Annotated in this window: 112 protein-coding genes and 3 tRNA genes (2 of these 115 running past the window's edge); 68 read left to right on the forward strand and 47 right to left on the reverse strand. The window is 32.2% G+C overall.

Translation table 11 applies throughout. The features are described from left to right. From porK to AC1EUV_RS00560, 4 genes are all read right to left on the reverse strand, one after another. Positions 1-87, reverse strand: the beginning of a protein-coding gene (gene porK / locus AC1EUV_RS00545; protein WP_480196705.1) for a T9SS ring complex lipoprotein PorK/GldK. The gene continues 1,323 nt to the left of window position 1, outside the view; the window shows 87 of its 1,410 coding nt (coding positions 1-87); the start codon lies at positions 85-87; the stop codon falls past the left edge of the window. 130 nt (positions 88-217) lie between these two features. Further along, positions 218-1,375: a formimidoylglutamase gene (locus AC1EUV_RS00550; protein ID WP_480196706.1), complete on the reverse strand. Its 1,158-nt coding sequence runs from the start codon at positions 1,373-1,375 to the stop codon at positions 218-220. A gap of 45 nt (positions 1,376-1,420) precedes the next feature. Continuing rightward, on the reverse strand, positions 1,421-3,907 hold the full coding sequence (gene topA, locus AC1EUV_RS00555; RefSeq protein ID WP_480196707.1) for a type I DNA topoisomerase: 2,487 nt from the start codon (positions 3,905-3,907) through the stop codon (positions 1,421-1,423). A gap of 101 nt (positions 3,908-4,008) precedes the next feature. Continuing rightward, positions 4,009-4,917 carry a lipid A-modifier LpxR family protein gene (locus tag AC1EUV_RS00560; protein ID WP_480196708.1) on the reverse strand — a complete coding sequence of 303 codons (909 nt, stop codon included), beginning with the start codon at positions 4,915-4,917 and terminating at the stop codon, positions 4,009-4,011. 113 nt (positions 4,918-5,030) lie between these two features. On the opposite strand from AC1EUV_RS00560, the gene miaB reads away from it, so the two are divergent. From miaB to AC1EUV_RS00605, 9 genes are all read left to right on the forward strand, one after another. Next, positions 5,031-6,482 (forward strand): tRNA (N6-isopentenyl adenosine(37)-C2)-methylthiotransferase MiaB, encoded by a 1,452-nt coding sequence (gene miaB, locus AC1EUV_RS00565; RefSeq protein WP_480196709.1) that lies wholly within the window; start codon positions 5,031-5,033, stop codon positions 6,480-6,482. Position 6,483: 1 nt separating this feature from the next. Continuing rightward, positions 6,484-7,722: a sigma-54 interaction domain-containing protein gene (locus tag AC1EUV_RS00570; RefSeq protein WP_480196710.1), complete on the forward strand. Its 1,239-nt coding sequence runs from the start codon at positions 6,484-6,486 to the stop codon at positions 7,720-7,722. A gap of 51 nt (positions 7,723-7,773) precedes the next feature. Next, positions 7,774-8,277: an LPS assembly lipoprotein LptE gene (gene lptE, locus AC1EUV_RS00575; RefSeq protein ID WP_480196711.1), complete on the forward strand. Its 504-nt coding sequence runs from the start codon at positions 7,774-7,776 to the stop codon at positions 8,275-8,277. A gap of 1 nt (position 8,278) precedes the next feature. Further along, complete coding sequence (locus tag AC1EUV_RS00580; RefSeq protein ID WP_480196712.1) at positions 8,279-9,043, forward strand: tetratricopeptide repeat protein; 765 nt, start codon at positions 8,279-8,281, stop codon at positions 9,041-9,043. A 3-nt stretch (positions 9,044-9,046) separates the two neighbouring features. Then, positions 9,047-9,406, forward strand: coding sequence for a preprotein translocase subunit SecG (gene secG, locus AC1EUV_RS00585; protein WP_480196713.1), 360 nt, complete (start codon positions 9,047-9,049; stop codon positions 9,404-9,406). Positions 9,407-9,558: 152 nt separating this feature from the next. After that, positions 9,559-9,837, forward strand: a complete 279-nt coding sequence (locus AC1EUV_RS00590) for a co-chaperone GroES (RefSeq protein WP_480195456.1) — start codon at positions 9,559-9,561, stop codon at positions 9,835-9,837. A 30-nt stretch (positions 9,838-9,867) separates the two neighbouring features. Further along, entirely contained in the window at positions 9,868-11,505 is a 1,638-nt protein-coding gene (gene groL / locus AC1EUV_RS00595; protein ID WP_480196714.1) for a chaperonin GroEL, read from the forward strand. 157 nt (positions 11,506-11,662) lie between these two features. After that, the gene (locus AC1EUV_RS00600; protein WP_480196715.1) at positions 11,663-14,296 is read left to right on the forward strand and encodes a TonB-dependent receptor plug domain-containing protein; all 2,634 of its coding nucleotides are present in this window, start codon (positions 11,663-11,665) and stop codon (positions 14,294-14,296) included. Between the two features lie 60 nt (positions 14,297-14,356). Beyond that, positions 14,357-16,921: a hypothetical protein gene (locus AC1EUV_RS00605; RefSeq protein WP_480196716.1), complete on the forward strand. Its 2,565-nt coding sequence runs from the start codon at positions 14,357-14,359 to the stop codon at positions 16,919-16,921. Here AC1EUV_RS00605 and AC1EUV_RS00610 read toward each other — a convergent pair whose 3' ends face one another. Together AC1EUV_RS00610 and AC1EUV_RS00615 are read right to left on the reverse strand one after the other, a co-directional pair. Further along, the gene (locus AC1EUV_RS00610; protein ID WP_480196717.1) at positions 16,922-18,016 is read right to left on the reverse strand and encodes a DUF3179 domain-containing protein; all 1,095 of its coding nucleotides are present in this window, start codon (positions 18,014-18,016) and stop codon (positions 16,922-16,924) included. After that, positions 18,013-19,002: a hypothetical protein gene (locus tag AC1EUV_RS00615; RefSeq protein ID WP_480196718.1), complete on the reverse strand. Its 990-nt coding sequence runs from the start codon at positions 19,000-19,002 to the stop codon at positions 18,013-18,015. Before AC1EUV_RS00615 ends, AC1EUV_RS00610 begins: the two co-directional genes overlap by 4 nt. A gap of 93 nt (positions 19,003-19,095) precedes the next feature. Here AC1EUV_RS00615 and AC1EUV_RS00620 point away from each other — a divergent pair, with 93 nt between their 5' ends. Beyond that, the gene (locus AC1EUV_RS00620) at positions 19,096-19,752 is read left to right on the forward strand and encodes a DUF6090 family protein (RefSeq protein WP_480196719.1); all 657 of its coding nucleotides are present in this window, start codon (positions 19,096-19,098) and stop codon (positions 19,750-19,752) included. A 44-nt stretch (positions 19,753-19,796) separates the two neighbouring features. On the opposite strand, the gene AC1EUV_RS00625 is transcribed toward AC1EUV_RS00620, so the two are convergent. The 4 genes from AC1EUV_RS00625 to AC1EUV_RS00640 all read right to left on the reverse strand — a co-directional run bounded on the left by AC1EUV_RS00625 (position 19,797) and on the right by AC1EUV_RS00640 (position 23,232). Then, positions 19,797-20,105 carry a heavy metal-binding domain-containing protein gene (locus tag AC1EUV_RS00625; RefSeq protein ID WP_480196720.1) on the reverse strand — a complete coding sequence of 103 codons (309 nt, stop codon included), beginning with the start codon at positions 20,103-20,105 and terminating at the stop codon, positions 19,797-19,799. A 19-nt stretch (positions 20,106-20,124) separates the two neighbouring features. Then, a complete protein-coding gene (locus tag AC1EUV_RS00630; protein ID WP_480196721.1) occupies positions 20,125-20,484 on the reverse strand; it encodes a heavy-metal-associated domain-containing protein in 360 nt (119 codons plus the stop codon). A 1-nt stretch (position 20,485) separates the two neighbouring features. After that, positions 20,486-22,741, reverse strand: coding sequence for a TonB-dependent receptor (locus tag AC1EUV_RS00635; RefSeq protein WP_480196722.1), 2,256 nt, complete (start codon positions 22,739-22,741; stop codon positions 20,486-20,488). A gap of 80 nt (positions 22,742-22,821) precedes the next feature. Continuing rightward, on the reverse strand, positions 22,822-23,232 hold the full coding sequence (locus AC1EUV_RS00640; RefSeq protein WP_480197534.1) for an HYC_CC_PP family protein: 411 nt from the start codon (positions 23,230-23,232) through the stop codon (positions 22,822-22,824). Between the two features lie 92 nt (positions 23,233-23,324). Here AC1EUV_RS00640 and AC1EUV_RS00645 point away from each other — a divergent pair, with 92 nt between their 5' ends. Beyond that, positions 23,325-23,591 carry an EF-hand domain-containing protein gene (locus AC1EUV_RS00645; RefSeq protein WP_480196723.1) on the forward strand — a complete coding sequence of 89 codons (267 nt, stop codon included), beginning with the start codon at positions 23,325-23,327 and terminating at the stop codon, positions 23,589-23,591. On the opposite strand, the gene AC1EUV_RS00650 is transcribed toward AC1EUV_RS00645, so the two are convergent. From AC1EUV_RS00650 to xrtF, 4 genes are read right to left on the reverse strand one after another with little or no spacing between them, the layout of a single operon-like run. Beyond that, on the reverse strand, positions 23,588-24,301 hold the full coding sequence (locus tag AC1EUV_RS00650) for a heavy-metal-associated domain-containing protein (protein ID WP_480196724.1): 714 nt from the start codon (positions 24,299-24,301) through the stop codon (positions 23,588-23,590). The two genes, AC1EUV_RS00645 and AC1EUV_RS00650, sit on opposite strands and share 4 nt — an antisense overlap. Positions 24,302-24,304: 3 nt before the next feature. Then, positions 24,305-25,594: an NAD(P)/FAD-dependent oxidoreductase gene (locus AC1EUV_RS00655; protein WP_480196725.1), complete on the reverse strand. Its 1,290-nt coding sequence runs from the start codon at positions 25,592-25,594 to the stop codon at positions 24,305-24,307. A gap of 48 nt (positions 25,595-25,642) precedes the next feature. After that, on the reverse strand, positions 25,643-26,089 hold the full coding sequence (locus AC1EUV_RS00660; RefSeq protein WP_480196726.1) for an exosortase F system-associated membrane protein: 447 nt from the start codon (positions 26,087-26,089) through the stop codon (positions 25,643-25,645). Further along, entirely contained in the window at positions 26,073-26,630 is a 558-nt protein-coding gene (gene xrtF / locus AC1EUV_RS00665) for an exosortase family protein XrtF (protein WP_480196727.1), read from the reverse strand. The genes AC1EUV_RS00660 and xrtF overlap by 17 nt, the downstream gene beginning before the upstream one ends. 58 nt (positions 26,631-26,688) lie before the next feature. Between xrtF and AC1EUV_RS00670 the strand changes: the two genes are divergently transcribed. From AC1EUV_RS00670 to rodA, 8 genes are all read left to right on the forward strand, one after another. Then, entirely contained in the window at positions 26,689-27,156 is a 468-nt protein-coding gene (locus tag AC1EUV_RS00670; RefSeq protein WP_480196728.1) for a GAF domain-containing protein, read from the forward strand. A gap of 12 nt (positions 27,157-27,168) precedes the next feature. After that, positions 27,169-27,612: a DinB family protein gene (locus tag AC1EUV_RS00675; RefSeq protein WP_480196729.1), complete on the forward strand. Its 444-nt coding sequence runs from the start codon at positions 27,169-27,171 to the stop codon at positions 27,610-27,612. Positions 27,613-27,703: 91 nt separating this feature from the next. Next, positions 27,704-29,236 carry a bifunctional phosphoribosylaminoimidazolecarboxamide formyltransferase/IMP cyclohydrolase gene (gene purH, locus AC1EUV_RS00680; RefSeq protein ID WP_480196730.1) on the forward strand — a complete coding sequence of 511 codons (1,533 nt, stop codon included), beginning with the start codon at positions 27,704-27,706 and terminating at the stop codon, positions 29,234-29,236. A gap of 67 nt (positions 29,237-29,303) precedes the next feature. Beyond that, positions 29,304-30,335 carry a rod shape-determining protein gene (locus AC1EUV_RS00685; protein ID WP_480196731.1) on the forward strand — a complete coding sequence of 344 codons (1,032 nt, stop codon included), beginning with the start codon at positions 29,304-29,306 and terminating at the stop codon, positions 30,333-30,335. A 12-nt stretch (positions 30,336-30,347) separates the two neighbouring features. Further along, a complete protein-coding gene (mreC, locus tag AC1EUV_RS00690; RefSeq protein ID WP_480196732.1) occupies positions 30,348-31,175 on the forward strand; it encodes a rod shape-determining protein MreC in 828 nt (275 codons plus the stop codon). A 19-nt stretch (positions 31,176-31,194) separates the two neighbouring features. Next, the gene (mreD, locus tag AC1EUV_RS00695; RefSeq protein ID WP_480197535.1) at positions 31,195-31,674 is read left to right on the forward strand and encodes a rod shape-determining protein MreD; all 480 of its coding nucleotides are present in this window, start codon (positions 31,195-31,197) and stop codon (positions 31,672-31,674) included. Then, complete coding sequence (gene mrdA / locus AC1EUV_RS00700; RefSeq protein ID WP_480196733.1) at positions 31,675-33,627, forward strand: penicillin-binding protein 2; 1,953 nt, start codon at positions 31,675-31,677, stop codon at positions 33,625-33,627. Beyond that, entirely contained in the window at positions 33,608-34,885 is a 1,278-nt protein-coding gene (rodA, locus tag AC1EUV_RS00705) for a rod shape-determining protein RodA (protein WP_480196734.1), read from the forward strand. The genes mrdA and rodA overlap by 20 nt, the downstream gene beginning before the upstream one ends. Positions 34,886-34,887: 2 nt before the next feature. Here the strand turns inward: rodA and AC1EUV_RS00710 are convergent, their stop codons facing one another. From AC1EUV_RS00710 to proS, 4 genes are all read right to left on the reverse strand, one after another. Beyond that, on the reverse strand, positions 34,888-35,169 hold the full coding sequence (locus tag AC1EUV_RS00710) for a hypothetical protein (protein ID WP_480196735.1): 282 nt from the start codon (positions 35,167-35,169) through the stop codon (positions 34,888-34,890). A gap of 140 nt (positions 35,170-35,309) precedes the next feature. After that, a complete protein-coding gene (gene rpsT / locus AC1EUV_RS00715; protein WP_480196736.1) occupies positions 35,310-35,561 on the reverse strand; it encodes a 30S ribosomal protein S20 in 252 nt (83 codons plus the stop codon). Between the two features lie 27 nt (positions 35,562-35,588). Next, positions 35,589-35,660, reverse strand: a tRNA-Glu gene (locus AC1EUV_RS00720). Positions 35,661-35,738: 78 nt separating this feature from the next. Next, positions 35,739-37,214, reverse strand: coding sequence for a proline--tRNA ligase (gene proS, locus AC1EUV_RS00725; protein ID WP_480196737.1), 1,476 nt, complete (start codon positions 37,212-37,214; stop codon positions 35,739-35,741). Between the two features lie 101 nt (positions 37,215-37,315). Between proS and AC1EUV_RS00730 the strand changes: the two genes are divergently transcribed. The 4 genes from AC1EUV_RS00730 (at position 37,316) to AC1EUV_RS00745 (ending at position 41,836) form a co-directional block, all read left to right on the forward strand. Next, positions 37,316-38,542, forward strand: a complete 1,227-nt coding sequence (locus AC1EUV_RS00730) for a hypothetical protein (protein ID WP_480196738.1) — start codon at positions 37,316-37,318, stop codon at positions 38,540-38,542. Between the two features lie 21 nt (positions 38,543-38,563). After that, the gene (locus AC1EUV_RS00735; RefSeq protein ID WP_480196739.1) at positions 38,564-39,958 is read left to right on the forward strand and encodes an OmpP1/FadL family transporter; all 1,395 of its coding nucleotides are present in this window, start codon (positions 38,564-38,566) and stop codon (positions 39,956-39,958) included. Between the two features lie 103 nt (positions 39,959-40,061). Next, positions 40,062-40,994, forward strand: a complete 933-nt coding sequence (locus tag AC1EUV_RS00740) for an isoaspartyl peptidase/L-asparaginase family protein (RefSeq protein WP_480196740.1) — start codon at positions 40,062-40,064, stop codon at positions 40,992-40,994. After that, complete coding sequence (locus AC1EUV_RS00745) at positions 40,991-41,836, forward strand: GNAT family N-acetyltransferase (protein WP_480196741.1); 846 nt, start codon at positions 40,991-40,993, stop codon at positions 41,834-41,836. The genes AC1EUV_RS00740 and AC1EUV_RS00745 overlap by 4 nt, the downstream gene beginning before the upstream one ends. Here the strand turns inward: AC1EUV_RS00745 and AC1EUV_RS00750 are convergent. After that, on the reverse strand, positions 41,810-42,676 hold the full coding sequence (locus tag AC1EUV_RS00750) for a cyanophycinase (RefSeq protein ID WP_480196742.1): 867 nt from the start codon (positions 42,674-42,676) through the stop codon (positions 41,810-41,812). The genes AC1EUV_RS00745 and AC1EUV_RS00750 overlap by 27 nt on opposite strands. 115 nt (positions 42,677-42,791) lie before the next feature. On the opposite strand from AC1EUV_RS00750, the gene cphA reads away from it, so the two are divergent. After that, positions 42,792-45,452 carry a cyanophycin synthetase gene (gene cphA / locus AC1EUV_RS00755; RefSeq protein WP_480196743.1) on the forward strand — a complete coding sequence of 887 codons (2,661 nt, stop codon included), beginning with the start codon at positions 42,792-42,794 and terminating at the stop codon, positions 45,450-45,452. 80 nt (positions 45,453-45,532) lie between these two features. Here cphA and AC1EUV_RS00760 read toward each other — a convergent pair whose 3' ends face one another. After that, positions 45,533-45,676, reverse strand: coding sequence for a DUF5679 domain-containing protein (locus AC1EUV_RS00760; protein WP_480196744.1), 144 nt, complete (start codon positions 45,674-45,676; stop codon positions 45,533-45,535). A 159-nt stretch (positions 45,677-45,835) separates the two neighbouring features. Between AC1EUV_RS00760 and AC1EUV_RS00765 the strand changes: the two genes are divergently transcribed. Continuing rightward, complete coding sequence (locus AC1EUV_RS00765) at positions 45,836-46,594, forward strand: HEAT repeat domain-containing protein (RefSeq protein ID WP_480196745.1); 759 nt, start codon at positions 45,836-45,838, stop codon at positions 46,592-46,594. Between the two features lies 1 nt (position 46,595). On the opposite strand, the gene crcB is transcribed toward AC1EUV_RS00765, so the two are convergent. The 3 genes from crcB to AC1EUV_RS00780 are packed head-to-tail and all read right to left on the reverse strand — an operon-like array spanning position 46,596 to position 48,612. Next, entirely contained in the window at positions 46,596-46,961 is a 366-nt protein-coding gene (gene crcB / locus AC1EUV_RS00770; RefSeq protein WP_480196746.1) for a fluoride efflux transporter CrcB, read from the reverse strand. A gap of 6 nt (positions 46,962-46,967) precedes the next feature. Continuing rightward, on the reverse strand, positions 46,968-48,065 hold the full coding sequence (locus AC1EUV_RS00775; protein ID WP_480196747.1) for a BT_3928 family protein: 1,098 nt from the start codon (positions 48,063-48,065) through the stop codon (positions 46,968-46,970). A 1-nt stretch (position 48,066) separates the two neighbouring features. Then, a complete protein-coding gene (locus tag AC1EUV_RS00780; protein ID WP_480196748.1) occupies positions 48,067-48,612 on the reverse strand; it encodes a DUF1599 domain-containing protein in 546 nt (181 codons plus the stop codon). Positions 48,613-48,710: 98 nt separating this feature from the next. Here AC1EUV_RS00780 and AC1EUV_RS00785 point away from each other — a divergent pair, with 98 nt between their 5' ends. The 4 genes from AC1EUV_RS00785 (at position 48,711) to AC1EUV_RS00800 (ending at position 51,784) form a co-directional block, all read left to right on the forward strand. After that, complete coding sequence (locus AC1EUV_RS00785; RefSeq protein ID WP_480196749.1) at positions 48,711-49,295, forward strand: LOG family protein; 585 nt, start codon at positions 48,711-48,713, stop codon at positions 49,293-49,295. Positions 49,296-49,436: 141 nt separating this feature from the next. Continuing rightward, positions 49,437-50,261, forward strand: a complete 825-nt coding sequence (gene folP / locus AC1EUV_RS00790; protein WP_480197536.1) for a dihydropteroate synthase — start codon at positions 49,437-49,439, stop codon at positions 50,259-50,261. A gap of 52 nt (positions 50,262-50,313) precedes the next feature. Next, positions 50,314-50,919 (forward strand): ExbD/TolR family protein, encoded by a 606-nt coding sequence (locus AC1EUV_RS00795; protein ID WP_480196750.1) that lies wholly within the window; start codon positions 50,314-50,316, stop codon positions 50,917-50,919. 82 nt (positions 50,920-51,001) lie between these two features. After that, positions 51,002-51,784 carry a diadenylate cyclase gene (locus AC1EUV_RS00800; protein WP_480196751.1) on the forward strand — a complete coding sequence of 261 codons (783 nt, stop codon included), beginning with the start codon at positions 51,002-51,004 and terminating at the stop codon, positions 51,782-51,784. A gap of 2 nt (positions 51,785-51,786) precedes the next feature. Here the strand turns inward: AC1EUV_RS00800 and AC1EUV_RS00805 are convergent, their stop codons facing one another. Together AC1EUV_RS00805 and truA are read right to left on the reverse strand one after the other, a co-directional pair. Next, entirely contained in the window at positions 51,787-53,553 is a 1,767-nt protein-coding gene (locus tag AC1EUV_RS00805; protein WP_480196752.1) for an ABC transporter ATP-binding protein, read from the reverse strand. Further along, positions 53,554-54,312, reverse strand: coding sequence for a tRNA pseudouridine(38-40) synthase TruA (gene truA / locus AC1EUV_RS00810; RefSeq protein ID WP_480196753.1), 759 nt, complete (start codon positions 54,310-54,312; stop codon positions 53,554-53,556). Between the two features lie 71 nt (positions 54,313-54,383). Here truA and AC1EUV_RS00815 point away from each other — a divergent pair, with 71 nt between their 5' ends. Continuing rightward, positions 54,384-54,881, forward strand: a complete 498-nt coding sequence (locus tag AC1EUV_RS00815) for a metallophosphoesterase family protein (RefSeq protein ID WP_480196754.1) — start codon at positions 54,384-54,386, stop codon at positions 54,879-54,881. Here the strand turns inward: AC1EUV_RS00815 and AC1EUV_RS00820 are convergent. The 4 genes from AC1EUV_RS00820 to AC1EUV_RS00835 all read right to left on the reverse strand — a co-directional run bounded on the left by AC1EUV_RS00820 (position 54,878) and on the right by AC1EUV_RS00835 (position 59,000). Further along, positions 54,878-56,686, reverse strand: a complete 1,809-nt coding sequence (locus AC1EUV_RS00820; RefSeq protein WP_480196755.1) for a tetratricopeptide repeat-containing sensor histidine kinase — start codon at positions 56,684-56,686, stop codon at positions 54,878-54,880. The two genes, AC1EUV_RS00815 and AC1EUV_RS00820, sit on opposite strands and share 4 nt — an antisense overlap. A gap of 15 nt (positions 56,687-56,701) precedes the next feature. Further along, positions 56,702-57,373: a response regulator gene (locus AC1EUV_RS00825; protein ID WP_480196756.1), complete on the reverse strand. Its 672-nt coding sequence runs from the start codon at positions 57,371-57,373 to the stop codon at positions 56,702-56,704. Between the two features lie 133 nt (positions 57,374-57,506). Next, a complete protein-coding gene (locus tag AC1EUV_RS00830; protein ID WP_480196757.1) occupies positions 57,507-57,893 on the reverse strand; it encodes a hypothetical protein in 387 nt (128 codons plus the stop codon). Between the two features lie 675 nt (positions 57,894-58,568). Continuing rightward, positions 58,569-59,000 carry a DUF4293 domain-containing protein gene (locus AC1EUV_RS00835; protein WP_480196758.1) on the reverse strand — a complete coding sequence of 144 codons (432 nt, stop codon included), beginning with the start codon at positions 58,998-59,000 and terminating at the stop codon, positions 58,569-58,571. A gap of 199 nt (positions 59,001-59,199) precedes the next feature. Between AC1EUV_RS00835 and rho the strand changes: the two genes are divergently transcribed. The 8 genes from rho (at position 59,200) to AC1EUV_RS00875 (ending at position 65,719) form a co-directional block, all read left to right on the forward strand. Next, positions 59,200-60,786, forward strand: coding sequence for a transcription termination factor Rho (gene rho / locus AC1EUV_RS00840; RefSeq protein WP_480196759.1), 1,587 nt, complete (start codon positions 59,200-59,202; stop codon positions 60,784-60,786). 117 nt (positions 60,787-60,903) lie between these two features. Further along, positions 60,904-60,976, forward strand: a tRNA-Met gene (locus AC1EUV_RS00845). Positions 60,977-61,067: 91 nt separating this feature from the next. Then, complete coding sequence (locus AC1EUV_RS00850) at positions 61,068-62,549, forward strand: Na+/H+ antiporter NhaC family protein (protein ID WP_480196760.1); 1,482 nt, start codon at positions 61,068-61,070, stop codon at positions 62,547-62,549. A gap of 29 nt (positions 62,550-62,578) precedes the next feature. Then, positions 62,579-63,460 (forward strand): GTPase Era, encoded by an 882-nt coding sequence (era, locus tag AC1EUV_RS00855; protein ID WP_480196761.1) that lies wholly within the window; start codon positions 62,579-62,581, stop codon positions 63,458-63,460. Positions 63,461-63,472: 12 nt separating this feature from the next. Beyond that, complete coding sequence (locus AC1EUV_RS00860) at positions 63,473-63,916, forward strand: DUF1569 domain-containing protein (protein WP_480196762.1); 444 nt, start codon at positions 63,473-63,475, stop codon at positions 63,914-63,916. Positions 63,917-63,928: 12 nt separating this feature from the next. Beyond that, positions 63,929-64,936: an NADP-dependent oxidoreductase gene (locus AC1EUV_RS00865; RefSeq protein ID WP_480196763.1), complete on the forward strand. Its 1,008-nt coding sequence runs from the start codon at positions 63,929-63,931 to the stop codon at positions 64,934-64,936. Between the two features lie 151 nt (positions 64,937-65,087). Then, positions 65,088-65,330, forward strand: coding sequence for a hypothetical protein (locus tag AC1EUV_RS00870; protein ID WP_480196764.1), 243 nt, complete (start codon positions 65,088-65,090; stop codon positions 65,328-65,330). A gap of 53 nt (positions 65,331-65,383) precedes the next feature. Next, on the forward strand, positions 65,384-65,719 hold the full coding sequence (locus tag AC1EUV_RS00875; RefSeq protein WP_480196765.1) for a hypothetical protein: 336 nt from the start codon (positions 65,384-65,386) through the stop codon (positions 65,717-65,719). A gap of 48 nt (positions 65,720-65,767) precedes the next feature. On the opposite strand, the gene AC1EUV_RS00880 is transcribed toward AC1EUV_RS00875, so the two are convergent. After that, positions 65,768-67,120, reverse strand: coding sequence for a UDP-N-acetylmuramate--L-alanine ligase (locus tag AC1EUV_RS00880; protein ID WP_480196766.1), 1,353 nt, complete (start codon positions 67,118-67,120; stop codon positions 65,768-65,770). Positions 67,121-67,290: 170 nt separating this feature from the next. Here AC1EUV_RS00880 and AC1EUV_RS00885 point away from each other — a divergent pair, with 170 nt between their 5' ends. The 4 genes from AC1EUV_RS00885 to AC1EUV_RS00900 all read left to right on the forward strand — a co-directional run bounded on the left by AC1EUV_RS00885 (position 67,291) and on the right by AC1EUV_RS00900 (position 75,234). Beyond that, positions 67,291-73,449, forward strand: coding sequence for an alpha-2-macroglobulin family protein (locus AC1EUV_RS00885; RefSeq protein WP_480196767.1), 6,159 nt, complete (start codon positions 67,291-67,293; stop codon positions 73,447-73,449). A 6-nt stretch (positions 73,450-73,455) separates the two neighbouring features. Next, on the forward strand, positions 73,456-74,394 hold the full coding sequence (locus AC1EUV_RS00890) for an endonuclease/exonuclease/phosphatase family protein (RefSeq protein ID WP_480196768.1): 939 nt from the start codon (positions 73,456-73,458) through the stop codon (positions 74,392-74,394). Positions 74,395-74,398: 4 nt separating this feature from the next. Further along, positions 74,399-74,977 carry a DUF1287 domain-containing protein gene (locus tag AC1EUV_RS00895; RefSeq protein WP_480196769.1) on the forward strand — a complete coding sequence of 193 codons (579 nt, stop codon included), beginning with the start codon at positions 74,399-74,401 and terminating at the stop codon, positions 74,975-74,977. Between the two features lie 65 nt (positions 74,978-75,042). Beyond that, positions 75,043-75,234, forward strand: coding sequence for a cold-shock protein (locus AC1EUV_RS00900; protein WP_480196770.1), 192 nt, complete (start codon positions 75,043-75,045; stop codon positions 75,232-75,234). 91 nt (positions 75,235-75,325) lie between these two features. Here AC1EUV_RS00900 and dnaE read toward each other — a convergent pair whose 3' ends face one another. Both dnaE and kdsB read right to left on the reverse strand, forming a co-directional pair. Further along, the gene (dnaE, locus tag AC1EUV_RS00905; protein WP_480196771.1) at positions 75,326-79,633 is read right to left on the reverse strand and encodes a DNA polymerase III subunit alpha; all 4,308 of its coding nucleotides are present in this window, start codon (positions 79,631-79,633) and stop codon (positions 75,326-75,328) included. A gap of 103 nt (positions 79,634-79,736) precedes the next feature. Beyond that, on the reverse strand, positions 79,737-80,483 hold the full coding sequence (gene kdsB, locus AC1EUV_RS00910) for a 3-deoxy-manno-octulosonate cytidylyltransferase (RefSeq protein ID WP_480196772.1): 747 nt from the start codon (positions 80,481-80,483) through the stop codon (positions 79,737-79,739). 163 nt (positions 80,484-80,646) lie between these two features. Between kdsB and AC1EUV_RS00915 the strand changes: the two genes are divergently transcribed. Genes AC1EUV_RS00915 through AC1EUV_RS00925 form a run of 3 tightly spaced genes read left to right on the forward strand, consistent with a single transcriptional unit; the run spans position 80,647 to position 82,452 of the window. Then, complete coding sequence (locus tag AC1EUV_RS00915) at positions 80,647-81,156, forward strand: 30S ribosomal protein S16 (RefSeq protein ID WP_480196773.1); 510 nt, start codon at positions 80,647-80,649, stop codon at positions 81,154-81,156. A gap of 59 nt (positions 81,157-81,215) precedes the next feature. Continuing rightward, positions 81,216-81,746: a ribosome maturation factor RimM gene (gene rimM, locus AC1EUV_RS00920; protein WP_480196774.1), complete on the forward strand. Its 531-nt coding sequence runs from the start codon at positions 81,216-81,218 to the stop codon at positions 81,744-81,746. Continuing rightward, positions 81,739-82,452: a tRNA1(Val) (adenine(37)-N6)-methyltransferase gene (locus tag AC1EUV_RS00925; protein WP_480196775.1), complete on the forward strand. Its 714-nt coding sequence runs from the start codon at positions 81,739-81,741 to the stop codon at positions 82,450-82,452. Before rimM ends, AC1EUV_RS00925 begins: the two co-directional genes overlap by 8 nt. A gap of 2 nt (positions 82,453-82,454) precedes the next feature. Here the strand turns inward: AC1EUV_RS00925 and AC1EUV_RS00930 are convergent, their stop codons facing one another. The 3 genes from AC1EUV_RS00930 to AC1EUV_RS00940 all read right to left on the reverse strand — a co-directional run bounded on the left by AC1EUV_RS00930 (position 82,455) and on the right by AC1EUV_RS00940 (position 85,049). Beyond that, positions 82,455-83,396 (reverse strand): aldo/keto reductase, encoded by a 942-nt coding sequence (locus AC1EUV_RS00930; protein ID WP_480196776.1) that lies wholly within the window; start codon positions 83,394-83,396, stop codon positions 82,455-82,457. Then, entirely contained in the window at positions 83,393-84,763 is a 1,371-nt protein-coding gene (locus AC1EUV_RS00935; protein WP_480196777.1) for a saccharopine dehydrogenase family protein, read from the reverse strand. The genes AC1EUV_RS00930 and AC1EUV_RS00935 overlap by 4 nt, the downstream gene beginning before the upstream one ends. Before the next feature lie 64 nt (positions 84,764-84,827). After that, the gene (locus tag AC1EUV_RS00940) at positions 84,828-85,049 is read right to left on the reverse strand and encodes a putative signal transducing protein (protein WP_480196778.1); all 222 of its coding nucleotides are present in this window, start codon (positions 85,047-85,049) and stop codon (positions 84,828-84,830) included. Between the two features lie 70 nt (positions 85,050-85,119). On the opposite strand from AC1EUV_RS00940, the gene AC1EUV_RS00945 reads away from it, so the two are divergent. Together AC1EUV_RS00945 and pckA are read left to right on the forward strand one after the other, a co-directional pair. Continuing rightward, the gene (locus AC1EUV_RS00945) at positions 85,120-85,494 is read left to right on the forward strand and encodes a DUF423 domain-containing protein (protein WP_480196779.1); all 375 of its coding nucleotides are present in this window, start codon (positions 85,120-85,122) and stop codon (positions 85,492-85,494) included. A gap of 82 nt (positions 85,495-85,576) precedes the next feature. After that, entirely contained in the window at positions 85,577-87,187 is a 1,611-nt protein-coding gene (gene pckA / locus AC1EUV_RS00950; protein WP_480196780.1) for a phosphoenolpyruvate carboxykinase (ATP), read from the forward strand. A gap of 54 nt (positions 87,188-87,241) precedes the next feature. Here the strand turns inward: pckA and AC1EUV_RS00955 are convergent, their stop codons facing one another. From AC1EUV_RS00955 to gdhA, 4 genes are all read right to left on the reverse strand, one after another. Then, on the reverse strand, positions 87,242-87,676 hold the full coding sequence (locus AC1EUV_RS00955; RefSeq protein WP_480196781.1) for a DUF6146 family protein: 435 nt from the start codon (positions 87,674-87,676) through the stop codon (positions 87,242-87,244). A gap of 48 nt (positions 87,677-87,724) precedes the next feature. After that, positions 87,725-88,819: a DNA polymerase IV gene (dinB, locus tag AC1EUV_RS00960; RefSeq protein WP_480196782.1), complete on the reverse strand. Its 1,095-nt coding sequence runs from the start codon at positions 88,817-88,819 to the stop codon at positions 87,725-87,727. A 5-nt stretch (positions 88,820-88,824) separates the two neighbouring features. Then, positions 88,825-89,223: an ACT domain-containing protein gene (locus tag AC1EUV_RS00965; protein WP_480196783.1), complete on the reverse strand. Its 399-nt coding sequence runs from the start codon at positions 89,221-89,223 to the stop codon at positions 88,825-88,827. An 87-nt stretch (positions 89,224-89,310) separates the two neighbouring features. Next, positions 89,311-90,654 carry an NADP-specific glutamate dehydrogenase gene (gene gdhA, locus AC1EUV_RS00970; protein ID WP_480196784.1) on the reverse strand — a complete coding sequence of 448 codons (1,344 nt, stop codon included), beginning with the start codon at positions 90,652-90,654 and terminating at the stop codon, positions 89,311-89,313. A 211-nt stretch (positions 90,655-90,865) separates the two neighbouring features. Here gdhA and pheS point away from each other — a divergent pair, with 211 nt between their 5' ends. The 3 genes from pheS to AC1EUV_RS00985 are packed head-to-tail and all read left to right on the forward strand — an operon-like array spanning position 90,866 to position 93,505. Next, entirely contained in the window at positions 90,866-91,885 is a 1,020-nt protein-coding gene (gene pheS / locus AC1EUV_RS00975; RefSeq protein ID WP_480196785.1) for a phenylalanine--tRNA ligase subunit alpha, read from the forward strand. Between the two features lie 4 nt (positions 91,886-91,889). After that, entirely contained in the window at positions 91,890-92,327 is a 438-nt protein-coding gene (locus tag AC1EUV_RS00980; RefSeq protein ID WP_480196786.1) for a retropepsin-like aspartic protease, read from the forward strand. Further along, positions 92,327-93,505 carry an AIR synthase related protein gene (locus AC1EUV_RS00985; RefSeq protein ID WP_480196787.1) on the forward strand — a complete coding sequence of 393 codons (1,179 nt, stop codon included), beginning with the start codon at positions 92,327-92,329 and terminating at the stop codon, positions 93,503-93,505. Before AC1EUV_RS00980 ends, AC1EUV_RS00985 begins: the two co-directional genes overlap by 1 nt. Before the next feature lie 3 nt (positions 93,506-93,508). Here AC1EUV_RS00985 and nudK read toward each other — a convergent pair whose 3' ends face one another. Then, on the reverse strand, positions 93,509-94,090 hold the full coding sequence (nudK, locus tag AC1EUV_RS00990) for a GDP-mannose pyrophosphatase NudK (protein WP_480196788.1): 582 nt from the start codon (positions 94,088-94,090) through the stop codon (positions 93,509-93,511). Positions 94,091-94,152: 62 nt separating this feature from the next. Here nudK and AC1EUV_RS00995 point away from each other — a divergent pair, with 62 nt between their 5' ends. From AC1EUV_RS00995 to AC1EUV_RS01080, 18 genes are all read left to right on the forward strand, one after another. Continuing rightward, positions 94,153-95,622, forward strand: a complete 1,470-nt coding sequence (locus tag AC1EUV_RS00995; RefSeq protein WP_480196789.1) for a DUF5687 family protein — start codon at positions 94,153-94,155, stop codon at positions 95,620-95,622. A gap of 16 nt (positions 95,623-95,638) precedes the next feature. Beyond that, the gene (locus tag AC1EUV_RS01000; protein ID WP_480196790.1) at positions 95,639-96,337 is read left to right on the forward strand and encodes an ABC transporter ATP-binding protein; all 699 of its coding nucleotides are present in this window, start codon (positions 95,639-95,641) and stop codon (positions 96,335-96,337) included. 110 nt (positions 96,338-96,447) lie between these two features. Further along, complete coding sequence (porW, locus tag AC1EUV_RS01005) at positions 96,448-98,724, forward strand: type IX secretion system periplasmic lipoprotein PorW/SprE (protein WP_480196791.1); 2,277 nt, start codon at positions 96,448-96,450, stop codon at positions 98,722-98,724. Positions 98,725-98,764: 40 nt separating this feature from the next. Beyond that, positions 98,765-99,184, forward strand: a complete 420-nt coding sequence (locus AC1EUV_RS01010) for a bactofilin family protein (protein WP_480196792.1) — start codon at positions 98,765-98,767, stop codon at positions 99,182-99,184. Then, positions 99,135-99,377 (forward strand): AtpZ/AtpI family protein, encoded by a 243-nt coding sequence (locus AC1EUV_RS01015; RefSeq protein WP_480196793.1) that lies wholly within the window; start codon positions 99,135-99,137, stop codon positions 99,375-99,377. Before AC1EUV_RS01010 ends, AC1EUV_RS01015 begins: the two co-directional genes overlap by 50 nt. A 3-nt stretch (positions 99,378-99,380) precedes the next feature. After that, on the forward strand, positions 99,381-99,767 hold the full coding sequence (locus AC1EUV_RS01020) for a DUF6168 family protein (protein WP_480196794.1): 387 nt from the start codon (positions 99,381-99,383) through the stop codon (positions 99,765-99,767). A 96-nt stretch (positions 99,768-99,863) separates the two neighbouring features. Further along, positions 99,864-101,009: a F0F1 ATP synthase subunit A gene (gene atpB / locus AC1EUV_RS01025; RefSeq protein ID WP_480196795.1), complete on the forward strand. Its 1,146-nt coding sequence runs from the start codon at positions 99,864-99,866 to the stop codon at positions 101,007-101,009. A gap of 35 nt (positions 101,010-101,044) precedes the next feature. Next, on the forward strand, positions 101,045-101,239 hold the full coding sequence (atpE, locus tag AC1EUV_RS01030) for an ATP synthase F0 subunit C (protein ID WP_480196796.1): 195 nt from the start codon (positions 101,045-101,047) through the stop codon (positions 101,237-101,239). Between the two features lie 86 nt (positions 101,240-101,325). Further along, entirely contained in the window at positions 101,326-101,826 is a 501-nt protein-coding gene (locus AC1EUV_RS01035) for a F0F1 ATP synthase subunit B (protein ID WP_480196797.1), read from the forward strand. 21 nt (positions 101,827-101,847) lie between these two features. Continuing rightward, positions 101,848-102,402, forward strand: coding sequence for an ATP synthase F1 subunit delta (gene atpH / locus AC1EUV_RS01040; RefSeq protein WP_480196798.1), 555 nt, complete (start codon positions 101,848-101,850; stop codon positions 102,400-102,402). A gap of 18 nt (positions 102,403-102,420) precedes the next feature. Beyond that, positions 102,421-103,998 carry a F0F1 ATP synthase subunit alpha gene (gene atpA / locus AC1EUV_RS01045; protein ID WP_480196799.1) on the forward strand — a complete coding sequence of 526 codons (1,578 nt, stop codon included), beginning with the start codon at positions 102,421-102,423 and terminating at the stop codon, positions 103,996-103,998. A 48-nt stretch (positions 103,999-104,046) separates the two neighbouring features. Then, on the forward strand, positions 104,047-104,907 hold the full coding sequence (atpG, locus tag AC1EUV_RS01050) for an ATP synthase F1 subunit gamma (protein WP_480196800.1): 861 nt from the start codon (positions 104,047-104,049) through the stop codon (positions 104,905-104,907). Positions 104,908-104,991: 84 nt separating this feature from the next. Then, on the forward strand, positions 104,992-105,609 hold the full coding sequence (locus tag AC1EUV_RS01055) for a hypothetical protein (RefSeq protein ID WP_480196801.1): 618 nt from the start codon (positions 104,992-104,994) through the stop codon (positions 105,607-105,609). Further along, complete coding sequence (locus tag AC1EUV_RS01060) at positions 105,606-106,544, forward strand: 2-hydroxyacid dehydrogenase (protein ID WP_480196802.1); 939 nt, start codon at positions 105,606-105,608, stop codon at positions 106,542-106,544. The genes AC1EUV_RS01055 and AC1EUV_RS01060 overlap by 4 nt, the downstream gene beginning before the upstream one ends. A gap of 9 nt (positions 106,545-106,553) precedes the next feature. Further along, the gene (locus AC1EUV_RS01065) at positions 106,554-106,967 is read left to right on the forward strand and encodes a response regulator transcription factor (RefSeq protein ID WP_480196803.1); all 414 of its coding nucleotides are present in this window, start codon (positions 106,554-106,556) and stop codon (positions 106,965-106,967) included. 95 nt (positions 106,968-107,062) lie between these two features. After that, positions 107,063-107,569, forward strand: coding sequence for a DUF4199 domain-containing protein (locus AC1EUV_RS01070; RefSeq protein ID WP_480196804.1), 507 nt, complete (start codon positions 107,063-107,065; stop codon positions 107,567-107,569). A 15-nt stretch (positions 107,570-107,584) separates the two neighbouring features. Further along, complete coding sequence (locus AC1EUV_RS01075) at positions 107,585-108,040, forward strand: DUF1801 domain-containing protein (RefSeq protein WP_480196805.1); 456 nt, start codon at positions 107,585-107,587, stop codon at positions 108,038-108,040. A 46-nt stretch (positions 108,041-108,086) separates the two neighbouring features. After that, entirely contained in the window at positions 108,087-108,473 is a 387-nt protein-coding gene (locus AC1EUV_RS01080; RefSeq protein ID WP_480196806.1) for a VOC family protein, read from the forward strand. 7 nt (positions 108,474-108,480) lie between these two features. Here AC1EUV_RS01080 and AC1EUV_RS01085 read toward each other — a convergent pair whose 3' ends face one another. From AC1EUV_RS01085 to murC, 7 genes are all read right to left on the reverse strand, one after another. Next, complete coding sequence (locus AC1EUV_RS01085) at positions 108,481-109,266, reverse strand: zinc-dependent peptidase (protein WP_480196807.1); 786 nt, start codon at positions 109,264-109,266, stop codon at positions 108,481-108,483. A 328-nt stretch (positions 109,267-109,594) separates the two neighbouring features. After that, positions 109,595-109,668 (reverse strand) — tRNA-Arg (locus tag AC1EUV_RS01090). Between the two features lie 25 nt (positions 109,669-109,693). Next, positions 109,694-110,143 (reverse strand): GatB/YqeY domain-containing protein, encoded by a 450-nt coding sequence (locus tag AC1EUV_RS01095; RefSeq protein ID WP_480196808.1) that lies wholly within the window; start codon positions 110,141-110,143, stop codon positions 109,694-109,696. A gap of 131 nt (positions 110,144-110,274) precedes the next feature. Continuing rightward, positions 110,275-112,158, reverse strand: coding sequence for a cell division protein FtsZ (ftsZ, locus tag AC1EUV_RS01100; RefSeq protein ID WP_480196809.1), 1,884 nt, complete (start codon positions 112,156-112,158; stop codon positions 110,275-110,277). A 52-nt stretch (positions 112,159-112,210) separates the two neighbouring features. Continuing rightward, entirely contained in the window at positions 112,211-113,521 is a 1,311-nt protein-coding gene (gene ftsA / locus AC1EUV_RS01105; protein WP_480196810.1) for a cell division protein FtsA, read from the reverse strand. Positions 113,522-113,524: 3 nt separating this feature from the next. Next, positions 113,525-114,244 (reverse strand): cell division protein FtsQ/DivIB, encoded by a 720-nt coding sequence (locus tag AC1EUV_RS01110; RefSeq protein WP_480196811.1) that lies wholly within the window; start codon positions 114,242-114,244, stop codon positions 113,525-113,527. After that, positions 114,241-115,343, reverse strand: partial view of a UDP-N-acetylmuramate--L-alanine ligase gene (murC, locus tag AC1EUV_RS01115; protein ID WP_480196812.1) — the 3' portion only. 247 nt of this gene lie beyond the right edge of the window; only the last 1,103 of its 1,350 coding nucleotides appear in the window; the start codon falls outside the window, past its right edge — the gene reads right to left on this strand; the stop codon is at positions 114,241-114,243. Before murC ends, AC1EUV_RS01110 begins: the two co-directional genes overlap by 4 nt.

Consider the following 115,343-nt stretch of genomic DNA (forward strand, 5'->3'; position numbering starts at 1 on the left):
GCCTACTAACTCACCTCTGTCTCCAGATTTACAACTAGATATTAAAACTGTAACGGCTAGTAAAAAGTATACGGTTAATTTTTTCATAAATGTAAATTTATAATCCCGTTAAGGGGTACTATTATTCGTTTTTAATAAAACTTTTCTTAATTAAAATGATTCGATTTTTGTCTCGAGATCACTTTAAGAACGTGAAAAAATTAGCTTTAGTGTATGACTAGTTTAATTTTCTAAAAGTTTTCCACCATCTTTCTGGAAAAACTTGTTTACCCGCTCTCAAGTAATCTTGATACGTACAAGGAATTAACGTACGTTTTAGGAATTTATTATTTTCGTGTTGTACCTCCATCCACCAACGATCACTCTTATTACTTTTAAAGAAATTGATCGTAGTATCTTCTATAGGTACAATGTATTTTTTGTAGTCTTGTTTTGAAGTAAAAGGATATTCATTAGTTCTAAAATTATAGCCTTCTATAAAATACCAAATGATCTGAGCAATTAGTTGTGAAGTCTGATCTTGTTCGTCAAACTTAGAATTGTATTCGTAAATACCAAAAGAAGATACTTTATCACTAAGCCCTGCATATCTAGAAATTGCACAAATAGGCTCGCCATAAAATCCGTTTGGTACCGCATTATTATTTGCAGGAGCTTCTGTTCTACGAATAGCACCCAAATCTATACTCACAATATCAGAATCTCTCATTATAGGTTCAACAATTTTCACATTGTTTGCTACTTCACCTAATCTATAAATGTCAAAATGCAACTTATCTAATAATTCTATTTCTTCTTGAGAATTAAAAAATGTTTGATATCCTATATTACTAAAATTGAAAAGATTATTAGGCTTCTCCATAATAATCTTACTTAAATAAGATATTGAAGAAATATCATCTTCTAGATTTCCCAAATCAAACTTACTATCTACTACAGCAAGATTCACAGTTTGTTCTAGTTTATCGTAGGCACGATAATTAGCATAAGTTAAATCTTGACCTCCACCTATTATAATAGGTATAACACCTTTTTTAATTAATTCAGTTAAAATTTCTTGAAGTGCAAAATAAGTATCTTCAACTGTTTTACCTTTTTCAAGATTTCCTAAGTCGATGATTTTAGCAAACCAATTACCCATATATAATTGGTATAGATGTTTTCTTATAGCAGTTAGATCATTACCGCTACCTATATTATCTATGGTATTTCTATCTTCTGAAACACCAATAATCGCTAACTGTGCCTCATCTATATTTGGTAGGTCAAATTTTTTTGAATGAATTTCAATATTTTTACCAATAGTTTGCTCTTGCAGTAATGCCGTATGTGCAATGACAGCTTCATCTACAGGTAACAAAATTTCGAAACTCATGAATCTAAAAAGAATTAATGCACAAAGCTAAAATAAAAAGTGATATTATTTTTTTGCTGAAGTTTTTCTTTTAGTAGTTTTTTTCTTTGGCGTTTTTTTCTCTATAATTTCTTTAACCTCTTCTAAAGTTAATTTTTCAACCTTAGTCGTTTTAGGCAATTCAATTTTAGTCTTACCTTTAATAATATTAAAGCGACCCCATCGCGCTTTTTCAACGCGAATACCTTCTTCTTCCCAATTATGAATTACCTTTTCAATGTCCTTACGCTTTTTATCCTCTATTAATTGTTCAATATCATCTTGAGAAAGATTATCATAATCATATTTTCTATTTACATTAATAAACATTCCATTCCATTTTATAAAAGGACCGAAACGACCTACACCTTTTTGAACAGGTAGGTTCTCATATTCAGCAATTGGAGCATCTGCTTGTTGTTTTGCTTTTATCAATTCGATAGCTCTATCCATATCAACTGACATAGGATTTTCACCTTTATCTAAAGAAACAAACATTTTATCAAAACGTACATAAGGGCCAAAACGACCATTAGCAACTACAACTTCATTTCCTTCATATTCTCCTAAAGTTTTAGGGAGCTTGAATAGATCCATTGCTTCTTCATAGGTAATGTTACTCAATGTTTGCTCTCCTTGCAAGCTTGCAAATTTTGGTTTGTCTTCGTCTGTGGCCTCGCCAATTTGTACCATAGCACCGAAACGACCTAAACGAGCATAAACATTTTTACCACTATCTGGATCAACACCTAGTAGTCGCTCACCTTTTGCACGTTCTGCATTTTGTGAAACCTCCTCAACATTGGGATGAAAATCGGTATAAAAATCTTTTATCATTTCAGTCCAATTTTCTTTCCCTTCTGCAATTTCATCAAAGTCTTGTTCAACCTTAGCTGTAAATCCGAAATCTAATATTGTAGAAAAATTTTCTACCAAAAAATCATTTACGATTTTACCAATATCCGTAGGAACTAACTTTCCTTTATCGGCTCCAACTTTTTCAGATAGAACCTTATCAGTAACCGAATTATTACTTAATGTTATTTGTGTATACTTTCTTTCTTTACCCTCAACCATTCCTTTTTCAATATACTCTCTACGTTGAATAGTAGAAATTGTTGGTGCATATGTGGAAGGACGACCGATCCCTAATTCTTCTAATTGCTTTACTAAAGAAGCTTCTGTAAATCTAGCCGGAGGTCTTGAATATCTTTCAGTTGCTGTAATAAAATTATTTTCTATCTCTTCATTAACTGATAACTTTGGTAACATTCCTGATTGCTCTTCATCTTCTATATCTGTACCTTCTAAATATACTTTTAGAAAACCATCAAATGTTATCACCTCTCCATTTGCAGTTAAAACCTCATTACTTTTATTATTAGAAATTTTAACATTAGTGCGCTCTAATTTAGCTTCACTCATTTGCGAGGCAATTGTTCGTTTCCAAATCAAACTATACAAGCGATCTTGGTCATAATCAACCGACACAGTATGACGACTCATGTTGGTTGGTCTAACCGCTTCGTGAGCCTCTTGAGCTCCTTTAGCTTTAGATTTATAATTTCTTGGAGTGCTGTATTGTTCACCATAAGAATCGATAATTTCTTGTTGAGCAGCATTTTTAGCATCATCAGAAAGATTCACACTATCTGTTCTCATATAGGTAATCAAACCCGCTTCATATAAGCGCTGAGCAATAGTCATCGTTTTCCCTACAGGAAAGAATAATTTACGAGCAGCTTCTTGCTGTAAAGTAGATGTTGTAAAAGGTGCCGCAGGTGATTTCTTTGCTGGTTTTGTTTGTAAGTCAGCAACCCTAAAATCAGCATTAATACATGAATTTAAAAAACTTTCAGCTTCAGCTCTTGTTTTAAAATTCTTAGGTAATTTCGCTTTAAATTTTTTACCATTGCTATTTATAAATTCAGCATCAATTCTATACGATGCTTCAGCTTTAAAATCTTCTATTTGTCTCTCACGTTCAACTATTAATCTAACCGCAACCGACTGGACTCTACCAGCAGAAAGACCTCCTTTTACTTTTCTCCATAAAACAGGAGACAGTTCATAACCCACCAATCTATCTAATACACGGCGTGCTTGTTGTGCATTTACTAAATTATAATTGATACTTCTCGGATTTTCAACAGCATTTAAAATGGCTTTTTTAGTAATTTCATGAAAAACTATACGCTTCGTTTTATCATCACTCAATTTCAATTGCTCGTATAAGTGCCACGCTATGGCTTCTCCTTCTCTATCTTCATCACTAGCTAACCAAACTGTTTCGGCTTTTTTAGCTAAGTCTTTTAACTTTTTAACTACAGCTTTTTTATCTGTAGAAACTTTATAACTAGGCTTAAAATCTCCATCAACATTTATCCCCAATTCCTTGGAAGGAAGATCTGCAATATGTCCAAAGCTAGATTCTACTTGAAAATCTTTTCCTAAAAATTTCTCTATAGTTTTAGCCTTAGCTGGTGACTCAACAATTACTAAATTTTTTGCCATCAATGGTTTTTTTGAGGGTACAAATGTATATCAAAAAATGTTTATGCTCAAAATTTCAAATTTTGGTAAGTATAATTTTGATAGGATTTAAAAGAAGAAAATTAAAAATTGACACCGTAACTAATGCTTCCAAAACCATGAAATTTTGATAAAGGAGTTTCTCTGGAGTTAAAATTATAGCTAAATCTAAAAACGCTTTTTTTTCCTTTGCTTACTAGTCCAACCTTCCAATTAAATATATTCTTTTCAGCATCTGATGTAAATAAAACATCTTCTTCAAAAATATTTCCTTCTATTAATGTATTATGAAAAACCAGTCGATGACCAAAAGAAATAAAACCAAAAAGTTCTTTTTTTTTAGAAGTATTGATGGTAGTAAATCTTGATGAGTTTTTAAACTCATTTAGTTTTCCGAAAAAATAATATACTTCATTATCAATAAACGTGTCTTTAGTTCCTAAGACTGGGCTCGTGGAAATTATCAATGAATTCTGTTGATTTGAAACTAATGAATAATTGAGTTGCGCTTCTAAATTCACCAGCCATTTATATGAAATTTGCTCTATCCAAGTTGCTTTTCTTATACCAACTCTAGAATGAGCCCAATCTTGAAATGTTTTTGCTAATGATTCATCCCCAGTGACGCCAGTCTCAAGCCCCAGAAAAATACTGTACTTATTCTTAATACTACCAACTCTAATTTTACCAAATAACCAACCTGCATAAGGCCTATGAAATCTATCAACATCTACATAATCTACATCTTGAGGTGTAAATATTTGATTTCCGACTGATAATTCATATTGGAACTTTGAATCTTTACCAGAGTCGGGGAATTTATATCGATCAATACTTCTCTTATAAGTTAGAAATAATCCACTAGTATAATATTTATCAGAAAGTAAAAACTCATCATTATCAAATCTAAGTTCAATTTGATTGCTATATTCTTGAGCTCTTGTAAATAAAAAACAAGCTAATAAAAGAAAAAGAGGGGAATAGTATTTCAAGTCTAAGGGCGTAAGGGCTAGGTGCTAAATTAACAAAAACACAACATAAAATAGCTGTCATTTTGTCATATTTTTTAGAAATTGGTTGTATATTTGCAATCCATTTTTAACTAATGAGTGTAGAGAAAATTATAGAAGAGCAAAAGCAAGGTAAAGCTTTAATTACGGATAAGGTTGAAGGAAATAGTAGAAAACTATTTATTGAGAGCTATGGTTGCCAAATGAATATGAACGATAGTGAAATTGTAGCATCAATTTTAGCTAAAGAAGGGTTTAATACTACTCAACAACTAGAAGATGCCGATCTAGTTTTAGTAAATACTTGCTCAATTAGAGATAAGGCAGAACAAACTGTTCGTAAACGATTACAATATTACAACAAAGTAAAAGAGATAAATCCATCAATGAAAGTTGGCGTACTTGGTTGCATGGCAGAACGCCTTAAAGCAAAATTTTTAGAAGAAGAAAAAATTGTTGATTTAGTAGTTGGACCTGATGCATACCGTGATTTACCTAATCTTGTTGAAGAAGTTGAAGCTGGTCGCGATGCTGTAAATGTAATTCTTTCTAAAGATGAAACTTATGGAGATGTTTCACCTGTTCGCTTAAATTCTAACGGAGTATCTGCTTTTGTTTCGATTACAAGAGGGTGCGATAACATGTGCACCTTTTGTGTAGTACCATTTACTCGAGGTCGCGAGCGTAGTCGAGATCCAAAAAGTATTTTAGAAGAAGTTCGAGAAATGCATAATAAGAACTTTAAAGAAATTACATTGCTTGGTCAAAATGTTGATAGTTACTTATGGTACGGAGGAGGACTAAAAAAAGATTTTAAAAATGCATCTGATATAGCTAAGGCAACTGCAGTAAATTTTGCGCAGCTTTTGGACATGTGTGCATCTGAGTTTCCGAAAATGCGTTTTCGTTTTTCAACATCTAATCCTCAAGATATGACACTTGATGTTATTCATGTTATGGCCAAACATAAGAACATTTGTAAATATATCCACTTACCAGTTCAAAGTGGCAGTAATAAAATACTTAAAGCTATGAATCGACAACATACGCGTGAAGAGTATATGGAGCTGGTTGATAATATTTATAAAATCATCCCAGAAATGGCATTGAGTCAAGATATGATTGCAGGTTTCTGTGGTGAAACAGAAGAAGATCACCAAGACACGTTGTCTATGATGGAGTATGTAAAGTATGATTTCGGATTTATGTTTGCCTATTCTGAACGCCCAGGTACTTTAGCGGCTAAAAAATTCGAAGATGATATCCCATTAGCTACAAAAAAAAGACGCTTGGCCGAAATTATTTCTTTACAGCAAGAACACTCGCATTTTAGAACCAAACAACATGTTGGTAACGTAGAAGAGGTTCTAATTGAAGGAATTTCTAAAAAATCTGACGCTCATTTCAAAGGACGTAATACACAGAACACCGTTGTAGTTTTTCCAAAAGAAAATTACAAATTAGGTGATTTTGTAAATGTAAAAATTGAAGATTGCACCTCAGCTACTCTAATTGGTAAAGCTGTTGGCTATTCTGATAACAATTAATATGGACAATTTACAAACCATAAAACAAAGATTCGGTATTATTGGTAACGATATGTTACTTAACCGTGCTTTAGAAAAAGCGACTAGAGTAGCGCCTACAGATATTTCTGTTTTGGTTACTGGTGAAAGTGGTGTTGGTAAAGAAAATATTCCGAAAATCGTTCATCAACTGTCTCACAGAAAGCATGCAAAATATATTGCCGTTAATTGTGGTGCTATACCAGAGGGGACTATCGACAGTGAGTTATTTGGGCATGAAAAAGGATCTTTTACAGGAGCAACTCAAACTCGAAATGGTTATTTTGAAGTTGCTGATGGTGGAACTATTTTTTTAGATGAAGTTGGCGAATTGCCATTAACTACTCAAGTACGTTTATTACGTGTATTAGAGAATGGTGAATTTATAAAAGTCGGATCTTCTAAAGTTCAAAAAACAAATGTACGTATTGTTGCAGCGACCAATGTAAATATGATGGAGGCCATTCAAAAAGGCAAATTTCGTGAAGATCTATATTACAGATTAAGCACCGTTGAAATTCATTTGCCGGCACTTAGAAAGCGCAAAGAAGATATTCATTTATTATTTAGAAAGTTCGCTTCAGATTTTGCTCAGAAATATAATATGCCTACTATTCGACTAGAAGATGAAGCCGTTAAAATTTTATTGAATTATGCTTGGCGCGGAAACATTCGCCAATTAAGAAATATTACAGAACAAATTTCTGTAATTGAGCAAAACAGAGCTATTTCTGCTCAAACTTTAAAAAACTATTTACCAGAATATAGCGGTAATTTTCCAGCATTAATTGATAATAAATCTAATAGCACCAATAGTGATTTCGCAAACGAACGTGAAATACTTTACAAAGTGCTATTCGATATGAAAAATGATATAAATGATCTTAAAAAGTTGACTTTAGAGTTAATGGAAAATGGTAATGATATTCAAGTAAAAGAAGATAATCAACGCCTAATACAAAAAATTTATGGAGATTCTGATGATAAAGAAGACAACTTAGTAGAAATTATTCCGGCTCAAAAGAATGAAGTCTTTCAACCAGAAGAAGATCGCTATTTACACGTAGAAGATGTAGAAGAGAGTTTATCATTACAAGAGAAAGAGTTTGAACTAATAAAAAAAGCTCTTGAAAGAAATAATAATAAGAGAAAATTAGCAGCAAAAGAGCTAGGTATTTCTGAAAGAACCTTATATAGAAAAATAAAACAATTCGATTTGTAAATCAGTTAGTTTAATCGTTTATTTGCTAACTTTCTATTTGTAATAACCCCAATGAAAAGAATTACTTCTTTAGTTTTAATACTCTCAATCTTTACCTTAACCGGATGTGGAGTTTATTCTTTTACAGGAGGAAGCACGGGTGATGCTAAAACAATTCAAATAGACTATTTCCCTAATAATGCTCCGTTAGTCGAGCCAACTCTAAGTCAAATATTTACTCAGGATCTTCAAGATCTGTTTTTACGACAAACGAGTTTGGACTTGGTTAGAACAGGTGGAGATTTACATTTAGAAGGAGAAATAACAGACTATCGAATAATTCCTATTAGTGCTACTGCAGAACAAACAGCAGCTCAGAATAGATTAAATATAAGTATAAGAGTTCGCTTTTATAATAGACTTATACCAGAAGATGATTTTGATAAAACATTTTCATTCTTTTCTGACTTCGACGCTAACGCTCAACTAACAGGATCAGTTTTAGAATCTGCTTTAGAAGAAATATTTAATCGTATAACTCAAGATATTTTTAACGCCTCGGTAGCTAAATGGTAATATGAAATTAGAAGATTTCACATATTTATTAAAGCAACCTTGCGAAATTACAAGCGAGCAAACCAATGCAGTAGAGGGTATTCTTGAGAATTATCCTTATTTCCAAGCTGCTCGTGTTTTGCATTTAAAAGGATTAAAAAAGCAGAGCAGTTATAAATACAATAACGCTTTAAAAACAACTGCTGCTTATACTACAAATCGTACTATTCTTTTTGACTTCATTACTCAAGACACATTAGATGTTGTAAGAAAAGAAGCTAAAGAAGATACTATAATTAAAGAGTCAGAAATTGTAGATTTAGAAATCGTAGAAGTTGAATCCAATACTGAATCCGCAGTAGAAGTAATTAAAAAGCCTGTTCTAGAAAGTCTACAAATAGGGCAACCTCTTGAATTTGACACTTCAGAAAAACACTCTTTTAATGAATGGTTACAGTTAACATCTTTTCGTCCTATCAAACGAATTGAAGAGAAGATTACTCCTGAAAAAGAAAATAAAAATTTCGACCTTATTGATCAATTTTTAGAAGCTAAACCAAAAATTAAACCTAATAAATCAACAGAGAAATTTGATGTTTCATTAGATAGTATTTCAGAAAATGAAACACTAATGACCGAAACGTTGGCGCGGGTTTATTTAGAACAAAAAAAATATGAAAAAGCTATAAAAGCTTTTAAGATATTAAGTTTGAAATATCCAGAAAAAAGTGGTTTCTTTGCGGACCGAATTAAAGCGGTTAAATTTTTACAAAAGAATAATTCATAAATCATGTCTTATACATTATTTTTAATCTTAATAATTATTGTAGCTGTATTGCTTATTTTAATAGTAATGGTACAAAACCCCAAAGGTGGTGGATTATCATCTTCATTTGGAGGGCAAGGTAGCCAAGGTTTTGGTGGTGGTGTACAGAGTACAACAAACTTTCTAGACAGAAGCACTTGGACTTTAGCTATTGCATTGTTTGCATTAATCTTATTATCAAACTTCGCAATACCTAGAGAAAATTCTGTAGATAATAATTCAGCTTTAGAAAATACAATAAACGAAAGAGAAGTTACAGACGAAGTACCAACATTAAATGATGTTCAAAACCAGAACACTTCTCAACAAGATTCAACGAACTAATTCAAATATTTTGATATTTTGAAGCAAAATGCCAACGAAAATGACACGTTGGCATTTTTTATTTATAATAAAATTACAAAATGTCACCTTTTAGGTCTTGGCACACTTTTAGCAAATTAATCTTCGATTAACATTCAATAAAAATTTAAAAAATGAGTAAAATAAAAATCAAACCATTAGCCGATAGAGTTGTTATAGAACCTCTAGCTGCTGAGACTAAAACTGCTTCAGGAATTTACATTCCAGATTCTGCAAAAGAAAAACCTCAACAAGGTAAAGTTGTAGCTGTTGGTAAAGGCACAAAAGATGAACCAACTACTGTTAAAGTTGGTGATACTGTACTTTACGGAAAATATGCAGGTACTGAGCTAAAACTTGATGGTGGTGACTATTTAATCATGAGAGAAAGCGACATCTTCGCTATTTTATAATATTAGAATTAATCAAAACAGAAATTAAAGATGGCAAAAGATATAAAATTTGATATAGAAGCTCGCGATGGATTAAAGCGTGGAGTTGATGCATTGGCAAATGCAGTAAAAGTAACTTTAGGACCTAAAGGTCGTAATGTAGTAATTGGCAAAGCTTTTGGTGGACCAGCCATTACAAAAGATGGTGTTTCAGTTGCTAAAGAGATTGAGTTAGAAGATGCACTAGAAAACATGGGTGCTCAAATGGTTAAAGAAGTAGCTTCTAAGACTAATGATCTAGCGGGTGATGGTACAACAACTGCTACCGTTTTAGCTCAGGCTATCGTAAAAGAAGGTTTAAAAAATGTTGCTGCAGGTGCAAATCCAATGGATTTAAAACGCGGTATCGACAAAGCTGTAAGTGCTATTGTAGCTGACCTTGCAAAGCAATCTCAGGTAGTTGGTAATAAAATTGATAAGATTAAACAAGTAGCTTCAATATCTGCTAACAATGATGAAAGCGTTGGTGATCTAATAGCTCAGGCTTTTGAAAAAGTAGGTAAAGAAGGTGTTATCACTGTTGAAGAAGCCAAAGGAACTGACACTTATGTGGATATCGTAGAAGGAATGCAGTTTGACAGAGGATATTTATCTCCTTACTTCGTTACTGATTCTGAAAAAATGGTCACTGATCTTGAGAGCCCTTATATCTTATTATTTGATAAGAAAATTTCTTCTATGAAGGATTTATTACCAGTTCTAGAACCAGTTGCACAAACAGGCAAACCTTTATTAATTATTGCTGAAGATGTAGAAGGTGAAGCTTTAGCTACATTAGTAGTTAATAAGTTACGTGGTGCTCTAAAAATTGCTGCAGTTAAAGCTCCAGGGTTTGGCGATAGACGTAAAGCAATGTTAGAAGATATCGCTATCCTTACTGGTGGTACTGTAATTTCTGAAGAAAGAGGATTTACTTTAGAAAATACTACTATTGATATGTTAGGTGTTGCTGAAAGAGTTACTATAGATAAAGATAACACGACTGTTGTAAATGGTAATGGTAAAAAAGCAGACATTAAAGGGAGAGTAAATCAAATTAAAGCTCAAATTGAAACTACTACTTCTGATTACGATAGAGAAAAACTTCAAGAACGTTTGGCTAAGTTAGCTGGAGGTGTCGCTGTTCTTTATGTTGGTGCTGCTTCTGAAGTAGAAATGAAAGAAAAGAAAGACAGAGTTGATGATGCTTTACATGCTACGCGTGCAGCGGTTGAAGAAGGTATTGTTGCCGGTGGTGGTGTTGCTTTAGTTAGGGCTAAAGATGTGCTAGCAAAGTTAACAACTGATAATTTAGATGAAGTAACGGGTATTCAAATTATAGCTCGTGCTATTGAAGCTCCATTACGTATTATTGCTGAGAACGCAGGTAGTGAAGGGTCTGTTGTAGTTGCTAAAGTAATGGAAGGCAAAAAAGATTTTGGCTTTAATGCTAAAACAGAAGAGTATGTAAATATGCTAAAAGCTGGAATTATTGATCCAACTAAAGTTACTCGAATTGCATTAGAAAATGCGGCTTCAGTTTCTGGTATGGTATTAACAACAGAATGTGCTTTGGTAGACATTAAAGAAGATGTACCTGCAGGTGGCGGTATGCCTCCAATGGGTGGTGGTATGCCTGGTATGATGTAATGGTAAATCGCCATAGATAAATTAAAACGCCGCAAAATTTGCGGCGTTTTTTTATATCAATATTTTAGAAAATAATAGCCCATCTTAAGTCTTCTAAACTGGTATAATTATTGATGAATTAATAATACTATTTATACTTAACTTCTAACTCATTGCTATGAAATCAGCCATCATTAATGTTGGAGTGAATCAGTTCTTAAAAGTATTACTGGCAACTACACTCTTTATTAGCTCCATCTATTCAAACGCATTTAATGAAAATTTGAAAACCAAATTTTCAATTTCAAAACTCAAAGATTCAATTTCCCATACTGAAAAAGTTTATATTCATTTTGATAAATCTTATTATTCTTCAGGTGAGTTTATGTGGTTTAAAACTTATTTGGTAAGTGCCAATACCAATAAACCAAACACAATAAGTAAAATTGTTCATGTAGAACTCATTGATCCAAACAATAAAATTATTGACTCTAGAACTATTAAAATAGAAAATGGAGGTGGCGATGGTGAATTTTATTTACCTATCCAGTTAAATTCTGGTGAATATACTATAAGGGCCTATACCAACTTTATGAGAAACTTTGACGCCGCTTACTTTTTCACAAAAAAGATCAATATCAGAAATCAACAGTCAGTAGTAAATAATGAACCACAGTTTATAAATACTTCGATAGAAAACAAAACTGAAAGTAATGTTGAATTAAAACCAGATGTGCAGTTTTTTCCAGAAGGAGGATATATGGTTGCTAATAAAACAAACGCTATAGCATTTAAAGCAATCGGTACAGATGGTAAAAGTATTGCTATTTCTGGAACCATATTAAACTCCAAAAATAAAATAATTCAAACTTTTAATACTCAAAAACTTGGGTTTGGAAAATTTGAACTCACTCCTAAAAAAGATGGGATCTATAAAGCAACAATAAATTTTGAAGATTATAACTATAGTTACAAATTACCCAAAGCCCTTGAAACTGGTGTTACCATGAAAGTAATAGATCGAAAAGGTAAATACCAGGTCTATTTGGTTTCTTCTTTGCCAAAAGGGGTCAGTGGTCTAGCTTTAACTGCATTACAAAATGGTAAAATTGTTTCTATAGGTCAATTGAAAGGTACAAAAGACAAAGGCATTATTAACATACCAAAAAAAGATTTAAAACTTGGTATTGCCCAATTTACAATCTTAGACAATGATCAAAAACCATTATGCGAACGATTGGTATTTGTTGACACTGATGAACTTTTACCTACAATTTCTATATATCCAAACAAAAAACAATATCAAAAAAGAGAATTAATTGAATTAAATTTTGATTTAAATGGTATCGAACAAGTGAATGCTTCAGTAGCTATTACGGATGTATCTGTTGTAAATCCTGATACCTATGGTTTAGATATCAAATCTCATCTACTATTAAACTCTGAATTAAAAGGGGAAATAGAACAACCAGGCTACTACTTTGATCTTAAAAATAAAGACAGAAAACAACTATTAGATCTTCTAATGATGACTCAAGGTTGGAGGCAATTTCTATGGAATTATACTGATGATAATTCTATCAACAACAACAAAAAATACGATCACGAAACCGGCATTAGTATAAAAGGAACTGTTAAATACAAAGATGATCTAGAAAAAACAGCCTCTACCGAAGTATCATTAACTTATATGAATAAAGATGAAATGGTTGATAATAAAATGAGGTCTTTAAAAGATGGCAAATTTCATTTTGGCGACTATCAATTTAATGATAGTACGTCTGTAATTATACAAGCAAAAAACTATAAGATTAGAAAAAGAAAGAGAAAAGAAGATCTAAAAGAAGTGGTAAAAGATTACATCATAGAATTAGATTCATTTATCCCTCATAAAATCAAAAATAAAACCTTACAACTAAATAAGAGTATTGAAAATATTAATGAACTAATTGAATCTGATTATATAGCACGCTCTAGAAAAGCACGCTTAAACTCCGTAATACCTTTTGAGGATGAATTCGAAAAATTAGATGAAGTTACTGTAAAACATACTCGAGTAAAAAAAGAAATTAAAGAAAAATTTAAAAATCGAGGGATTATTTATAGACAACCAAGTTATAGAGTTGACATGGACAATATTCAGACTACTATCAGTAACAAAAATGTGATAGCAGCCTTGAAGGGAAAAGTACCTGGGTTAAGAATTAGTGGCGATATTGATAACGCTATGACCCAAATTAGCTGGCCCAATAGTACAAGGGTAACCTCCAATGGACTAGGCAAAGTAACTCATGAATCACCTATTGAACCAACAATCGCAAGTAATTATTCAATCAGTATCAGAGGAGGATTAAAAGATCCTCTTATCCTTGTAAACAATTTTCCAGTTCAAGATTTTTCAAGTATACTCGCTTCCGATGTAAGTTTTGTAGACATTTTATCACCTGCGAGATCTGCAATGTATGGTTCAAGGGGAATGGGAGGTGTTATTTCTATACATACCAAAAGAGGTAATGAAGATAGGTTTCTAGAAAAAAAAGAAAGAACAGGTATTATTAATTTTATTCATCCGGGTTTTTATAAGGCTCGAAAATTTTATGAACCAAACTATAATGTTGAAAAACCCGATCATAAAAATTTTGACTATAGAACTACAATTCATTGGCAACCTACAATACAACTAGGCAAAAAGAAGAAATCAAAAGTCTCTTTTTACACTGCCGATACTCCAACGACCTATAGAGTTGAGCTGCAAGGTATTTCAAAAGAAGGTATACCAATAGTAAGCGAAGCTTATATTAACATAAACTAGTTCAGGTTCTTTTATTTTTGATATATAGAACCATAATATTTACGTTAAATTTTAAAGTAAATGAAACCAAATACCAATCAAAACAAGATTAACTTACTAGTAAAAACATTATTAGTAATTACTCTTCTAATTACTTTAACTCTTCCAAATGTATTAGCTAAAAATATAAAAATAGACCTTAATACCATTATTTTACAAGACTCTATTTCCCATACTGAAAAAATTTATATTCATTTTGATAAACCTTACTATTCTTCAGGTGAGTTTATGTGGTTTAAAACCTATTTGGTAAGTGCCAATACCAATAAACCAAACACAATAAGTAAAATTGTTCATGTAGAGCTCATTGATCCAAACAATAAAATTATTGACTCTAGAACTATTAAAATAGAAAATGGAGGTGGCGATGGTGAATTTTATTTACCTATCCAGTTAAATTCTGGTGAATATACTATAAGGGCCTATACCAACTTTATGAGAAACTTTGACGCCGCTTACTTTTTCACAAAAAAGATCAATATCAGAAATCAACAGTCAGTAGTAAATAATGAACCACAGTTTATAAATACTTCGATAGAAAACAAAACTGAAAGTAATGTTGAATTAAAACCAGATGTGCAGTTTTTTCCAGAAGGAGGATATATGGTTGCTAATAAAACAAACGCTATAGCATTTAAAGCAATCGGTACAGATGGTAAAAGTATTGCTATTTCTGGAACCATATTAAACTCCAAAAATAAAATAATTCAAACTTTTAATACTCAAAAACTTGGGTTTGGAAAATTTGAACTCACTCCTAAAAAAGATGGGATCTATAAAGCAACAATAAATTTTGAAGATTATAACTATAGTTACAAATTACCCAAAGCCCTTGAAACTGGTGTTACCATGAAAGTAATAGATCGAAAAGGTAAATACCAGGTCTATTTGGTTTCTTCTTTGCCAAAAGGGGTCAGTGGTCTAGCTTTAACTGCATTACAAAATGGTAAAATTGTTTCTATAGGTCAATTGAAAGGTACAAAAGACAAAGGCATTATTAACATACCAAAAAAAGATTTAAAACTTGGTATTGCCCAATTTACAATCTTAGACAATGATCAAAAACCATTATGCGAACGATTGGTATTTGTTGACACTGATGAACTTTTACCTACAATTTCTATATATCCAAACAAAAAACAATATCAAAAAAGAGAATTAATTGAATTAAATTTTGATTTAAATGGTATCGAACAAGTGAATGCTTCAGTAGCTATTACGGATGTATCTGTTGTAAATCCTGATACCTATGGTTTAGATATCAAATCTCATCTACTATTAAACTCTGAATTAAAAGGGGAAATAGAACAACCAGGCTACTACTTTGATCTTAAAAATAAAGACAGAAAACAACTATTAGATCTTCTAATGATGACTCAAGGTTGGAGGCAATTTCTATGGAATTATACTGATGATAATTCTATCAACAACAACAAAAAATACGATCACGAAACCGGCATTAGTATAAAAGGAACTGTTAAATACAAAGATGATCTAGAAAAAACAGCCTCTACCGAAGTATCATTAACTTATATGAATAAAGATGAAATGGTTGATAATAAAATGAGGTCTTTAAAAGATGGCAAATTTCATTTTGGCGACTATCAATTTAATGATAGTACGTCTGTAATTATACAAGCAAAAAACTATAAGATTAGAAAAAGAAAGAGAAAAGAAGATCTAAAAGAAGTGGTAAAAGATTACATCATAGAATTAGATTCATTTATCCCTCATAAAATCAAAAATAAAACCTTACAACTAAATAAGAGTATTGAAAATATTAATGAACTAATTGAATCTGATTATATAGCACGCTCTAGAAAAGCACGCTTAAACTCCGTAATACCTTTTGAGGATGAATTCGAAAAATTAGATGAAGTTACTGTAAAACATACTCGAGTAAAAAAAGAAATTAAAGAAAAATTTAAAAATCGAGGGATTATTTATGGCCGACCTACACAAAGAGTAGACATGGACGATATACAAACTTTTGGAACGAATAATATCATGGTGGCTTTACGAAATAAAGTCCCTGGGTTAAGAATGCAAGGGAATATAGCAAACCCTATTTCTTATCCTGACGGGAAAGGTGGATTAGTAAAGAATTATCAAATTGTATATAGAGGACGACCAATATTAATTTTAATGAACAATTTTCCTATAGGAGATGACTTTGCATCTATATATGCAGAAGATGTAAGTTTTGTAGACTTTATATCACCACTTAGAGCCAGAATACTATTTGGCCCAAAAGCTTTCGGTGGGGCAATTTCTATACATACTAAAAGAGGAAGTGAATACATTAAAAACAGAAAGAGAAACGGCATTATCAATTTTATTCATCCGGGTTTTTATAAGGCTAGAAAGTTTTATAAACCGAATTATAGTGTTAAAAAACCGGAACATAATAATTTTGATTATAGAACCACAATACATTGGGAGCCAACAATACAACAAAACACAAATAAGAAATTAAAAACGTCATTTTATGCTGCTGATATACCCACTACTTACAGGATTGATATTCAAGGTATATCAGAAGAGGGAATACCAATTACACAAGTAAAGTATATCAATGTTGAATAACTAATTCTCAAAAATTTCTGTATCTGGATAGAATGCCCCTATAGAAAACCAATATGCTATGAATGAATTTGTCGGTTTTAATTTTTGACCTCTTCTTGGTCCTTTTATGGCTTCACCAAAAACATTCCATTCGTTACCTTCATTATCTGTAAAAAACACCTCTGAATTGTTAAATGTATATTCGAACTCTAAATTATTTACAGCAGCTTCATATACAAAAGACACAATAATTGTATTATCTCCAATCACTACGATATCTTTTCCATTAAAAGTATCATAAATTACATTACTATTATTAAAAGAATTAAACCTATACGCTTTTGCTTTTCCATCATCAATTACAGAGTGTACTCTTTCCTTTCTAGGCAATCGTCCATCGTCTCTACTTAAAGGGAAAATTAAATTATCATTATTTGTTCTGTAATCTCCATAGGGGTATGTACCATATGTTCTATCAAATCCGGTGTCAGTGCTTAAAATTTTAGTATTAGGATACATCATTTTCCATACAAACCAATTAGTTTCTACAACTTGCGCTAACTCCGGCGCTGTACCTATTAAACTTCCGTTCACACATTCTAAACGTATTTGTGACCAATTACTACTAGTTGATCTGTCGAATGGTATAACATTATTATTGTATAGTAAACCAGAAACCCCAAAAGAAGTTTTAATTCCATTAACATTTCTATCCCAGCCTATTGCACTCCCTGTCAAAGGACAGTAAGTAACAGCAACAGATTCATTACCCAAATCATCATTTACTATCTCATGCCAATCTAATATATAATGTGGATATGCTCTTATCTCGCCACCCACTTTAATACCTACAATTCTTTCTTCATCTCTTAATAATCCTGGAGCTTGATCAGCATTTAAAAATTTGGGATCGTCAATTGAAGGAATTCCATCTCTACCTGGACCACCATCTCTGACCTGAGAAATAGGTATTAACCATTCGTTTGTATCTCCGCTTAAATTATCCCCAACGCCAATAGGATTGCCATCTACCACAACACTTGTTTCTTGGTCACTACTACTGCATGAATAAATACCTATACATGCAATAAAAATTAACATTACTATTTTTTTCATAATTGTGAGTTATTAAAGTTAATTTCATTCTTCTTAAGATTCAAATCGATTAAAAGGCCACTTGTTAATCTATAGGTTGGTGTTAATTGTGTACCATCTACATTACTAATTATAGGTAACTCAGCCCTAGTAATAAAGGAAATCTGTTGTGATATTTTAACCAACACACTAGGCATAAAAAAGATCCAATTTCCACCTGTGTTACTCAATTGAATATTATCTACCTTATCTTTTTTGGCATTCCTATATTTAATTGTAATACTTGGTGAGAATAATGTGTTATTAAAAACTAAAAATTCATCTGATATACTTAAAAAAAACTGTGACTCGTTTCCATACTCATAGATTTGCGCTCCTGCTAAATAATCTTTATTTTTTCCGGTTGATCGGTAAATAAATCTACTCGAAAAAGTTGTACTAGGTCTAAAATTAAAATTTTTAGAAACCGAAGTAAAAAATACACCATCCCACGCACCACTACCTGGTTGTAAATCTGCAATATAAGTAATGCCAATATCGCTTGTTTCATTATAAGAACCTAAAGGTATTTTGGTTCCAAGACCAAGTGTCACATTACTATTTTTGCCTAAAATCTTTAAAAAACCATACTTTACCAAAAAAACCGCATCACCAATTCCATTTGTTTTTTGAATATCAGAATTCCCAAATTGATTTATTATTCTTCTTTGATTTACCCACGTGAATAAGCTTTCTATAGATAACCTGTCAGTAAAAGAATAAGATGAATTAAAAAGAATAGAATGTGTTGTTCGCTTTCTAGAATCATCATCTAGCCTTTCACTACCTGCATTTAACGTATTTAAATTATTAAAATCATAGTTAACACTTATTTGTAAATGACCTTTGCCTAAATTTTCTAAACCCAGGCTATTTGAAAGTGGTATACCTCCTGAACAACATGTTTGTCCAAATACAGTCCCAATTATTACCGTGAAACATAATGAAAACGAAATTCTAATCTTCACAAAACTAACCTTTGACTATATTACGGTCGGCTAGAGGATCTAGAACTTACATATTATAGTAATTTATATCTTTATAGAAATCAAAACTTAACCATGAAGAAGATCAACTGGCAATATACTCTTGGTGAAATATTAATAGTGATTATTGGAATCACCATTGCTTTTAGTTTAAATAAATGCTCTGAAAATAGTCAGAATGAAAAAGTACAGAAACTATATCTAAAAAATCTAAAAAATGATATAGAGACTGATAAAAAGAATCTTATCAAAAATTTGGAAAACCTAAAGTCTAAAAAAGATCTAATATATAACACGTTTAGATATTTTAATCCGAAACTACCTAAAAGAGACTCTGTTTTAATTAATAACTTTTTTAAAACTGCGCAGGTAATTGAATTCTCCCCCAAAAGCACTACACATCAAACTCTTATGAATTCTGGAGACTTAAAACTAATAAATGATTTCGAATTAAGAACTTCAATACAAGAACATTATAGAAAATATGGCTCTTTGCAGCAAGATTATGACCGAATGGAAAATATTAGTAAAGAATATATAGCTGATTATTTTATCTATAATATTGATATGGACAAATTTAGAAGAAAAGAGAAGGCTTTTGATAATGAAAAATTATTAAAAAGCATTATGCAAAGTATGTATGGAGCTATAGGTTTAAAAATAACCTCAACGGAAAAAAGTATTCAAAGCTGTAATCAAATTTTAGGAAAATTAAATAACTCACTAAACTAAAAATGCGACAATAAGCCGCATTTTAAAATTATTATTATTCAACCTTATTTGATTGAATCTTTATCATGTCCGTCACCTTCTTCATGATCTTCATGCATTTCAACTTTCTTTTCTTTGAGGTCCATTTTACAAACTGGGCAAGTACCAGCTTCTGTGTAACTTTTACCCTTTTCACAATCCATTGGGCATTGATACAACACATCGTTAGAAGCTAAAACCTCTTTTGCTTCTTCCTTAACTTCTTCCTTTACCTCTGCCTCTGTTTTTACATCTTCCTTTTTATTTTTTTTACAAGATGTAACTGTAAAAGCTGTAAAACATACAACTGCTAATACTAAAATTAATTTTTTCATTTGGTTTAATTATTTATTATTAATGATGTTTTTTAACTTCACCATCTCTATATCTACAGCAAGCATCTAAACTATCATATACCTCCTGTGTTGCTTTAACTTCTTTGGTATCATGCCCAACTTTAGCTAAAGCTTTTTTTATTTCTAATGTCGAAGTTTTCTTATTGTTATAGATGCAATATAACTCTTTTGTATCTACATTCCAAGAAGCGAATTTTACCCCTTTAGTCAGCGTCAGTGTTTTTTCAATTCTGTCTTTACACATTGAACAAACTCCTTCTACTTCAAATCTAACTTTAGACGTTTTTGATTGTTTTTGTGCTTCCGCGGAAAGCGTAAATGATACAATTGCTATAAGTATAAAAACGATTTTCTTCATATTATTTAATTTTAAAACGTAAACCTGCGTAATACATGTTTTTCAATATCGGCGCATACACAATGCTCGTATCAAAATTCGGTCCAAATGGATCGTTATTTGCTAAAATAGGATTTTCTTGTGTATAACCAGTTAAATTTTCTCCGCCAAAATATATTTCAAATTTGTCAGAAAACACTCGAGCAACTTGCGCATTCATTAAACTATAACTTGGTGAAAATTCTGGTAATCTATCTTCAATAGGATTTGTACCCGTAAACGGCAAACGCTGTTCACCTAACCAATTAAACGTATAATCGAAACGCCATTGTGCTCCATTTAATTTACGTTCAGTTTCGTATGATATGTTTGCGAAGAAGCGATGCTCAGGCAATAATGGTTTTTGTAATTTTCCTTTAAGATAATCTGTTTTTACATCATAATACTTATAAGCAAATCGTACCTCGACACCTTTTGCCAATTCATAATTTAGCTGAGCCTGAAAATTGTTTGAATAAGAATCTCCTTCTAAATTATAAAACAATAGTTGCTGTGGGCTTTGATCCACATCAACAACTACTTGATTTTCAAACTGGGTGCTATAAAAATCTAATGTTAAGTCAGCTTTTTTACCAAATAAATTGAATCCTTGCAAGTAGCTAATTCCATAATTCCATGCGATTTCAGGGTCTAATCCATAAATCTTACCTGTAGTATTTAAGATGTTTAGATTTCGAGACGAACCGAATAATCGTTGATTTTCAGCAAAAATATTAGCACTACGTTTACCTCTTCCGACCGAAGCTCTTAAAACACCCTTCTCCCAAGGAGCATAACGCAAATGCAATCGAGGTGTTACAAAAGTTCCTAAAAGGTTATGAAAATCTATACGTACACCAGCAACCACACTAAACTTGTCTAAATCATCGTAAGAATATTCGAAGAACCCTCCAACTGAATTTTCATCTCTTTCAAAGTTGGTAGCCGTATTTTGAATATTCACAAATTCATCGTAGATGTCATAAGTAAAACTTATACCTGTTTTAAATTTATGCAACGAGCTTCCTAAAATAGAATTAAAAATAGCATTTGAATATATACTTTTATGATTGATATTATACTCATTAAATCCGAAATATGAATCTTGATTATGACCGCTATATGATATTTGAAAACCTACACTTTGGTATGGAGTGTTAGGAAAAACATAACCTAGTTTAGCTGAAGCATCAAAACGCTCGGTATCTATTTCAGAACCATATTTTGTAGTTGTAAATTTATGAATGTCTGGGTCGAAATCTACCTCACCAGTTTGCTTATCATCTTTTAAATATCTAAAATTAATAAAACTCACAAAACCGCTTTTTGCATTTGTATATTGCCAACGATTCATAATGTTTATTTGCTTAGCTAAAGGAATATCTAAAAAATTATCATTGTTTTTGTCAATTTCAGCGGTTCGTTGATTTCCATGAATAAACAAACTTGTACTCCACTTATCAGATACTTTTTGCTTAAACTGAGTATTCAACTCTTGTCTGCCGTTTAGTGAAGAATATAGATTGATAAATAACCGATCGTCGCGCAATGGTTTTTTTAACTCAGTATTAATTTGACCAGCTATACTTTCATAACCATTAACCACAGAACCAGCACCCTTAGTAATCTGTATACTTTCTATCCATGTTCCAGGAGTATAAGTTAAACCAAATGCTTGTGAAGCTCCTCTAACATTTGGTATATTCTCTTGAGCTATTAAAATATAAGGACTAGTCAGTCCCAATAATTTTATTTGCTTTGTTCCTGTTAAAGCATCAGAAAAATTAACATCAATAGATGGATTTGTTTCAAAGCTCTCAGATAAATTACAACAAGCTGCTTTTAATAATTCACCTTCATTAATGGTTACAACATTGGCTGATTGTAAATACGAAACCGCTGTATTCTTCTTTTCAGCCTGCACAGTAACCTCATCTAATTCACTTTCTTCTTTCATAAAATGATGAATTTCTCGAGGTTCATTAACAGTAACCGTATCTGTTCGATAACCAATATAACTAAACACCAGTTTTTTATACTCCGGTTTGAATTTAATGGTAAACCAACCTTTATCATTAGTTATAGTTCCTACTTCAGTACCAAGCCAATAAACAGTAGCTCCGGGTAAACCTACATGTTTACCTTCTTTATTTTTTATCATCGCCATTCCTCTAATAACATCTTGAGAAGAAGCCAAAAAAGGAATTAAAATGATTGCTATTTTTAATATGATTTTCATTATTTGATTTAATAAAATTAGAATTTACTTTTTTAAGTATTCATGTAATTGAATACATTGATTAAATAAATTTTAATAAATCAAATTAAGTATGTCTCATAAAGAACCTGTATGTCTTTAACGAGTAAGGGAGGTGAATGATTTTGAAAAGGGGTTACATTTTCAGATAATCCTTCGAAAAGATTAATATAGCTTGCTATAAAAGCAGTAACAAGCTGAACTTTATCTAGTGAAAATTCTTTAACAACCTTTAATTCTGCGTTACTACCTTCTATAACTTCTAAAACGTCATTACAACATGGTACTTTAGTAAACGAATTTTCTGACTCATGCTTTGTATCATAAGACATTGGCATTTCACAGCCATTAACATTACCCAATAATGAATAATCTGCTAATTGCCCCATACAATAATGCTTTTCAACCGTAAAAGATAAAGTTGAAAACAACAATAATACTGCTAGAGAAATAGATACTATATTGTTAAACATTTGTTTCACGCCACAAAATTATGAAATTCAACTAGTTAATTTATAAACGAAAAGTTAAAGTTTTATTGTAATTTTAAGTAAAACTAAAGATCATGAGTAGAAAAAAAGAAATTGTTAGTAAAATAAGAATTGTGTTAACCAATAATTTTGAAACCCCAGAAAAAGCATTTAGTTTTTTTGATAAAAATAGTGATGGCGCTCTATCTAAAAAAGAAATTGTTAAACTCTTAAAAGAAGCCGAAGTAAGTGGATTTTTAAGAGGTTTAGTAGCTTCTAAATTAGTAAGTGGTTACGACTTTTCTGACGACAACAAAGTTGACTGGAAAGAATTTAGAAAAGCTCTAAAAGAAATGGGTTAACTCATAAATAGCATACTAATTGCCATTACCAACATTACAGTATTCTCAATAAATGTAGCTTTGGTCATTGGTAACTTTAGAGCTGTGCCTAAACATGCGCACTGTATACTCTTTTTATCTAATAAAACTTTAGTAACACCTATAGTTGTAATTCCTAAAATTATAATGGTTGCTATTAACGCAAATGGAATTTGAGTTCTTGTTAAAAATAATAACCCTAGCATTAATTCCAAAAATGGATACACCCAACCATAAAGAGGAATTCGCTTAGCTAATGGGTCATACATATTAAATGACTCTGGAAAACCTTTTAAATCTAAAAATTTAAAAAAGCTGAATACTATGTAAAATAAGCCCATAAAATCGAGCATAAAGCCAGAGATACTTCCTTTTAAGTTTAATAATATTGATGCAATAGTTATATAAACGAAAATTAAAAACAATGGAAATAGCTGTTGTAAATCAGTTTTAGAATCTATTCCATTTGGAATCTTATGAGCTACCTCTTGTCTTTCTGAGATTGTATATTTAGACGGTAAATTATTTTGTAACTCTAAAGTTGCAATATGTTTAGACATTTTAACCTTCGCCTCAGACTTATCTAAATCTACTTTTACCTCTTCTACTCCACCTATAAGACTTAATTTTTCTTCAACTGAAGCCTTACAGTTACCACAAGTCATTCCCTCAACTATATAAGTATGTATCATAATTTATCCTTTTTTAGGCTTGTATCTTCTAATTATCAATCGATTTCCTTTATCATATGAAAAATAACTACCCATCCAATTCAAACCTACTCTGAGTTTATTTTTAAATCCGCTGATTGACATTAAATGTACAGTTGACCAAATAAACCAGGCAAAAAATCCACGAAAGTGTAATTTCCCTAGATCTGCCACCGCTCTTTTTTTTCCAATGGTTGCCAATGAACCTTTGTCAAAATATTTAAAGGGCTTCCAATTTTGCTTTTCATTCAATAAGTTTTTAGCCATATGTTCACCTTGTTGAATTGCCGTAGGTGCAACCATAGGATGACCATTAGGATAATCTTTAGTTTTCATAAAAGCAACGTCACCAATAGCAAAAATACTTTCTTCTCCTTTTATTCTGTTATAATCATCTACTTCTATACGATTAGCTCTTACCACAAAACTAGGATTAATTCCTTCAGGGAATTGGCCTCTTACACCAGCTGTCCATATCAATGAAGTTGATAAAAGACTTGTTTCATTTGATAATTTTACCTTATTACCATCATAAGATTTTACAGCAGTATTTATATGTACATGTACACCCAGTTTTTCTAAGTCTTTTAATGTATCTCTAGATGATTTTTCCGTCATCGCAGATAATACTTTTGACCCAGCTTCTACAACATGAATTTCAATTGGAAAGTTTTCCAATTCAGGATAATCCTTATCATAAATATACTTTTTAAACTCCGCAATTGCTCCTGCCATTTCAACTCCAGCAGGCCCAGCCCCTACAATAACAATTGTTGTGTTCTTTTTACGCGTTATTTCATCATTTGCCTGTACAGCTTTTTCAATATTTTGTAAAATATTACTTCGTATATCTAAAGACTCTCTAATAGATTTTAGACCAATACTATTAGCTTCTACGTCTTGCATTCCATAAAAATTATTGGTACTACCTGTAGCCAATACCAAATAATCAAAATCAATATTACCAATATCAGTTTCAACAATTTTCTTTTCAGAATCAATCTTCTGGACATCTGCCATTCTGAATACAAAATTCTTGTATCCTCTAAAAATTTTCCGGACAGGAAAAACTATAGAATCAGGTTCTAGTCCACTAGTAGCAACCTGATAAAATAAAGGTTGAAACTGATGAAAATTATTCTTATCCAATAAAACAATTTGAAAAGATTTATTCTTTAATGCTTTCGCCAAATAGATGCCACCAAAACCAGCACCAATTATGACTATTCTTGGATGTTTACTCTTTGGAATATAAACATCAATTTGTTCATTCATACGTTCTTTATTTAAACCGTATAGTTAGTCGAAAATGTGACTATAAATTTACGATTTTAAAGACGATCTTACTAGTTTTTTCTGATAATAAAATGCTGGTAATAAAACTAAGACAAAAACAGGATGAATTAAGAATCTACGTACATAAAAGGCAAATAAATGTCCGTTTACCATGCCCATTTTTAAAAGAATATAATATGCTATGCTTAACACAAAGAATGCTGCGATATAGAACTTTACAGAGAACCTTACCAATCCTTTTTTCTGAAATGCCAAATAAATAATCGCCAACGAAATTATAGTATTTAATGAATACCTTAAAAAGATGTTTAAAAAGAGTTTAAATGTATCGTATTTTGGAATAGATAGATACATATAATCATTTACGAAATAGTGAATAAATGGATCATAAAACAACTTAGAACCAAAAGCTCTAACTAGAATTAGAGAAACGAATAACAATACTATTAGTGGTATTCTAATTCTTTTTTTCATTTTTAGGTTTTTTTAAATACGAAAATCTATTAACCCAAATCACCCATAACAGAAATACTGTTCCATAAATAATAGCTGGAAACAACAAGCTATGCAAAAGATATTGTTGCTCAGGGTATTTATATAGCAATAAACTTAAGACCATTATTCTCACAATATTTACAGAATATATAACTAAACATCCAAAAATTCCATAAATAATTGTTGCCTTTAAACTTCCTGAAAAAGCAATAATAAAAGATAAAAAAAGTATAATTAAGCTTACCGAATTACATCCTTCTACGACACGTATTGCATAAACATTCCCTACAAAAAACTTCATCGACAACTCACCTTCGTGCTGATACACACTAGTGTTATAACCAAACAAATTTGCCAATTTCTGAGTATGGTAGGCAACGGTTTGAGTTATAGGTGAGCAAGAAAAAACATCTCCTTTTTGTTGTGTTTGTTTTAAATACAGAGAATAAGCACCTAATAGTAAAAAATAGGTGATAAAAAATTTTAGCAAAAAATTAATGATGACTTTTTTCTTCTTCAATTGAAAGTATTTTAAATTTGTTCGTCCAAAAATACGATTCTAAATTTAAGTATTACACATGCTCTTGAGTCAACTAAAAGAAGAAATTATTAACATAATAGATAACACAGCTTCTACTGAAGAAAAACTTCAATCAATCTGTGATTATCTAAAACAAGAAATTCATTACTATGATTGGGTAGGATTTTACTTTAAAAATGGCAATAAAGAAGAATTAAAATTAGCTCAATTTGCTGGTGAATCAACTGAACATACAATCATCCCTTTTGGTAAAGGAATTTGCGGACAAGTAGCAGTAAGTAATGAAAATTTTGTTGTTCAAGATGTTTCTGAACAGGAAAACTATATTTCTTGTGGATGGCAGGTAAAAAGTGAAATAGTAATTCCAATTTTTGTTAAAGGAGAAAATATTGGTCAAATCGATATCGACTCTCATACAAAAACCCCGTTCACAGAAAAAGACACAGAACTACTAGAGTTTGTTTGTAATAAAGTTGCTCAATTAAATTTGGTAGCTTTAACCTAAATATTTAAATAAATGAATACATCCTCACTCATCACTCTTTTTAATCGCGATTTAGATCGATTGAAAACTGAAATATCATTATATAACAATGATACTGACTTCTGGAAAATAGAAAAAGACATAAAAAACTCTGCAGGTAATCTAGCTATTCATCTTGTTGGGAATCTAAATCATTTTATTGGTGCAGTGTTGGGCAAAACAGGATACATAAGAGATCGTGATGGTGAATTCAATAATAAAAATATTGATCGAAAAATAATTTTAAATGATATTGATAATGTAAAAGAGATTATCAAAAATGTAATTTCTGACTTATCTGCTAATGATTTACTAGAGACATATCCAATAAATATCCGTAAAGAAGGTATGTCTGTTGAACAATTTTTAATGCACTTATATGGGCATCTAAATTATCATTTAGGCCAAATAAACTATCATCGTCGACTTATTGATTAATGTTGATAATTTGTTCATTAATTAAGACTTATATTTCATTGTGAAAGCCTTTGTGTTTTATTAGCTTTGCGCGAAAACCACAACACAACACATGAATTCAACAAAAAAAGCTAAATCCGCTTTAATTTCTGTTTTTCATAAAGACGGATTGGCACCTATTGCTCAAAAATTAAATGAATTAGGAATTACCATCTATTCAACTGGTGGTACAGAGAAATTTATTAATGAATTAGGCATCCCAGTAGAGCGTGTAGAAGATCTTACTTCGTATCCTTCTATCCTTGGTGGAAGAGTAAAAACGTTACATCCAAAAGTATTTGGTGGTATTTTATCGAGACGTGAAAATGATAGTGATGTTGCACAAATCGAAGAATATGAAATTCCAGAAATGGATATTGTTATAGTTGACTTATATCCATTTGAAAAAACTGTTGCTTCTGGTGCTTCCGAACAAGATATTATCGAAAAGATTGATATTGGTGGTATTTCATTGATTAGAGCAGCAGCTAAAAATTTTAAAGACGTAATCTGTGTCTCATCAATGGAGCAATATAATGAGTTCTTAAATATTATATCATCTCAAAATGGAGAAACTAATCTAGAACAACGTAAACATTTCGCAGCCAAATCATTCAATGTTTCATCGCATTATGACACAGCAATCTTTAATTATTTTAATGCAGATTATAGTATAGCTTCACTAAAAATTAGCGAAACAAATGGCAAAGTATTACGATATGGCGAAAATCCACATCAAAAAGGATTCTTCTTCGGTAATTTTGATGAAATGTTTACAAAGCTGCATGGTAAAGAACTTAGCTACAATAATTTGCTAGATGTTGATGCTGCTGTAAATTTAATGAATGAATTTAAAGGAGAAGATCCAACATTTGCAATTTTAAAGCACAATAATGCTTGTGGTTTAGCTCAGCGTTCAACTATATCACAGGCCTATAAGGATGCTTTAGCTGGTGACCCTGTTTCGGCATTTGGAGGTATATTAATTTCAAATACTACTATTGATAAATCTACAGCTGAAGAAATTCATAAATTATTTTGTGAAGTAGTTATTGCACCTTCTTTTGATGAGGATGCTTTAAACATTTTAAAAGGAAAGAAAAATAGGATTATTTTGATCCTTAAAGATGTTGAATTACCAAAGACTATAGTAAGAACTTGTTTAAATGGGGCTTTAGTACAAGATAGAGATGCCAAAACCGATAGCAATTCAGATCTACAAAATGCAACAGCTTTATCTCCATCTAATAAAGAAATTGAAGATTTAATCTTCGCTTCTAAAATTTGCAAGCATACAAAATCAAATACTATTGTTTTAGCCAAAAACAAGCAGCTTTGTGCTAGTGGTACCGGACAAACATCTCGTGTAGATGCTCTGAATCAATCAATTACAAAAGCAAAACATTTTAATTTTGATCTTACCAACGCTGTGATGGCTAGTGATGCTTTCTTTCCATTTCCAGACTGTGTAGAAATTGCTGATAAAGCAGGAATCAAAGCTGTTATACAGCCTGGCGGTTCAATTAAAGATCAACTTTCTATTGATTATTGTAATGAAAATAATATGTCAATGGTATTTACAGGAACTCGTCACTTTAAACACTAAATATTAAGTTTATTTTATTAAATTTGGCAATTCGCAAAAATTACTCTAACCCAAATTAAATAACTCTATGGGATTTTTCGACTTCATGACCGAAGACGTTGCGATTGACCTCGGTACAGCGAATACACTTATCATACATAATGGTAAAGTTGTAATCGATAGCCCGTCAATTGTTGCCCGCGACCGTACATCTGGCAAAATTATTGCCATTGGTAAAAAAGCAAATCTTATGCAAGGTAAAACGCATGAGAACATTAAGACAATTCGTCCTTTAAAAGATGGAGTAATTGCAGATTTTGAGGCCTCTGAACAAATGATCAGAGAGTTTATAAAGCAAATTCCTTCAATCAAGAAACGTTTTTTCTTTGCACCTTCACTACGTATGGTTATTTGTATTCCTTCAGGAATTACAGAAGTTGAAAAGCGCGCTGTTCGTGACTCTGCAGAACACATGAATGCCAAAGAGATTTATTTAATACATGAGCCAATGGCGGCGTCTATTGGTATTGGTATAGATATTATGCAGCCCAAAGGAAACATGATTATCGATATAGGTGGTGGTACAACAGAAATAGCCGTAATTGCTTTAGGTGGAATTGTGTGTGACAAATCAATAAAAGTAGCTGGTGATGTTTTTACAAATGATATTGCTTACTATATGCGAACTCAACATAATTTATATGTTGGTGAAACTACCGCTGAAAAAATTAAGATTGATGTAGGCGCAGCCACTGAAGATATTGAAGAACCGCCAGAAGATATTTTAGTACAAGGTAGAGACTTACTTAGTGGTAAGCCAAAACAAATCAAAATATCATACAGAGAAATTGCAAAAGCCTTAGATAAATCAATCTTAAGAATTGAGGATGCCGTAATGGAAACTTTATCACAAACACCTCCAGAATTAGCTGCCGATATTTATAACACCGGTATTTATTTAGCAGGTGGTGGCTCTATGTTAAGAGGATTAGACAAACGTCTTTCTCGTAAAACTGATTTACCTGTTTATGTAGCAGAAGATCCATTAAGAGCAGTTGTGCGAGGAACTGGAATTGCACTTAAAGACCTTGAAAAATACAAAAATGTATTGATGAAATAGTGAGCGACAACTATGCAGCAAATTGTAAACTTTATAATAAAGTACAAATATTTTTTATTCTTTTTGTTGCTTGAGATTATTGCAATTTCCCTCACTATTCAAAACCATTCATATCATAAAAGTAAGTTTGTAAGTTCTGCAAATTTTATTACGGGTGGTTTTTATAAAAAGATAAGCTCATTTAGAGAATTTACCAACCTCAGAACTTACAATCAACAATTACTTGATGAGAATACTCGTTTAAAAAACATAATAGCTTTACAAAATATTGACACTTCAGCAACTTTGCTTGCTATAAATGATACCACAAAATATTTTCAAAGATATCTTTACACTCCTGCAAAAGTAATTGATAATCAATACCATAAAAGATATAATTACTTAACTATTAATAGAGGCTCAAAAGATGGTATTCTATTCGATCAAGCCGTGATTAATAGCACAGGTATTGTGGGTATTACACAAAGTGTTTCAGAAAATTTTGCAACTGTACAATCAATATTAAATGAGAACTCTAAGATAAATGTTCGTTTAATAAATAGTCCTCATTTTGGGACTTTAGAATGGAATGCTAAAGACTACAATGTTCTTCAATTAACTGATCTACCAATTCAAGCAAATATTCAAAAGGGCGATACATTAATTACAGGAGGTAAATCCATTATTTTCCCTGAAGGTATTCCTGTTGGCACTATTGAAGATTTTAGAATTGAAAATAATGATTACAGTTTTATAAATGTTCGTCTATTTAACGATATGAGCGCAATTGGACCCGTAAACATTGTGGTGAGTTTGTACAAAGAAGAAGTCGATCAATTACAGGAACAAATTAATGAATAATAATATTGCTCAAAATATAATGCTATTTGTAGTTCTACTACTATTGCAAGTATTGATCTTAAATAAAGTTTTGTTTTTGGGGTATATTAATCCTTTTCTCTATGTGCTATTTGTTATAATATATCCTTTTAGAAAAGATCGTGGCATATTTCTTTTTCTTTGCTTTTTATTGGGCCTTTTAATTGATTTCTTTCAAAACTCAGGCGGCATAAATGCTGCAGCTTTACTTTTTATAGGATATATCCGACTTCCATTGCTAAAGTCAATACTTAGAAAATCAGAAATTGATTTCCCCGTTTTTAACATTACAAAACAACCTTTTCTAAAAATTTTATCGTTTGTAGCTATTCTTATTTTTATTCATAGTCTTATTGTGTTTAGTTTAGAATATTTTAAATTAAGCTTAATCGGAATTATCCTTAAGAGAACAATTTTTACTAGCATCTTTACGATTATATTAACAATATTAAGTATTAACTTGCTGTCTAGAAAAAAGTAAATGGAACGTAAATATTTAGCATATTTTTCTATAATTGGCGTTAGCATCATATTTATATTTCGTCTATTTTATATACAGGTAATAGATGACACCTATCGTGCTTCTCCACTAAATAATGCTGCAATTAAAATTCAATATGATTACCCTCAAAGGGGATATATATATGATAGAAATGGGGTGCTTTTAGTTGCAAACCAACCTACCTACGACATCATGGTTATCCCAAAAGATGTTAAAGAATTAGATACTGTTGAATTTTGTAATCTCATACAAATAACTAAGAACGATTTTATTAAAACAATCAATCGCGCCAAGAGATATTCAACACGTATTCCTTCTGTCTTCTTAGCTCAATTATCTAAAGACAATTATGCTTATCTACAGGAGAAAATGCATCATTTTAGAGGGTTTTATATTCAAAAAAGGTCACTTCGAGATTATCCTATAAAAAGCGCTCCCAATGTACTTGGATATATTGGTGAAGCCAATGAGACATTTTTACAAAAAAACCCCTATTATCAATTAGGCGAATACCGTGGTGTAAACGGTATTGAAAAACAATATGAAGAGCTTTTAAGAGGTGTTAAAGGAGTGAAATTTATTCAACGAGATCGTTTTAATAAAGACATTGGTACATACAAAGAAGGAATTTACGACACGTTAGCAGTGATTGGTAAAGATCTTTCTTTAACTCTAGATATTAAACTTCAACAATACGGAGAACAATTAATGAGTAATAAACGTGGTGGTATAGTAGCAATTGAACCTTCATCAGGAGAAATTTTATCATTAATATCAACACCAAGTTATGACCCTAATAGGATGGTTGGTAGAAAAAGATCTAAAAATTCAGTTGAATTATTTGGAGATACTATCAACAGACCAATGTTCGATAGAAGTTTATTAGCCCAATATCCCCCTGGCTCTCCTTTTAAGGCAATTACAGGCTTGATTGGCTTACAAGAAGATGTTATTGATGAAAACACACATTTTTATTGTTATAACGGATATAGATACGGTAGAGGTAAAAGCGCCTTTATGGGGTGTCATTGTGGAGTTTATGCATCACCTATTCGTTTAGATAAAGGAATTTATAAATCTTGTAACGCTTATTTTGCTAATGTATATAGAAGAACTATTGAAAAATATGGTAAAGCAAGAGATGGAATGGATGCCTGGAATAAGCATGTGGAAAGTTTTGGTTTAGGAAACTTTTTAGGGTCTGATCTTCCAACCGGTAAAAGAGGAATGGTTCCAGATTCAGATTTATATGATCGTTGGTATCCTGCTAAGAATTGGACATCAACTTATACAATTTCAAATGCTATTGGCCAGGGCCAGATATTAACTACTCCAATGCAATTGGCAAATATGACTGCAGCAATTGCAAATAGAGGGTTTTATTATACACCACACATACTCAAAAAAATAGATAATAAGCCCATTGAAATAGAAGAGTTTGTAAAGCCTAAACAAACAACAATAGACAAAAGACACTTTGAACCTGTTATTGAAGGATTATTTAATGTTTTCGAAAAAGGAACTGCTCAAGGTTCAAAAGTCAAAGGAATTGAAATTTGTGGAAAAACAGGTACAGCAGAAAATTTCATTAGCGTTAACGGTTTAAGGGAACAATTAAAAGATCACTCCGTATTTATTGCTTTTGCACCTAAAGATAATCCTAAAATTGCCATAGCAGTTTTTGTTGAAAATGGTTATTGGGGTTCTCGCTGGGCCGGACCAATTGCTACGCTCATGATAGAGAAGTATTTGAATGGTGAAACAAATAGACCTTGGTTAGAAAAAAGAATGTTAGAGGGTACTCTTAAAGAAGAATATGATCGAAATATCCTTATTGAAAAGCAGCTTAGAGAAGAATCTATAAGACAGCAAGAGTTAAAGAAACGACGAGAAGAGCTAGAACAATTACAACTTGAGAAAACGGAAGAATAACATATTTGTTGGTATTGACATTTTTTTAGTGCTCTTATTTGTTGCATTAGTGTTCTTTGGTTGGATAAGCATTTATGCTGCTTCAGTAACTGATACCTCTGTAGGTATTTTCGATTTTTCGACACTATATGGAAAACAACTACAATGGATTGCATTAAGCCTTATTCTTATTATAGTCGTTATTTCAATTGATTCAAAATTTTACGAAAAGTTCTCTGGTATTATATATATTATTTCCATGCTATCTTTAGTAGGACTGTTTCTATTCGGCAGTAATATTAATGGAGCAACATCGTGGTATAATTTTGGTTTTAGCAGTATTCAACCTTCAGAATTTGCAAAAGCTGCTACTGTCCTTGCGTTAGCCAATTATTTATCTGAACCAAGTACAGAGTTAAAAAATTTTAAAACTCAAATGCGGTCTTTTCTTATAGTTTTAATTCCATCAATACTTATTATTTTACAACCAGATGCCGGATCAGCATTAATTTATTTATCATTAATTTTTGTATTGTATCGTGAGGGCCTCCCTGCATACTACATATTAATTGGTTTGGCTGCAATAGCCTTATTTGTAATAACATTGGCACTCGGGTTAAAAATTACATTAATAGTAATGTTAACTCTAATAACCATTTTCTTTCTATATCTAGCGAAAAGTAATAATGCAAACTTCAGAAGGGATTGGTTAAAATTCATTTTTATCTATATAGCTATAGGGTTATTTATATTTAGCGTAAACTATGTATTTAATAATGTATTTGAGCAAAGACATAGAGATCGATTTAGTATAGTTTTAGGAAAGACTACAGATACTCAAGGAATAGGTTATAATACAAATCAATCTATGATCACAATTGGCTCTGGTGGATTGACAGGAAAAGGTTTTTTAGAAGGTGATAGAACTCAAGGGAATTTTGTGCCCGAACAGCATACTGATTATATCTTTAGCACCGTAGGTGAAGAATGGGGGTTTTTAGGTAGTACAGCTATTATTCTAATTTTTTCAGCATTTATCTTACGAATTATCCAGCTCGCTGAACGGCAAAAATCGAAGTTTAGTAGGATATTTGGTTATTCCGTTGCAACTATTTTCTTTTTTCATTTTATGATCAATGTCGGCATGGTTATCGGGTTGATACCTACCATCGGAATTCCATTACCGTTCTTTAGCTATGGAGGTTCTTCTTTATGGGGCTTTACATTGTTATTGTTTATTTTTATCAGACTAGATGCTGATAGAACTTATGTGTGGTAGATTTACGATCTGCTAAAGAATAAATCTAGTAATGATTTTTTCTTTTTTGCTGATCTAGGGTCGCAAGAACGGCTTTTTAATAAATTATAATCTTGTTTTGAAATTTCTACAAAACCATCCCATAATTTAGATTCTTTTACAAAAAGTCTTACACTAGAAAATGCACCTACGCAAAACTGAACATCTTTTGTAGCTAGAAGCATCCTTGGTGAAACCTTGTAAATTAACGTAGCTTCTTTACCAAACAAAACATATGTTATATCGTTATCATATTTTTTCTTCATCTTTCCACTTTTCAGAATAAAACAACTGAAAAGAGAAAACTCCTATGATAACAAGCAAAAAATAAAGAATCTCTTAAATATTTAGCAAAAAAAAGACAGCTATAAAAGCTGTCTTAAATACATAATAGTATCTTAATTTCTTAAATTGAAGCTACGTGCTTAGTTAATTTAGATTTTAAATTAGCAGCTTTATTCTTATGAATAATATTATTTTTAGCTAATTTATCAATCATAGCAACCACTAATGGCAACTGTGCTTCAGCATCTTTCTTCTTTTCTGCAGCGCGTAAGTTTTTAATAGCATTTCTAGTAGTTTTATGCTGAAACTTATTTCTTAAGCGCTTTGTTTCGCTGTTTCTAATTCTTTTTATTGCTGACTTATGATTTGCCATCTTATTATTTTGTTATTTAAACTGTTGTAGCCCGTAGGGGAATCGAACCCCTGTTACCAGGATGAAAACCTGGCGTCCTAACCCCTAGACGAACGGGCCAATATGTCACTTTAACTTTCTTAAGCGAGTGCAAAAATAAAACAAATTTTATTCTCTGCAAGTACTTTTTAAAAAATTTTAATATGCTTTAGCAAAAAGCACCCTTTTAGTCGATTTTTTACCTGAAAAAACACATACCCCTTCCTCTGGTTTAGCATCTAAAGGTATACAGCGAATTGTTGCTTTTGTTAGATCTTTAATCTTATCTTCCGTTTCTGTTGTACCATCCCAATGAGCAGAAACAAAACCTCCTTTAGTTTCGACTACCTCTTTAAATTCTTCAAAACTATTTACTTCAGTAATATGTGCATCTCTATAACTAAACGCTTTATCATATAAATTTTGCTGGATTTCTTTTAAAAGGCCCTCAATAGTCTCTACTAAACTTTCTTGAACTATAGTTTCTTTAGTTAATGTATCTCTACGAGCCAATTCAACTGTGCCATTCTCTAAATCACGAGGCCCCATAGCAATACGAAGAGGAACACCTTTTAGCTCATATTCAGCAAACTTCCAGCCTGGTTTATGAGTGTCTCGATTATCAAACTTAACCGAAATACCTTTAGCTCTTAATTCAACTATTATTTCTTTTGCTTTAATTGAAATAGCATCTAATTGCTCTTCTCCTTTATAAATAGGAACTATTACTACTTGAATTGGAGCAAGGTTTGGTGGCAATACCAATCCATTATCATCAGAGTGCGTCATTATCAAAGCCCCCATCAATCTAGTTGATACCCCCCAAGATGTTGCCCAAACATACTCTTGTTTTCCTTCTTTAGACGCAAACTTAACATCAAAAGCTTTTGCAAAATTTTGCCCTAAGAAGTGAGAAGTACCCGCTTGCAGAGCTTTCCCATCTTGCATTAGGGCTTCAATTGTATACGTTTCTAAAGCACCCGCAAAACGTTCACTTTCAGTTTTTGTCCCTTTAATAACTGGCACAGCCATAAAGTTCTCAACAAAATCAGCATATACACTTTGCATCTGTTCTGCTTCGGCAATAGCTTCAGCTTTAGTAGCATGAGCTGTATGACCTTCCTGCCAAAGAAATTCTGCAGTACGTAAAAACAGACGCGTACGCATTTCCCAACGCACAACATTTGCCCATTGATTTACTAAAATCGGTAAGTCTCTATACGATTGCACCCATTTTCTATAAGTATCCCAAATAATAGTTTCAGATGTAGGTCTTACAATCAACTCTTCTTCGAGCTTTGCATTTTCATCTACTACTATACCACTACCGTCTTCGGCATTTTTTAATCTATAATGCGTAACAACAGCGCATTCTTTAGCAAAACCATCAACATGACTTGCTTCTTTACTAAAATAAGATTTTGGTATAAAAAGTGGAAAATAAGCGTTCTCATGACCAGTTTCTTTAAACATACGATCTAACTCAGCTTGCATCTTCTCCCAAATTGCAAATCCATATGGTTTTATTACCATACAGCCTCTTACACCAGAGTTCTCTGCAAGATCAGCTTTTACAACCAATTCGTTATACCATTTAGAATAATCTTCGCTTCTTTTCGTTAATTTTTTACCCATATTGTCTGTTTGGCACAAATATTGTGTTAAATATTTCACAAATTAATACGCTGCAAAGCTAATTATAATTTGTAATTTACAATAAGAAAAAGCCATTGGATATGAAAATTAACAATTACACTTCTAGATCACTATTCCTCACCTTAATTGGCCTATTAATACTAAGTTCTACAACTTCTTGTATAGTCTATCGAGATGCCACTACTTCTTCCAACGAAGATGATGGTATTTATGCAAGCAATACTGCAAATACTAGACAAGAAGATGATGCTGTCTATCGTTCTGATGATAATAAGGTAGTAGTTGTAGAAAATGAAAAATCTTCTGTCTATAAAGACTATTTTAAAAGAGGTGCTGAGCATTATGCAAATATTAACGAAAGTGATATTTTTACTGATATTGACTCAATAGGCTATGAAGATGGTTTAGATCAGAGTGGTGATGGAAGCGGTGCTTGGGAACAAACAGATCAAGTAGTTGTTAATTTAAACATAGGTAACAACTGGGGCTGGAATAATTGGGGCTGGAATAACGCATGGATAGGTGCAGGATGGGGATGGTATGACCCTTGGATAAATCGTGGATGGGGCTGGAATAATTGGGGTTACGGCGGATTCTATGATCCTTGGTATGGCGGCTTTGGCGCAGGATGGGGCTGGGCTGGAAGATGGTACAACCCTTATAGATTTAGAGGATGGGGTAATCCTTATTATGGATATGGAAGAGGTTTTTACGGCAATAGATATAATAATTACAATTATGGTAGACGTTATGCCTATAATTCTACCAGAACAGGTAATAGAGCTGCTTTAAGTAGACGCTATAGTACCTCAAGATACAATAGAGGTACTACTTCAAGAAATTCTGTTAACAGAAGATCTACTACAAACAGACGTACTTACGATGCTCGTAGAAGTTCTAGCACAAGAAATAATTCTGGTGTTAGACGTTCTTCACCAATTAGAAGAAACAGTTCAACTATAAGGCGCTCTACAAGCCCAAGTCGTTCTAGTGGTGTAAGAAGAAGTACTTCTACGAGGAGAAACTATTCTTCTGCCTATAGAGTAAGTCCCCAAAGAAGAGCGACAGCAGCAGTTCGCTCTCCTCAAAGATCAAATAGAACAACAAGAAACTATTCTAATAGCACCCAAAGAAGAAGCTATAGCAAGCCTAGAAGTAATTCATCATATAGGCGAAGCTCAAGTTCTTCTAGTAATAGAAGTTATAATAGATCTTCTTCTTCAAGATCATCAGTTAGAAGTACTGCTCCTTCAAGAAGTAGCTCTTCGAGATCAACAAGCCGTTCCTCAAGTTCAAGAAGACGTTAATCGAAAACATTTAATTTAATTATGAAAAAATTACTTTTCCTTTTGGGAGGATTGTTATCCTCTTGGGTAATTAATGCTCAAATTATGAGCCAAACCGATGTTACTTTACTTCTTTCAATGGAAGAAAATAATGGTACTGCAAGATACAATGCCATGGGAGGAGCCTTTGGCGCTTTAGGCGGAGATCTTTCGGCTGGTGATATAAACCCTGCTGGTTTGTCTGTATTCAAAAATTCGCAAGCCACAGCTACTTTTGGATTAAGAAGTACCGACATTGGCGCTTCTTTTGAAGGAAACTCAAATACCTTTGACGATAGTTATTTTAACCTAACCCAAGCAGGAGGCGTTTTGGTGTTTGATGGGAATAATGGATCAAATTGGACAAAATTTGCCTTAGGTGTAAATTATACCTTAGCTAAAGATTTTGAAAACCTTTATAGCGTTGAAGGTAATAGTGGTATTAGTGATATTGAGATTATTGAATTCCCTGGCCTTGGAATTAATTTTTTAGATGATCCATATCTAAACTTTGATGGAGATAATACGAATGATATAATTTACAATAATGTAGATTATCAATTCTTTAGAAATATCACTAATGGTCAAAATGAAAAAATTACTTTTACATTAGCTGCAGAGTATAGTGAAAAATTACATTTAGGGATTTCCATCGTTACTCATAGTATAAATTCTTATCAGCAAACATTATTCGAACATGGTAGTAATGATGGTAGTGGCAACAACTTTGATGCTTCCTACCTACAAGAGTTAAGAACTTTTGGTGAAGGTGTAGGTGCTTCTTTCGGTGTTCTATTAAAGCCAACAGAAATTACTCGATTTGGATTCACATATCAAACACCAACTTGGTATAACTTAACAGATGAGTTCATAGACGATTTAGAAATCTCAGTTAGTAATGATTCTGAATTATTTATAGCTAGAAATGATCTTAGTGCTGCCGATTATAAATTCACAACACCAAGTAGATTTACGGGTAGTTTCGCATACCTTTTTGGTAAAGAAGGGTTAGTTAGTTTTGATTACACTTATAAAGATTATCAAAACATAAAACTTAGACCAACAAGTGATTTTAATGTTGAGAACCAAGAATTATCAGAAATTCTTAAAGGGACATCTCAATTTAAAATTGGGGCTGAGTGGCGTTTAGATAATGTTAGTTTAAGAGGTGGATTCTTCTATGAAGAAAGTCCTTTTGAGGATGCTCTAGACTCTGATAATATTGAAGGATTTTCAGCAGGTATTGGTTTTAAATTTGGAAATACTAAATTAGACCTTGCGTATCAACACACTGAAAATACTGGTGTATATAATTTTGCAAATGCAAATAATTTTCCAGGTGCTGAATTAGATTTTAATAATGATAAGTTCACAGCTACACTTGTAATAGGTTTATAAAATTAGAACATTTTAATTTATACAATTTAGCCTGAGATTTATCTCGGGCTTTTTTATGTTATAACTTATTAATTGATTATTTTTCTCCCTCAAAACTTAATTGATGAATACATTTTCAATTGCTATTCACGGAGGTGCAGGAACCTTAGTAAAAGGGATGATGACTGCCGAACTAGAATTACAATACAAACAAGCTCTGCAGTTAGCTTTAGATACTGGTTATGAAATTTTAAATCAAGGAGGAAATGCTATTGATGCTGTAGAAAAAGCCGTAATTTTTTTAGAAGATTCTCATTTATTCAATGCAGGTAAAGGAAGCGTATTCACAGCAGATGAAACACATGAAATGGATGCTTCAATAATGGATGGTAAATCTCTAAATGCAGGTGCAGTTTCTTTGATTACTGGAATTAAGAATCCTGTTTCTTTAGCAAGAGATGTAATGGAAAAAAGTGATCATGTGTTTTTAGCTGGAGATGGTGCTATGCAATTCGCAAAACTTAATAATTATGCAATTGAAGAACCTAAGTATTTTTATGATGAGTTTCGCCATAAACAATGGTTAGAAATTAAGGATACTGATAATTTTCAATTAGATCATTCAGTAAAAAAAGATTCTAAATTTGGTACGGTTGGTGCTGTGGCTTGTGATCAAAATGGTAATATAGCTGCAGCAACATCAACAGGAGGAATGACGAATAAGCGTTTTGGCCGAGTTGGTGATTCACCAATGATTGGTGCTGGAAATTATGCCAATAATAAAACTTGCGCTATTTCTTGCACTGGAAGCGGTGAGTTTTTTATAAGAGGTGTTGTGGCCTATGATGTTGCATGTTTAATGGAGCATAAATGTATGTCCTTAAAAGAAGCCTCAGAAGAAGTGATTAATAATCGCATTTTAGAAATTAATGGTGATGGTGGCCTTATTGCTGTTGATACTCAGGGTAATATTGCTATGCCATTTAATACTGAAGGTATGTATCGTGGGTGCAAATCTTCTGATGGAAACGAAATAATAGCTATTTACAAGGAATGATAATAAAATCTCTAGGTAATACTGATTTTGAAGACATTGTAAAGTGTTTTTTAGAAGCATTTCAAAATTACTTTGTCAAAATGCCTACAGATCATGATTATTATCGTCAACGTTGGAAGGCTGCAAAAGTTGATTTCAATTTATCTTTTGGTGTATTTGATAATGAGAAATTAGTGGCTTTTATAATTAATGCTATTGATTCGAGAGCTGGGCACACAATTGCGAATAATACAGGAACTGGGGTTATTCCATCACACAGAGGTAAACGGTTGGTTAAGGCGTTATATGATTATGCGATTCCTATTTTAAAAACTAATAGAATCACAAAATGTACTCTAGAAGTTATTGTTGAAAACGAAAAGGCTATAAAAGCTTATACAACCATAGGTTTTAAAAATAAAAGAACTTTAAGATGCTATGTAGGCGAGCTTCAATCAAATCAATCTAATTTAGTAATAAAAGAGATTCTCTTTGAAGACATAGATTGGAATCTGATCCCTAATCAAGAAATGTATTCATGGGATTCTCATCGTCATAGTTTAAAACATGGAAATTCCAAATATTATCAGGTATTCAATGCTAATAATTTGGAATCTTTTTTTGCTTTAAATCCTGATAACGGAACCGTTAATCAACTTGAAGTTATGAAAGATGAAAATAATAATTGGAAACGTTTGTTTTCTGCAATAGCAACAATTTCCAGTCAGGTAAGAATTATAAATGTTGATGAAAGCTTAAAGGATAAAATTCAAGCTATTAAAACTTCTGGATTAAAAAATACGGTTAATCAATATGAGATGGAGTTGCTTCTGCAACTAAATAAAAGGTGCTTCAACAGGTAATACTTTTACCTTTTTCTTTTTAAAATTAAAACGATCTCCATTTGCAAGAATATGAACTCTTAAATTAGTTAAAGACATCGGAGTACCTTCTTTTAATATCTTCTCATTATTATGCTTTACTTTTCTTGGATCGAATACTATTATCATTCCAGAGCCAATTACCTCAACGATATCATTTTTTATAATTAAGCCAGTATCTTCAGCTAATCCGATTCCTATCTTTTTAGGAAACTTAGCTACAGCTTCAGATACTCTACCAAATCGCCCTCTTTGAATAAAATGCGTATCTATAATTAATTCAGGTATCAATCCTATCCCTTTATACATATCAACAGCACCTTTTACAAAAGCCTCAGTAGCACTACCACCAGCAATCATTTCTTCTGCCATTACCATTGCACCCGCACTAGTACCAGCAATCACAAAACCTTCCTCATTATTGTAACGTTCCCTTAAAATTGTATGAATTGAAGTATTTCCAATTTTGTTAGAAATTTTAGATTGATCTCCTCCAGAGAACATAATACAATCGGCATTTTTTACCAGCTCAATTGACTCGGATTTTTCAGAATCCTCTTTTCTTCTTATATCTAATATAGATATATTCTTACAGCCAAGCTTTGTAAAAGCTTCAATATAGTTTTCACCAACCTCAACAGGAATACTTGATGCAGTAGGTATTACAACTATATTGGCATTGATTCCACCAGCCTCTTTAACAACATGAAACAAGATACCTTCGCTAATATAGTCTTGGGTATATTGTTCATTTTCTTCAATTCCTTTGTCTTCATTTCCACCAATCGGAATCAATGTTCCTTTTGCACCTTTTTTGCTCATATTGTAAATTTCCTCGACTCAATCTAATAATGGGCAAAAATAGCCTTATAATTTTATACTAAAAAATGTTATATTTATATTCTGCTTTAAATTCTAACCTACAAAATACCTTAATATGGAAATAAGAAGTATAAATGCCATGAGAGGACCTAATTACTGGTCTGTTCGTCGTCATAAACTAATAGTAATGGTACTCGATTTACAAAAAATGGAAGAGTTCCCTTCAAATAAAGTAAATGGATTTTCTGATCGATTAAAAGCTATGTTTCCTAGCATGTATGAACATCGCTGTTCGGTTGGTGAGCCTGGAGGTTTTTTTCAACGAGTTGATGAAGGTACTTGGATGGGACATATTATTGAACACATTGCTTTAGAAATCCAGACCTTAGCCGGAATGGATACTGGTTTTGGCAGAACCAGAGGATATGGAGAAGAAGGTGTTTATAATGTAGTATTCTCATACATGGAGGAAAAAGTAGGGCGTTATGCTGCTAAAGCTTCGGTTAGAATCTGTGAAGCGTTGATCGCTGGTGAAGAATATGATCTAACTGATGATATTCAAACTATGAGAGAAATTCGTGAAGAAGAGCGCCTTGGACCTAGCACCGGTTCTATAGTCGAAGAAGCGGAAGCTAGAGGAATTCCTTGGATTCGATTAAATAAGTATTCATTATGTCAATTAGGTTACGGTGCTAATCAAAAAAGAATTCAGGCTACGGTAACAAGTGAAACTAGTAATATTGGTGTAGAATTAGCCTGTGATAAAGAAGATACTAAGTATTTATTAGAACAAGCTGAAGTTGAGGTGCCAAAAGGTGATATTATTCGAAGAGAAAGAAGTTTGGAAGAAGCGTGTGATTATGTTGGCTATCCATTAGTTATAAAGCCTATTGATGGTAATCATGGTCGTGGAATTACTGTTGACATTCAAAATTATGATGATGCATTAGTTGCTTTTAGACATGCAAAAGAAAGTTCTAGAAGCGGAGCTATTATTGTTGAGAAATTTATAACTGGTGACGATTATCGATTATTAGTTATCAATAATAAATTGGTAGCTGCCGCAATACGTACACCAGCACATGTAATAGGTGATGGAAAGTCTACAATTCAAGAACTAATCGATGAAGTAAATAAAGATCCTCGTAGAGGCTATGGTCACGAAAAAGTATTGACTCAAATTACAGTAAATGACCTTACAAAAACTATTATTTCATCTCATGGGTATAATTTAGATACAGTAATCAAAAAAGATGAGAAACTTATTTTAAAAGATACTGCAAATTTAAGTACTGGTGGTACAGCCGAAGATGTAACAGATATTGTTCATCCGGCAAATGTATTTATGGCAGAACGCATTTCTAAAATAATTGATCTTGATATTTGCGGAATTGATGTAATGACCACAGATATTAGCAAACCATTATCAGAAACAGGTGGTGCTGTATTAGAGGTAAATGCTGGCCCAGGTTTTAGAATGCACCTAGCTCCAACTGAAGGATTACCTCGTAACGTAGCGGCTCCAGTAATAGATAAGTTATTCCCTCCTGGTTCAACAGGTAGAATACCAATAGTAGCAATCTCTGGCACAAACGGTAAAACTACCACTACTCGATTGATTGCTCACATGGCTAAAATGAAAGGCTATAAAGTTGGTTATACCACAAGTGATGGTGTTTATATTCAAAACCGTTTGTTAATGAAAGGTGATTGTACTGGTCCAGCTAGCGCTGAATTTGTATTGAAAGATCCTACTGTTAATTTTGCCGTTTTAGAAAGTGCTCGAGGCGGGTTGTTACGTGCTGGTTTAGGCTTTAAACATTGCGATATTGGTATTGTTACTAATGTAGCAGCAGATCATTTAGGGTTAAAAGGAATAAATACAATTGAGCAATTGGCCAAAGTAAAAGGTGTTATTCCAGAAACTGTATTACCTGAAGGTACTGCAATATTAAATGCTGATGATGATTTAGTATATGCAATGCGTAAGAATGTAGAGTGTAATGTAGCTTTATTTTCTCTAGACGAAGACAATCCGCGTATTAAAGCTATGCAAAAAAGAGGTGGTCTATCTGCAATATATGAGAATGGGTATATTACTATTTGCCGTGGTGAATGGAAAATGCGTGTAGTTAAAGCTGTTAATGTACCACTTACATTCGGCGGAAAGGCAACCTTTATGATTCAAAATGTTCTACCTGCTGTCTTAATGGGGTATATTAAAGGGTTTACCTTGGAAGATATGAAAGTCTCTTTAGAAACTTTTATTCCTTCAGCCTCACAAACACCGGGCAGATTGAATCTTTTCAAGTTTCAGGACTTCCAAATTTTAGTAGATTATGCACATAATGCAGCAGGCATGCGTGCTTTGAAACAGTTCACAGATAATTTAGATGCTACTGTTAAAGTTGGTATCATAGCTGGTATAGGTGATCGACGTGTAGAAGATAATAATGAAATGGGTAGTATTGCAGCCGAAATGTTTGATGAAGTTATTATCCGTCAAGATAAACGCTTACGCGGAAAAACCGAAGAAGAGTTGATCAAAATGTTGGATGATGGCATTAAAATGAAAGACCCAAATAAAAAGACTACCATTATTCCATCTGAAAGAGAGGCTATTCTTTATGCTGTAAAAAATGCAAAAAAAGGATCTTTAATTATTTTATGCAGTGATGTCATACCTGATGCATTAGATTTGGTTAAAGAACTAAAAGAAAAAGAAGCAAATAAATTGTACGAATTTTCTACAGAGCAAATCCCCAATTTGAATTAATAAAAAAAAGCCGTCATTAATGTAATGACGGCTTTAAATTTCTACTTGATAAAACAAATAGAATATGCTATTTAGTATAACTAAGCTTTACCTAATATTCTAAACATACCTGTTCCGCAAGTTGGGCATTTACCTTTCATTGCTTTTCTACCATTCTTCATGGTAACTTCGTTGGCATCCTTAATGTCTCTTTTAGCTTTACACTTTACGCAATATCCTTCCATAATTTTATAAATATTGATTTTAATTAAACTCCGTTTCCTACAAATATAGGTTTTATGCCACGTGTTCGCAAATAATAGTTATTAACAGAAAAAACACCTTGTGTAAGCACAAAGCATTATTGTTTTTGTAGCTGATTATAAATTTTTACCTTTAAATCAATGAAATTTTATGATTTAGCAAAACAAGAACGAACTGAATTAATCGATAAAATTAACTCATTGATTATCAGTAATATAAAAAATAATGCGTCTAAAAACATTATTAATTATTTTTCTGATGAAGATACCTATATAAGAAAAACAGCATATCAAGCTATAGGTAAATTGTACTTTAGCAAGCGTGAATTAAGAGAGTCAATATTGGTTCAATTAGAAAAATTGTTAAAATCTCAAGATGAGCTAATTAGGCAAACAACGATCAATTCGGCAGGTGAAATAGGTAAATTTCACTTTAAAGAAGTACAAAAATTATTTGATATAGGGTTGTTCGACGAGCATCATAAGGTTAGAAATGCAGTTATTGGCTCATTAAAAAAGGTGGGAGAAAGAAACCCAATACCTTCATTAGAATGGGCAGAAAAATACTTACATCATCCTGATAAAGAAATACGAAGAGAGATTTGTCACGGCATAGAATTAAGAGGAAGAAAATATCCTCAAGATATATTACCAATGCTTAAAGAATTACAGTTTGATGAAACAGCCCGTGTAAAGAATACGCTGATACATGTTTTAGGCCAAATTTCATACAAAAAAGGGTGTTTAGAAACTGTTGTTTCACATTTGAAAAATTGGGACAATAAAGAATTAGTGCAAAAAGCGTTAGATGAAATAGTAGATGTACACCATCGTTACAAAAATTTTGCAATTCTTACACAACAAGAAGCTATTAATTTTATTGATGCAAACTACCGCTAAGTTACTTTACTAAAAACATACCTAAAAAGACAGCTGCAAAACCTAAAGCAAAGCTACCTACGGTATACAAAAAGAAGTTAAAAAAGTCTCCTGTTTTTAAAAACACATGATTTTCGTAAGCAAAGGTCGAAAAAGTGGTAAATCCACCACAAAAACCAGTTGCTAATAATAAAGTTTGACTTTGTGTTAGTGAATCATTTTTAGCAGCTAATCCTAATATAATTCCTATAAAAAGACTACCTAAAACATTTGCTAAAAAAGTACCATAAGGTATGCCTGTAGCTTCACTATTAAAATATTTTGACAATAAAAACCTAGCAATACTACCAAAACCACCTCCAATAAATACCAATAGCAAATGCTTCATATAATATTACAATTTTACCTTATCGATATCATTGGCATTCCACTTTCCAGTAATCGTACCTTTATTTATAGTAACAATTCCTGGATTAGCACGTATTACCGTTTTTATAGCAGTTTCGTCACAAAATAATTGATCAAAATCAAAATTATATTCTTTTTTAATCTGATCAAAATCTTCTTTTGTAGATGCAGTAAAGCCATAGACATCGTAACCTTGTTGCATGGCCTCAGTGGTAATTTCCTTTACATTTTTTAATCCCTTGGCGTCAGATTTTGCAAGGTTATACATAACAACTAGCATTAGTTTCTCTTTCTGCATTAGTTGGTCAGTTAGGTCTTCACCATCCTTTTCCATAGTAAAATCATGAATTGGTGGTTCGTAACCCTTTTCAATTAATGTAGTTTTTCTATCGACAAAAGTTGCTCCTTCTATTTCCCAAGGTTTTTCTTCTGTAGAGAATTCTTTATCCTCTCCGTTTACGTTATAAATCCAAACATCTTTATATACGTCTTTCTTAGCATCTTCAGGCATAATCATTCCTTGAGGTATATTCTTTCCAACTGAATAAGCTCTAAAATCTATAATGGGTAAATGTGTTAAAACGTAATAGGTAATAAACAGAAAAACAAACAGTGATCCATAAGTAATTCCTTTTGTAAGTTTTTTACTAAAAAAAGGTTTAATTAAATCAACCTTTAACACCAAGAAAGCAATCAGTACAATTAACAGGATATTCTTATAAAATGTTTCCCAAGGTGTTAAGGTAAGTGCATCGCCAAAACAACCACAATCTGTCACCTTATTATAATAAGCAGAATACCATGTAAGAAATAAAAATACAAGTGTAAGAATTAATAAACTCCAAACAGTAAACTTAGGTTTAAAACCTATAAGTAACATTACACCGAGAAGAATTTCAGCAATGATTAGTATAATGGAAAACGGTAAAGCATACGGAATTAAGAATTCTAAATTTAAGACATCAGCTCCAAAATATTCTTCGAACTTATATTGTGAACCCAATGGATCAACCAATTTTACAAACCCCGAAAAAATAAATGTAGCAGCTACAAAAATTCGTGCAATTAGAACTAAAATTTTCATATTAATCTTCGTTTTCGTTCATTAAAATCAAAGCAAAAACAGCATAATTTATCATGTCTTGGTAATTAGCATCGATTCCTTCAGAAACAATGGTTTTACCTTTATTATCTTCAATTTGCTTAACACGTAATAGTTTTTGTAAAATCAAATCAGTCAATGAACTGATGCGCATATCTCGCCAAGCTTCACCATAATCATGATTTTTATCTTCCATCAAAGATTTAGTTATTTTAATATGCTTGTCGTATAATTCAGTAGCTTTTTTCACATTCAAATCTGGTTGCTCTACAACCCCCTTCTCTAATTGAATTAATGCCATCACAGAATAATTAATAATACCAATAAATTCTGGCTCTTCATCTTCATCTACCCTCCTTGAAGTATTCTCCTGTAACTGTCTTATTCTTTGAGCTTTTATAAAAATCTGATCTGTAAGTGACGGCAATCTTAATATACGCCAAGCACTTCCATAATCTGTCATTTTATTCACAAAAAGTGCTCTACATTTTTCAATCACTTTATCATATTGCTCAGTAGTTTTCTGCATCTAATCAACTTTAAATTACCGAACGAATTTATAAAAAACAAACCATATATTCTTGCGCAAATATGTATTTTTACAAGACTTACAAATTCAAGTTTAGAATGAAAAAAATTGCAGTTTTTTGTGGTTCAAGTTTAGGCTTTTCAAGTATTTATAAAGAAATAGCCATAAATGTTGGTCAATATTTTGCCAAAGAGTCAATAGATTTAGTTTATGGCGGAGGAAAGATAGGAATGATGGGAGCTCTTTCGAATACTATTATCGAAAACGGCGGAAAAGTTTATGGAATTATTCCCGATTTATTACGTCACGAAGAAGTAGCTCATGATAATATAACCGAAATGATTGTGACGAAAACCATGAGCGAACGTAAAATAATTATGAGTAAAATGGTTGATGGTTATATTACTTTAGCAGGAGGGTTTGGAACGCTTGATGAACTATTTGAAGTTCTGACATTAGCTCAACTGTCTATAGAAAATAAACCTATAGGTTTACTAAATACCAATAACTTTTTTGACCATATAATAAAGCAATTAGATATTATGGTAAGAGAAGGGTTTCTAAAACAAACAAATAGAGACATGCTTCTAGTAAGTAATTCTATTGAAGATTTAGTAGAAAAAATGGAAAATTATAAAGCACCTAAAATTTCTAAGATAATTAATACCGTAGCTAGCAAATAAAAAAGGCTACTTTTCAGTAGCCTTTAACAATTATATGTCGCTAAACATTTATAATACTCTCATGAAGAAAAGAGAGATATACAAATATATAAAATTTAGAATTACAAATGTTAATTTTTATCAAAAATTTAACGAATGTCACTGACTATCAACTGTAAAGGACGACTTATTGACCTCTCTTCACCTAAAGTAATGGGTATTTTAAATATTACACCAGATTCTTTTTACGACGGGGGTAGGTATAACAACAATGATAGTATTCTTCATCAAACTGAAAAAATGCTACATGAGGGCGCTACTTTTATTGATATTGGAGCTTATTCATCTAGACCAAATGCAAAACATATAAATGAAGATGAAGAACTCAATCGAATAATACCTGCTATTGAATTATTGATTAAAGAATTTCCTGAAATTCTAATTTCTATTGATACCTTCAGAAGTCTTGTTGCCAAAGGTTGTATTGAAGCTGGTGCTAGTATTATCAACGATATCTCAGCAGGCACCTTAGATAGTAACATATTCAAAACAGTGGCCAAATTACAGGTGCCATATATTATAATGCATATGCAAGGCACTCCTCAAAATATGCAACAAAATCCTGAATACAAAGATATTACTCATGATTTAATCTATTACTTTTCAGAAAAAATAAACGAATTAAGAGATCTAAAAGTAAATGATATAATGATTGATGTCGGTTTTGGCTTTGGTAAAACTATTGAACACAATTTTAAATTACTTAATAATTTAGATTTATTTAAAACTTTAGAGGTACCAATCTTAACTGGTGTTTCTAGAAAATCGATGCTCTATAAAGTATTAGAAACAAATCCGGAAAACGCCTTAAACGCCACCACTTCAGCAAATACTATTGCACTTTTAAACGGAACAAATATTTTACGAGTTCATGATGTAAAAGAAGCAGTTGAGTCAATTAAAATTGTCGAAGCTACGCTTAGATAAATCACTCGGCATTATTTTTGAAGATTATATATCTCATCTTAACTTTTATATTATGAGTAATTATCCATCTCCAGAAATCAATGCCGGTTCTATGGCAGACATCGCATTTTTATTATTGATCTTTTTCCTAGTAACAACAACTATGGACAACGATATAGGAATCTTTAAAAGACTTCCTGAAAAAGAAACTAGCAAAGATATAGTTGATATTAACGAGCGTAATGTCTTAGAAATTTCGCTTAACCCAAATAATGAAATTTTAGTTGAAAACTTTCAAAAAGTAGAGCTTAAAGAATTAAAACAAATTGTAATAGATTTTATAGATAATGGTTCAAGAATAGATATTAATGGAAACTCTTGCGATTATTGTAATGGAAAAAAAGATATAAATTCTTCTGACCATCCAACGAAAGCAATTATTGAATTAGAATCTAGTAGAAATACATCCTATGGAACATATGTCTCTGTTCAAAATGAAATAAATGCTGCATATAATGAACTTAGAAATAAACTATCTCTTTCTTTATATGAAAAAACCTTTATTGAGCTAGAAAATTCATCTAAAAAAGATAAGGAAAATGAGGTTTCAAAATCTCAAATTGAAGATATTAGACAAAAATACCCTCAATTAATTTCTGAAAAAGAGCCTGATGAATAGTCTTAATAAGTGGTCAATAAGTATAGAAATTGGTGCTTGTAAATAACTAGAATTTATTAGTACATTTACAAAAACCAAACGCTTGGACGCACTTGATTTTTTAAATTTTCGTATTTTAGATATCGTCGATATCATTTTAGTTGCATTACTCCTCTACTATGTTTATAAGCTTATTAGAGGTACCGTTGCAATTAATATTTTCCTAGGAATTGCTATCATTTATTTAATTTGGAAACTTACTGAAGTTCTAAAAATGGAACTTTTAAGCGACATTTTAGGAAAGTTTTTGGGTGTTGGTTTTATAGCAATGATTATTGTTTTTCAACAGGAAATTCGCAAATTCTTGTTAATGGTAGGCTCTACCAATTTTGCGTCACGTAAAGGATTTATGAAACAGCTCAAATTTCTTAAATCTGATGATTTTGTAATTACTGATGTAGAAAAAATTGTACGTTCTTGTGAAGACATGGCTAATAGCTATACGGGTGCTTTAATCATTATTGAACGTAATAGTAATCTCGAATTTGTGAAGCAGTCTGGTGATAAAATGAATGCCGAACTTAACAAGCCTTTATTAAAAAGTATTTTTTATAAGAACAGCCCGCTACATGACGGCGCTATTATTATAGAAGATAATATTATTACTGCTACGCGTGTTGTTTTACCGATCGATAACACATTAGATATTCCTGCTCGTTTCGGTTTACGCCATAGAGCAGCTTTAAGCATTACCATGAGAACCGATGCTTTGGCCTTGGTAGTATCTGAAGAAACTGGTCAAATTTCTTATATAAAAAACGGAGAATTTATTCTTTTTGAAAATCCAGAAAAGTTGATCGAAATCATCAAGAATGATTTAGAGTAGAATTAGCTCGCTAAAGCCGTAGCGAACTGAATTTCATACAATTTACTATAGTATCCTTTTTGTTTAAGGAGTTCTTTGTGAGTTCCTTGTTCTACAATTTCCCCTTTTTCCATAACAATAATCTTATCAGCCTTTTTAATGGTAGCTAAACGATGTGCAATCACTATAGAAGTCCTTCCTTTTGTGATTTTATTTGTTGCTTTTTGAATTAATTTCTCAGATTGGGAATCGATTGAAGAAGTGGCTTCATCTAATACCAAAATACTCGGATTACTAACATAAGCTCTCAAAAAAGCTATTAATTGCCGCTGACCAGTTGAAAGCATTACGCCACGTTCTTTAACATTATAATGGTAATCATTTGGCAAACTCATAATAAAATCGTGCACACCAATAGCCTTAGCTGCTTCCTGAACCTCTTCTAGTGTAATATCATTATCATTAAGTGTAATATTATTATAAATAGTATCAGAAAATAAAAACACATCTTGCAATACCACGGCTATTTCATCTCTTAATGAATTTAAACTATACTCTTTCACCGGAATATTGTCTATACATATTTGACCGTTATCAATATCATAAAATCTATTTAAAAGATTGATAATAGTAGATTTTCCAGCGCCAGTAGCACCTACAACTGCAACTGTTTCGCCCTGATCTACATCAAATGAAATTCCTTTTAAAACAGGTTCATCTTTTAAATAACTGAAATGAACATTCTTAAAATTAATAACGCCATCAATAGATTTGGTTTCAATATTACCAGTATCAATTTCCTGTTCTTTTTCATCTAGAATTGTGAACACTCTATCGGCAGCCACCATACCCATTTGTAGCGTGTTGAATTTATCAGCAATTTGACGTAATGGTCTAAACAATGATTGACTCATCATAATAAAAGCAATGATTTCTCCTGCTGTAACAGAAACATCAACCGCAGCCCTTAATCCGCCAAACCAAACAATTAAACCTATAACTATAGATGGAATGACCTCCGCTATTGGAAAGAATATTGAATTATACCAAATAGTTCTTATCCATGCTTTTTTGTGCTTATCATTAATATCTTTAAAAGCTTCGTATTCTATTTTCTCGCGTGTAAATAGTTGAACTATTTTCATCCCTGTAACACGCTCCTGAACAAAACTATTCAAATTAGATACCTGATTTCTAACATCTGTAAAGGCAGATTTCATTGCTTTTTGAAAAACCTTTGTGGCATAAACTAATATTGGTAATGCTATAAAAGCAATTAAAGCCAATCTCCAATTCATCCAAATCATTACACCAGAGATTACAATCATTTTTAGCAGGTCGCTAATAATCATAAAAAGACCTTGAGCAAAAATACTAGCGATAGTTTCTATATCAGATACGACTCTAGTTACTAATTTACCTACAGGTGAGTTGTTAAAATATTGCATTTTAAAACGCAGCATATAATCAAACAACTCAGTTCTAATATCTTTAATAATATTTTGCCCTAGCCAGTTAGCAAAATAGATAAACAAGAATTGAAATAGAACCATTGAAGTTAGGACTAATACCATTAACATGGCGTAATTAAAAAGCCCTTGAGCATCTTTATTAGCCAAAAAAGTATTTACGATTTCTTTTATAAGAATAGGATTTATAGCAGCCAACAAGGCTCCAACTATAACAGAAAAAGCCGCTACAAAAAAATGTAAATGATAATTTTTTGCATACTGCATCAATCGTTTAAATAATTGATAATCAAAAACTTTACCTGTTACTTTTTCTGACATTTATCCTTTTCTATTTATTAATAATTCTTTAGGGTATGCTACTTTTGTTAAAAATAGCCCTTGAGCTGGAACTGAAAATCCTGCTTCGGTCCTATCCTGACTTTTTATAATTTTAATAAAATCTTCTAAGGTTATTTTACCCTGCCCTATATTTATTAAGGTACCGACAATTGCTCTTACCATGTTTCTTAAAAAACGATCAGCTGTTATACAAAATGTAAGTGAGTTTCTGTCTTGCTTCCAAATTGCATTTGTCACTTTACAATTATAAGTTCTAACATCTGTTTTAGATTTTGAAAAACATTTAAAGTTAGTATAATCTAACAAAATAGCTGCCGCTTCATTCATATTTTCTATAGACAATGTTTGATTGTATAATTGCCAAGTAGTATCAACCAAAAATGGATTTCTACCTAAATAAATTTTATATTCATAACTTCTACTCAAAGCATCAAAGCGAGTGTGCGCATCATTTTTAACCTCAAAAATTTCTTGAATTACTATATCATCCGTTAAAAATGCATTAAGTCGGTTCTTAATTTCTAGGACTTCAATTTTTTCATCAACATCAAAATGAGCAAATAATTGAGAAGCATGAACACCTGCATCTGTTCTTCCAGCACCAGTTATAGAAATCTCTTCTCTTAAAATTTTAGATAATGACTTTTCTATTGTTTCTTGAACAGAAATGGCATTTGGCTGTATCTGCCAGCCATGATAATTTTTACCATTATAGGAAAGTTCTATAAAATACCTCAAGAAGTTTTACTTTTGACCAAAGCAAAGATATGAAATCACCGTTTTCAAAATCCTAAATCTATACTAAAAAATTGAAGCGAATCTTACTCTTATCGGATACACATAGCTTCATTGACAATCAAATTTTAAAGTTTGTTAAACAAGCAGATGAAGTTTGGCATGCAGGTGATATTGGTGACATTAAAGTTAATGATGCTATTAAAGAATTAAAACCGCTACGTGCAGTATATGGAAACGTAGATAATAAAACTATTAGAGCCGAATATCCGTTAGATCAGCGATTTCAAATCGAAGGAATATCAGTTTTTATGACTCATATTGGTGGCTATCCGAATAAATATTATGCTAGAGTTAAAGATGAGTTAATAAATAACACTCCTAATCTTTATATATGTGGACATTCACACATTCTAAAAGTTATGAGAGATAAAAAACTAAATATACTACATATGAATCCAGGTGCTGCTGGTAAACATGGATTTCATCTAGTACGTACCATGTTACGCTTTACAATTGATAAAAAAGAAATAAAAGATTTACAAGTAATAGAGCTAGGAAAAAGAGGTTAAGCGGAAACTGATTTTTCTTTATGCTGAATTGGTACTAAAATAAAAATATTTGTACCATTATTTTTAGAAGACACAATATTAAAAACACCTTTCATTACTTTAATTCTCGCTTCTATATGGCTTAAGCCCAAACCATCTTTACCTCTTACAGATCGAGGATTAAAGCCAACACCATCATCACTAATTCTAACACTCAGCATATCATTCTCTCGATGTGCTAACATAATTGTAGCATTTGCGGCTTTACTATGTTTTAAAATATTATTAACCAACTCTTCAATAATATTATGAATCTTAATCTCAAAATCTTGATGATAACGCTTAATCCCATCGTCATCACTATGCAATGTAATTTCAGAATTTGAGTACTTCTGGCACATATCATGTACCGCAAAAGCTAAACCGAATTTCAACAATACTGATGAAATAAGCTCATGTGATAAATCACGAATTTTTACAGATGCTTCATTTACAATACTCTGAGCCTTGGTTACTTCATGCGGTGCTTGTTTCTTTAATTGCGCCTTAGTGGCTTGTAAATGCAAGTTAGCCGAGGATAACAACGCGCTTACACTATCATGTAGCGTTTCCGCAATAGCTTTACGTTCTTTTTCTTTAGCATCTATGGTAGCATTAATTATTTTTGTTTGTGTTTGGTTCTCTATTTGATCAATTTTTGTTTGTTGCTTTAACCTATAGTTTCTATAAAAGATGTATGCCAATGCTAATAGTCCTATAAAAGCTAAAGCTGTGCCATAAAAAAGTGATTGCGCCTGCAGTCTTTTTGATTTTTCTCTTTCCGTTTCTGCTGCTTGTTTCTCAACATTATACTTTGCTTCTATTTCGGAAATATTTTGAATTCTATTTGCCTCTGCAAGGCTGTCAGATAATTCAGTAGCATCTAAAAGATGAAAATATGCTTTATCAAAATTGCTTAATTCTTCATTGACGAAAGCTAAGTTATAAAGTATAACAGATTTTAATTCGTAAGCTTTGGAAGATTTTAAACTGCTAACTGTTTCAAAAGCATTAATATAATTATTTCTTGCTCCTTCATAATCTTTATTCTGATAATTTATCCCACTAAGATTTATCAATGTAAATACTTTACCAAGAGTATCCTTTTGACTCTCTTTAATTTCTATAGACTTTCTCCCATAATTTTCTGCTAAATCTAAATCTCCTGAAACAACAGCCATGCTACTTAAATTGTTATAACTTTTGGAAATAGAATTACCCGTTTTACTATTTAAAGGATAATTAATGATTAAATTATAATAATGAGAGGCCGAATCTAAGCTCTTCAAATCATCATGAACATTCCCAATATTCAAATAACTATCAAGAATATTGATAGTATCTTTTAAAATTAAAGAGGTGACAAGTGATTTGCGATAATAATCAAGCGACTTATTATAGTTCTTTGACTCCTTGAAAATAGCTCCAAGAAATTTCAAGTAATCAACTTTTAAAAATGCCAAGTTTAATTTATTTAGCTCCTCTAAACCATTTAGCAGAATTTTCATTGCATTTGGTTGATCACCAATACCATGGTAAGATTTAGCTTTTAACAGCTGTAAATTAAAACGATTCTTATTTAATGAAACATAGTTTGAATACGACTCTAATTCCTCCAATTTAGTAAGTGCCAATTCGAAACTTTCGTTTTCAATTAACCTTACAATTTTATCTAATTTATTAGAGATGTGATTTTGTAGTTCTTCACTACTACTCTTTTGAGAAAAACCATTGAAATATATAAAGAATATTAGAAGGGTAAAATATGGTTTCAACAATAACTTCATTTTAAAAAATGAAAATTAGACAATCTGATTTTTCATAGCAAATATAGCCAAACCAACACTATTCTTTACATTGACTTTGCGTATTAAATTTTTACGGTGCGTTTCCACTGTACTTTCACTTATATTTAGTGACTCACTCATTTCTTTAGTAGTATATTGTTGAGCAATCAATTTCAATATTTGAAATTCGCGTCTTGTCAAAGAATTAATTAGTACTCCTTCAGGATTGTCGTTATCTCCCATAGGTTTACCAATTAGTGTTTTCATCATCTTTTCCTTAATATCATCACTAAAATATTGCTCATTATTAAATACTTTACGAATCGCCTTTACAATATGTTCCCCTGCAGATTTTTTGGGTACAAATCCTTTAGCCCCCATACCAAGTACTTCCTTAACCAATTTTATATCATCATAACTAGATAATATTACAACATGTGGTACATCATCGAAAGAAGCAAACTGTTTCAACACCTCAATTCCATCTAACTCTGGCATATTAATATCTAATACAAGGACATCTGCACTATGCTCATGAAACCAGTCTAAAACTTGATTTCCGTTTAAAGAATAACCTACTACCTCTATATCTTTTTCCAACTCCAAAACGGCCATTACACCATCAATTAATATCTGATGATCATCAGCAATATGCACTGTTATTTTTTCATCTAAAAGGCTACTCATAAAACTTAAAATATTCAATCAATTCAAACATATTACATTAACACAATTCTGCTAATTATATTGTTCAATTGCATTAAATAAAAAAATCCGAAATATTCTAATATTCCGGATTTTCAAAATTTTATTTAGATAATCAGCTACCTTCCTTAACTGTAATCGGTCTAGTTATCCTCTTGGCAGCGCTAAAACTACTATTTAAACCAGCTACATCATAATTATCTAGAAAATAATTATCAAAGCTTAAATTACCATTACCAGCTATATTTAAAGTATATTGAGCACTATTCTTAGAAGTGCCATTTTCTACCAAAAATATCTTAAATTCTCCATCTATAACAGAAGATGAAACAGTAGTGTTAGCGTTAACGGTAAAAGTAATTGTGTTTTGTTCTTTGTCTATTACTGCATATGATTGCAGCAAGGTGCCATCTATATCTTTAAGTATAATTTTTTGATTGTCTACGTTGGTAAATGCAGCGAACACAAAAACCATACTCAAAAAGAGTAATGCTTTTCTCATGATAAAGGGAGTTTTTAGAGTTATTAAATTATTTAGAGTTATATTTAAGTGTTTTTTGATTCAACTTAAATATGAATCAAAAATATCTTAGCGCTCAACTGAAAACAATAGGGAAAATGGGTATTTTTTAAATTCATGGAAAACCATGAGTTTCTACCCAGAAACCACTAGTTTTTTTCCTTTGAACACTGTAAATAAAAAGAAAAATTGTTAATAACTCCAAATAATTGTTAATAAAATTTACGTCACTCCGTCTTAACCAACTGACAATCAGCTAAATAACTTTTTATTAAAAAAAACATGTATGAAGTTGCAGAAATTAAATTATTTTCTAATTTAGCCTATGAGATAGGAAACTCCTATTAATAGTAAGGCGAGAAGCTTTTGTAGATGCTAATTTATTAGCTTTTCACTTCTCACCTTTCTCCCCTTCCTTTCTCCCCTTATTACAGGAGTGTATTATAAATGTTTAGCGACAATTACTACTCCAAAAGTATTGCAAGAAAGTATACCAGTCAATAGCGACTATAGGTATTTTTCAAAATCATGGAAAACCATGATTTTTGCAAAATTTTGAAGACCTTGAGAAATCAAGGTCTTTGTTTTTTAACACTTAAAATAAAAAAGGCTGCTTAAATAAGCAGCCTTACACACAATATAACTAAGATGTTAGAACTACCGTAGTCTATCTACAGATTTTACGAGGTTTTCATCATTCTGAATTGCTCTATTAGCAAAAACTAATAAAAAGACATTCAGAATTGGTAGAAAAACCCCAATACCCTTCTCAGAGATTTCTATCCCTCCAGGTAACATTAGCACATAGTACAACAACACTCCTAATAAAAAAAGGTTGATCAAAATATTAATTCTGTTTAGTACAAATTGCAATTTCCTATTACTAAATAGTACAATTGTTATAAAAGCCAAAACAGCCGAAATTAAAAATGACACTGGCACTAACCTAAGCAATAAATCATCAGTTACAAATAAATCTAATGCAAACACTTCTTCAGTTATTTGCTTCCATAAAGAAAAAACAAATATTAATCCACCAGATATAATGGTTACAATTAATAAATATAATGTCTGTATTCGTTGAATCATTTCTATATATTTCGAGCACAAAAATAAACGAATCTTTTTAAGAAATAAACTTTGTTTTTTAAAATTAATTTGTATACTTGCACCATCTTTGTAGAAATAACTTCTTTACAGGATATCAAAATAAACTCAAACCAATTTAATTTATCAATTAAAATTTAACAGGGATCATTCCTTTATTACTAACCTCATTTACATTCGAATGTTTGAAATTGAAGCATTAAAAGAAAAAAAGCTTCCTGAATTACAGGAAATTGCAGAAAAAATCGGTGTACCTAAATTTCGTCAACTAAAAAAATTAGACCTAGTATATCAAATATTAGATGTTCAAGCTGCCAATCCTACTCAAAAAAATACTACACAGCCTAGAAAACAAAAACCTCAACGTAAACGCATTAGCAGAAAACCAGCTGAAGCTGTTGAGAATAAACCTGAACCTAAAGTAGAAACTTCTAAGGAAACTCCTATTAAAGAGCCTGAATCTAAAGAAGAGGTAAAAGGGCCTGAACAAAAAAAGGAAAATAATACAGAACAAAAGAAAGAAAACAAACCTCAGCAAAATCGCAATCCCAAACAACAGCAAAATCAACAGCACAAAAAAGATCATAGAGATAGAGGTCAAAAAGGAAATAATGGCAAACGTCATGGTAAGTATCGTGATCCTGATTTTGAATTCGATGGTATTATAGAAAGCGAAGGTGTTTTAGAAATTATGCCTGACGGATATGGCTTTTTAAGATCTTCTGATTATAATTATTTAAGTTCACCTGACGATATTTATGTATCTCAATCGCAAATAAAATTATTTGGTTTAAAAACAGGTGATACTGTCCGTGGAAACGTTCGCCCTCCAAAAGAAGGTGAAAAGTATTTCCCATTAATTCGAGTTTCTTTAATTAATGGATTGAATCCGAGTATAGTAAGAGATCGTGTTGCTTTTGAACACTTAACTCCTTTGTTTCCTAAAGAAAAATTCAATTTAGCTGAAAAAGGAAGTTCCATTTCTACGAGAATAATAGATTTATTCTCACCAATTGGCAAAGGACAAAGAGGTATGATCGTATCTCAGCCAAAGACAGGTAAAACAATGTTGTTGAAAGACATTGCAAATGCTATTGCAGCAAATCATCCAGAAGTTTATCAGATTGTTTTATTGATTGATGAACGCCCTGAAGAAGTAACAGATATGCAACGTAATGTAAAAGGAGAAGTTGTTGCTTCTACTTTTGATGAACCAGCTGAAAAACATGTACGTGTTGCAAACATTGTACTAGAAAAAGCTAAAAGATTAGTTGAATGTGGTCATGATGTAGTTGTGCTATTAGACTCTATTACTCGTTTAGCAAGAGCATATAACACCGTAGCACCAGCTTCAGGTAAAATCTTATCTGGTGGTATAGATGCAAATGCATTACATAAACCAAAACGTTTCTTTGGTGCGGCGAGAAAGATTGAAAATGGTGGTTCTTTATCAATCATCGCTACTGCATTGACAGATACTGGTTCTAAAATGGATGAAGTGATCTTCGAAGAATTTAAAGGAACAGGTAATATGGAGCTTCAGTTAGATAGAAATATTTCTAACAGAAGAATTTATCCAGCAGTTGATCTCGTTAAGTCTAGTACCCGTAGAGATGATTTACTATTAGACGAAAAAACTGTTCAACGTATGTGGGTAATGCGTAAATATTTAGCTGATATGAACCCAGTTGAAGCCATGGAATTTATTAGTGAAAAGATAAAATATACTCAGAATAATGATGAGTTTATTGTTTCTATGAATGGCTAATTATTAAAATTTACTAATTCAAATAGCTGAAAGTCAAATGCCCTTGGTGTTTGGCTTTCTTTTTTTATAAAAAACTTGTAAATAACTATTAAATATATGTATCTTTACCGTCCACATCGCGGGATAGAGCAGTAGGTAGCTCGTCGGGCTCATAACCCGAAGGTCACTGGTTCGAGTCCAGTTCCCGCTACTAAGCAAAGCTTCGAGTTAAACTTGGAGCTTTTTTAGTTTATACATTCTCCTCTTTTCAATATCTTTAGGCTCAAACTCACTCTAAATTTATGGACAACTTCGGATTCCTATCTATTCTACCTCCTATTATAGCCATCATTCTGGCTTTAAAAACAAAGCAAGTTTATGTTTCTTTATTGTTCGGAATTTGGTTTTCGTGGATTATTATAAATGATTGGAATTTTTTTAAAGGAACATTAGCAGCTATTGAAGCTATGGTGAATGTTTTTAAATCAGCAGGAAATACACGAACCATTATCTTCAGTGCTTTAGTTGGAGCATTACTATTATTAATTCAATATTCTCGAGGTGTAGAAGGGTTTATCCTAAAACTAAATAAAGTCATTCAATATTTTGAAAAAAAAGAAGCTGGTTATAGTAGAGTCATCATTCAATTATTGGCATTACTTACAGGTGTTTTATTATTTGTAGAAACCACAATTAGCTCACTAACAGTTGGTACATTATTCCGCCCAGTTTTCGATAAACTCAAAATACCTAGAGAAAAATTAGCATATATAGCCGACTCAAGTTCGGCTCCTACCTCAATCCTTATTCCTTTCAATGCGTGGGGAGCATTTATCATGGGATTATTATTAACACAAGGATTAGAAAACCCTTTCGGATTAATGCTCTCGTCAATCAAATATAACTTCTATCCTATTCTTGCACTACTAATACTATTCTTAACAATTGTTTTTAGAAAAGATATTGGGCTCATGGCAAAAGCTGAAAAGCGAACTCAAGAGACCGGAAAGCTAATGAATGAGGGTTCGAAACCTATGCTTTCTGACACAGTTACTTCTTTAGACCCTAAAGAAGGTATTCCTGCAAAAGCTAGAAATATGATCATTCCGTTAGCAACCATGGTTTTCTTAATGCCAGTATACTTAGCTTATACAGGCTGGAATAAAGTAGAAAATTATAATTCCTTTTCTGACCATTTATTTCAATCTATTAGTGCTGGTTCTGGGTCTTCCGCAGTATTGTATGCAATAATTAGCTCGATCATAGTATCATTTGTGCTTTATAAAATTCAAGGACTCATTAGAACTAAAGAAATGGTTGACATCACCTTAAAAGGAATTAGTGAGTTGATGCCTTTAGCTTTATTAATGCTTTTCGCATTTGCAATTGGTGATGCTTGTAAAGCTATGGGAACAGGTGAGTTTGTGGCAAACTGGTCTAAAGATTGGCTGTCACCATCTTTTCTTCCCGCAGTTGTATTTGCCATAAGCTCATTTATTGCTTTTTCTACTGGGACTTCCTGGGGAACTTTTGCCATAATGCTTGCCATTTCAATACCAATGGCTCAAATTCATGAAGCACAGTTGCCACTAGTAATTGCCGCAACATTAGGTGGTGGTATTTTTGGAGATCATTGCTCTCCCATTTCCGACACATCCATCATTTCATCAATGGCGTCTGCAAGTGATCATATAGATCATGTAAAAACACAACTACCTTACGCACTAATTGGTGGAACTATTACAGTTATAATGTATCTCATTTTAGGTTTCTCGATAAATTAAAGTGTACTTTTGTATTCCAATTTTACTAAATGAAACATAAAGCTGGCTATGTAAATATTATTGGTAATCCTAATGTAGGTAAGTCTACACTTATGAATGCCTTTGTGGGTGAGCGATTATCAATTATTACTTCTAAGGCACAAACGACTCGTCATAGAATTCTAGGAATTGTTAATGGCGATGATTTTCAAATTCTATTTTCAGATACGCCTGGTATAATTAAACCAGCATACGAATTACAGTCCTCGATGATGGATTTTGTTAAATCAGCTTTTGAAGATGCTGATGTCTTAATTTACATGGTCGAAATTGGCGAAAAAGCATTAAAGGATGAAGCTTTTTTTAATAAAATAACGAACACTAAAATACCTGTTCTTTTATTATTGAATAAGATTGATAAATCATCTCAAGAGAAACTCGTCGAGCAAGTAGAATACTGGCAAGAGAAAGTGCCTAATGCAGAAGTCTATCCTATTTCAGCCTTAGAGAATTTTAATGTTCAAAATATTTTTAATAGGATTATTGAGTTGCTTCCAGAATCCCCAGCTTTTTACCCTAAGGATCAATTAACAGATAAACCTGAACGTTTTTTTGTAAATGAAGCTATCAGAGAAAAGATTTTAATGCACTATAAAAAAGAGATTCCTTATTCAGTAGAAATTGAAACCGAGGAGTTTTTTGAAGAAGAAAAAATCATTAAGATTCGTTCGGTTATTATGGTGGAGCGTGATTCTCAAAAAGGCATTATTATTGGGCATAAAGGCTCAGCTTTAAGGCGAGTAGGCACCGAAGCCAGAAAAGATCTTGAAAAATTCTTCGATAAAAAGATTTTTTTAGAACTGTATGTTAAAGTAAATAAAGACTGGCGATCAAATAAAAATCAACTTCGTAGATTTGGATATCAAGAATAGAATCTTTTTACTATGAAATCACTATTTAACGTAGATGCCTTAGCGGAAATAAATTCTAGAATTAACGATTTAAATTCAGAAACACAACCCCTGTGGGGTAAAATGAATGTTGCTCAAATGTGCGCGCATTGCCAAGAACCTATGGATGTTATTTTAGAGAAAAAAGTATTGAATGCTAAGCCAAATTGGCTATTAAAAACTTTCTTTAAGAAATCAATGTACAATGATAAATTATGGAAACACAATTTACCAACAGCAAAACAATATTTAGTTACTGATGAACGAGAGTTTAATAATGAAAAGAAACAACTATTAAACTTATTAAATGAATTTAATGGTTCTAAGAATAAAGAAGATTGGTTAGTACATCCTATTTTTGGTAAATTTACCAAAGAGCAATATGGCCAAATGATATACAAACATTTAGACCATCATTTAAGACAATTTGGAGTATAAAACCATTGAATCATGAAACCAAACAAACAAATTTTATTAAAAAAAAGACCTAAAGGTCTTCCTGAAAAAGATACCTGGCAATTAGTTGAAACCGACATTCCAAAACCTGGTGAAGGAGAATTTCTTATTCAATGTGAATATATTTCTTTAGACCCAGCTATGCGTGGTTGGTTAGATGATAGACGATCTTATATTCCACCTGTACAGATTGATGAAGTAATGCGAGCTGGCGGCGTTGGCAAAGTGATTGAGTCAAATAATCCAGATTTTAATGTAGGAGATTTTGTCTATGGTCAAACTGGCGTGCAACAATATGTAATTTCAAATGGAAAAGGCTACCATAAGGTCGACCCTACTTTGGCTCCACTACCTATTTACACAGGCACATTAGGAATGACCGGTATGACAGCCTACTTCGGAATCTTAGAAGTTGGTGAATTAAAGGAAGGTGATAATGTTTTTGTATCTGGTGCTGCAGGTGCCGTTGGTAGTGTTGTTGGGCAAATTGCTAAAATCAAAAATTGCAATGTTGTAGGTATTGCAGGTGGCCCCGAAAAATGTAAGTATTTAGTTGAAGAACTAGGTTTTGATGCAGCTATTGATTACAAGAATGATAATATAGCTACTAAGTTGAAGGAATATTTCCCAAAAGGAATTGACGTCTATTTTGATAATGTAGGTGGCGATATTTTAGAACTAGCCTTAAGCAAATTAGCTATGCATGCCAGAGTAGTAATTTGCGGAGCTATTTCTCAATACAATAATACAACACCTGTCAAAGGACCTTCAAACTATTTGTCCTTATTAGTAAGCAGAGCTTCTATGAAAGGTATGGTTGTTTTTGATTATGTAAAAGATTATCAAAAAGCCGCGATGCAAATGGGACAATGGATGATGCAAGGCAAGCTAAAATCTAAAGAAGATGTATATGAAGGCATCGAAAATTTTTACGATACTTTCTTACGTCTATTTAGTGGTGAAAAATTAGGAAAGCTGGTTTTAAAAGTAAGTGAAGTATAAAAAATCTTATTTAATACTTCTTGACCTTGTTAAAATCTATCGTTTAGTTCCAAACTTAAGTATGAATAAATATAACTTTAAAAATTTCATTAGAATTTGATTTCCAGAATATTACAATCTATTTTGTAACTTGCAGACAAAATAGTTTACCATGGAGAAAAATTTCGTCTTAAAGTGGTTCATCTTAAATGCTACGGGATTTTCAATTGGTTTTTTATGTTATCTCCAAATTGTAATGTTTTATACATATGGTATGGACTTTAAAATGCATTGGGATTTTGATGCTGATTTAACACTATCCCAAAATGAAAAAGCCTCTCAAATGTATTTTGGTATTCCTCTAGGACTAGCATTTTTGGTTTACTATTCTCCTCATTTCAAGCTTTATTATTAAAAAAGTATTTTCAAAAAATATGGATTTGGATACTTAATGGTATAATAGGATTTTTGCTAATCTCACCTATAATTTGGTTATTCGGATACTCATGGGGAATAGTTCCAGGTCCAGTAGAACCTATTGTTATTATGTTAGGAGTTCTTACTTTAACAAGTATATTACAATGGAGGTTCTTAAAAAGAAATAATATTAATGGAACTAAACCACTTATAATGTTCATTGTTGGAGTTATATTTGGAATCGCTTTGTTATTTCCTATATTTTATTTTATCCTTGGTGAAACATCTTGGTCAGTAGAAGTTTTAGTTATGAGTTTAGTAGTGGGAAGTATGGCAGGTTTATTAAGTGCAAAACCTCTAAAAAAAGTTCTAGAATCAAAAGTTTAGCTACACTTTATTTTAGACCTGTTAAATTGTGTAACTAACATTATTACTTCAAAAAAGCTCTTTTACTTCCTCAAAATCTAAACCTCCATAATTACCAGAACTCATTAACAGCAAAGCTGTATTTTCTAAGTTTTGAGAAAATAAAAACTCTTTAAATGCCGCCGGGTCTGTATAAATTATAAGATCATCCCGTTCAAATGCATTGGCAATTTGTCCGGCTGTTACTTTTTCTAGTTTTTTAATCTCAACAGCATGCGGCGAATAGAATACCACGGCTTTATCAGCCGCAGCTAAAGCACCTTTATACTCTTTTAAAAACTCAGCATTTAGACTACTATACGTATGTAACTCTAAACAGGCCAAAACCGCTCGTTCTCCATACTGTTCTTTTACAGCCTTAGTTGTAGCTTCAACCTTACTCGGTGAATGTGCAAAATCTTTAAAAATAACCGTTGAATTATTTTCTGCAATTTTTTCTAAACGTTTACTAGCACCTTTAAAGCTGGCAATAGCTTCATAAAAATCATCTTCATCTACACCCATGTGTTGACAAATCCATTTTGCTCCCGCAAGGTTTTGTAAATTATGTTTGCCAAAAATTTCCAATGGCAATTTACCATCGGAAGTGTCTAAAAAAGTAGTTCCGTTTTCTATAGTATATTCTGGAGTTTGATATGGGTATCGCTTAATATGATTCGCACTTTCCTCTACTACTCTCTTCACTTCAATATCTTCTTCATTATAAACCATTGCGCCTCCATTAGTAATAGAATCCACAAAAATTTTGAACTGTTCTACATAATTTTCATAAGTAGGGAAAACATTGATATGATCCCAGGCAATACCACTCAACAATGCAATATTTGGTTTGTATAAATGAAATTTAGGACGTCTATCTATTGGTGAACTTAAATATTCATCTCCCTCTAAAACGATAAATTCATTCTCTTCGGTAAGATGCACCATGGTATCAAAACCTTCTAACTGCGCCCCTACCATATAATCTACATCCTTTTCATGATAATGTAACACATGCAAAATCATAGAAGTAATAGATGTCTTGCCATGAGAACCACCAATTACGACACGGGTTTTATCCTTTGATTGCTCATATATAAATTCAGGATATGAATAAATTTTCAATCCTAATTCTTGTGCTTTTAACAACTCAGGATTATCCGCTTTAGCGTGCATCCCTAAAATAATAGCATCTAAATTCTCAGTGATTTTTTCAGGAAACCAACCAAATGCTGTAGGCAATAAACCTTTAGCATCTAAACGTGATTTTGAAGGATCATGAATTGTATCATCACTACCCGTAATTTGGTATCCTTTTTGGTGTAAAGCTAATGCTAGGTTGTGCATAGCAGCACCTCCAATGGCAATAAAATGTATATTCATTGAGTATAATTAGACGCGTAAAAATACAAAATCAGAACACAATAAAATCGGTATCTTTAATCCAAACTCAACCAAATGCATCTTTTACTTTTAAATACATATCATTCCCTCATTTTTGATTGCAATTGGCATTTATTTAAAGGTAATTTGAGCAGAATAAAAAATATGTTATGCAAAAATCAATCTCAACTATTTTAATGATCATCCTCTTTTCAACTATTTCTTTTGGTCAATCTAACAAGTATGATGCTTGTGAAGATCAGTGGAAAAAAGTAGAGCAATTTGAATTAAAAGGATTGCCAAAATCTGCTTTAGCGGAAGTTGAAAAGATCTATAAAAAAGCAAAGAAGAAAAAGAATCACCCTCAGATCATTAAGAGTTTACTCTATAAATCGAAATTTCCATTAACGCTAGAAGAGGATGCCCAGTTAAAAGTGATTAATCAGTTAAAACAAGAAATTACTGAGAATTCATATCCTACAAAAAACATATTAGAAAGCATTTTAGCCGATCTGTACTGGCAATATTTTCAGCAAAATAGATGGAAATTTTATAATCGTACAAGCACTTCTGAAAAAGTAGATTCTAGCGACTTTAGAACATGGGATTTACAAATCATTTTTGAAGAAGCTCATAAACATTATCAAAAATCATTAGAGAATGCTTTGTTATTGCAACAAACAGACCTTAATCAATACAGTGAAATATTAACACTTCAAAAAGATTCACAAAAGTACAGACCAACACTCTATGATTTTTTAGCACATAGAGCTATTAATTTTTATAAAACCGATGAGCGTAACTTGCAAAGACCATCTTATAAGTTCGAAATTGACAATCCTAATTTATTAGGTGATAACACAGCATTTGTCAAAGAACAATTAAGTGCTAAGGACAGTCTTTCTCTACAACTGCATGCTTTAAAAATCTATAAAAATTTAACGCTGTTTCATCTTAAAAATAATGACCCAACTGCCTTAGTTGATCTTACTTTAGGGCGATTAGATTTTGTAAAATCAAACGCTATTTTTAATGATAAAGAAGAAAAATATTTAACTACACTTAGAGCACTTATTGAAAAATATAAAAATCATGAAGTATCTACTGAGATAGCATATAGAATTGCATCAACCTTACATCAGCAAGCGAATACATATGTTCCAACAGAAAACGAATCGCATCGATGGAATAACAAAGAAGCACTAGAAATTTGTGAAGCAGCTATCGCTAAGTTTCCAAAATCATCGGGAGCAAAAAAGTGTTCATCATTAAAGCAGCAAATCCTTAATAAAGCGTTACAAATTACCAATGAAAACTTTGTGTCGATTGGCAAGCCTTCACGTTTACTTGTGAGTTATAAAAATATAGACCAACTGTATTTTAAAGCGTTAGAAATTGATCAAAAGCAAATAAAAAAACTGAATGAAATCTATAATGATTCAGCTAAAGTTACCTTTATCAACAAACTAAAAGAGGTCAAAAACTGGGAGGCAAAATTGCGTAATGAAGGAGACTACCAAAACCATAAAACAGAAGTTATTGTTCCAGAATTAGATCAAGGTCAATACCTAATTTTAGCATCGACATCACAATATCTTAGCAAAAACCAAACTTTCGCTTACAGCTTCACACAAGCTACAGATTTGGCTTTGATTGAAAATCAGATTTCTGGAAAATATATTTATCAAGTCGTTAATAGAACTACAGGGAAACCAATTCAAGGTGCTACAGTTTATATAAAAAATTACGACACAGGAAGATATAACAAAGCTTATGAAAATACTTTAACAACAGATAAAAAAGGGCAAGTTTCTTTTACTGTTGGTCAGCGCTATAGAAATATAATAGCCACTGTAACTCAAAATAAAGACAAAGCAACTTTTGGCGATTATTATCTAAATAAAGGATACAAGCCTAAATATGACAACTCTACACAAGCACAAATATTTCTATTTACAGATCGTAGTATTTATCGCCCAGGTCAAACGGTACATTTTAAAGGCATTGCTGTTGAAAAGAAAGCAAACAAATCGAATGTGCTCGAAAACAAAAATATAAATGTCGCATTAAAAGATGTAAATTATCAAAATGTAAAAACCTTAAAATTAAAAACCAATGAATTTGGGTCCTTTAGTGGTGAATTTGTATTGCCAAATTCTGGTTTAACCGGTAATTTTCACATACAAGCATCTGGTAATACTGGAATCTTCAACAAGCAAATGCGTGGCAATACTTATTTTTCTGTTGAGGAATACAAACGCCCAAAATTTGAAACCAAATTTAAACCTGTAACGGAAACTTATAAGCTAAATGACAGCATCACTGCAAACGGATTCGCAAAGGCTTTCGCCGGAAGTAATATTACTGATGCTAAAGTAGTATATCGTGTATATCGCACTGCACAATACCCTAAATGGTATTGGTATTATAGGCCTCAAATATCTTCTGAAAGTCAAGAAATCACTCATGGTGAAAGCGTCACTGACGCATTAGGCAATTTCAGCATAACGTTTAAAGCTATTCCTGATTTAAAAGTAAGCACATCAACACAACCAACTTTTAATTATAAAGTCGTTGCCGATGTGACCGATATTAATGGTGAAACCAGAAGTACCGAAACTATTGTAAATGTTGGGTATCATGCTTTAACCGCATCTATTTCCATAGCGGAAAAATTAGACAAATCAGAAAAGGAGTATACAATTACAGTTAACACAAATAACTTGAATGGAGAATTTGTTCCTACAAAAGGGGAGCTTAAAATATATAAGTTAATAACTCGTAAAAATGTGCTGAGATCTCGTACTTGGCAAGCTCCAGATTATCAAGATATTTCTAAAGATGAATTCAACAAACTATTTCCTCATGATGCTTATCATAAAGAGGATAATCCGCAATCTTGGAAAAAAGGTAATTTAGTTTTTGAAACAGATGTAGACACTGAAAAATCAAAAGAAGTTATTCTAAAAAATATCTCAAAATGGATATCGGGCAAGTACATTATTGAATTTGTTTGTAAAGATAAATTTGACCAAGAAGTTCAAGCTGAAGAGCGCTTTGATGTATTTAGTAAGTATGACAAAAAAGTAGCTGACAGTCAGTTATTCTTTATCAAAACTGATAAAAACGAATACAAACCAAATGAGTTTGTGAAAATCCGTTTAGGTTCTGCTTCAAAAGATGTTACTGTCACCTTAACTGTAGAAAAAAATTATAGTATTGTAGATACCAAGGTGATTCATTTATCGGATGAGATTAAGTCGATTATCATTCCTGTAAAAGAAAAGGATTTAGGTGGTTTTGTGGTTAATTATCATTTTGTAAATCACAACTCATTTGTTGGTGGTTCGTTGCCCATTAGCGTACCATATCCAAAACATGAATTGCAGATCGAAACTTCTACTTTTAGAGATAAACTACAACCAGGGCAAGAAGAAACATGGAGTTTTAAAATAAAAGGCTCCAAAGGTGATAAAGTGGCTGCTGAAATCTTAGCATCTATGTATGACGCTTCATTAGATCAATTTAGAGCGCACCAATGGGGAATTAATCCGATTAATTATAGGTATTATTATTCATATAACAGAAGTAACGCCAATCATAGCTTTGGCATTTCAAATTTTAGAATTCAAAACTTAAATAATTCTCGTTTAGCGTTTACTAGACAAGATTATGACCAACTCAATTGGTTTGGGTTTGGTTTTGGAGATCATTTTAATGTAGGGCTTGCATTTCGAAAAGGAGAATCTACTTTAGATGAGGTTGTAGTTACCGGTGTTGCTCGTGATCAAAAAAGAAGTAAAATAACTTTAAGAGGACAGGCAAATGAGATTCAAATCGAAGCAATGGCAGATGAAGCAGTTGAAGAAGAAGCATTAGGAATTGAATCATTTGCAAATTCTAAGGAGACTTCTCAAGCAGAAACGGATAAAGCAAATTTAAAAGGTATCGTAGCTCGTAAAAACTTACAGGAGACTGCTTTCTTCTACCCGCATTTAACAACAGATGCTGAGGGTAATGTGAGCTTTAATTTTACGATTCCTGAAAGTTTGACGAAGTGGAAGTTACAGTTATTAGCACACACCAAAGACCTACAAACAGCAACACAACAACTATCTGCTGTTACGCAAAAAGACTTAATGGTATTGCCAAATCCACCAAGATTTTTTAGAGAAGGCGATCGCATCGTTTTTGCTTCAAAAATTGCTAATCTATCTGACAAAAAGTTAGAAGGTATTAGCGAATTACAATTATATGATGTGTTAACCAATAAGCCTATCGATAGTAAATTAGGAAATACTGACGATCAAAAACCTTTTACTGTTGATGCTAAAGGGAATGCAAATATTAGCTGGAACTTACAAATACCAGATGATGTTCAAGCAGTAAAGTATAAAATCGTTGCGAAAGCAGGCGACTTTACAGATGGAGAAGAAAACGCTTTACCAGTATTATCTAATAGAATGCTAGTAACCGAAACCTTACCGATGTGGTTGCGTTCTGAGCAAACGAAGACATTCACATTAGATAAGTTGAAAAATAATACTTCAACTACTTTAAAGAATCACAACTTAACATTAGAGATTACTTCTAATCCGGCATGGTATGCAGTTCAAGCGCTACCCTATTTAATGGAATATCCTTATGAATGTGCTGAGCAAACATTCTCTAGGTATTATGCGAATGCGTTGGGTAGTCATATTGCAAATTATAATCCAAGAATTCAAGAAGTGTTCAACCAATGGAAAACAAGTGATGCATTGCTATCGAATTTGGAAAAAAATCAAGAATTAAAATCATTGATCATTCAAGAAACACCTTGGGTTCGTGATGCGCAATCTGAAACTGAACAAAAAAAACGCATTGCATTGTTATTTGATTTAAATAAAATGAATAATGAGTTATACTCAGCATTACGAAAGTTGAAACAAATGCAGATGAGTAATGGAGGTTTCCCTTGGTTTAAAGGATCTCGTTATCCTAACAGGTATATTACTCAACATATAGCTTCTGGATTTGGTCATTTAAATAAACTAGGTGTCACCCTGAGCGGAGTCGAAGGGTCTATGCTTCAAAAAGCAGTTCAATTTTTAGATGATGAAATTTTAGAAGATTATCGCAAACTAGAGAAACAAGCAAAACGCATCCGAGAAAGCGCTAAAAACAAAACGGAAGGCTATAAAAAAGAAGCTGAATTCTGGAAGCAAAATCATACAGGTAATTATCAGATTCAATATTTATACATGCGCAGTTTTTATAAAGACATTGCTATAAATGACAAGGTGCAAAAAGCGGTGGATTATTATACTAAACAAGCCTATAAATTCTGGTTAGATAGAAATCTATACACTAAAGGTATGATTGCTCTGATAGCCAAACGAAATAACAATGCTATTGCTGATAAAATACTGGCTTCGTTAAAAGAAAATGCCATAACTAGTGAAGAATTGGGTATGTACTGGAAAGAAAATACAGCTAGCTGGTATTGGTATCAAGCACCTATTGAAACGCAAGCATTATTGATTGAAGCATTTAGTGAAATTTCTGGTGACACCAAGATTATCGATGAATTGAAAGTGTGGTTATTAAAGAATAAACAAACCAATAGATGGAAAACGACCAAAGCCACAACTGAAGCTGTTTATGCTTTACTGTTACAAGGATCAGATTGGTTAGAAGTTACTGACTTTGTTGATGTGAAGATTGGTAACCAAAAAATTGATCCGCTAGCTTTAGAGGATACAAAAGTAGAAGCTGGAACAGGTTACTTTAAAACCTCATGGAAAGGCAATGAAATACAACCAGAAATGGCTGAAGTAAAACTCTCTAAAAAATCAGATGGTATTGCTTGGGGTGCTTTGTATTGGCAATATTTTGAAGATCTAGATAAGATCACCTCAGCAAAAACACCATTAAAACTAAAGAAGAAACTCTTCATAAAAAAGAACACCGATAAAGGTGAGGAATTAACTGAAATTGATGCTAAAACTGATCTTAACCTAGGAGACTTAGTTAGAGTGCGTATAGAATTACGAGTAGACAGAGCCATGGAATTTATACATATGAAAGATATGCGCGCAGCTGGATTTGAACCTGTAAATGTATTATCACAATACAAATGGCAAGATGGTTTAGGATATTACGAAAGCACAAAAGATGCTGCTACCAATTTCTTCTTTGACTATTTACCAAAAGGAGTGTATATTTTTGAATATGACTTACGTGTAAATAATAAAGGTGATTTCTCTAATGGTATTACTACCATACAAAGTATGTATGCACCAGAGTTTAGTAGCCATAGTGAAGGAGTAAGGGTTAAAATTGATTAAAAAGACATGCAAAAAAATATCAATTTTTTACTCAAGCTAGGAGTAGTAACTATTGCTTTGTTTTCAATTTTACCGAGCATTTTTCCTAATACCTGGATTATTGATATTCTGTCCAATTTCAAGCTACAATTAGTCTTAGTGCTTATTTTAATTTTTCTATTAAACCTTTTTATAGGAAAAAGTAAAACTCTAGGAATCATTTCAATAACTCTATTAGTTTGGAATGCTTCATTTCTTTATAGTTTATATTTTCCCAGTAAGTTTGGGGAAATAACTAAATTAAATGGAATATCAATTGCTTGCGTAAACCTTTTATCAAGTAATAATGAATCTGTAAAGGTCTTAGATTATATTAAAAAGAAGAATCCTGATATATTGGTTTTGTTAGAATATAATCCAAAATGGGAAAAAGAGTTGCAATCAATTACAAAAGAATATCAGTTTTATAAAACTGATGTTAGAACAGATAATTTTGGGATAGGTTATTTTAGTAAAATTAAATCCGAATTATCTATCCTTAGGTTTGATTACACGCAAGTTCCTTCGATTAAATCTGATTTAAAGTTTAATAATGACTCTCTAACAATTATTGCTACACATCCATTTCCTCCAGTAGGACAAAGTAGGTTTGAAGTAAGAAATTTACATTTAAAAAATCTATCTACTAAGGCTAAAGAGTATTCAGAAAATTTAATAGTAGTTGGTGACTTGAATACCTCTTCTTTTTCTAAACATTTTAAGAACTTTAAAAGAGAAACCAAATTAAAAGATTCGCGAAATGGATTTGGAGTACTTAATTCTTGGCCCGCAAAACTTTCTTTGATGAAGACAACTTTAGATCATTTTCTGGTGAGTCAAAATGTTCTTGTTCTTAATCGAGATATAGGAAAAAATATAGGTTCAGATCACTTACCAATCTATATGGAATTTAGAATTAAAAATTAGCAAAATGAGAAGGGTAATTTTAATAGCATTTTTATTTTGCATAACAGTTAGTTATAGCCAAACTATAACTCAAGAATTAAACTTATCAGCTGCTGCCTTAGAGCTTACAAAAGACAAAGTAGTCTACGATGGCAGCTATTTCTCTATTGACTACCCAAATGGAGACGTACCAAATGATAAAGGTGTTTGTACTGATGTTGTAATTAGAGCTTATAGAAAATTAGGTGTTGATTTGCAAAAAGAAGTGCATGAAGATATGAAAGTTAACTTTAGTAAGTACCCAAAGATTTGGGGATTAAAAACCACAGATAAGAATATAGACCATCGACGTGTACCCAATTTGATGACCTATTTTAAACGAAAAGGAGCATCAAAACCCATTACCAAAAACCCAAAAGATTACAAGCCGGGTGGCATAGTGGCTTGGCGGTTAGCAAACGGGCTTACTCATATTGGCATTGTAGTGAATAAAAAATCTAAAGATGGCAAACGTCATTTAATTGTTCATAATATTGGCGCAGGACAAGTATTAGAAGATTGTTTATTTGATTTTAAAATTATTGGGCATTATCGATTTAAATAGTTATCAATTTCTTGGCACGCTTCTTGTTTATCACAAAGTAATTAATATTTTAAATTATAATAAAAATGAGTAAAGGAACAGTAAAATTCTTCAACGAGTCTAAGGGATTCGGATTTATAACAGAAGAAGGTTCAAACACAGAACATTTTGTTCACGTGTCTGGTTTAATCGAAGAAATTAGAGAAGGTGATGAAGTAGAATTCGATTTAGCAGAAGGCAGAAAAGGTTTAAACGCAGTAAATGTAAAAGTTATTTAAATATATATTACTAGTTAAATTTTAAGAAAAGCCCATCAAATGATGGGCTTTTTTATTTGTCGCTCCTGCGAGGACTTGATGTCAATTTTTGTCAATTAAGTTTATACAACAACTGCTGAGTTTCTAACGTGCTTAACAAATCTTGTGAAATCTTAACTTTAGATGTTCTGCTTGGCATATGTAACTTTAGCTTTTCTTCCATATCATATACTACAAAATTCAACATGTCTTTGCCCTTATGATCTCCTACAATTTTTTCAATTCTACCTATCTTATCATCATTCAATTCATCTATATTTAATTGCAGTGTCAATTTATTAGCCATAGCCTCTAATACATCTTGTAACATTTGTACTTGGTTAAACTGAATTCTGATGTCTCCTTCGCGCCATCCTGGTCTTACAGACATTTTAATATGTAAAAACGAATTGGGTATTAAGAAATGCTTAAACTTTAAATAGTCTTCACCAAACATTCTAAACTCATGCGCTTCAGTATAATCTTCTATAATAAACGATGCCCAGCCTTTTCCGTTTTTAGAAATACGATGTTGTACATCGGTAACTATACCTCCAATCGATAAATCCTTCCCAACAAGGTCTTCTTCGGTTGCAAAAGCGCTAATCGGTGCATTACAGAAATATTTGATTTCAGTTTTATAGTCATCTAATGGATGGCCAGAAATATACATACCAATCACCTCTTTCTCTTTAGCCAATTTTTCCATAATTCCCCAAGGTTCACAATCTGGAATTACAGGTTCATCAAATTGTACTTCGGAAGCTTCTCCGAATAATGAAACCTGAGCCGAGTTTTTATTCTCTTGGTATTTATTACCAAAGCGTATGGCTTTTTCTATAAAGGTTTGCCCGCGTTCGTCAATCTCAAAATACTGTGCTCTTGATGTAGGGAACGAATCAAAAGCCCCAGCAAGAATCAATCCGTCAAAGGCTTTTTTATTAGCCGCACGTAAGTCTATACGCTTGGCAACATCAAAAATAGATTTATAATTACCATTCTCTTTTCGTTCTTTAATAACAGCTTCAACGGCACTTGCTCCTACACCTTTTATCGCCCCCATTCCAAAACGAATAGCGCCTTGTTTGTTAACCGCAAACTTGTAAAACGATTCATTAATATCTGGACTCAACACCTCAATACCCGCACGTTTGCATTCATCCATAAAAAAAGAAACTTGCTTGATATCATTCATATTATTTGATAGCACAGCCGCCATATATTCAGCAGGATAATGTGCTTTTAGATACGCTGTTTGGTAAGCGATATAAGCATAGCAAGTAGAATGCGATTTGTTAAAAGCATATTCAGCAAAGGCTTCCCAATCTTTCCATATCTTTTCTAAAATCTCTTCAGGGTGATTGTTCTTTTTACCACCTTCTATAAACTTAGGCTTTAATTGCTCTAGCAACGCAAATATCTTTTTACCCATCGCTTTACGCAAAACATCGGCTTCACCTTTTGTAAACCCTGCTAGTTTTTGTGATAGCAGCATCACCTGCTCTTGGTATACCGTAACTCCATAGGTTTCTTTGAGGTATTCTTCCATTTCTGGCAGGTCATACTCAATAGCTTCAATACCATGCTTTCGCTGGATAAAAAGTGGAATATATTCCATTGGTCCAGGACGATACAACGCATTCATAGCAATTAAATCAGCAAATTCAGTTGGCTTTAAATGCTTCATATGCTTTTGCATACCAGGCGATTCGTATTGAAAAATACCTACTGTTTCACCTCTTTGGAATAGCTCATAAGTTTTAATATCGTCAAGCGGAAACGCCTCAGGATCCAGTTGAACATCATGCAATGCCTTGACAATTTTAACAGTGTCCTTAATTAAAGTCAATGTCTTTAATCCGAGGAAATCCATTTTTAGCAGACCAGCATCTTCAACAACATAGTTATCAAATTGGGTAACGTATAAATCTGAGTCTTTAGCGGTAGCAACGGGAATCAAATTTGTAATATCTTCTGGTGTAATAATTACGCCGCATGCATGAATACCTGTATTACGTAATGATCCTTCTAATTGAACTGCTTGCTGAATTGTTTGTGCTTCAATACCTTCACCATCAGCTAAATCTCTAAGTTCATTAACTCGTATGATATCGTCTTTACGAAGTTCACCAATCTTTTTAATGCTTTTCTCATCCTCGCCAAAAATGGTCTTCAACTTTGTATTTGGTATCAATTTGGCAATTCGATCAGCATCTGGTAATGGCAAATCTAATACACGTGCAGTATCTCGAATAGAAGATTTGGCAGCCATAGTACCATAGGTAATAATTTGCGCTACCTGATTGGCTCCATATTTATTAATTACATAATCCATCACACGACCACGACCTTCATCATCAAAATCAATATCAATATCTGGTAATGATACACGATCAGGGTTCAAAAAACGCTCAAAAAGTAAGTCGTATTTAATCGGGTCTATATTAGTAATCCACAAGCAGTAGGCCACCGCTGAACCAGCAGCAGATCCACGACCAGGGCCAACAGAAACATTCATATTACGAGCTTCGGCTATAAAATCTTGTACAATTAAGAAATAACCAGGGTAACCAGTATGTTCGATAACACCCAATTCAAAATCAAGTCGTTCAGTAATCTCATCGGATAATTCACCCCAACGCTTTTTAGCACCTTCATACGTAAGATGTTTTAGGTATGCATTTTCACCACGTTTACCGCTATCTTTTTCATCTTCATTATCTATAAATTGTTCTGGGATTTCAAATTTTGGTAATAATACATCACGCGCTAACTCAAAAGGTTCAACTTTATCTATAATCTCTTGAATATTAATAATTGCTTGAGGTATACTTTTAAACAGAGCCTTCATCTCATCGGCACTCTTAAAATAATACTCGTCATTTGGCAATCCATACCTGAAACCTCTTCCTCTACCCTTCGGCGTTGCTAGCTTTTCACCATCTTTTACACAGAGTAAAATATCATGTGATTGCGCACTTTCTTTATCAACATAATAGGTATTATTTGCGGCAATTAATTTTACATCATGCTTTTTAGAAAACTCAAGTAATGTTCTATTTACATTAGCTTCATTAGCTTGTCCGTGATCATTTAATTCTAAATAAAAATCATCTCCAAAAGTTTCTTTCCACCAAAGCAAAGCGTCTTCAGCTTGCTTTTCACCTACATTTAAGATCTTGCTAGGTATTTCGCCATACATGTTTCCGCTTAAAGCGATAACATCTTCTTTGTATTGTTCAACAATCTTTTTGTCGATACGTGGTACATAGTAAAAGCCATCTATATAAGCTATAGAAGACATTTTGGCTAAATTATGATAGCCATTTTTGTTCTTAGCCAGCAAAACAATTTGATAGCCATTGTCTTTAAAAGATTTGTTGGTATGCTCTTCACAAACATTAAACTCACAACCTACAATTGGTTTTATAGGATGTTCTGAATCTTTATTATGTTTTAAAATTTCTTTTACAAAATTAAAAGCACCCATCATATTACCTGTATCAGTTAACGCAACCGCAGGCATTTGATGCTTAATAGCTGCATTTACCAATTTAGAAACACTCGATGTTGATTGAAGAATAGAAAATTGCGAATGATTGTGAAGGTGTGCGAATTGTGCATTCGCTAAATCTTTACTAGTATCTTCTGAAACCGTATCATCAACAACATCTTCTTTCTTTCTAAGTTTGGCACTTTCTTTTTTTAGATTAACATGTTTTAAACCAACAGATTTAATTACTTCTGGATTTTCTTCTTGAAACTCTTTAAAATAATCTTCTGTAACATCTAACTCTTCTTTGGTAAAAACTTCTTGCCTTATAAGTTCTAAGAAACAGCGTGTCGTAGCTTCAACATCTGCAGTGGCATTATGCGCTTCTGCGAAAGGCAACTTAAATAAATGTTGGTGAAGTTCTGTAAGCGTTGGTAATTTAAATTTACCGCCTCTTCCTCCAGGAATCTGACAGAGTTGTGCTGTTGTTTCAGTACAAGTATCTAAAACTGGCAAGTCATTGAGCTTGGTTGTAATTCCTTTTCTGTAGAATTCACAACCCATAATATTCAAATCAAACTCTACATTTTGCCCAACAACATAATCTGTTTTAGCAAGTGCTTCATTAAATAATTGTAAAACTGCATCTAGTGTTTCACCTTTTTGTGCGGCTAATTCTGTAGAAATACCATGTATTTGCTCAGAATCATAAGGAATGTTAAATCCTTCGGGTTGAATCAAAAAATCTTGATGTTCGATTAGCTCACCATACTTACCATGCAATTGCCAAGCTATTTGCACACAGCGAGGCCAATTATCTGTATCGGTTATTGGTGCATTCCAGCTCTTTGGTAAACCAGTGGTTTCGGTATCAAATATTAAATACATCTAAGAATTTTTGAGTAAGAAAATAAGGATTTAAAAGTACGGAAACAAGTACTTTTAGGCGAGATTTAGCAAGGCTTTTTATCAACAGTACGTTGAAAAGTTTTTACTTCTTTTTAAGTAGTTTACGCACTAATTCAACATCCTCTTTTGTATCAACTCCAATGGTTTGAGAAGTAGTAATTTCTACTTTGATCTTTTTACCATTTTCTAACCATCTGTTTTGTTCTAAAGATTCAGCAATTTCTAATGGGGTTTGCTGCAAACTAGCAAATTGATTCAAAGCTCTTGGTTTAAAAGCATACATACCTATGTGCTTATAAAAAGTATGCTTTTTAGTCCAATTAACTTTCTTAGCATCTCGTACAAAAGGAATCACTGAACGACTAAAATACAGAGCATTTTTTTGCTTATCAATCACCACAAAAACTCCCGATTTTAAATCTTCTCCTTCCTTTACAGGAATTACCAAAGTTGCCATAGGTATTCGCCCATTGTCAAAACATGATACCAATAATCGAATTTGTTCTGGGTCTAATAATGGTTCATCACCTTGAATATTTACCACTACATCGAAATCAACATCAATACATTTCTTAAACACACGATAAGCCTCTAAACATCGATTCGTTCCTGTATTATGATCTGGTGATGTTATTACCACATTTCCGCCAAACTTTTCGACAGCATTTACAATACGCTCATCATCAGTGGCTACTACTACATGATCTAGTGTTTTTTGAGCTTGCTCATATACTCGTTGTATCATTGGTTTCCCACAAAGATCAATCAACGGTTTACCTTCTAAACGAGTTGATCCATAGCGTGCTGGTATGATTCCTAGTACATTCATAGTTAACTTTTTCGAGTACAAATATCCACAAAAAATATATCAAATAAATACTACATTATTAGTTAACTATATTTAAAAAACATTGTATATTTGCGCCCACTTACCACGAGCTGGTAAGATTTTTAATAATCGAGGTCGCGTACCTCAAAAAATTAATAAAACAATGTCAGTAAAAATTAGACTACAAAGACACGGAAAAAAAGGAAAACCATTTTATTGGATCGTAGCTGTAGATTCAAGAGTAAAAAGAGATGGTAAATTTTTAGAAAAATTAGGAACGTACAACCCAAACACAAATCCAGCAACAATTAATTTAGATGTTGATGGATCTGTAAAATGGTTACAGAATGGAGCTCAACCTACAGATACGGCAAGAGCAATCTTATCATACAAAGGTGCTTTATTAAAGAATCACTTAGCAGGTGGAATTCGTAAAGGTGCTTTAACTGAAGAGCAAGCGGAAGCAAAATTTGAAGCTTGGTTAGAAGAAAAAACAGGTAAAGTTTCTGCTAAAGAAGATGGACTTGCTAAAGCGAAGGCTGATGCTAAAGCTAAAGCATTAGAAGCTGAAAAAGAAGTAAACGAAGCACGTAAAGCTGCTGCTGTACCTGTTGTAGAAGATGCCGCTGAAGATGCTACTACAGATACTGAAGCTACTAACGAAGAAGAATAAAAATTACTTTTTATACTTTTGAAGCCTGACAACCTAGTCAGGCTTTTTTATTTCACATTATGCAAAAAAAGGATTGCTTTTATTTGGGAAAAATTGCTAGAAAACATAGCTTTAAGGGTGAAGTAGTAATCGCTTTAGATACAGATGAGCCAGAGTTATATCAACAATTGGATGCTGTTTTTGTAGATATGGGTAAAAATATTTTGCCTTTTTTTATTGAAAAAAGCCTATTACAGAAAGGTAATAAGCTTCGTGTAAAATTTGAAGATATTAATTCTGAAGCCGAGGCTGAATCTATTTTAAAACATGATGTTTATTTACCTCTTAATCTACTACCTAAGCTAGAAGGTAACAAGTTCTATTATCATGAAGTAATCGGCTTTATAATGAATGATACCAACCATGGTGAAGTTGGTGAAATTGTTGGTATAAACGATACTACCGCTCAACCTCTTTTTGAAGTTAAAAAAGGAGAAATTGAGTTATTGATACCAATGATCGATAATTTTATTAAAAAAGTAGATCGAAAAAATAAAACCATTATTGTAGAAACCCCCGAAGGTTTAATAGATATGTATCTAAATGAATAAGTCTTTTAAATTCAAAGAGTTTACTATTCATCAAGATAGGTGCGCTATGAAAATTGGCACTGATGGTGTGTTGCTTGGCGCATGGGCTTCTTTAGCACATAATCCGAATTCAATTTTAGATATTGGAACTGGTACTGGTGTAATTGCCTTGCAGCTCGCACAAAGAAGTTTTACCGAAACTATTGACGCTTTAGAAATTGATGATAATGCTTATGAGCAAGCTGTAGAAAATTTTGAAATTTCAAATTGGGGAGATCGATTATTTTGCTATCATGCTTCTTTACAAGAATTTGCAGAAGAAATTGATGATAAGTACGATTTAATTGTCAGTAATCCTCCTTTTTATAATGATGAATATAAAACGGAAAATGATGCTAGAAATAAAGCACGATTTACGTCTTCATTATCATTTGAAACACTTTTTAACTCAGTAGCTAAACTCCTTTCTGAAAATGGTACTTTCTCAGTAATTACTCCCTTTAAAGAAGAAAAGAGTTTCATTCAGTTAGCTAAAAAATTTAAGCTCAATCTTATTCGAGTTTGCTATGTAAAAGGAACGCCTAAAAATAATGTAAAACGTTGTTTATTAGAATTTTCTTTTCAAAAAAGAGAAAAGAAAATTGAAGAATTGATTATAGAAACATCTCGACATGAATACACTCAATCCTATATTAATCTGGTTAAATATTTTTACTTAAAAATGTAATTTTAAGGAATTTTTGCCCCTCTAGCAGTTATCCATAAATTATACCAATCCTTACGAGATAATTCAAGATTCAATGCTTCTGAGCAAGATTTAATTCTTTGAACGTTAGTAGTACCAATAACAGGTTGTACATTAGGGATTTTAAACAACCAAGCTAGCAAAACGGCTTCTTTTGTCGTTTCATATTTTTCAGAAAACTCATCTAGCAAATTTATTACTTGCTTATCTTGATTTAACGTTAAATCAGAATTACCAGTAAATCGACCTCCATCTAAAGAACTATAAGCTTGAATAGACATATTATTTGAGTAAGCATATTCTAACAACCCTTCTACTCCATTGAAATCGGAATTATTTAATCTATTGACAAGAATTCCTGTTTCAATAAGTAAAGGATGTCCTAAACTCAACTGAATCTGATTTGTGATTAGAGGTTCATTCCAATATTTTTGAATTGATTGTATCTGATGTGTTGACATGTTACTAACACCGAATTTATTAACCTTTCCTTCTTTTTTAAGAGTATGAAATGTATCTACTATCTCTTCAGGGTTCATTAACGGATCAGGTCTGTGCAATAAAAAAACATCTAAATACTCTATTTGTAATCTTTTAAGAATCACATCGACTTGTTGCAAAAGATAATCTTTACTTAGATCATATATACTAGAATCACCTAATTCATGATGTCGAATTCCAGCCTTAGACTGTAAAATCATTTTATCTCTTAAAGAAGAGTTATTCTGTAATATGTTACCAAAAACTATTTCTGCCTTACCCTTTGTATAGATATCTGCATGATCAAAAAATGAAATACCACAAGCCATTGCAGTCTCAATTGCAGCTTCAGCCTTGATTAAATCCTTTTTTGTAATAGGGTTAGTGTCCCAGGCCCCGCCGAGCCCCATACAACCATAGATTAGTTGTTTTCCTAAGAGGTTCATCCAGTAACGCTATTAGGGTTATACCCCAAATATGGTACATGCTTTTCTACAAACTTAATACCATATTCTTCCAATTCTTTTAAAATAGGTTCATAAACCTCTTTAGAAATTGGTAGTTGTACACCAGGTGTAGTAATTTCTTCGTTTAAGATTTTCAAAGTCGCTATCGCTACTGGCAAACCAACTGTTTTTGCCATAGCAGTATAATTTTGATCTTCACCAATAACAACCAAACTACTATCTATTTGTTTTTTCTCTCCTTTATGCTCGTATCCAAACTTATGTTGCATTACAATCATATCTTTATCATCTGGTTTGAGCATCCAACCATCCATCAAAATCTTTTGAAGCATTTGTGCAGGAGTTGCGTTTTTAATGCCAATTTTCTTATCTGGATTAAAAATATCAAGCTCTTCTAGTTTACCCCACATAATGTCATCTTGATCTATCTTTAAATATGATCTTAATTTTAATTCTACAGAGTCTGTGGGACTATAAGCTAAAAACAGATTTATAAAATCACGATAACTCATGCTTTCAGAATCTTCGATAGTATATGTATCATCCGTCATTCCTAATTGAACAAAGACATTCCATGCTCTCGAAAATCCTATTTTACGAATTGTACCGCGATACATAGTAGGTATATCGTCTAACCCATAAATACTTCTATACTTTAAAGAATCTCTATTTGCATAAGCTTCAAATTTTCCACTTCCATTTACCGTTAAAAACTCTGTTCTTCTAAATAGTTTATGATAAGGTATATATTTATAAGTTCCTTCTTGTATAAACATTGCTGCACCGCCTTGACCGGCTAACACGACATTTCTAGGATTCCAAGTAAATTTATAGTTCCATAAATTGGTATCGCTCTCTGGTGCAACTAGACCTCCTGTAAAAGATTCAAACAATAGCATCTTAGCACCATTATCTCTTATTCTATCTATCACTTGCATAGCACTCATATGGTCTATACCAGGGTCTAGACCAATCTCATTCATAAATACCAAGCCTTTGTCTTTTACTTTATCATCTAAAGCTTTCATTTCTTTAGAAATATAGGAAGCTGTCACCATATGTTTACCAAAAACAACACAATCTTTTGCCACTTCAACATGAAATCGAGCTGGCAGCATAGAAACCACTATATCTGCATTTTGCACAGCCTCTTTTCTAGCTTGTTCATTAAAAACATCTAGTTCAACTGCAATACCGTTTTTATGATTATCAATGCGTTCTTCCGCGGCTTCTTTAGAAACATCGCCAACTATAATTTCTAAGTTTTCTTCTATAGATTTATCTAATAAATACTTAATTAATGATGAAGATGAGCGGCCCGCTCCTATGATTAGTATTTTTCTCATTCTAACTTTAAAATTATTGGAGCGAATGTATAAAATTTGAATAATTATAGAGGAAAAAAGTTATTCAAGTTTTATACAAGCTCAAAATGGTTCTGGCCTCTTCAAAATCTGCAACATCAACATTTAATTTGTAGCCTTCAATAAATGCAGTGCCGATAATTGAATTTAAATGTTCATCAACAATAAAGCTTTTTATTCCTTTACTTGAAAGTTTAGCTTGAGCCAAATGAACTTCGTGCAAAAAAGTTGAAGTAAAAACGGTTTTTAAACTTTTATCTTGATACATCTAACCTCTTTTAGTAAATATAAAAATTAACTTAATAATTATCTTAATTTTGACGTTCAATATTGAAAAAATGAAGAAAAACCTTATAATAACAAATGTTTTAGGTGCACTCACAATTATTTTAGGAGCTTTTGGTGCTCATGCCTTAAAAGATAGCTTAGAACCGGAAGCTTTAAAAAATTTTGAAACTGCTGTTCGTTATCAAATGTATCATGTATTGGTACTCCTTTTTGTAAATACATACAAAGGGTTTTCATCAAAAGCAAAAAATATAATTAGTTATTTATTTTTTACTGGAATCTTATTCTTTTCTGGATCAATCTATTTAATTACAGTGGGTAATGTTGCCGCTAAATCTATTTGGTTTATTACACCTTTAGGAGGAATATTATTTATTATGGGGTGGAGTTTTATGCTAATTTCTTTCTTAAAAAAATCTAGCTAAATTGTTAATAAAAGTAGATTTCAAACGTTTTCGTTATAAAATAATGTGTATTTTTGACCCCTATTTACTTTAACACAACTAAATGGAAAAAATTGCGAAAACCGTAGATAGAACCCTCGAAAACTACGGTATTAAGAATGCAACAACTCATTGGAATCTCTCACCTAAAACTTTAACAAAAATCACCGTAGAAAAGGACTTAGGCAAACTGGCTGATACTGGTGCTTTAGCCATTAATACTGGTGAATTTACTGGTCGCTCTCCTAAAGATCGATTTATTGTTAAAGACGATATTACTAAAGATAAAATTTGGTGGGGTGATATTAATATTCCCTTTGATTCTGACAAATTCGAAAAACTATATAATAAGGTAATCGATTATCTTTCTAATAAAGAATTATATGTGCGTGATGCTTATGCTTGCGCGGATGAAAATTACCGTTTAAATATTCGTGTAATTAACGAATTACCTTGGTCAAATATGTTTGCATATAACATGTTCTTAAGACCTGAAGAAAATGAATTAGAAAATTTTGAACCAGAATGGACAATTGTGAACGCACCAAATTTTATGGCAGATGCCAAAATTGATGGTACTCGTCAACATAATTTTGCCATTTTAGATTTTACCAGAAAAGTTGCTTTGATCGGTGGTACAGGATATACTGGTGAAATGAAAAAAGGTATTTTTTCTGCTCTAAATTTTATTCTACCTGTATTTAAAAATACATTACCCATGCATTGTTCTGCTAATGTCGGAGACAACGGAGAAACTGCCATTTTCTTTGGTTTATCTGGCACAGGCAAAACTACGCTATCGGCTGATCCTAATAGAAAATTAATAGGTGACGACGAGCATGGTTGGACTAATGAAAATACTGTGTTTAATTTTGAAGGAGGGTGCTATGCTAAAGTCATTAACCTATCCAAGGAAAATGAACCTGATATTTTTAATGCTATCAAGTCTGGTGCTCTATTAGAAAATGTTATTTTTAAAAATGGTGATGAAGTAGACTTCGAAGATATCTCTATTACTCAAAATACTCGAGTTAGTTATCCAATTTATCATATAAATAATATTCAAAAACCCTCGTTGGCTGGAAATCCAAAAAACATTTTCTTTTTAACAGCTGATGCTTTTGGAGTACTACCTCCGATATCAAGACTATTACCAAATCAAGCTGCTTATCATTTTATTTCTGGTTATACAGCTAAAGTAGCAGGTACTGAGGCAGGAGTTACCGAACCTCAACCATCTTTTTCTGCCTGTTTTGGCGCACCTTTTATGCCATTACACCCAGCAAAATATGCTGAAATGCTAAGTAAAAAGATGAAGGAAGCAGGTGTAAATGTATGGTTGGTAAATACTGGATGGACTGGCGGTCCTTATGGAGTTGGCACACGTATGAAGTTAAAATATACACGTGCAATGATTAACGCTGCACTTAATGGTGATTTAGGGGAGTACTCTTATGAAAACTATCATTTACATTCTGTCTTTGGTGTAGCGCAACCTAGACATTGTCCAGGGGTTCCTTCAGAAGTATTAAGCCCAAGAGCTTCTTGGAATAATGATGAGGCCTATTATAAAATGGCGTTTAAATTATCAAATGCTTTTAGAGAAAATTTTGCTCAATTTGAATCAATTGCGAATGAGGAGATTCGTAGAGGCGGGCCTCAACGTTTTGCTTAAAATAAAATATATCAAAAAGAAAGCCTCAAAATTTAAGTTTTGAGGCTTTCTTTTTTATGTACCATATACTCGAAAATTACCGAGCCGTATATTATACTTACGCTGTGCAAATTGAAAATACCAAAATAGTTTATAGTTCACTTCTAGACCATAGTCAATATTTGATTGATAATCAATAATATTTTCATAGATATTAGGGTTAAATCTCGATGGATTAGTAGCTCTTATATTCCATTCAGTGACATAAAATCTATTACGTGTTTCTAAAAATTCTTGCGAATAAAAATTCATTGGTCTTGCTCGAGTATTTAAAAAATTATTGAACCCTATATCAAAAATTATCACTTCGTATTCTAAACTATCATTAGCAATACGTACAGGTTCTTCCTTTGCTGTTGCTTGTTCAGAAGAAGCTGTTGTTTGATTTTGAGTACCACAACTAAAAATCAATAAACTTATAATGGCGAAGATGTATACTAAATTTCTCATACTACTAATTTTATATTGATTTATTATCAAAAAACATTCCAAATTATATTAAAAATCAAATTTTAACTGCACATCAATTATTTCTTCTTTTTCTTTAGTATTTGTATTTAAATTAGTCACTGATATACCCAATAAACGTACTGAGTTTTTAACCTTTTCCTGATATAACAACTCTTTAACCGTTTCTAATAACAAGTTTTTGTCAGTAATAAAATAAGGTAATGTTTTACTTCGTGTTTGTAATGAAAAATCACTGTATTTCATCTTTAAAGTTACTGTTTTTCCTGATATTTTTGATTTTTTAAGTCGATTTTCTAGCTCTTCAGCTATATCATCTAGTTTTTCTAACATGTAGATCTCAGAAGTCAAATTATCCATAAAAGTACGCTCAGCTGCTATAGACTTTCTTATTCTATCCGTTTTAACTCTACTATGATGTATCCCTCTGACAATATTATAATAATAGCCTCCTGATTTTTTAAAATGTTGCGTTAAAAACTCTAAAGATTTAGCTTTAAGATCTCTTCCTTTAAAAATACCTAGGTTATACATTTTTGCAGCAGTTACCTTACCTACACCATAAAATTTAACTATATCTAATTCTTCTAAAAATTCAATTACTTCTTCAGGCGGTATAGTTTTTTGTCCATTTGGTTTATTGATATCTGAGGCAACTTTGGCAATAAATTTATTGATAGAAATTCCCGCAGAAGCTCTTAATCCTGTTTTTTTATAAATTTCTGCTCTAATTTCCTCAGCCAAGAGTGTTGCAGACAAATGCCCTTTTTTATTTTCAGTAACATCTAAATAGGCCTCGTCTAATGAAAGTGGCTCTACCAAATCTGTAAATTCAAAAAAAATCTTACGAACTTGAGCTGATATCTCACTATAACGTTTAAAACGCGGGCGTACAAAAATTAGATGTGGACATTTTTTTTCAGCCAAAACGCCACTCATAGCAGATCGCACACCAAATTTTCTAGCTTCGTAACTTGCAGCTGAAACAACACCTCGTTTCCCACCACCACCAACTGCAACTGGTTTACCTCTTAGCTCTGGATTATCCAATTGCTCAACAGAAGCATAAAAAGCATCCATATCTACATGAATTATCTTTCGATATGAAGGCTGTAAAGAATCCAAGCTTATTAGATATTATTAGACAAATTTTTCAAAACTTCTAAAGCCCTACTAGCATCTTTCATATCTACAAAAATATGATCATGATAATAACCAGCTATAACGTTATAACTAATATGATACTTTGCAAGTTCAGTTGAAAAGGCAGCAGTAAGCCCAACCGCTTCTAAAGATGAATGGACTTTTAAAGTAATCCAAGAAGTTATATAAGTGTAGGTTAAATTTAACTTGTCAGCTTTATCTCGTTCTAAAATCAATGTAATTCCTTCCTTTTCAACAAATTTTCCTATTATATCTTCTTTCGAAGCGATATGATCATTTTCTACAACGGTAAAAACATATTCGCCTTCATTTAGAATAGGATTCATATTCTTAATCAAAGTCTTTAAATCTGTTTCACCGCTCATATAGAAATATCATAATTATCTTCTCAAAAATACAAAAAAGAAAAGCGCACCAATTGGTGCGCTTTTTTAAAATATAATCGAAGTTTATTAAACAACTCCTTGAGCTAACATAGCATCTGCAACTTTTACAAACCCTGCGATATTAGCACCCGTAATGTAATCTACAGAACCATCATCTTGCGTACCATATTTTACACATGAATCATGAATATCCTCCATGATTTGCTTTAATTTATCATCAACTTCTTTTCTCGTCCAGCTTAAACGTAATGAGTTTTGACTCATTTCTAATCCTGATGTAGCAACACCACCGGCATTTGACGCTTTTCCTGGAGCAAATAAAATTTTCGCTTTTTGAAATTCATGAATTGCTTCTGGAGTAGAAGGCATATTAGCACCCTCTGCTACACAAATACATCCGTTCGCTACTAAAGTTTTAGCTGCGTCACCATCTAATTCGTTTTGAGTCGCACAAGGCAAGGCAATATCGCATTTAGTACCCCAAGGTTTTTCTCCTTTAAAAAACTTAACTGAAGAATATTTGTCAGCATATTCATTAATTCTTCCTCTCTTTACATTTTTTAACTCCATGATAAATGCTAATTTACTAGCATCAATACCCTCCTCGTCATAAATATAACCTGAAGAGTCAGACATAGTAACTACTTTACCTCCCAACTGAGTCGCTTTTTCAGCTGCGAACTGAGCCACATTACCCGATCCAGAAATCACGACAGTTTTATCTTTGAAAGAATCACCTTTTGTTTTTAGCATATTTTCAGCAAAATATACATCACCATATCCGGTTGCTTCTGGGCGTATTAAAGAACCACCCCATGATGCACCTTTACCAGTTAAAACACCTGTAAACTCGTTTTTTAATTTCTTATACTGACCAAAAAGAAAACCTATTTCTCTACCACCTACACCAATATCACCAGCAGGTACATCAGTATTATGACCAATATGTCTAAATAATTCACTCATAAATGCATGGCAAAAACGCATTATTTCGTTATCAGATTTTCCTTTAGGGTCGAAATCTGAACCTCCCTTACCTCCACCCATAGGTAAGGTAGTTAACGAGTTTTTAAATACTTGCTCAAAAGCTAAAAATTTTAAGATACTTGCATTTACTGTTGGGTGAAAACGTAAACCTCCTTTATATGGGCCAATTGCAGAATTCATTTGAACACGATACCCCCTATTAACTTGTATTTCTCCATTATCATCAACCCAACTTACTCGAAAAGAAATAAGTCGCTCAGGTTCAACCATTCTTAATAAAATGTTTTTCCCGTCATAAATATCGTTCTTAGCTATATAAGGGATAACTGTTTCTGCCACCTCTTGGACTGCTTGTAAAAATTCAGGTTCATGACCATTCCGTTTTTTAACAAGGTTCATGAAGGCATTTATTTTCGATTCCATAATTTAATATGATTATTTAAAGTGTTTTTTATCAGATTATGAATGCAAATGTAGTCAAATTCACAATATCTCAATTCAAAAAATAAATTTATTTAACCCTAACGAAAACGTTTGAAATCTAATGCTATAGCTATTAGAAATCGTTTAAAAAAATAGATTTTTTGTAAACAAAAAAACGTAAATTTGCCGTTTAAATTTTTGACGTTAACTGATGTTAGATAAGGTAAAAGAATTGATTGGCGAGGTAAATGTTTTTCACACAACTTCAAAAGAAGAAGTAGAAGCATTCAGAATAAAATACTTAGGTAGTAAAGGTATCTTAAAAGAATTATTTACTGAGTTCAAGAATATTCCAAATGAGCAGAAAAAAGAATTTGGACAAACAATTAATACCTTAAAAAAAGCTGCTGAAGAAAAAGTAATCCTACTAAAAGAAGCTTTAGAAAACAATACAGAAGAGAAAAGTATATATGGTGATCTAACAAAACCTGCCGAACCTTTAGAGTTAGGTTCGCGTCACCCAATTTCGATTGTAAAAAATCAAATTGTTGATGTATTTTCACGTATAGGATTTATCGTTTCAGAAGGACCGGAAATTGAAGATGATTGGCACAACTTTACAGCTTTAAATTTACCAGAATATCATCCAGCTCGCGATATGCAAGATACGTTTTTTATAGAGCAAGATCCAGATATTTTGTTGCGTACACATACCTCATCGGTTCAAGTACGTTATATGGAAAACAATGAACCTCCGATACGAACCATTTCTCCTGGCCGTGTATTTAGAAATGAAGACATCTCTGCACGTTCGCATTGCATTTTTCACCAGGTAGAAGGTTTGTACATTGATACTGATGTTTCTTTTGCAGATCTAAAGCAGACCTTATTATATTTTACTAAAGAAATGTTTGGTAAATCTAAGATTCGGTTACGTCCTTCTTATTTTCCTTTTACAGAACCAAGTGCTGAAGTAGATATTTATTGGGGCTTAAAAACCGAAACTGATTATCGTATTACAAAAGGTACTGGTTGGTTAGAAATTATGGGCTGTGGTATGGTAGATCCAAATGTTTTGCAGAACTGCAATATTGACCCTTCAACGTATAGTGGATTTGCTTTTGGAATGGGTATCGAGCGTATCGCCATGTTACTTTATCAAATACCAGATATTAGAATGCTATTTGAAAATGATGTGCGTTTTTTAAGTCAGTTTAAATCTGTTATTTAAGATAATGGCATTAAAAAAACATCTGGAGAAACAAGGATACCATTCTATCAAGCTAAAAAAGACAAAGACCAATCACTTCGAATTGAAGGCCGAAATAAATGGTAAAAAAGGACGCTTTATTATTGATACTGGCGCATCAAATTCTTGTGTTGGTTTTGAGGAAGCTGAACTTTTTGATCTTGCAACCGAAGAATCAGAGCATAAAGCTACTGGTGCTGGCAATGCTGAAATAGAAACTCAGTTATCTCAAAATAATAAAGTAAGTATCGATGGGTTTAAGTTAAAAAAAGTGAATCTAGTTTTACTTGATCTATCACACATAAATAATGCTTTGGTAAAACAAAAGGCCAAACCTGTTAATGGCATTTTAGGTGCTGATATTTTAGAGCGCGGAAAAGCAATTATCGATTATAACAAAAAAAGACTATACCTTTCTAAGTAATGAGCAATTCATCAGATAATCGTTATAAACTTCGTGGTGTTTCTGCTGCAAAAGAAGATGTTCATAATGCTATAAAAAATATAGATAAGGGTTTATTTCCTAAAGCATTTTGCAAAATAATTCCTGATTATTTAACTGATAGTCAAGAGCATTGTGTAGTAATGCATGCTGATGGTGCAGGTACAAAATCTTCATTGGCATATATGTACTGGAAGGAAACTGGTGATCTATCAGTCTGGAAGGGAATTGCTCAGGATGCTTTAATCATGAATATTGATGATCTTTTATGTGTTGGCGCCACAGACAACATTCTATTATCTTCTACAATTGGTAGAAATAAAAATCTAATTCCTGGCGAAGTATTATCAGCAATTATTAATGGTACAGAAGAATTATTAGCTGATTTAAGAAAATTTGGAATTACAATTCATTCAACTGGTGGAGAAACGGCAGATGTTGGAGACCTAGTACGCACAATTATTGTTGACTCTACTGTCACTGCACGAATGAAACGTAGTGACGTTATAGATAATGCAAACATTAAAGCTGGTGATGTAATCGTTGGCTTAGCTTCTTTTGGGCAAGCAACTTATGAAAGTGAATACAATGGCGGTATGGGTAGTAACGGATTAACATCTGCTCGCCATGATGTATTTCATAACTATTTAACCGAAAAATATCCTGAGAGTTTTGATGATTCAGTTCCTAACCATTTGGTGTATTCCGGTAAAACAAAATTAACAGACGACATTGAGAATTCTCCGATTGATGCTGGTAAATTGGTGCTTTCACCTACTCGCACATACGCACCAATTATTAAAGAGATTTTATCTAAATATACTTCTAAAGAAATTCATGGCATGGTGCATTGTAGTGGTGGTGCTCAAACCAAGATTTTACATTTTATAGACAATCTTCATATTATAAAAGATAATCTTTTTGAGATACCTCCTTTATTTAAATTAATTCAGGAGCAATCGAATACTGATTGGAGAGAAATGTACCAAGTATTTAACTGTGGTCATAGAATGGAATTATATGTTCCTAAAGAAGTAGCACAAAACATTATCGACATCTCAAAGAGTTACAATGTGGATGCTCAGATTATTGGACGAGTGGAATTTTCAGACAAGAAAAAACTGACTATTTCAAGCGAATTTGGTGAGCTCATTTATTAGTCTTTATAAAATTTTTTGAAGCTTAACATACTGCAGTAGCATTATTGTTTTGGCGTCTTTTATCTCTCCTGTTTTAATCATTTCCATAGCTTCATCTATATGTAATTCTAACACTTCAATCTCTTCTTGTTCGTAATCAGCTCCTCCTCCAACACTTTTTTTCATACCATGATCATACTGAGCAATAAAAAAGTATAAAATTTCTGTAACAGAACCTGGCGACATATATGATTCAAAAACTTTTTCAACTGACGATAAATGGTAGCCCGTTTCTTCTTCTGTTTCTTTTATAATACAGTCTTCTGGGTTATTATTATCTAATAATCCAGCACATGCTTCTATAAGCATTCCTGTACTATTACCATTTATGTAAGTTGGTGCTCTAAATTGCTTGGTAAGTATTACTGATTGTTCTTGTTTATTATAAAGTAATATAGTGGCGCCATTTCCTCTATCATAAGCCTCTCGTTCTTGCGATTCCCAAGTACCATCATTTTTTTGATAATCAAAATATAATTTTCGTAATACATACCAATTATCTGAAAGTATCTCTTTCCTTAAATTTTTAATCTTATTATTTTGCATAAATCAAATTTCTTGTGTAACAAAATACGATAATTCAATACATATACTTCAAAACAACTCAAATGATTTCACACTTTCTTAAATTAGAGTGGAAACAATATTTCCGTTCCTCATATTGGCAAACTGGTATTGCATTGAAGATCCTTATGGGGTTTTTTGCCATTTATTTTATCATCTCTTTTTTGGCAGTTGGTATTGGTGGATATTATCTTATTAAGGAACAATTTCCAGGTAAAGATCCTCTACAAATAGTTAATTCATTTTTAATTTTTGCACTTTTAGGTGATTTGATTTTTCGTTATCTGATGCAAAAATTACCAATTATGAATATTAAGCCTTTTTTAGCTTTGCCTGTTAAAAAAAGTAAATTAGTTCATTATGTATTAGCAAAATCAAGTTTTTCTTTTTTTAATATTCTAGGTTTATTCTTTTACGTTCCTTTCGCGTTCGTTCTAATAAAAGAAGGCTATAATATTAATGGTGTATTAGGGTGGTTATTTGCAATATTCTTTATAATTCAAGCAATTAATTTCCTGAACTTTTTAATTAATAAAAATAATATCGCATTTTGGATAATTGCTGTAGCAACGATTACGCTTATTGCACTACAAAATTATAATATTTTCGACAGTACAGTTTATAGCAAAAAGATATTTAATGCATTTATAAACAACCCTATATTAGCTATTATTCCTTTTCTATTATCTATCATTTTATATTATATAAACTACAAATTACTTAAAACAAAAGTCTATTTAGATGATGCCATAGCTACAAAAGTTAAAGAAGCAAATACAGCAGAATTAGCATGGGCTGATAGATTGGGAGATGTGGCTCCTTTTATAAAAAACGACATCAGATTAATTTGGCGTAATAAAAGAACTAAAACATTATTCTTTATGTCTTTTGTGTTTCTATTTTATGGATTGATCTTTTTTGACAACCCTTTGTATAGAGATAAAATGCCAGGTTTTTTATTGTTTGCTGCTTTATTTGTTACTGGTGGTTTTGCTTTGAACTATGGTCAATTCATTCCAGCTTGGGATAGTTCTCATTATAAGATGTTGATGAGTCAAAATATACGTTATCGAAAATTTTTAGAAAGCAAATGGTTTTTAATGGTTTCTATGACAGGCATTCTTTATTTTATGAGTTTACCATACCTCTATTATGGTTTAAATATTTTTTTGATGATTACTGCCGGGGCAATTTTTAATATTGGATTTAATTCTCTGTTTTTATTATATGCCGGTTCGTTTAATAGAAAACGTATTGATTTAGAAAAGAGTGGATTTTCTAATATGCAAGGAACCAGTGCTACACAGTTTATTATCATTATTCCATTAATGATATTCCCAGTTTTAATCTTTTGGATTTTCAGCAAGCTTATTAGCTTCAATGCTGGTGTAGCTGCTATAGCTATTGTAGGGATTGCTGGGCTAATCTTTAGGAATTATTTTATGGACCTAATAGAAAAAAAATATATCCGTGATAAGTATGATGCAATTAACGCATTCGAACAAAAATCATAATCAATCAAAAACTAATATGATATTTACTAAAAACATTACAAAAAAATACAGTAAAGAAACTACTGTTTTAAATATAAAATCACTAGAAATACCTAAAGGACAAAGTTTTGGTCTAGTTGGAAATAATGGAGCAGGAAAAACTACATATTTTAATTTATTACTAGATTTAATTAGACCTTCTACAGGTGAAATAACTAATAATGGAATCACCGTAAATAAGAGTGAAGAATGGAAAACGTATACAGGGTCATTCATAGATGAAAGCTTTTTAATCACTTATTTAACTCCTGAAGAATATTTTGACTTTATTGGTGATCTACGCGGTATGAACAAGGCAGATGTTTCATCTTTTTTAGCACAATTCGAAGAATTCTTTAACGGAGAAATTTTAGGAAAGAAAAAATACCTGCGTGATTTATCTAAAGGTAATCAGAAAAAAGCAGGTATTGTAGCTGCTATGATGGGTAACCCAGAAGTAGTAATTTTAGATGAACCATTCGCTAATTTAGACCCTACTACTCAGATTAGACTAAAGAAAATTATTAAAACACTAACCGATAATCGAGAGGTGACCGTCTTGATCTCAAGTCATGACCTAAGTCACGTAACCGAAGTATGTGAGCGCATAGTTGTTTTAGAAAAAGGTGAAGTTGTAAAAGATATTAAAACATCTACAGAAACGTTAAAAGAATTAGAAAGTCATTTTTCTGTTTAACCAAGTTTATTAATTGGCAAAAAGCTTCTACATTTTTATTTGTATTTTTACACTTTTAACAGCAATAATTCTCAATGAATTAAGTTAAAGAAGTAAACTCATTTATAATTTTGAAAAAAGGTTTTTTCTCCGGCCTAATTTTTAGTAGCATTCTTCTCATTTTTATTGGTTGCTCAACTAAAAAAGATGCCTTTTTAAATCGTGGTTTTCACTCACTTACTACCAAGTACAATGTACTATATAATGGTCAAGTTGCTTATGATCAAGCCAAACAGCAAATTGATGATCAGTACAATGATAATTTTTGGGAAGTTCTTCCAATAGAACCTTTAAAAATCGAAGAAGAAAAATTAGAAGCTCCGGTTTTACCTGGTCAGAAAAAAGAAATAAAAGAAGATAATGTACAAGGTTTTGAAAGAGCAGAATTAAAAGCTATTAAAGCCGTCCAAAAACATTCGATGGACATTAATGGGCGTGAGCGTAATAAACAAATTGATGATGCTTATCTATTATTAGGTAAAACTCGATACTACTCTCAACGATTTGTTCCGGCTCTAGAGGCTTTTAATTTCATATTAGGTACTTATACAGATTTTGACTTAAGAGATGAAACTAAAGTATGGCAGGCCAAAACGCTCATTCGTTTGCAAAATGAAAAATTAGCTTTAGAAACATTGGGTATCCTATTAAAGAATGACAACGCTCCTCTAAATATTATTGAAAACGCTCATATAGCAACTGCTCAGGCCTATCAATCTTTAGACAGCACTCATTTAGTAATAAAACATTTAGATAGTGCTGTTTTCTTTTCTGTTAATCCGAAACAAAAAGCGCGTAACCTTTTTATTTTAGGGCAACTATATCGTCAGCAACAAAAAATCGATTCGTCAAATATGGCTTTCAAAGCATTGATCAATTTTAAGAAAGCGCCATATCGTTATAGAATTCATGCAGAAATTGATAGAGCAAAAAATTATAGCGATACAGACAGTACAGAATTAGTGCTTAAAAACTTATACAGACTAATTAAGGATAGAGATAATCGTCCTTACCTAGATGAATTGTATTATCAAACAGGATTGATCGAATTGGCAAATAAAAACGACTCTGTAGCAATTGAAGACTTTAACAAGTCGTTAAGAGCTAAAGATACTAAGCCATATCAGCAGGAATTAACGTATGAAGCCTTAGGAAATGTATATTTTGATAAAGCCCAGTTTCAATTAGCTGGATCTTATTATGATAGTGTTTTAAACATTGCCGAAAATGAAAACACCAAAAGAATACGCCGTCTGGTACGTAAACGTAAAAGTCTAGATGAAGTAATTCTTTATGAAAATATTGCACAGATAAATGATAGTATCTTATACGTTTCTTCGTTATCAAATGATGCTCAGAAAGAATATTACCAAGATCATATTGATAAACTAAAAGCTGAAGCCGAAGAGGCCAAGCGAAAAGAGGAGGCACTAGCTCAGAATTCAGGATTTGGAAATATTACTGATGATAGTTCAAAAGATAGTAACTCTGGAGGTAAATTTTACTTTTATAACGTTCGGGTTTCTGGTTTCGGGAAACAAGAATTTAGAAAGATTTGGGGTAATCGTCCTTTAGAAGACAATTGGCGCTTATCAGATAAAAGTTCCTTTTCTATCGGTAACCAAAGTAACAATCTGATAACTCAAAATACTATAGATGATTCTCAAAAATTTAATCTTGAATATTATCTAAATCGTATTCCAAAAGAAGAAGCTACACTCGACAGTATTAAAGATATTAGAAATGATGCTTATTACCAGTTAGGCTTGTCTTACAAAGAACAATTTAACGAGTATGAATTGGCTGCTGAACGTTTAGAAAAACTATTAACTTTTCCACCAAAGGAAAATCTAATATTACCTATTAAATACCATCTTTATAAAATTTATGAAAATATTGACCCTGTAAAGAGTAATAAATACCAAGACGAAATCGTTAATAATTATCCAGACTCAAGGTATTCAAAAATTATTTTGAATCCGGATGAAGCTCTTACATTTATTGACGAAAAAAATACACCAGAGGGTTTTTATAATGATGTTTATTGTGATTATGATTACGAACATTATAATCGTGCATTAGAAAAAACAGAAAAAGCATTAAAACAGTTTGAGGATCTACCTATTATTCCTAAATTTGAATTGCTTAAGGCATATCTCTTAATGAAAACCCAAGGCAAAGATGCTTTTAGAGAGGCATTAGATTTTGTAGCATTGAATTATCCAAATACAGAAGAAGGTAAGCATGCGGTAAAAATTCTATCTGGTTTTAATAAGAGCCCAACTGAAACAAACAAAAATACTATAGAAAAGAAAAGTTTAGTCACTCCCCAAAAGAAAAAGAATTAAGTATAGAGTAAAATAGGAGTTAAACTTTAAATTTAAAATTATGTTTTCTGAAAAAAGATCAGCACCAGGTGGCCAAACGCTAGAAAGAAACATTATTGGCAAGAACACTTCGTTTGTTGGCGATATTAAATCTGACGGTGATTTTAGAATTGACGGCAAAGTACAAGGTACAATAAAGACAAATGGTAGAGTTGTGATTGGTCAAGCTGGATCGGTTGATGGAACCATTGAATGTACCAATGCTGATATTGAAGGTAAATTTTCTGGTAACCTAACTGTAGATCAATTATTATCATTAAAGTCTACTGCGAACATTTCTGGCGAAGTTATTTTAGGCAAACTTTCGGTAGAGCCAGGAGCTACATTTAATGCTTCTTGTAACATGAAAGGTTCAGTAAAAGCACTAAAAAATGAGCAACGACCAACCGTCGCCAAATCGCAAGCCGAACAAACCGCTTAAAAAATACGTTCAGTTTACGGGTATTGCATTTCAAATGGGCGCTACAATTTACTTAGCTGGCTACTTGGGTAGAAGGCTGGATGCCTATTATCAAATGGAAAAAAAGGTATTTACCCTTGTACTTATTCTTTTAGCAACTATTATTTCTATTTGGAATATTAATCGACAGCTTAAGAAACTAAACGATCAATAGTTTATGGATAAATCAATTACTAAGTTTACTTTAGGCCTGTCTATTATATTATTAATTGTTTTTGGGTTTCATATAACAATTCTAAGCTTCAAAAATTTACCTCTCTTCGAAAATAAGATTATTCTAGCATATTTGGTTAATTTTATTATAGCTTTAGGTACATTCATCCTGCTCTTTCAATATAAAGAAAAGCTTAAAAATCAACTCGGTTTTCTATTTATGGGAGCTAGTTTTTTAAAGTTTATTATATTCTTTCTCTTTTTCTATCCTGAATATTCTAGTGACCAAAAAATGAGTACTTTAGAGTTTACTACTTTTTTTATTCCGTATCTAACTTGTTTGGCTATTGAGGTATTCGAACTTACAAAAATGTTGAACAAACTTTCCTAAAAATTATTTAGAATAAACAACTAATTTTCTTTTTTGTTTTTAATTTAAAACAGTACCTTTGCACGGATTTTTAAGACACTATATTATTTGTGTGATATGCAAGGAAAATTTTTATTAAAGTTACTTACTGTTTTATTTGTAGTTACAACATTTTCGGCGAATGCTCAACATGAAGAAGATCATAAAGAAGAAAGCAAAGATACTGTTCAGTTAAGCCAGAAAGAAATCGAAAAAAAAGAACGTCAAGAATATATTAAACACCACCTTCAAGACTCATACGATTTTAGCTTATTTTCATTAAAAAATGAAGATGGTTCAAAAAAATATATAGGTTTTCCTCTGCCTATTATTCTTTGGGATAATGGTTTGCAAGTATTTTCATCATCAAAATTTCATCATGGTGAAACAGTTGCTGAGCACAATGGTAACTATTATAAATTATACCACAATAAGATCTATAAAACAGATGCAGCTGGCACTATAAACTACGATGCAGAACACCACCCAACAAATGTTAAGCCCTTTGATTTTTCAATGACTAAGAGTGTCATAATGATGTTACTTACTTCATTATTAATGTACTTGTTGTTTGCTGGCTTAGCTAAATCATATGCTAAAAATAATAGTATTGCAAAAGGTGTAGGTAGATTCTTCGAGCCTATTATACTTTACATACGTGATGATATTGCTATCCCAAATATTGGTGAAAAGAAGTACAAAAGATACATGCCATATTTATTGACCATCTTTTTCTTTATTTGGTTTTTAAATATGTTTGGTTTAACACCACTAGGCGTCAATGTTACAGGTAATATTGCTGTAACTGTAGCTTTAGCCTTGTTAACATTTTTGATTACAAATTTTACAGGAACAAAAGATTATTGGAAACACATCTTTGATCCTTTAGGAGATTCTATGCCTTGGTATGGTAAACTTCCTTTATATATTATACTAATTCCGATTGAGGTATTAGGTATTTTCATTAAACCATTTTCATTATTGATTCGTTTGTACGCTAACATGCAAGCAGGCCACATTGTACTAATGAGTTTAATCGGTTTAATGTTTTTATTTAAGAATTGGTTAGGTAGCCCAATGTCATTTTTATTGGCCTTTGCTATTTCACTAATTGAAGTCTTAGTAGCATTATTGCAAGCATATATATTTACTATGCTTTCAGCTTTATATTTTGGTTTTGCTTCTGAAGAGCACGACCATCATGAAGAAGCACATGCTCACTAGAAAAATTGAATGTTTAATTTTTAATTATATATATTATGAATATCCCAGTAATGGTAGGTGCAGGTTTAGTAGTTATCGGTGTAGGTATCGGTATCGGTAAGATCGGTGGTTCTGCAATGGAAGCAATCGCTCGTCAACCTGAAGCTTATGGTAAAATTCAAACAGCAATGCTTATTGCAGCGGCGCTTATTGAAGGTATTGGTTTCGCAGCATTATTTGCAGTGAGCTAAAACAAAACTTTAAACACTATTTAGTAACGGTTGGTTACTAAATAGTGTTTATTTAAAAATTAAATAGAATATAGTACATATATCCCATGGAAAAATTAATAAACGAATTCTCATTAGGTCTGTTCTTTTGGCAAACAGTTATATTTCTTGCACTTTTATTCTTACTTAGAAAGTTTGCATGGAAACCAATTTTAAATGCAATTAATGACCGAGAAGAAGGTATAAAAAATGCACTTGCTGAGGCTGATAAAGCACGTCAAGAAATGCAAAATATAAATGCAGATAACGAACGTATTTTGAAAGAAGCTCGTACTGAGAGGGATGCAATGTTAAAAGATGCACGTCAGATTAAAGATAACATGATTGCTGAAGCCAAAGATGAAGCTAAAGCTCAGGCTAGTAAATTAATCGAACAAGCAAAAACTGCTATTCAAAATGAAAAGTTAGCTGCTATGACAGATTTAAAAAATCAAGTTGCTGATCTTTCTATAGATATCGCAGAAAAAGTAGTTAAGAAAGAACTTTCTACTAAAGGCAAGCAATTAGAGTTAGTAGAAGATATGCTTGGTGATATTAAATTAAACTAATCTTTTAAGATTGATTGACTGATGAAAGGAACAAGAGCAGCCATACGATACGCAAAAGCAGTACTTAATTTAGCCATAGATACAAAAAAGGCTGATGATGTAAATAAGGACATGCTATTAGTTGCTGAAACTATCGAAGCAAATAAAGATGTTCAAGTTATGCTAAATAGCCCTGTTATTAAAGCTAGTGCTAAGAAAGATACGTTATTTGCAATCTTTAGTAATCTTACTAATATCTCTAAAGGCTTAATAAATCAGTTAGTAGAAAACAAACGTTTAGCTATTCTTGAAAATATAGCTAAACAATATACAATTATATACGATCACTACCAAGGAACACAAATTGCAAAAGTAACTTCTGCGGTTCCTTTAACTGATGATCTAAAAGAAAAAGTACTTGCTAAAGTAAAAGACATTGTAGGTAAAAAAGTTATTTTAGAAAACATTGTTGATCCTTCAATTATAGGAGGATTTATCCTTAAAGTAGGAGACAAACAATACGATGCAAGTATTTCTGGAAAAATGAACAATTTACGTAGAGAGTTTGATGATAACTTATACGTACCAAATTTTTAAATAGTATAAATCAATAAAATGGCAACAATAAAACCAGCTGAAGTATCAGCAATTCTAAAACAACAACTTTCTGGTTTCGAGGGCAACGCAACTCTTGATGAAGTTGGAACAGTATTACAAGTAGGTGATGGTATTGCGCGTGTATATGGTTTAGCCAATGCACAATACGGTGAACTTGTACAATTCGAGAATGGATTAGAAGGAATGGTATTAAACCTCGAAGAAGACAATGTTGGGGTTGTATTATTAGGTGCTTCTACTGAAATTAAAGAAGGCGCTACTGTAAAACGTACTGAGCGTATTGCTTCTTTAAGAGTAGGTGAAGGAATTACTGGGCGTGTTGTAAACACTTTAGGTGAGCCAATAGACGGTAAAGGACCTATTCTGGGTGAAACTTTCGAGATGCCATTAGAGCGTAAAGCACCGGGTGTAATTTATCGTGAGCCAGTAACAGAACCATTACAAACTGGTATTAAAGCTATTGACGCTATGATTCCTGTTGGTAGAGGTCAACGTGAGTTAATTATTGGTGACCGTCAAACTGGTAAATCTACTGTTGCTCTTGATACTATTTTAAATCAAAAAGAATTTTATGATGCAGGTGAGCCTGTATATTGTATCTATGTAGCCATAGGTCAAAAAGGTTCTACTGTAGCTGCTATTGCAAATATGTTAGAAGAGCGTGGTGCATTAGCTTATACAACTATCGTTGCTGCAAACGCATCTGACCCTGCACCAATGCAGGTATATGCTCCAATGGCAGGCGCTGCAATTGGTGAATATTTTAGAGATACTGGCAGGCCAGCTTTAATTATCTATGATGATTTATCAAAACAAGCTGTTGCATACCGTGAGGTATCTTTATTATTAAGAAGACCTCCGGGACGTGAAGCATATCCTGGTGACGTATTCTATTTACACTCTAGATTATTAGAACGTGCTGCAAAAATCATTAATGATGATACAATTGCCGCGCAAATGAACGATGTGCCAGATTCTTTAAAAGGAAAAGTAAAAGGTGGTGGTTCTTTAACTGCTTTACCAATTATTGAAACACAGGCTGGTGACGTATCTGCATATATTCCAACAAACGTAATTTCTATTACTGACGGACAGATATTCTTAGAATCAGATTTATTTAACTCTGGTGTACGTCCGGCAATTAACGTAGGTATTTCTGTATCTCGTGTAGGTGGTAACGCTCAGATCAAATCAATGAAGAAAGTTGCTGGTACATTAAAATTAGACCAAGCACAATATCGTGAATTAGAGGCTTTTGCTAAGTTCGGTTCAGACTTAGATGCCGCTACAATGAATGTAATTGAAAAAGGTAAACGTAATGTTGAGATCTTAAAGCAAGCTCAAAACGATCCGTTTACAGTAGAAGATCAGGTAGCAATTATTTATGCTGGTTCTAAAAACTTATTAAAAGATGTTCCTGTAGAGAAAGTAAAAGAATTTGAAAAAGATTTCTTAGCTTACTTAAACGCAAAACACAGAGATACTTTAGACACATTAAAATCAGGTAAATTAACTGATGAGGCTATTGCAGTTGTAGAAAATGCAGCAAAAGAATTATCAGCGAAATTCGCTTAATTAATAATTGTAATTCCCACGAAAGTGGAAATATCATAATTTGAACGAATGGCAAACTTAAAAGAAATACGTAACAGAATTACATCTATCGGCTCAACGATGCAGATTACAAGTGCTATGAAAATGGTATCTGCTGCAAAATTAAAAAAAGCCCAAGATGCAATTACTGCTATGCGACCATATTCAAATAAATTAACTGAGCTATTGCAAAACTTGAGCGCTACACTAGATGGTGATTTAGGTGGTGTATATACGAATCAACGTGAAGTAAACAACGTATTAGTTGTAGCTGTTACTTCTAATAGAGGTTTGTGTGGCGGATTCAATTCGTCTATCATTAAAAAATCTATTGAAGCTATTCAAAATGATTTTGATGGAAAACAAGTTGATGTTATAGCTATCGGTAAAAAAGGAAACGATCTTTTATCAAAAGAATACAATGTTATTGATAACAAAAGTAGTCTTTTTGATGAGTTGACCTTTGCTAATACAGCCGCTATAGCGGAAGAGTTAATGACTTACTTTGCTGAAGGCACTTATGATAAAATTGTAATTGTTTACAATAAGTTTAAAAATGCCGCTACGCAGATTACAACTGTTGAGCAATTTTTGCCAATTGTTGCTGCAGAAAAAGATGCAAACGTGAACTTAGACTATATTTTTGAACCTTCTAAAGAAGAGATTGTTCAAGGATTGATTCCAAAGTCATTAAAAACTCAATTATACAAAGCTGTTAGAGATAGTTTTGCTGCTGAACATGGTGCTCGTATGACAGCCATGCATAAAGCAACTGATAATGCTACTGAATTACGTGATGAATTATTGTTAACGTATAATAAAGCACGTCAAGCAGCTATTACTAATGAAATTTTAGAGATCGTTGGTGGAGCAGAAGCATTGAACGGATAAATAACATCATAACAAATATTATTTGACACCCAAAGTTTTTAACTTTGGGTGTTTTGTTTTAGAGCCTTAAGTTAAAATTACTAAATGATATATATAAAAAAATTAAATTATATAATAGGAGTTATTCTTATTCTCACAGCATTGCTTCTAAAGTCATTTTTGAATCATAATATAGAATTTTGGAAATTTGTAAAATACGCTACGATTCTCCTAACAGTGTTAGGAATTTTAGCTATCTTTTTTCCAACTTGGGATAAACTAATAAAGAAACCTAATAAGTCATTCATAAAATCACCTAAGAAATGGGTTATTTACTATTTAAAAAACGGAATCACTCTACTATTCTCTTTTTTAATATTAATTGGAATTGAAACACTAGGAAAATCGTTAAATTATAAATTAAGAGAATTTTATTTATCTCATGAGACTATTGCTACTAATGCTATTATTGATGATTATGTTAGATTCTATATGACTAAAGTTGAAGATGTAGACTTCTATTTAATAAAATTCAAAATTGATAATCAAGATATTGAAAGAGGGCTTTTAGTAGATTATTCTGAAAAAGATGGAATTTCAAGAAGAGGAAGAATCACATTTGAAGATAATATGATGAAAGTAAAAACAATGGAAGGTCAAAGAGTAGAGATCATATACTCCAAAAAATTCCCCTCTTTTTTAAAAATAATAAATTCAAAATGAAAGTACTTCTACTCGACACAAATCATGAAATCTTAAAAAAAAGATTAGAAAATCTCGGTTTTCAATGTAATGAAGATTACACCTCTTCCAAAGAGATTATTGAGAATAAAATAGCTGATTATGATGGCATTATCATTAGAAGTAGATTCTCAGTTGATAAATATTTTTTAGATAAAGCCCTCAATTTAAAATTTATTGGCCGTGTTGGTGCTGGTTTAGAAAATATTGATTGTGATTATGCTAAATCAAAGGAGATTGAATTATTTACTGCTCCAGAAGGTAATAGAAATGCTGTAGGTGAACATGCATTAGCAATGTTACTTTCATTATTCAACAAACTGAATAAGGCAAATAAAGAAATACAGCAAGGTAAATGGTTACGAGAAGATAACAGAGGCATAGAACTAGATGGAAAAACTGTTGGGTTAATTGGCTACGGGAATATGGGAAAAGCCTTTGCCAAAAAACTAATAGGCTTTGAAGTTGAAGTGCTTTGTTATGACATTTTACCAAATGTCGATGATGAAAACTGCAAACAAGTATCTTTAGAAGAACTTCAAGAAAAAATAGATGTACTTAGTTTACACACTCCTCAAACGGAGTTAACTATCAACATGGTGAATACTGAATTCATCAATCGTTTTAAAAAACCTTTTTGGCTAATCAATACAGCACGTGGTAAGTCAGTAGTAATAAAGGACTTAGTCAATGGATTAAAGTCTTACAAGATACTAGGAGCTGGTTTAGATGTTTTAGAGTATGAAAAGGCATCATTTGAAAATCTATTTGCAGATGACAATTTACCAGAAGCTTTCGAGTATTTAATTAATTCCGATAAAGTTATCTTATCACCTCATGTAGCTGGTTGGACAGTTGAAAGTAAAGAAAAACTTGCACAAGTTATAGTTGATAAAATAAAAGCGAAATTTTATTAACTTGGTCTTGTGAAAAAGACAATTCTAATTTTTGGGAGTATAGTTTTTGCTTTATTGCTTCTTTTTAGAATTAGTCAACTTACATACTTATCTGGCGATATAGGTATTGAAATAATCATCGCTGTAATTGCTCTACTATTCTTCTTTATAGGTTTATACATCAATAAAAATCAGCACAAAATAACCTCAAAACCTAGAGAGATTGATCATCAAAAGATTAAAGAACTCAATCTTAGTAAACGAGAATATGAAGTTCTCTGTCAAGTTGCTAAAGGGTTTTCTAATAAAGAAATAGCTAAAAATTTATTTGTTTCTGAAAGCACTGTTAAAACTCACGTATCTAACCTTTTTGTAAAGCTAGATGCTAAACGAAGAACAGAGGCTATAAAAATTTCTAAAGAACTTCAAATCCTTCCATTTTAAGCACTTTAGAACTAAAGTATGAGAAATTTGGTACTTTAGTATGAATAAAATCTTGTTATTCAAATGTAGTTTTGCGATATCAAAATTTAAACATTATGAAAAGTACAGTTATCAAATACGGTATTAGAAGTGCAATTACTATTGTCGTATTATTTTTAATAGCGTTAACTCTTGGTAAAAATCTAGATTACGGATTACAGGAAGTTATTGGTTATATAAGCATGGTTGTATCACTAGTGTTTGTATACTTTGGAATTAAGCATTTTAGAGACCATGAAAATAACGGCCTTGTAACATTTGGAAAAGCATTATTAATTGGTGTTTTGATTACACTGTTTGCAGCTTTAGCTTTTGGATTAATTGATCTGATTTATATAAAATATATAAATCCTGACTTTACTGCTGAATATTATGCACGATCTGTTGAAGAATTAAAGAATTCGCTATCTGGCGCAGAACTCGAAAACAAACTTACCGAAATGGAATCGCAAAAAGAACTATTTATGAATCCGTTTTTTAGTTTTCTATTAATGTCTTTGACAGTATTCTTAATTGGTTTTATAATGTCATTAATTTCGGCTTTAATTTTACAACGTAAATAACTTTAAACTTATAGTATGCAATACGAAGCAACATCTGTAGATAACTATATTGAACAGATTCCTGAAGAAAGGAAAGCCGCCGTAAATAAACTACGTCAAACAATTTTAGATAATCTCCCAAAAGGATTTGAAGAAGGAATTAATTATAAGATGATAGGCTATTACGTACCACATTCTAAATATCCTGATGGTTATCATTGCGACCCTAAGTTACCGTTACCATTTATGAATGTGGCTTCTCAAAAAAACTCAATCAACTTATATCATAGCGGAATCTATGCCGATAATAAGTTATTAGATTGGTTTATTTCAGAATTCCCAAAACATAGTAAGCGAAAGTTAGATATAGGTAAAAGCTGTATTCGATTTAAACATATTGACGAAATTCCTTATGATTTAATAGGTGAATTAGCTTCAAAAATGACAGCAGATGATTGGATTGAGGTTTACGAAAAAGCGGTGAAGAAATAAAAAGAAGTTTAATTTATAAAACTCCCATTTTTCATGGGAAATAGATATGAAAAAAAGAGTTACTGGTATTGGTGGATTATTCTTCAAAACAGAAGACCCTAAGGCAACAAAAGATTGGTATAAAAAACACTTAGGCTTTAATACAGATCAATGGGGTTGCACCTTTTGGTGGAAAGATAAAGAAGGAAATGATTGCTCAACGCAATGGAGTCCTTTTACTAAAAACACGACTTACTTTGAGCCATCAAAAAAAGATTTTATGTTCAATTATCGAGTTGAAAACCTTGTAGAGTTACTCGAAGAACTTAAAAAAGAAGGTGTTACTGTAATTGATAAGGTAGAAGAATATGAGTATGGCAAATTCGGTTGGATCGTAGACCTTGACGGAAATAAAATAGAATTGTGGGAACCTAAAGACGCAGCATTTTTATAAGCTTCTTTCAAGCAGAACTCAAAACAATACTTTTAAATAAAGCTGGCTTTTTAGAAAATTCTGCAGGGTCTAAATTAAGCATCTGACGAACTATAGCGTATATCTCAGGTAATTTTTCTTTAAATTCTTCTGGAGTTTCGAAGAAATGCTCTATCAGAACTGATAAAAACTCGTACTTATTTCTAAATCCATAAGATCTTATATAGCCCGACTTTACTACTCTTCTTTGTAATTCTCTATTACGCAAGATTAAGAGCAGTTCATCAAACTTATTGATAAAATATTTCGAAGAGAAATTTTTTCTTTTTAAACAAGTAAAGTGTAATGCATGCGCTAACTCATGTAATCCTAAATTCAAATTATCATCTTCAATTCTAACACCTTCCATAAAGTCATCCCAAGAAAATACAATTGTTCTATATTTTGGGTTTGTTTCACCTTTATGTCGCATCTTAGTTACTTGAGAAAAGTAATCCTTAGGATATATGATGATATTGTCAAATTCTGAAAACAAATAACGGCGCATACCAAAAGTTAGCATCACTGCTGTAGAAGAAATTAACAATTTCATTTTCTCAGTTATAACCACGCCTTCTCTACCAATAAAATTATGTTTATCAATAAACTTTTTAACTCTGTGTTCAAATCTCTTTTTGTCCGAAAAAGAAAGGCGTTTATAAAATGTGAAGTGTCTTACTATTAAACCACGCTGAAACTCATTGAGCTCTCGCTGATTGATAGCTCTTTCTGCTAAATCAGTTCCTTTAACCCATATGTTTAATAGTTTAAGCATAAATTATAATATCTCTTAGTACACTAAAAAGCAGTTATTTATCACTTAAAAGTAGACTATTTTTTTCATTATTAACATATATAGTACAAAAAATGAGCCATTTCTATACTAATGCAATATAATTTACCCCTAAATTATAAGTGAAACCATAGCAATTTCGACTCAAATATAGACAAAATTGTTTAGCAACCATTATTTAGACTAGTATAATTGAAAAAGGATTAGCCACGCTTCACTTGCAGATCCCTAGAAAGCTCCGCTTCGAAAACAGTCCAAACAAAAAATGCTCAAGCAAGCTTAGCATTTTTTTCATTGGACTATTTATTCGTGACCACGGAGGGATTCAAACCCCCGACCGCTGGAGCCGAAATCCAGTGCTCTATTCAGCTGAGCTACGTGGCCATTTTTTCTACAAAATCAAGAAATTTTACATTAAATTCTTTTTAACTAGTGTAGAAATTGTTTTACCATCTGCTTGACCAGCTAACTCTTTAGACACCATTCCCATTACCTTGCCCATATCTTTCATTCCTTGAGCTCCTATAGAATCAATAGTCGCAATCACTACTTTTTCGATTTCTTCTTCAGATAAAGCTTCAGGTAAAAACTCGCTAATAACTTCTGCTTCATCAATTTCTGGAACTGCTAAATCCTTACGCCCTTGTTCCAAGAAAATAGCTGCGCTATCTTTACGTTGCTTTACTAGCTTTTGAAGTATTGTTAATTCTTCCTCCTCTGTCAATTCTCCTTTTGAACCACTTTCTGTTTGCGCCAATAAAATAGCCGACTTTACAGCTCTTAATGCAGTTAAAGCAGTTTGATCTTTAGCCTTCATGGCTGTTTTCATTGCAACCATTATATCTTCTTGTAAGCTCATAATTCAAAATTTTAAGACACAAAGATAGCAAAACCCTTGTTGTAAAATAGAGGATTTAAACAAAGAAAAAACCCAAACTTTAAAATGAAAAGCTTGGGTTTTTATCAACAAACAAAAACTAAATAGTAGTATTAATCTACATTATCGTGCAAAAACGAATTATTTGATCGCAATTGTATATCATTATCTTCACCAATATCTAGTGTTGTTCTAGATTGGTTTGTCGAAGAAACCTCAGAAGATGGTTCTACATCTTCTAAATCAACACCCATACGCTTATAAGCTGGTTGATTTTCTATTTCTTCAATATTTTGATTTAATCTATTAGCGAATTTATAATTAAACTCTTTCATTTTTTCTCTTCGTTCATCTGCTTTTTGTTCTAGCTCTGCAATGGTTAAGTTTAATGGTGAAGCTTCATCATCATTTACAATAACACTAGATCTACCAACGTTATTCTCAACACGAACATCAAATTTTAATTCTTCATCATCTTCCATTGGTTTATCAGTAACCCTTGCTATTTCTTTTTCTTCATTCTGCATGAAATCTTCTAGACCATATCTTATTTTTCCATCAGGAGTTTTTTCTGACTGTATATGTTCTGCATCAATTACTTTAATATCATCAATCTTAGCAATTAACTCATGGGTTGTAATTTTAGTATCTTCTTTTTGAGCTTCTTGTTTTGTACTCAATGGGAGGTCAAAAGTTAACGTAACTTGTTTTTCTTCCTCCAAATCTTCTTGATGAGAAATTGGGCTTTTCTGCGCAACTTCCGTAATATTAAAATCATCAATATTTTCAACACTTACTTCTTCGTAAACAACATCAATATTATTGATCAATTCTGTTGTAGGTATTAAATTATTAAGTGGCTCATTAACTTCTTCTATTTCTTCTAGTGAATACCTCACTACATTTTCATCTTCTTCTTTTATCTCTTTTTTAGGAGTGAAAGCTGGTTTAAATTTTGGCTCTTCTCCTAAATTATGAACAATCTTTTTTGACTCGGTAGCGCTGATTTCCATTTGTTGTTCAAAGTTAAATCCCGTAGCTATTACTGTTACTGAAATGGCTTCACCTAAAGACTCATCTTCACCTACTCCCATAATAATGTCTACATTGCTCTTAGCCTCACTTTGAATGTAATCATTGATTTCACCAATTTCATCAATAGTAATTTCTGTTGTTCCAGAAACGATCAATAATAATACATTCTTAGCTCCAGTTATTCTATTATCATTTAACAACGGTGAATCTAATGCATTAGTAATAGCTTCTTGAGCTCTATTAGAACCCGAAGCATTGGCCGATCCCATAATAGCCGTACCACTATTTGAAAGTACCGTCTTGGCATCTTTTAAATCAATATTCTGCGTATAGTGGTGTGTAATTACTTCTGCTATACCAGCTGCTGCGGTAGATAAAACTTCATCTGCTTTTGAGAAACCAGCTTTAAAGCCAAGGTTTCCGTATACCTCTCTAAGTTTATTATTATTTATAACCACAAGAGAATCTATATGTTCTCGTATTTTTTCAATTCCTTTTTGCGCCTGCTCATTTCTCATTTTGCCTTCAAACGAAAATGGTATGGTAACAATCCCAACAGTTAACAAATCCATTTCTTTAGCAACTTTAGCAATAACAGGTGCGGCTCCAGTACCTGTTCCACCACCCATACCGACAGTAATAAACACCATTTTAGAATTAGTGCCTAGCATTGCTTTTATATCTTCCATGCTTTCCATAGCAGCTTGCTCACCAACTTCTGGATTAGCACCAGCACCTAACCCTTCCGTTAAGGAAACTCCTAATTGAATCTTATGTGGTATTGGACTGTTTTGAAGTGCTTGTGCATCTGTGTTACAGACCACAAAATCAACACCCGTGATACCTTTTTGATACATATGGTTAACAGCGTTGCTACCGCCACCACCAACACCTATCACTTTAATGACATTAGATTGATTCTTTGGTAAATCGAACGAAAGACTATTAATTTCTTTGCTCATATCTTTTTGTTTTTTTGGGATTTGCTTCGTTATTTGGTTTCGTTTATTTTCTCTATTCTGCGTTATCTAAAAATTCTCTGAACTTATCGGCCCATTTTTCAAAAATTGATTTCTTATCAACCGGTTCATTCGAATTATTTGATACATACTCGCCTCTACTATCGACAGCATCTACCTCGGCATGTTTCTTAGTTCTCTTAACATTCTGGTTCAACCCTTTCATTAATAAACCAACAGCTGTTGCAAATGAAGGGCTCGACATATCTACATCTGAGCTACCAGAAATATGCTCATTCGGATACCCTATTCTGGTATCCATACCAGTAATATATTCTACTAACTGCTTGATATGCTTTAATTCAGCGCCACCACCTGTTAATACAATACCTGCAATTAATTTCTTTTTGGTCTCTTCGTGACCATAATTTTTAATTTCTAAATACGCTTGCTCTACAATTTCAACGACTCTTGCATGAATAATTTTAGACAAATTTTTAAGCGTAATCTCTTTTGGTTCTCTTCCTCGTAATCCTGGAATAGAAACAATTTCATTCTCTTTATTCTCACCCGGCCAAGCAGAACCAAACTTAGTTTTCAACAATTCGGCTTGTTTTTCAATGATTGAACATCCTTCCTTAATATCTTCAGTTATTACATTTCCTCCGAAAGGAATAACAGATGTATGACGAATGATGCCGTCTTTAAAAATCGCTAGATCTGTTGTACCACCACCAATGTCGATTAAAGCAACACCTGCTTCTTTTTCTTCTTGACTCAATACTGCATCTGCTGAAGCGAGAGGTTCTAACGTAATATTCGACAACTCTAAACCTGCGCTTTTAATACATCTACCTATATTTCTAATAGATGAAACCTGACCAACAACCACATGAAAATTGGCCTCTAAGCGACCGCCATACATTCCGATAGGTTCTTTGATCTCACCTTGACCGTCTACTTTATAATCTTGAGGCAGCACATGAATTATTTCTTCACCAGGCAACATTACTAATTTATGAACCTGATTGATCAATTTCTCTATATCAGACTCATCTATTACTTTCTCAGAATTTGGACGTGTAATATAATCGCTATGATGTAAACTACGAATATGTTGGCCTGCAATACCAACAACCACATCTTTTATCTTAAAATCAGAAATGCTTTCGGCTTCTTCTACCGCTTGCTGAATTGATTGAATTGTTTGGGTGATATTATTAACCACACCTCTATGAACACCTAAGCTCTTGGCCTTACCCATGCCAAGCATTTCTATTTTGCCATATTCATTGGTTTTACCAATCATTGCAACAATCTTAGTTGTACCAATGTCTAAACCAACAGCTATATTTTCGTGCTCCATAATTTACTTTTTTGTACACACAACTTGATTTTCAAATTTCAAGTTGATAGTTTGGTAGTTATCTAATGTGTTTTCTTTTAATTCCTTTTGATAGAATGCTTTTAGTTTTTTAAACTTTTTGTCAATTCTATCTAAATCTCCAATTTCAATTTGTTGGCCACCAATTCGTGTTTTTAAAACAAAGTCATTTACTGACTGCTGTTCGATTCCAATAATTTGCTGATGTAAAAAATCATCATTATAAATTTGCTTAGCGAGTTTGTACACTTTTGATACATCGGTGCCTTTAACACCGCTAATAATTGGAACTCTTGCCGAATAATTTGAAGATAGCGGCATTTTTAAACCCTCACTATCAATATAATAAGAAACACCCTCATCATTTACTCTAGCAATTGGTGTTCTTTGTTTTAATGAAACACAAAGTTTTCCATCAACTGTTAAGAAAACATCAGCCTCTTCAATCATTTCATTTAATTGTAGAGTTGACTCCAAACTGCTCAAAATTATATTTTCTTTTCGCTGACTTTTAAGCTCGCCGTAATTTTGTATTAACAATTTATTAACCGTTTCATAAGTTATAAAAAGGTTATCTCCGTTAATAAATTTCACATCAATTTCATTGACCTTTTTAGCCTCATTTCTATGAGATGCGAAACCGAATAAAAACACTATAACACCTATAAAAACAAGTGCTTTGATGTGTTTAAGATATTTCTTCATGTCATTTTTTCTTTGAGTATTTCTTTAATAGGATTTATTAATTCGCCAATATCTCCGGCACCAATCATTACTATAATTTTAGATGATGCTTTCAAAATATGTGAATTCAACTCAACTTTTGAGACCACTTTTTTATCAATCATATCAATTTTACTCAACAACCAGTCAGAAGTTACTCCATCAATTGGCAGTTCTCTGGCTGGATAAATATCTAGCAATAACAACTCATCAAATTTTGCCAAACTTTCTGCAAAGTCATCTACAAAATCCTGGGTTCTACTGAACAAGTGTGGTTGAAAAACAGCTAGCACTTTTTCATTAGGATATAATTCTCTAACTGATTCAGCTACAGCATCAATTTCTGTAGGGTGGTGAGCATAATCATCAATCAATACTAAACCATCAGTTTTAATCTTGTACGTAAATCTGCGTTGTACTCCTTTAAAAGTTTTTAAAGCTTCGGCAATGGATTGGAGTGAAACTCCATAACTATTAGCCATTGCCAAAGCCACCACAGTATTTAGCACATTATGTCTTCCTGATAAATTCAGTTCTATATTTTTAATAACTTCTGATGGTGTTTTTACATCAAAAAAATAAGTTCCGCTTTTAATTGAAATGTTTTGTGCATTGTAGTCTGCACTTTCTTCAATTCCGTAGGTAATTCCCCTCAAGGGCAATCCTTTTTTCACAAAAAGCTTATCTGTAACCTTACTTGCAAAGTCTCTAAATGATTGCTGTAATTGATCTGACTCTCCATAGATATCTAAATGATCCGCATCCATTGAGGTAATACAGGCAATATTTGGTGATAACTTTAAAAATGAACGATCGAATTCATCTGCTTCTACAACACTAATCTTATCTCCACCAAGAATTAGATTAGAGTTGTAGTTTTCTGATATTCCACCTAAGAATGATGTTGCATTAATTCCACATTCCGTTAAAATATGACCCAAAATGGTCGACGTTGTTGTTTTACCATGCGTACCGGCTACAGCAAAACAGAAGGTGTTTTTTGTGATTTCTCCTAAAATCTCAGCACGTTTAAAGATTTTAAATCCATTATCTTTAAAGTAATTGAATTGTTTATGATCCT

Source organism: Maritimimonas sp. 2304DJ26-3, from assembly GCF_056591635.1.

What these genes read in the sequence shown, in the direction of transcription:
- AC1EUV_RS00550 (WP_480196706.1), bottom strand. Translation starts at nt 1,375, where the DNA reads ATGAGTTTCGAAATTTTGTTACCTGTAGATGAAGCTGTCATTGCACAT.
- topA (WP_480196707.1), bottom strand. Translation starts at nt 3,907, where the DNA reads ATGGCAAAAAATTTAGTAATTGTTGAGTCACCAGCTAAGGCTAAAACT.
- miaB (WP_480196709.1), top strand. Translation starts at nt 5,031, where the DNA reads ATGAGTGTAGAGAAAATTATAGAAGAGCAAAAGCAAGGTAAAGCTTTA.
- AC1EUV_RS00570 (WP_480196710.1), top strand. Translation starts at nt 6,484, where the DNA reads ATGGACAATTTACAAACCATAAAACAAAGATTCGGTATTATTGGTAAC.
- lptE (WP_480196711.1), top strand. Translation starts at nt 7,774, where the DNA reads ATGAAAAGAATTACTTCTTTAGTTTTAATACTCTCAATCTTTACCTTA.
- AC1EUV_RS00580 (WP_480196712.1), top strand. Translation starts at nt 8,279, where the DNA reads ATGAAATTAGAAGATTTCACATATTTATTAAAGCAACCTTGCGAAATT.
- secG (WP_480196713.1), top strand. Translation starts at nt 9,047, where the DNA reads ATGTCTTATACATTATTTTTAATCTTAATAATTATTGTAGCTGTATTG.
- AC1EUV_RS00590 (WP_480195456.1), top strand. Translation starts at nt 9,559, where the DNA reads ATGAGTAAAATAAAAATCAAACCATTAGCCGATAGAGTTGTTATAGAA.
- groL (WP_480196714.1), top strand. Translation starts at nt 9,868, where the DNA reads ATGGCAAAAGATATAAAATTTGATATAGAAGCTCGCGATGGATTAAAG.
- AC1EUV_RS00600 (WP_480196715.1), top strand. Translation starts at nt 11,663, where the DNA reads ATGAAATCAGCCATCATTAATGTTGGAGTGAATCAGTTCTTAAAAGTA.
- AC1EUV_RS00605 (WP_480196716.1), top strand. Translation starts at nt 14,357, where the DNA reads ATGAAACCAAATACCAATCAAAACAAGATTAACTTACTAGTAAAAACA.
- AC1EUV_RS00610 (WP_480196717.1), bottom strand. Translation starts at nt 18,016, where the DNA reads ATGAAAAAAATAGTAATGTTAATTTTTATTGCATGTATAGGTATTTAT.
- AC1EUV_RS00620 (WP_480196719.1), top strand. Translation starts at nt 19,096, where the DNA reads ATGAAGAAGATCAACTGGCAATATACTCTTGGTGAAATATTAATAGTG.
- AC1EUV_RS00625 (WP_480196720.1), bottom strand. Translation starts at nt 20,105, where the DNA reads ATGAAAAAATTAATTTTAGTATTAGCAGTTGTATGTTTTACAGCTTTT.
- AC1EUV_RS00630 (WP_480196721.1), bottom strand. Translation starts at nt 20,484, where the DNA reads ATGAAGAAAATCGTTTTTATACTTATAGCAATTGTATCATTTACGCTT.
- AC1EUV_RS00635 (WP_480196722.1), bottom strand. Translation starts at nt 22,741, where the DNA reads ATGAAAATCATATTAAAAATAGCAATCATTTTAATTCCTTTTTTGGCT.
- AC1EUV_RS00640 (WP_480197534.1), bottom strand. Translation starts at nt 23,232, where the DNA reads ATGTTTAACAATATAGTATCTATTTCTCTAGCAGTATTATTGTTGTTT.
- AC1EUV_RS00645 (WP_480196723.1), top strand. Translation starts at nt 23,325, where the DNA reads ATGAGTAGAAAAAAAGAAATTGTTAGTAAAATAAGAATTGTGTTAACC.
- AC1EUV_RS00650 (WP_480196724.1), bottom strand. Translation starts at nt 24,301, where the DNA reads ATGATACATACTTATATAGTTGAGGGAATGACTTGTGGTAACTGTAAG.
- AC1EUV_RS00655 (WP_480196725.1), bottom strand. Translation starts at nt 25,594, where the DNA reads ATGAATGAACAAATTGATGTTTATATTCCAAAGAGTAAACATCCAAGA.
- AC1EUV_RS00660 (WP_480196726.1), bottom strand. Translation starts at nt 26,089, where the DNA reads ATGAAAAAAAGAATTAGAATACCACTAATAGTATTGTTATTCGTTTCT.
- AC1EUV_RS00670 (WP_480196728.1), top strand. Translation starts at nt 26,689, where the DNA reads ATGCTCTTGAGTCAACTAAAAGAAGAAATTATTAACATAATAGATAAC.
- AC1EUV_RS00675 (WP_480196729.1), top strand. Translation starts at nt 27,169, where the DNA reads ATGAATACATCCTCACTCATCACTCTTTTTAATCGCGATTTAGATCGA.
- purH (WP_480196730.1), top strand. Translation starts at nt 27,704, where the DNA reads ATGAATTCAACAAAAAAAGCTAAATCCGCTTTAATTTCTGTTTTTCAT.
- AC1EUV_RS00685 (WP_480196731.1), top strand. Translation starts at nt 29,304, where the DNA reads ATGGGATTTTTCGACTTCATGACCGAAGACGTTGCGATTGACCTCGGT.
- mreC (WP_480196732.1), top strand. Translation starts at nt 30,348, where the DNA reads ATGCAGCAAATTGTAAACTTTATAATAAAGTACAAATATTTTTTATTC.
- mreD (WP_480197535.1), top strand. Translation starts at nt 31,195, where the DNA reads ATGCTATTTGTAGTTCTACTACTATTGCAAGTATTGATCTTAAATAAA.
- mrdA (WP_480196733.1), top strand. Translation starts at nt 31,675, where the DNA reads ATGGAACGTAAATATTTAGCATATTTTTCTATAATTGGCGTTAGCATC.
- AC1EUV_RS00710 (WP_480196735.1), bottom strand. Translation starts at nt 35,169, where the DNA reads ATGAAGAAAAAATATGATAACGATATAACATATGTTTTGTTTGGTAAA.
- rpsT (WP_480196736.1), bottom strand. Translation starts at nt 35,561, where the DNA reads ATGGCAAATCATAAGTCAGCAATAAAAAGAATTAGAAACAGCGAAACA.
- proS (WP_480196737.1), bottom strand. Translation starts at nt 37,214, where the DNA reads ATGGGTAAAAAATTAACGAAAAGAAGCGAAGATTATTCTAAATGGTAT.
- AC1EUV_RS00730 (WP_480196738.1), top strand. Translation starts at nt 37,316, where the DNA reads ATGAAAATTAACAATTACACTTCTAGATCACTATTCCTCACCTTAATT.
- AC1EUV_RS00735 (WP_480196739.1), top strand. Translation starts at nt 38,564, where the DNA reads ATGAAAAAATTACTTTTCCTTTTGGGAGGATTGTTATCCTCTTGGGTA.
- AC1EUV_RS00740 (WP_480196740.1), top strand. Translation starts at nt 40,062, where the DNA reads ATGAATACATTTTCAATTGCTATTCACGGAGGTGCAGGAACCTTAGTA.
- AC1EUV_RS00745 (WP_480196741.1), top strand. Translation starts at nt 40,991, where the DNA reads ATGATAATAAAATCTCTAGGTAATACTGATTTTGAAGACATTGTAAAG.
- AC1EUV_RS00750 (WP_480196742.1), bottom strand. Translation starts at nt 42,676, where the DNA reads ATGAGCAAAAAAGGTGCAAAAGGAACATTGATTCCGATTGGTGGAAAT.
- cphA (WP_480196743.1), top strand. Translation starts at nt 42,792, where the DNA reads ATGGAAATAAGAAGTATAAATGCCATGAGAGGACCTAATTACTGGTCT.
- AC1EUV_RS00760 (WP_480196744.1), bottom strand. Translation starts at nt 45,676, where the DNA reads ATGGAAGGATATTGCGTAAAGTGTAAAGCTAAAAGAGACATTAAGGAT.
- AC1EUV_RS00765 (WP_480196745.1), top strand. Translation starts at nt 45,836, where the DNA reads ATGAAATTTTATGATTTAGCAAAACAAGAACGAACTGAATTAATCGAT.
- crcB (WP_480196746.1), bottom strand. Translation starts at nt 46,961, where the DNA reads ATGAAGCATTTGCTATTGGTATTTATTGGAGGTGGTTTTGGTAGTATT.
- AC1EUV_RS00775 (WP_480196747.1), bottom strand. Translation starts at nt 48,065, where the DNA reads ATGAAAATTTTAGTTCTAATTGCACGAATTTTTGTAGCTGCTACATTT.
- AC1EUV_RS00780 (WP_480196748.1), bottom strand. Translation starts at nt 48,612, where the DNA reads ATGCAGAAAACTACTGAGCAATATGATAAAGTGATTGAAAAATGTAGA.
- AC1EUV_RS00785 (WP_480196749.1), top strand. Translation starts at nt 48,711, where the DNA reads ATGAAAAAAATTGCAGTTTTTTGTGGTTCAAGTTTAGGCTTTTCAAGT.
- AC1EUV_RS00795 (WP_480196750.1), top strand. Translation starts at nt 50,314, where the DNA reads ATGAGTAATTATCCATCTCCAGAAATCAATGCCGGTTCTATGGCAGAC.
- AC1EUV_RS00805 (WP_480196752.1), bottom strand. Translation starts at nt 53,553, where the DNA reads ATGTCAGAAAAAGTAACAGGTAAAGTTTTTGATTATCAATTATTTAAA.
- AC1EUV_RS00820 (WP_480196755.1), bottom strand. Translation starts at nt 56,686, where the DNA reads ATGAAGTTATTGTTGAAACCATATTTTACCCTTCTAATATTCTTTATA.
- AC1EUV_RS00825 (WP_480196756.1), bottom strand. Translation starts at nt 57,373, where the DNA reads ATGAGTAGCCTTTTAGATGAAAAAATAACAGTGCATATTGCTGATGAT.
- AC1EUV_RS00830 (WP_480196757.1), bottom strand. Translation starts at nt 57,893, where the DNA reads ATGAGAAAAGCATTACTCTTTTTGAGTATGGTTTTTGTGTTCGCTGCA.
- AC1EUV_RS00835 (WP_480196758.1), bottom strand. Translation starts at nt 59,000, where the DNA reads ATGATTCAACGAATACAGACATTATATTTATTAATTGTAACCATTATA.
- rho (WP_480196759.1), top strand. Translation starts at nt 59,200, where the DNA reads ATGTTTGAAATTGAAGCATTAAAAGAAAAAAAGCTTCCTGAATTACAG.
- AC1EUV_RS00850 (WP_480196760.1), top strand. Translation starts at nt 61,068, where the DNA reads ATGGACAACTTCGGATTCCTATCTATTCTACCTCCTATTATAGCCATC.
- era (WP_480196761.1), top strand. Translation starts at nt 62,579, where the DNA reads ATGAAACATAAAGCTGGCTATGTAAATATTATTGGTAATCCTAATGTA.
- AC1EUV_RS00860 (WP_480196762.1), top strand. Translation starts at nt 63,473, where the DNA reads ATGAAATCACTATTTAACGTAGATGCCTTAGCGGAAATAAATTCTAGA.
- AC1EUV_RS00865 (WP_480196763.1), top strand. Translation starts at nt 63,929, where the DNA reads ATGAAACCAAACAAACAAATTTTATTAAAAAAAAGACCTAAAGGTCTT.
- AC1EUV_RS00870 (WP_480196764.1), top strand. Translation starts at nt 65,088, where the DNA reads ATGGAGAAAAATTTCGTCTTAAAGTGGTTCATCTTAAATGCTACGGGA.
- AC1EUV_RS00880 (WP_480196766.1), bottom strand. Translation starts at nt 67,120, where the DNA reads ATGAATATACATTTTATTGCCATTGGAGGTGCTGCTATGCACAACCTA.
- AC1EUV_RS00885 (WP_480196767.1), top strand. Translation starts at nt 67,291, where the DNA reads ATGCAAAAATCAATCTCAACTATTTTAATGATCATCCTCTTTTCAACT.
- AC1EUV_RS00890 (WP_480196768.1), top strand. Translation starts at nt 73,456, where the DNA reads ATGCAAAAAAATATCAATTTTTTACTCAAGCTAGGAGTAGTAACTATT.
- AC1EUV_RS00895 (WP_480196769.1), top strand. Translation starts at nt 74,399, where the DNA reads ATGAGAAGGGTAATTTTAATAGCATTTTTATTTTGCATAACAGTTAGT.
- AC1EUV_RS00900 (WP_480196770.1), top strand. Translation starts at nt 75,043, where the DNA reads ATGAGTAAAGGAACAGTAAAATTCTTCAACGAGTCTAAGGGATTCGGA.
- dnaE (WP_480196771.1), bottom strand. Translation starts at nt 79,633, where the DNA reads ATGTATTTAATATTTGATACCGAAACCACTGGTTTACCAAAGAGCTGG.
- kdsB (WP_480196772.1), bottom strand. Translation starts at nt 80,483, where the DNA reads ATGAATGTACTAGGAATCATACCAGCACGCTATGGATCAACTCGTTTA.
- AC1EUV_RS00915 (WP_480196773.1), top strand. Translation starts at nt 80,647, where the DNA reads ATGTCAGTAAAAATTAGACTACAAAGACACGGAAAAAAAGGAAAACCA.
- rimM (WP_480196774.1), top strand. Translation starts at nt 81,216, where the DNA reads ATGCAAAAAAAGGATTGCTTTTATTTGGGAAAAATTGCTAGAAAACAT.
- AC1EUV_RS00925 (WP_480196775.1), top strand. Translation starts at nt 81,739, where the DNA reads ATGAATAAGTCTTTTAAATTCAAAGAGTTTACTATTCATCAAGATAGG.
- AC1EUV_RS00930 (WP_480196776.1), bottom strand. Translation starts at nt 83,396, where the DNA reads ATGAACCTCTTAGGAAAACAACTAATCTATGGTTGTATGGGGCTCGGC.
- AC1EUV_RS00935 (WP_480196777.1), bottom strand. Translation starts at nt 84,763, where the DNA reads ATGAGAAAAATACTAATCATAGGAGCGGGCCGCTCATCTTCATCATTA.
- AC1EUV_RS00940 (WP_480196778.1), bottom strand. Translation starts at nt 85,049, where the DNA reads ATGTATCAAGATAAAAGTTTAAAAACCGTTTTTACTTCAACTTTTTTG.
- AC1EUV_RS00945 (WP_480196779.1), top strand. Translation starts at nt 85,120, where the DNA reads ATGAAGAAAAACCTTATAATAACAAATGTTTTAGGTGCACTCACAATT.
- pckA (WP_480196780.1), top strand. Translation starts at nt 85,577, where the DNA reads ATGGAAAAAATTGCGAAAACCGTAGATAGAACCCTCGAAAACTACGGT.
- AC1EUV_RS00955 (WP_480196781.1), bottom strand. Translation starts at nt 87,676, where the DNA reads ATGAGAAATTTAGTATACATCTTCGCCATTATAAGTTTATTGATTTTT.
- AC1EUV_RS00965 (WP_480196783.1), bottom strand. Translation starts at nt 89,223, where the DNA reads ATGAGCGGTGAAACAGATTTAAAGACTTTGATTAAGAATATGAATCCT.
- gdhA (WP_480196784.1), bottom strand. Translation starts at nt 90,654, where the DNA reads ATGGAATCGAAAATAAATGCCTTCATGAACCTTGTTAAAAAACGGAAT.
- pheS (WP_480196785.1), top strand. Translation starts at nt 90,866, where the DNA reads ATGTTAGATAAGGTAAAAGAATTGATTGGCGAGGTAAATGTTTTTCAC.
- AC1EUV_RS00980 (WP_480196786.1), top strand. Translation starts at nt 91,890, where the DNA reads ATGGCATTAAAAAAACATCTGGAGAAACAAGGATACCATTCTATCAAG.
- AC1EUV_RS00985 (WP_480196787.1), top strand. Translation starts at nt 92,327, where the DNA reads ATGAGCAATTCATCAGATAATCGTTATAAACTTCGTGGTGTTTCTGCT.
- nudK (WP_480196788.1), bottom strand. Translation starts at nt 94,090, where the DNA reads ATGCAAAATAATAAGATTAAAAATTTAAGGAAAGAGATACTTTCAGAT.
- AC1EUV_RS00995 (WP_480196789.1), top strand. Translation starts at nt 94,153, where the DNA reads ATGATTTCACACTTTCTTAAATTAGAGTGGAAACAATATTTCCGTTCC.
- AC1EUV_RS01000 (WP_480196790.1), top strand. Translation starts at nt 95,639, where the DNA reads ATGATATTTACTAAAAACATTACAAAAAAATACAGTAAAGAAACTACT.
- AC1EUV_RS01010 (WP_480196792.1), top strand. Translation starts at nt 98,765, where the DNA reads ATGTTTTCTGAAAAAAGATCAGCACCAGGTGGCCAAACGCTAGAAAGA.
- AC1EUV_RS01015 (WP_480196793.1), top strand. Translation starts at nt 99,135, where the DNA reads ATGAGCAACGACCAACCGTCGCCAAATCGCAAGCCGAACAAACCGCTT.
- AC1EUV_RS01020 (WP_480196794.1), top strand. Translation starts at nt 99,381, where the DNA reads ATGGATAAATCAATTACTAAGTTTACTTTAGGCCTGTCTATTATATTA.
- atpB (WP_480196795.1), top strand. Translation starts at nt 99,864, where the DNA reads ATGCAAGGAAAATTTTTATTAAAGTTACTTACTGTTTTATTTGTAGTT.
- atpE (WP_480196796.1), top strand. Translation starts at nt 101,045, where the DNA reads ATGAATATCCCAGTAATGGTAGGTGCAGGTTTAGTAGTTATCGGTGTA.
- AC1EUV_RS01035 (WP_480196797.1), top strand. Translation starts at nt 101,326, where the DNA reads ATGGAAAAATTAATAAACGAATTCTCATTAGGTCTGTTCTTTTGGCAA.
- atpH (WP_480196798.1), top strand. Translation starts at nt 101,848, where the DNA reads ATGAAAGGAACAAGAGCAGCCATACGATACGCAAAAGCAGTACTTAAT.
- atpA (WP_480196799.1), top strand. Translation starts at nt 102,421, where the DNA reads ATGGCAACAATAAAACCAGCTGAAGTATCAGCAATTCTAAAACAACAA.
- atpG (WP_480196800.1), top strand. Translation starts at nt 104,047, where the DNA reads ATGGCAAACTTAAAAGAAATACGTAACAGAATTACATCTATCGGCTCA.
- AC1EUV_RS01055 (WP_480196801.1), top strand. Translation starts at nt 104,992, where the DNA reads ATGATATATATAAAAAAATTAAATTATATAATAGGAGTTATTCTTATT.
- AC1EUV_RS01060 (WP_480196802.1), top strand. Translation starts at nt 105,606, where the DNA reads ATGAAAGTACTTCTACTCGACACAAATCATGAAATCTTAAAAAAAAGA.
- AC1EUV_RS01070 (WP_480196804.1), top strand. Translation starts at nt 107,063, where the DNA reads ATGAAAAGTACAGTTATCAAATACGGTATTAGAAGTGCAATTACTATT.
- AC1EUV_RS01075 (WP_480196805.1), top strand. Translation starts at nt 107,585, where the DNA reads ATGCAATACGAAGCAACATCTGTAGATAACTATATTGAACAGATTCCT.
- AC1EUV_RS01080 (WP_480196806.1), top strand. Translation starts at nt 108,087, where the DNA reads ATGAAAAAAAGAGTTACTGGTATTGGTGGATTATTCTTCAAAACAGAA.
- AC1EUV_RS01085 (WP_480196807.1), bottom strand. Translation starts at nt 109,266, where the DNA reads ATGCTTAAACTATTAAACATATGGGTTAAAGGAACTGATTTAGCAGAA.
- AC1EUV_RS01095 (WP_480196808.1), bottom strand. Translation starts at nt 110,143, where the DNA reads ATGAGCTTACAAGAAGATATAATGGTTGCAATGAAAACAGCCATGAAG.
- ftsZ (WP_480196809.1), bottom strand. Translation starts at nt 112,158, where the DNA reads ATGAGCAAAGAAATTAATAGTCTTTCGTTCGATTTACCAAAGAATCAA.
- ftsA (WP_480196810.1), bottom strand. Translation starts at nt 113,521, where the DNA reads ATGGAGCACGAAAATATAGCTGTTGGTTTAGACATTGGTACAACTAAG.
- AC1EUV_RS01110 (WP_480196811.1), bottom strand. Translation starts at nt 114,244, where the DNA reads ATGAAGAAATATCTTAAACACATCAAAGCACTTGTTTTTATAGGTGTT.